91 protein-coding genes (1 of these 91 running past the window's edge) are annotated in these 115,343 nt (G+C 60.5%); 51 read left to right on the top strand and 40 right to left on the bottom strand.

All coding sequences use genetic code 11. The features are described from left to right. The 9 genes from ydcS to AC1Q6D_RS10860 form a co-directional block, all read left to right on the top strand. Positions 1-987, top strand: the 3' portion of a protein-coding gene (ydcS, locus tag AC1Q6D_RS10900) for a putative ABC transporter substrate-binding protein YdcS (protein WP_103403648.1). It extends 165 nt beyond the left edge of the window; the window shows 987 of its 1,152 coding nt (coding positions 166-1,152); the start codon falls outside the window, past its left edge; its stop codon occupies positions 985-987. Between the two features lie 232 nt (positions 988-1,219). Then, complete coding sequence (locus AC1Q6D_RS10895; RefSeq protein WP_103403649.1) at positions 1,220-2,257, top strand: ABC transporter ATP-binding protein; 1,038 nt, start codon at positions 1,220-1,222, stop codon at positions 2,255-2,257. Between the two features lies 1 nt (position 2,258). Beyond that, positions 2,259-3,206 (top strand): ABC transporter permease, encoded by a 948-nt coding sequence (locus AC1Q6D_RS10890; protein ID WP_090467393.1) that lies wholly within the window; start codon positions 2,259-2,261, stop codon positions 3,204-3,206. Then, positions 3,196-4,005 (top strand): ABC transporter permease, encoded by an 810-nt coding sequence (locus AC1Q6D_RS10885; RefSeq protein ID WP_103403650.1) that lies wholly within the window; start codon positions 3,196-3,198, stop codon positions 4,003-4,005. Before AC1Q6D_RS10890 ends, AC1Q6D_RS10885 begins: the two co-directional genes overlap by 11 nt. Before the next feature lie 174 nt (positions 4,006-4,179). Further along, the gene (locus AC1Q6D_RS10880) at positions 4,180-5,604 is read left to right on the top strand and encodes a gamma-aminobutyraldehyde dehydrogenase (protein ID WP_103403651.1); all 1,425 of its coding nucleotides are present in this window, start codon (positions 4,180-4,182) and stop codon (positions 5,602-5,604) included. A gap of 226 nt (positions 5,605-5,830) precedes the next feature. Next, complete coding sequence (locus AC1Q6D_RS10875; protein ID WP_103403652.1) at positions 5,831-7,315, top strand: APC family permease; 1,485 nt, start codon at positions 5,831-5,833, stop codon at positions 7,313-7,315. A 495-nt stretch (positions 7,316-7,810) separates the two neighbouring features. Next, entirely contained in the window at positions 7,811-8,323 is a 513-nt protein-coding gene (locus tag AC1Q6D_RS10870; RefSeq protein ID WP_103403653.1) for a BRO-N domain-containing protein, read from the top strand. Positions 8,324-8,628: 305 nt separating this feature from the next. Next, complete coding sequence (locus tag AC1Q6D_RS10865; protein ID WP_103403654.1) at positions 8,629-8,877, top strand: CopG family ribbon-helix-helix protein; 249 nt, start codon at positions 8,629-8,631, stop codon at positions 8,875-8,877. Then, positions 8,855-9,145 carry a type II toxin-antitoxin system RelE/ParE family toxin gene (locus tag AC1Q6D_RS10860; protein WP_103403655.1) on the top strand — a complete coding sequence of 97 codons (291 nt, stop codon included), beginning with the start codon at positions 8,855-8,857 and terminating at the stop codon, positions 9,143-9,145. The genes AC1Q6D_RS10865 and AC1Q6D_RS10860 overlap by 23 nt, the downstream gene beginning before the upstream one ends. Positions 9,146-9,194: 49 nt before the next feature. Here AC1Q6D_RS10860 and AC1Q6D_RS10855 read toward each other — a convergent pair whose 3' ends face one another. Beyond that, positions 9,195-9,380, bottom strand: coding sequence for a hypothetical protein (locus AC1Q6D_RS10855; RefSeq protein WP_047538299.1), 186 nt, complete (start codon positions 9,378-9,380; stop codon positions 9,195-9,197). A gap of 413 nt (positions 9,381-9,793) precedes the next feature. Here AC1Q6D_RS10855 and AC1Q6D_RS10850 point away from each other — a divergent pair, with 413 nt between their 5' ends. The 10 genes from AC1Q6D_RS10850 to AC1Q6D_RS10805 all read left to right on the top strand — a co-directional run bounded on the left by AC1Q6D_RS10850 (position 9,794) and on the right by AC1Q6D_RS10805 (position 19,628). After that, positions 9,794-11,419: a glucan biosynthesis protein D gene (locus AC1Q6D_RS10850; RefSeq protein WP_103403656.1), complete on the top strand. Its 1,626-nt coding sequence runs from the start codon at positions 9,794-9,796 to the stop codon at positions 11,417-11,419. Positions 11,420-11,693: 274 nt separating this feature from the next. After that, complete coding sequence (locus AC1Q6D_RS10845) at positions 11,694-12,608, top strand: glutamate/aspartate ABC transporter substrate-binding protein (protein ID WP_047538293.1); 915 nt, start codon at positions 11,694-11,696, stop codon at positions 12,606-12,608. A 210-nt stretch (positions 12,609-12,818) separates the two neighbouring features. Then, positions 12,819-13,565 carry an amino acid ABC transporter permease gene (locus AC1Q6D_RS10840; protein ID WP_047538290.1) on the top strand — a complete coding sequence of 249 codons (747 nt, stop codon included), beginning with the start codon at positions 12,819-12,821 and terminating at the stop codon, positions 13,563-13,565. Continuing rightward, a complete protein-coding gene (locus tag AC1Q6D_RS10835; RefSeq protein WP_103403657.1) occupies positions 13,565-14,236 on the top strand; it encodes an amino acid ABC transporter permease in 672 nt (223 codons plus the stop codon). Before AC1Q6D_RS10840 ends, AC1Q6D_RS10835 begins: the two co-directional genes overlap by 1 nt. After that, on the top strand, positions 14,233-14,967 hold the full coding sequence (locus AC1Q6D_RS10830) for an amino acid ABC transporter ATP-binding protein (protein WP_090316758.1): 735 nt from the start codon (positions 14,233-14,235) through the stop codon (positions 14,965-14,967). Before AC1Q6D_RS10835 ends, AC1Q6D_RS10830 begins: the two co-directional genes overlap by 4 nt. A 160-nt stretch (positions 14,968-15,127) precedes the next feature. Beyond that, the gene (aauS, locus tag AC1Q6D_RS10825; RefSeq protein WP_103403658.1) at positions 15,128-17,029 is read left to right on the top strand and encodes a two-component sensor histidine kinase AauS; all 1,902 of its coding nucleotides are present in this window, start codon (positions 15,128-15,130) and stop codon (positions 17,027-17,029) included. Next, complete coding sequence (gene aauR / locus AC1Q6D_RS10820; protein WP_103403659.1) at positions 17,026-18,354, top strand: two-component response regulator AauR; 1,329 nt, start codon at positions 17,026-17,028, stop codon at positions 18,352-18,354. The genes aauS and aauR overlap by 4 nt, the downstream gene beginning before the upstream one ends. Before the next feature lie 8 nt (positions 18,355-18,362). Continuing rightward, entirely contained in the window at positions 18,363-18,692 is a 330-nt protein-coding gene (locus AC1Q6D_RS10815; RefSeq protein WP_178083114.1) for a GlpM family protein, read from the top strand. 152 nt (positions 18,693-18,844) lie between these two features. Then, complete coding sequence (locus tag AC1Q6D_RS10810; RefSeq protein ID WP_103403661.1) at positions 18,845-19,219, top strand: DMT family transporter; 375 nt, start codon at positions 18,845-18,847, stop codon at positions 19,217-19,219. Positions 19,220-19,229: 10 nt separating this feature from the next. Then, positions 19,230-19,628, top strand: coding sequence for a DMT family transporter (locus AC1Q6D_RS10805; RefSeq protein ID WP_103403662.1), 399 nt, complete (start codon positions 19,230-19,232; stop codon positions 19,626-19,628). A 50-nt stretch (positions 19,629-19,678) separates the two neighbouring features. Here AC1Q6D_RS10805 and AC1Q6D_RS10800 read toward each other — a convergent pair whose 3' ends face one another. Then, the gene (locus tag AC1Q6D_RS10800) at positions 19,679-20,440 is read right to left on the bottom strand and encodes a MipA/OmpV family protein (RefSeq protein ID WP_492618464.1); all 762 of its coding nucleotides are present in this window, start codon (positions 20,438-20,440) and stop codon (positions 19,679-19,681) included. A gap of 219 nt (positions 20,441-20,659) precedes the next feature. Between AC1Q6D_RS10800 and AC1Q6D_RS10795 the strand changes: the two genes are divergently transcribed. The 5 genes from AC1Q6D_RS10795 (at position 20,660) to AC1Q6D_RS10775 (ending at position 26,900) form a co-directional block, all read left to right on the top strand. Next, positions 20,660-21,358 (top strand): HAD-IB family phosphatase, encoded by a 699-nt coding sequence (locus tag AC1Q6D_RS10795; RefSeq protein WP_047538266.1) that lies wholly within the window; start codon positions 20,660-20,662, stop codon positions 21,356-21,358. Next, entirely contained in the window at positions 21,351-22,745 is a 1,395-nt protein-coding gene (locus tag AC1Q6D_RS10790; protein ID WP_047538263.1) for an aspartate aminotransferase family protein, read from the top strand. Before AC1Q6D_RS10795 ends, AC1Q6D_RS10790 begins: the two co-directional genes overlap by 8 nt. Beyond that, the gene (locus AC1Q6D_RS10785; RefSeq protein ID WP_047538260.1) at positions 22,742-23,632 is read left to right on the top strand and encodes an alpha/beta hydrolase; all 891 of its coding nucleotides are present in this window, start codon (positions 22,742-22,744) and stop codon (positions 23,630-23,632) included. Before AC1Q6D_RS10790 ends, AC1Q6D_RS10785 begins: the two co-directional genes overlap by 4 nt. Before the next feature lie 114 nt (positions 23,633-23,746). Next, on the top strand, positions 23,747-25,519 hold the full coding sequence (locus AC1Q6D_RS10780; protein ID WP_103406340.1) for a sensor histidine kinase: 1,773 nt from the start codon (positions 23,747-23,749) through the stop codon (positions 25,517-25,519). After that, on the top strand, positions 25,509-26,900 hold the full coding sequence (locus AC1Q6D_RS10775) for a sigma-54-dependent transcriptional regulator (protein ID WP_103406315.1): 1,392 nt from the start codon (positions 25,509-25,511) through the stop codon (positions 26,898-26,900). The genes AC1Q6D_RS10780 and AC1Q6D_RS10775 overlap by 11 nt, the downstream gene beginning before the upstream one ends. Before the next feature lie 128 nt (positions 26,901-27,028). Here the strand turns inward: AC1Q6D_RS10775 and AC1Q6D_RS10770 are convergent, their stop codons facing one another. Next, complete coding sequence (locus tag AC1Q6D_RS10770; protein WP_090467367.1) at positions 27,029-27,694, bottom strand: DsbA family oxidoreductase; 666 nt, start codon at positions 27,692-27,694, stop codon at positions 27,029-27,031. 133 nt (positions 27,695-27,827) lie between these two features. Next, positions 27,828-28,859, bottom strand: a complete 1,032-nt coding sequence (locus AC1Q6D_RS10765) for an alpha/beta fold hydrolase (RefSeq protein ID WP_103406316.1) — start codon at positions 28,857-28,859, stop codon at positions 27,828-27,830. Between the two features lie 208 nt (positions 28,860-29,067). On the opposite strand from AC1Q6D_RS10765, the gene AC1Q6D_RS10760 reads away from it, so the two are divergent. Continuing rightward, entirely contained in the window at positions 29,068-34,284 is a 5,217-nt protein-coding gene (locus tag AC1Q6D_RS10760; protein WP_103406317.1) for a dermonecrotic toxin domain-containing protein, read from the top strand. A gap of 141 nt (positions 34,285-34,425) precedes the next feature. Here the strand turns inward: AC1Q6D_RS10760 and metE are convergent, their stop codons facing one another. Beyond that, on the bottom strand, positions 34,426-36,738 hold the full coding sequence (gene metE, locus AC1Q6D_RS10755; protein WP_103406318.1) for a 5-methyltetrahydropteroyltriglutamate--homocysteine S-methyltransferase: 2,313 nt from the start codon (positions 36,736-36,738) through the stop codon (positions 34,426-34,428). A gap of 109 nt (positions 36,739-36,847) precedes the next feature. Here metE and metR point away from each other — a divergent pair, with 109 nt between their 5' ends. Continuing rightward, positions 36,848-37,765: a transcriptional regulator MetR gene (gene metR, locus AC1Q6D_RS10750; protein ID WP_047538239.1), complete on the top strand. Its 918-nt coding sequence runs from the start codon at positions 36,848-36,850 to the stop codon at positions 37,763-37,765. A 77-nt stretch (positions 37,766-37,842) separates the two neighbouring features. Here the strand turns inward: metR and AC1Q6D_RS10745 are convergent, their stop codons facing one another. The 3 genes from AC1Q6D_RS10745 to AC1Q6D_RS10735 are packed head-to-tail and all read right to left on the bottom strand — an operon-like array spanning position 37,843 to position 39,489. After that, positions 37,843-38,382 (bottom strand): GNAT family N-acetyltransferase, encoded by a 540-nt coding sequence (locus tag AC1Q6D_RS10745; protein ID WP_103406319.1) that lies wholly within the window; start codon positions 38,380-38,382, stop codon positions 37,843-37,845. 2 nt (positions 38,383-38,384) lie between these two features. Next, entirely contained in the window at positions 38,385-39,023 is a 639-nt protein-coding gene (locus tag AC1Q6D_RS10740; RefSeq protein ID WP_047538236.1) for a LysE family translocator, read from the bottom strand. Positions 39,024-39,045: 22 nt separating this feature from the next. Further along, on the bottom strand, positions 39,046-39,489 hold the full coding sequence (locus AC1Q6D_RS10735; protein WP_103406320.1) for an NUDIX hydrolase: 444 nt from the start codon (positions 39,487-39,489) through the stop codon (positions 39,046-39,048). Positions 39,490-39,681: 192 nt separating this feature from the next. Here AC1Q6D_RS10735 and AC1Q6D_RS10730 point away from each other — a divergent pair, with 192 nt between their 5' ends. Next, positions 39,682-40,152 (top strand): hypothetical protein, encoded by a 471-nt coding sequence (locus AC1Q6D_RS10730; RefSeq protein ID WP_103406321.1) that lies wholly within the window; start codon positions 39,682-39,684, stop codon positions 40,150-40,152. Positions 40,153-40,354: 202 nt separating this feature from the next. Here AC1Q6D_RS10730 and AC1Q6D_RS10725 read toward each other — a convergent pair whose 3' ends face one another. Then, entirely contained in the window at positions 40,355-41,176 is an 822-nt protein-coding gene (locus AC1Q6D_RS10725; protein ID WP_103406322.1) for a carbon-nitrogen hydrolase family protein, read from the bottom strand. Positions 41,177-41,302: 126 nt separating this feature from the next. On the opposite strand from AC1Q6D_RS10725, the gene AC1Q6D_RS10720 reads away from it, so the two are divergent. Beyond that, positions 41,303-42,103: a helix-turn-helix transcriptional regulator gene (locus AC1Q6D_RS10720; RefSeq protein ID WP_103406323.1), complete on the top strand. Its 801-nt coding sequence runs from the start codon at positions 41,303-41,305 to the stop codon at positions 42,101-42,103. Between the two features lie 169 nt (positions 42,104-42,272). Next, positions 42,273-43,892 (top strand): FMN-binding glutamate synthase family protein, encoded by a 1,620-nt coding sequence (locus tag AC1Q6D_RS10715; RefSeq protein ID WP_103406324.1) that lies wholly within the window; start codon positions 42,273-42,275, stop codon positions 43,890-43,892. 24 nt (positions 43,893-43,916) lie between these two features. Here the strand turns inward: AC1Q6D_RS10715 and AC1Q6D_RS10710 are convergent, their stop codons facing one another. Next, positions 43,917-45,425 carry a glucosyltransferase domain-containing protein gene (locus tag AC1Q6D_RS10710; protein ID WP_103406325.1) on the bottom strand — a complete coding sequence of 503 codons (1,509 nt, stop codon included), beginning with the start codon at positions 45,423-45,425 and terminating at the stop codon, positions 43,917-43,919. 364 nt (positions 45,426-45,789) lie between these two features. Here AC1Q6D_RS10710 and AC1Q6D_RS10705 point away from each other — a divergent pair, with 364 nt between their 5' ends. Continuing rightward, positions 45,790-46,929: an OpgC family protein gene (locus AC1Q6D_RS10705; protein ID WP_103406326.1), complete on the top strand. Its 1,140-nt coding sequence runs from the start codon at positions 45,790-45,792 to the stop codon at positions 46,927-46,929. 95 nt (positions 46,930-47,024) lie between these two features. Here the strand turns inward: AC1Q6D_RS10705 and AC1Q6D_RS10700 are convergent, their stop codons facing one another. Next, positions 47,025-48,446, bottom strand: coding sequence for an amino acid permease (locus AC1Q6D_RS10700; RefSeq protein WP_103406327.1), 1,422 nt, complete (start codon positions 48,444-48,446; stop codon positions 47,025-47,027). A 629-nt stretch (positions 48,447-49,075) separates the two neighbouring features. Here AC1Q6D_RS10700 and AC1Q6D_RS10695 point away from each other — a divergent pair. Both AC1Q6D_RS10695 and AC1Q6D_RS10690 read left to right on the top strand, forming a co-directional pair. Beyond that, complete coding sequence (locus AC1Q6D_RS10695) at positions 49,076-52,195, top strand: transglycosylase domain-containing protein (protein WP_103406328.1); 3,120 nt, start codon at positions 49,076-49,078, stop codon at positions 52,193-52,195. A gap of 164 nt (positions 52,196-52,359) precedes the next feature. After that, positions 52,360-57,039: an NEL-type E3 ubiquitin ligase domain-containing protein gene (locus AC1Q6D_RS10690; RefSeq protein WP_103406329.1), complete on the top strand. Its 4,680-nt coding sequence runs from the start codon at positions 52,360-52,362 to the stop codon at positions 57,037-57,039. Between the two features lie 178 nt (positions 57,040-57,217). Here the strand turns inward: AC1Q6D_RS10690 and AC1Q6D_RS10685 are convergent, their stop codons facing one another. From AC1Q6D_RS10685 to AC1Q6D_RS10660, 6 genes are all read right to left on the bottom strand, one after another. Further along, positions 57,218-58,411 (bottom strand): DUF2771 domain-containing protein, encoded by a 1,194-nt coding sequence (locus AC1Q6D_RS10685; RefSeq protein WP_256590386.1) that lies wholly within the window; start codon positions 58,409-58,411, stop codon positions 57,218-57,220. A 153-nt stretch (positions 58,412-58,564) separates the two neighbouring features. Then, positions 58,565-59,053: a CS1 type fimbrial major subunit gene (locus AC1Q6D_RS10680; RefSeq protein ID WP_103406331.1), complete on the bottom strand. Its 489-nt coding sequence runs from the start codon at positions 59,051-59,053 to the stop codon at positions 58,565-58,567. Between the two features lie 63 nt (positions 59,054-59,116). Next, positions 59,117-59,860 (bottom strand): pilus assembly protein, encoded by a 744-nt coding sequence (locus AC1Q6D_RS10675; RefSeq protein ID WP_103406332.1) that lies wholly within the window; start codon positions 59,858-59,860, stop codon positions 59,117-59,119. 59 nt (positions 59,861-59,919) lie between these two features. Beyond that, positions 59,920-61,182, bottom strand: a complete 1,263-nt coding sequence (locus AC1Q6D_RS10670; protein WP_103406333.1) for a hypothetical protein — start codon at positions 61,180-61,182, stop codon at positions 59,920-59,922. A gap of 41 nt (positions 61,183-61,223) precedes the next feature. Continuing rightward, the gene (locus AC1Q6D_RS10665; protein WP_103406334.1) at positions 61,224-63,746 is read right to left on the bottom strand and encodes a CS1-pili formation C-terminal domain-containing protein; all 2,523 of its coding nucleotides are present in this window, start codon (positions 63,744-63,746) and stop codon (positions 61,224-61,226) included. A 110-nt stretch (positions 63,747-63,856) separates the two neighbouring features. Further along, a complete protein-coding gene (locus AC1Q6D_RS10660) occupies positions 63,857-64,333 on the bottom strand; it encodes a CS1 type fimbrial major subunit (RefSeq protein ID WP_103406335.1) in 477 nt (158 codons plus the stop codon). 502 nt (positions 64,334-64,835) lie between these two features. On the opposite strand from AC1Q6D_RS10660, the gene AC1Q6D_RS10655 reads away from it, so the two are divergent. Together AC1Q6D_RS10655 and AC1Q6D_RS10650 are read left to right on the top strand one after the other, a co-directional pair. Then, positions 64,836-65,411, top strand: a complete 576-nt coding sequence (locus tag AC1Q6D_RS10655; protein WP_103406336.1) for a PadR family transcriptional regulator — start codon at positions 64,836-64,838, stop codon at positions 65,409-65,411. After that, a complete protein-coding gene (locus AC1Q6D_RS10650; protein WP_103406337.1) occupies positions 65,408-66,193 on the top strand; it encodes a siderophore-interacting protein in 786 nt (261 codons plus the stop codon). Before AC1Q6D_RS10655 ends, AC1Q6D_RS10650 begins: the two co-directional genes overlap by 4 nt. A 100-nt stretch (positions 66,194-66,293) precedes the next feature. Here AC1Q6D_RS10650 and AC1Q6D_RS10645 read toward each other — a convergent pair whose 3' ends face one another. Together AC1Q6D_RS10645 and AC1Q6D_RS10640 are read right to left on the bottom strand one after the other, a co-directional pair. Continuing rightward, positions 66,294-66,926 carry a Pr6Pr family membrane protein gene (locus AC1Q6D_RS10645; protein ID WP_103406338.1) on the bottom strand — a complete coding sequence of 211 codons (633 nt, stop codon included), beginning with the start codon at positions 66,924-66,926 and terminating at the stop codon, positions 66,294-66,296. 14 nt (positions 66,927-66,940) lie between these two features. Further along, on the bottom strand, positions 66,941-67,171 hold the full coding sequence (locus AC1Q6D_RS10640) for a VF530 family protein (protein WP_007985772.1): 231 nt from the start codon (positions 67,169-67,171) through the stop codon (positions 66,941-66,943). A 351-nt stretch (positions 67,172-67,522) separates the two neighbouring features. Here AC1Q6D_RS10640 and AC1Q6D_RS10635 point away from each other — a divergent pair, with 351 nt between their 5' ends. The 7 genes from AC1Q6D_RS10635 (at position 67,523) to cmoB (ending at position 77,433) form a co-directional block, all read left to right on the top strand. Further along, positions 67,523-68,905 carry a carbohydrate porin gene (locus tag AC1Q6D_RS10635; RefSeq protein ID WP_103406339.1) on the top strand — a complete coding sequence of 461 codons (1,383 nt, stop codon included), beginning with the start codon at positions 67,523-67,525 and terminating at the stop codon, positions 68,903-68,905. Between the two features lie 223 nt (positions 68,906-69,128). Further along, positions 69,129-71,540 carry a glucose/quinate/shikimate family membrane-bound PQQ-dependent dehydrogenase gene (locus AC1Q6D_RS10630; RefSeq protein WP_103405794.1) on the top strand — a complete coding sequence of 804 codons (2,412 nt, stop codon included), beginning with the start codon at positions 69,129-69,131 and terminating at the stop codon, positions 71,538-71,540. A gap of 314 nt (positions 71,541-71,854) precedes the next feature. Beyond that, positions 71,855-74,272 carry an endopeptidase La gene (lon, locus tag AC1Q6D_RS10625; RefSeq protein WP_103405795.1) on the top strand — a complete coding sequence of 806 codons (2,418 nt, stop codon included), beginning with the start codon at positions 71,855-71,857 and terminating at the stop codon, positions 74,270-74,272. Between the two features lie 216 nt (positions 74,273-74,488). Continuing rightward, positions 74,489-74,881: a protease inhibitor I42 family protein gene (locus tag AC1Q6D_RS10620; protein ID WP_047538177.1), complete on the top strand. Its 393-nt coding sequence runs from the start codon at positions 74,489-74,491 to the stop codon at positions 74,879-74,881. A gap of 2 nt (positions 74,882-74,883) precedes the next feature. After that, positions 74,884-75,519, top strand: a complete 636-nt coding sequence (locus AC1Q6D_RS10615; protein ID WP_103405796.1) for a lysoplasmalogenase — start codon at positions 74,884-74,886, stop codon at positions 75,517-75,519. A 181-nt stretch (positions 75,520-75,700) separates the two neighbouring features. Beyond that, positions 75,701-76,480: a carboxy-S-adenosyl-L-methionine synthase CmoA gene (gene cmoA, locus AC1Q6D_RS10610; protein ID WP_177318187.1), complete on the top strand. Its 780-nt coding sequence runs from the start codon at positions 75,701-75,703 to the stop codon at positions 76,478-76,480. After that, on the top strand, positions 76,477-77,433 hold the full coding sequence (gene cmoB, locus AC1Q6D_RS10605) for a tRNA 5-methoxyuridine(34)/uridine 5-oxyacetic acid(34) synthase CmoB (RefSeq protein WP_103405797.1): 957 nt from the start codon (positions 76,477-76,479) through the stop codon (positions 77,431-77,433). Before cmoA ends, cmoB begins: the two co-directional genes overlap by 4 nt. A gap of 134 nt (positions 77,434-77,567) precedes the next feature. Here cmoB and tadA read toward each other — a convergent pair whose 3' ends face one another. Both tadA and AC1Q6D_RS10595 read right to left on the bottom strand, forming a co-directional pair. Continuing rightward, complete coding sequence (gene tadA / locus AC1Q6D_RS10600; RefSeq protein WP_103405798.1) at positions 77,568-78,065, bottom strand: tRNA adenosine(34) deaminase TadA; 498 nt, start codon at positions 78,063-78,065, stop codon at positions 77,568-77,570. Then, the gene (locus AC1Q6D_RS10595; protein WP_103405799.1) at positions 78,065-79,441 is read right to left on the bottom strand and encodes a multicopper oxidase family protein; all 1,377 of its coding nucleotides are present in this window, start codon (positions 79,439-79,441) and stop codon (positions 78,065-78,067) included. The genes tadA and AC1Q6D_RS10595 overlap by 1 nt, the downstream gene beginning before the upstream one ends. A 189-nt stretch (positions 79,442-79,630) precedes the next feature. Between AC1Q6D_RS10595 and AC1Q6D_RS10590 the strand changes: the two genes are divergently transcribed. Further along, a complete protein-coding gene (locus tag AC1Q6D_RS10590) occupies positions 79,631-84,316 on the top strand; it encodes a membrane-targeted effector domain-containing toxin (RefSeq protein WP_103405800.1) in 4,686 nt (1,561 codons plus the stop codon). A 118-nt stretch (positions 84,317-84,434) separates the two neighbouring features. Here the strand turns inward: AC1Q6D_RS10590 and guaA are convergent, their stop codons facing one another. The 8 genes from guaA to AC1Q6D_RS10550 all read right to left on the bottom strand — a co-directional run bounded on the left by guaA (position 84,435) and on the right by AC1Q6D_RS10550 (position 91,693). Next, positions 84,435-86,012, bottom strand: a complete 1,578-nt coding sequence (guaA, locus tag AC1Q6D_RS10585; protein ID WP_103405801.1) for a glutamine-hydrolyzing GMP synthase — start codon at positions 86,010-86,012, stop codon at positions 84,435-84,437. A 98-nt stretch (positions 86,013-86,110) separates the two neighbouring features. After that, on the bottom strand, positions 86,111-87,580 hold the full coding sequence (gene guaB / locus AC1Q6D_RS10580) for an IMP dehydrogenase (RefSeq protein WP_103405802.1): 1,470 nt from the start codon (positions 87,578-87,580) through the stop codon (positions 86,111-86,113). A 162-nt stretch (positions 87,581-87,742) separates the two neighbouring features. Then, positions 87,743-88,291, bottom strand: coding sequence for a hypothetical protein (locus AC1Q6D_RS10575; RefSeq protein ID WP_047538160.1), 549 nt, complete (start codon positions 88,289-88,291; stop codon positions 87,743-87,745). A gap of 185 nt (positions 88,292-88,476) precedes the next feature. Beyond that, entirely contained in the window at positions 88,477-89,658 is a 1,182-nt protein-coding gene (gene purT, locus AC1Q6D_RS10570; protein ID WP_103405827.1) for a formate-dependent phosphoribosylglycinamide formyltransferase, read from the bottom strand. A 100-nt stretch (positions 89,659-89,758) separates the two neighbouring features. Beyond that, the gene (locus AC1Q6D_RS10565) at positions 89,759-90,226 is read right to left on the bottom strand and encodes a VUT family protein (RefSeq protein WP_103405803.1); all 468 of its coding nucleotides are present in this window, start codon (positions 90,224-90,226) and stop codon (positions 89,759-89,761) included. Between the two features lie 75 nt (positions 90,227-90,301). Next, entirely contained in the window at positions 90,302-90,517 is a 216-nt protein-coding gene (locus tag AC1Q6D_RS10560; protein ID WP_103405804.1) for a DUF1289 domain-containing protein, read from the bottom strand. Beyond that, entirely contained in the window at positions 90,514-91,038 is a 525-nt protein-coding gene (locus AC1Q6D_RS10555; protein WP_047538150.1) for a gamma carbonic anhydrase family protein, read from the bottom strand. Before AC1Q6D_RS10555 ends, AC1Q6D_RS10560 begins: the two co-directional genes overlap by 4 nt. A gap of 55 nt (positions 91,039-91,093) precedes the next feature. Beyond that, positions 91,094-91,693, bottom strand: a complete 600-nt coding sequence (locus AC1Q6D_RS10550) for a CoA pyrophosphatase (RefSeq protein WP_047538148.1) — start codon at positions 91,691-91,693, stop codon at positions 91,094-91,096. A 147-nt stretch (positions 91,694-91,840) separates the two neighbouring features. Here AC1Q6D_RS10550 and AC1Q6D_RS10545 point away from each other — a divergent pair, with 147 nt between their 5' ends. Continuing rightward, a complete protein-coding gene (locus AC1Q6D_RS10545) occupies positions 91,841-92,389 on the top strand; it encodes an NUDIX hydrolase (protein ID WP_103405805.1) in 549 nt (182 codons plus the stop codon). 50 nt (positions 92,390-92,439) lie between these two features. Beyond that, positions 92,440-92,943, top strand: coding sequence for a L,D-transpeptidase family protein (locus tag AC1Q6D_RS10540; RefSeq protein WP_047538142.1), 504 nt, complete (start codon positions 92,440-92,442; stop codon positions 92,941-92,943). Between the two features lie 132 nt (positions 92,944-93,075). Here AC1Q6D_RS10540 and AC1Q6D_RS10535 read toward each other — a convergent pair whose 3' ends face one another. Together AC1Q6D_RS10535 and purL are read right to left on the bottom strand one after the other, a co-directional pair. Continuing rightward, on the bottom strand, positions 93,076-93,387 hold the full coding sequence (locus AC1Q6D_RS10535; protein ID WP_103405806.1) for a YqfO family protein: 312 nt from the start codon (positions 93,385-93,387) through the stop codon (positions 93,076-93,078). A gap of 20 nt (positions 93,388-93,407) precedes the next feature. After that, complete coding sequence (gene purL / locus AC1Q6D_RS10530) at positions 93,408-97,304, bottom strand: phosphoribosylformylglycinamidine synthase (RefSeq protein ID WP_103405807.1); 3,897 nt, start codon at positions 97,302-97,304, stop codon at positions 93,408-93,410. Positions 97,305-97,590: 286 nt separating this feature from the next. On the opposite strand from purL, the gene mltF reads away from it, so the two are divergent. Further along, a complete protein-coding gene (mltF, locus tag AC1Q6D_RS10525) occupies positions 97,591-99,051 on the top strand; it encodes a membrane-bound lytic murein transglycosylase MltF (protein WP_047538134.1) in 1,461 nt (486 codons plus the stop codon). 56 nt (positions 99,052-99,107) lie between these two features. Here mltF and pdxJ read toward each other — a convergent pair whose 3' ends face one another. The 8 genes from pdxJ to lptF form a co-directional block, all read right to left on the bottom strand. Then, the gene (gene pdxJ / locus AC1Q6D_RS10520) at positions 99,108-99,854 is read right to left on the bottom strand and encodes a pyridoxine 5'-phosphate synthase (RefSeq protein WP_103405808.1); all 747 of its coding nucleotides are present in this window, start codon (positions 99,852-99,854) and stop codon (positions 99,108-99,110) included. Between the two features lie 51 nt (positions 99,855-99,905). After that, positions 99,906-100,595 (bottom strand): DNA repair protein RecO, encoded by a 690-nt coding sequence (gene recO, locus AC1Q6D_RS10515; protein WP_047538132.1) that lies wholly within the window; start codon positions 100,593-100,595, stop codon positions 99,906-99,908. Between the two features lie 164 nt (positions 100,596-100,759). Further along, on the bottom strand, positions 100,760-101,662 hold the full coding sequence (gene era / locus AC1Q6D_RS10510) for a GTPase Era (protein WP_047538131.1): 903 nt from the start codon (positions 101,660-101,662) through the stop codon (positions 100,760-100,762). Next, positions 101,655-102,344 (bottom strand): ribonuclease III, encoded by a 690-nt coding sequence (gene rnc / locus AC1Q6D_RS10505; protein WP_103405809.1) that lies wholly within the window; start codon positions 102,342-102,344, stop codon positions 101,655-101,657. Before rnc ends, era begins: the two co-directional genes overlap by 8 nt. Before the next feature lie 184 nt (positions 102,345-102,528). Then, positions 102,529-103,383 carry a signal peptidase I gene (lepB, locus tag AC1Q6D_RS10500; protein ID WP_103405810.1) on the bottom strand — a complete coding sequence of 285 codons (855 nt, stop codon included), beginning with the start codon at positions 103,381-103,383 and terminating at the stop codon, positions 102,529-102,531. Between the two features lie 5 nt (positions 103,384-103,388). Further along, entirely contained in the window at positions 103,389-105,188 is a 1,800-nt protein-coding gene (gene lepA, locus AC1Q6D_RS10495) for a translation elongation factor 4 (RefSeq protein WP_047538127.1), read from the bottom strand. Positions 105,189-105,359: 171 nt separating this feature from the next. Then, a complete protein-coding gene (gene lptG / locus AC1Q6D_RS10490; RefSeq protein ID WP_103405811.1) occupies positions 105,360-106,421 on the bottom strand; it encodes an LPS export ABC transporter permease LptG in 1,062 nt (353 codons plus the stop codon). Further along, positions 106,414-107,532, bottom strand: a complete 1,119-nt coding sequence (gene lptF, locus AC1Q6D_RS10485) for an LPS export ABC transporter permease LptF (protein ID WP_103405812.1) — start codon at positions 107,530-107,532, stop codon at positions 106,414-106,416. Before lptF ends, lptG begins: the two co-directional genes overlap by 8 nt. A 407-nt stretch (positions 107,533-107,939) precedes the next feature. Between lptF and AC1Q6D_RS10480 the strand changes: the two genes are divergently transcribed. The 5 genes from AC1Q6D_RS10480 (at position 107,940) to AC1Q6D_RS10460 (ending at position 112,704) form a co-directional block, all read left to right on the top strand. Next, the gene (locus AC1Q6D_RS10480; RefSeq protein ID WP_103405813.1) at positions 107,940-109,430 is read left to right on the top strand and encodes a leucyl aminopeptidase; all 1,491 of its coding nucleotides are present in this window, start codon (positions 107,940-107,942) and stop codon (positions 109,428-109,430) included. A gap of 60 nt (positions 109,431-109,490) precedes the next feature. Next, complete coding sequence (locus tag AC1Q6D_RS10475) at positions 109,491-109,919, top strand: DNA polymerase III subunit chi (protein ID WP_090316547.1); 429 nt, start codon at positions 109,491-109,493, stop codon at positions 109,917-109,919. A gap of 8 nt (positions 109,920-109,927) precedes the next feature. Further along, positions 109,928-110,317, top strand: a complete 390-nt coding sequence (locus AC1Q6D_RS10470) for a DNA polymerase III subunit chi (protein WP_103405814.1) — start codon at positions 109,928-109,930, stop codon at positions 110,315-110,317. A gap of 182 nt (positions 110,318-110,499) precedes the next feature. Further along, positions 110,500-111,879 carry an exodeoxyribonuclease VII large subunit gene (xseA, locus tag AC1Q6D_RS10465; RefSeq protein WP_103405815.1) on the top strand — a complete coding sequence of 460 codons (1,380 nt, stop codon included), beginning with the start codon at positions 110,500-110,502 and terminating at the stop codon, positions 111,877-111,879. A 3-nt stretch (positions 111,880-111,882) separates the two neighbouring features. Further along, positions 111,883-112,704, top strand: a complete 822-nt coding sequence (locus tag AC1Q6D_RS10460; RefSeq protein WP_103405816.1) for a M23 family metallopeptidase — start codon at positions 111,883-111,885, stop codon at positions 112,702-112,704. A 44-nt stretch (positions 112,705-112,748) separates the two neighbouring features. On the opposite strand, the gene AC1Q6D_RS10455 is transcribed toward AC1Q6D_RS10460, so the two are convergent. Next, positions 112,749-113,105: a hypothetical protein gene (locus AC1Q6D_RS10455; RefSeq protein WP_047539337.1), complete on the bottom strand. Its 357-nt coding sequence runs from the start codon at positions 113,103-113,105 to the stop codon at positions 112,749-112,751. 388 nt (positions 113,106-113,493) lie between these two features. On the opposite strand from AC1Q6D_RS10455, the gene leuA reads away from it, so the two are divergent. Continuing rightward, positions 113,494-115,173, top strand: a complete 1,680-nt coding sequence (gene leuA / locus AC1Q6D_RS10450) for a 2-isopropylmalate synthase (RefSeq protein ID WP_047538113.1) — start codon at positions 113,494-113,496, stop codon at positions 115,171-115,173. Positions 115,174-115,343: the final 170 nt, after the last annotated feature.

The following is a 115,343-nucleotide window of genomic DNA, read 5'->3' as shown; positions in this document are numbered from 1 at the left end:
TACGACTGGGTGACGGGTTTCGAGAAGGAAACCGGCTGCAAGGTCAACGTGAAGACCGCCGCGACGTCCGACGAGATGGTCAGCCTGATGGCCAAGGGTGGTTACGACCTGGTCACCGCGTCCGGCGACGCCTCGCTGCGCCTGATCGTCGGCAAGCGTGTTCAGCCGATCAACACCTCGTTGATCCCGAACTGGAAGAACATCGACCCGCGCCTGAAAGATGCGCCGTGGTACGTGGTCAACAAGCAGACCTACGGCACCCCGTATCAATGGGGTCCGAACGTGCTGATGTACAACACCAACGTCTTCAAGACCGCCCCCGACAGCTGGGGCGTGGTGTTCAATGCAGAAAACCTGCCGGACGGCAAACCGAACAAGGGCCGCGTGCAGGCCTATGACGGCCCGATCTACATCGCCGATGCGGCGCTGTACCTCAAAAGCACCCAACCGGAACTGGGCATCCAGAACCCCTATGAACTGACCGAAGCGCAATACAAGGCGGTGCTCGATCTGTTGCGCGCCCAGCAGCCGCTGATTCACCGCTACTGGCACGACACCACCGTACAAATGAGCGACTTCAAGAACGAAGGCGTGGTCGCGTCCGGTGCCTGGCCGTATCAAGTCAACGGTCTGGTGAACGAGAAACAACCGATCGCGTCGACCATCCCTAAAGAAGGCGCCACCGGTTGGGCCGACACCACCATGATGCATACCGAGGCCAAACACCCGAACTGCGCCTACAAGTGGATGGACTGGTCGCTGCAACCAAAAGTCCAGGGTGACGTGGCGGCATGGTTCGGTTCGTTGCCAGCGGTGCCTGCGGCGTGCAAGGAGAGCGAACTGCTCGGCGCCGAAGGCTGCAAAACCAACGGTTTCGACCAGTTCGACAAGATCGCCTTCTGGAAAACCCCGCAGGCTGAAGGTGGCAAATTCGTGCCGTACAGCCGCTGGACCCAGGACTACATCGCGATCATGGGCGGCCGCTAATTCTTGAAGTGAAGTTGATCCCTGTGGGAGCGGGCTTGCCCGCGATGGCGGAGCGTCAGGCAACACCCTATTGACTGTGCTGGCGCCATCGCTGGCAAGCCAGCTCCCACAGTTGATTACCTCTGTTGCCACTGCCGAGCAAGGCAGCCGGCTGTAGTTGACCGTTACTCGTTTTTTCAGAAGTCCAGGCAGGGCCGCTGCGACGGCCCGCGCCTTTTTGGAGCACCGCACCATGACGCTTGCAGTCCAGTTCACCAACGTTTCCCGTCAGTTCGGCGAAGTGAAAGCCGTTGACCGGGTTTCCATCGACATCCAGGACGGCGAGTTCTTCTCCATGCTGGGGCCTTCCGGCTCGGGCAAAACCACCTGTCTGCGCCTGATCGCCGGTTTCGAACAACCGAGCGCGGGCTCTATCCGTATTCATGGCGAGGAAGCCGCCGGGCTCCCGCCGTACCAGCGTGACGTGAACACCGTGTTCCAGGATTACGCGCTGTTCCCGCACATGAACGTTCGCGACAACGTCGCCTACGGCTTGAAGGTCAAAGGCGTCGGCAAGGGCGAACGCCTCAAACGCGCCGAAGAAGCCCTCGACATGGTCGCCCTCGGCGGCTATGGCGAGCGCAAGCCGGTGCAGCTCTCCGGTGGCCAACGCCAGCGTGTGGCCCTGGCCCGCGCCCTGGTCAACCGTCCTCGCGTGCTGCTGCTCGACGAACCCCTCGGCGCCCTTGACCTGAAGCTGCGCGAGCAAATGCAAAGTGAGCTGAAGAAGCTGCAACGCCAGCTCGGCATCACCTTCATCTTCGTCACCCACGATCAGACCGAAGCGCTGTCCATGTCCGATCGCGTCGCTGTGTTCAACAAGGGTCGCATCGAACAAGTCGACACCCCGCGCAATCTCTACATGAAGCCGGCGACCACCTTCGTCGCCGAATTCGTCGGCACCTCCAACGTGATTCGCGGCGATCTGGCAAAACAGTTGAGCGGCAATCCCCAGCCGTTTTCGATTCGCCCGGAACACGTGCGTTTCGCCGAAGGCCCGCTGGCCGCACACGAGATCGAAGTCAGCGGTTTGCTGCACGACATCCAGTACCAGGGCAGCGCCACCCGCTATGAACTGAAGCTGGAAAACGGCCAGACGCTGAACATCAGCCAGGCCAACAATCAGTGGCTGGACGTCAGCGCCCAGCACCAGACCGGGCAACGCATCCGCGCACGCTGGGCACGCGAAGCCATGGTCCCGCTGTTCGATACCGTTGCAGGCGGGGTGTGACATGAACACCTTGGCCCTCTCTCAAAACCCGTCGGGCGGCTCGCCGTTGCGCAGGTTTTCCAACCTGCTGTATCGCCGCCCCAACCTGTACCTGTCGCTGCTGCTGGTGCCGCCGCTGCTGTGGTTCGGCGCGATCTACCTGGGCTCGTTGCTGACACTGCTGTGGCAGGGTTTCTACACCTTCGATGACTTCACCATGGCGGTCACGCCGGAGCTGACCCTGGCGAACTTCGCCGCGCTGTTCCAGCCATCGAACTTCGACATCATCCTGCGCACCCTGAGCATGGCCATCGTGGTGTCGATCGCCAGCGCCATCGTTGCGTTTCCGATCGCCTACTACATGGCGCGCTACACCACCGGCAAGACCAAGGCGTTTTTCTACATCGCGGTGATGATGCCGATGTGGGCCAGCTACATCGTCAAGGCCTATGCCTGGACGTTGCTGCTGGCCAAGGGCGGCGTGGCGCAGTGGTTCGTGCAGCACCTGGGCCTGGAACCGGTGCTGCAGTTCGTGCTGGGCATTCCCGGCGTAGGCGGCAGCACCTTGTCGACCTCGCACCTGGGGCGCTTCATGGTGTTCGTCTATATCTGGTTGCCGTTCATGATCCTGCCGATCCAGGCGTCGCTGGAACGCCTGCCGCCGTCGCTGCTGCAAGCGTCCGCCGACCTCGGCGCCAAGCCGCGCCAGACCTTCATGCAAGTGATTCTGCCGCTGTCGATTCCGGGCATCGCCGCCGGCTCCATCTTCACCTTCTCGCTGACCCTCGGTGACTTCATCGTGCCGCAACTGGTCGGCCCGCCGGGTTACTTCGTCGGCAGCATGGTGTACGCGCAACAAGGCGCGATCGGCAACATGCCGATGGCGGCGGCCTTCACCCTGGTGCCGATCGTGCTGATCGCCATTTACCTGTCCATCGTCAAACGTCTGGGGGCCTTCGATGCACTCTGAAAAGGCTTCAATAGGGCTGAAAATCGCGGCCTGGGGCGGGTTGGTGTTCTTGCACTTCCCGATCCTGATCATCTTCCTGTACGCCTTCAACACCGAAGACGCAGCGTTCAGCTTTCCGCCCAAGGGTTTCACCCTGAAGTGGATAGGCGTGGCGTTCTCGCGGCCTGACGTGCTGGAAGCGATCAAGCTGTCGCTGCGGATCGCCTCGATTGCCACGCTGATCGCCATGGTCCTCGGCACGCTGGCGTCGGCGGCGCTGTACCGCCGGGACTTTTTCGGCAAGCAAGGCATCTCGCTGATGCTGATCCTGCCGATCGCCCTGCCCGGGATCATCACCGGTATCGCGCTGCTGGCGACCTTCAAGACGCTGGGCATCGAACCGGGGATGTTCACCATCATCGTCGGTCACGCGACCTTCTGTGTGGTGATCGTCTACAACAACGTCATCGCCCGCTTGCGTCGCACCTCGCACAGCTTGATCGAGGCCTCGATGGACCTCGGTGCCGACGGCTGGCAGACCTTCCGCTACATCGTCCTGCCGAACCTGGGCTCGGCGTTGCTAGCCGGCGGCATGCTCGCCTTCGCGCTGTCGTTCGACGAAATCATCGTCACCACCTTCACCGCCGGCCATGAACGCACCCTGCCGCTGTGGCTGCTCAACCAGCTCAGCCGCCCTCGGGACGTACCGGTGACCAACGTCGTCGCGATGCTGGTGATGATAGTGACCATGCTGCCGATCCTCGGTGCCTATTACCTGACCCGTGGCGGTGAAAGCGTTGCGGGCAGTGGCGGTAAATAACCGAATCACCAGAGGAACCCGGCCCCTGTAGGAGCGAGCTTGCTCGCGATGATCTCAAACACACCGCGGGCAACCAGACTGAACGCGTCATCGTTCACGTCCATCGCGAGCAAGCTCGCTCCTACAGGGCCCGGTTCAGACAGAAAAACAAACAGTTTCGAAGAGGAGAAGAACATGCAAACCCAACTCTTGATCAACGGCCAGCTCGTCAATGGCGAAGGCCCTGCCCAACCCGTGTTCAACCCGTCGCTGGGCCGCGTACTGGTGGAAATCAACGAAGCCAGCGAAGCCCAGGTCGATGCCGCCGTGCGCGCCGCCGATGCCGCGTTTGACAGCTGGTCGCAAACCCCGCCGAAAGAGCGCTCGCTGCTGCTGCTCAAACTGGCTGACGCCATCGAAGCCCACGGCGAAGAGCTGGCCAAACTGGAATCGGACAACTGCGGCAAGCCTTATAGCGCTGCGTTGAACGACGAGATTCCGGCGATTGCCGACGTGTTCCGTTTCTTCGCCGGTGCCAGCCGCTGCATGAGCGGTTCGGCCGGGGGCGAATACCTGCCGGGCCACACCTCGATGATCCGCCGCGACCCGGTGGGCGTGATCGCCTCCATCGCGCCGTGGAACTACCCGCTGATGATGGTCGCCTGGAAAATCGCCCCGGCCCTCGCCGCCGGTAACACCGTGGTGCTCAAGCCATCGGAACAAACGCCGCTGACCGCATTGCGCCTGGCGCAACTGGCGTCGGAAATTTTCCCGGCTGGCGTACTCAACCTGGTATTCGGCCGTGGTCCTACGGTCGGTAGCCCACTGGTCACCCACCCGAAAGTGCGCATGGTGTCGCTGACCGGCTCGATCGCCACCGGCTCGAACATCATTTCCAGCACCGCCGACAGCGTCAAACGCATGCACATGGAACTGGGCGGCAAGGCCCCGGTGATCATTTTCGACGACGCCGATATCGACGCCGCGGTGGAAGGCATTCGCACCTTCGGCTTCTACAACGCCGGGCAAGACTGCACTGCGGCCTGCCGCATCTATGCGCAGGAAGGCATCTACGAAAAATTCGTCGAGAAGCTCGGCGCGGCCGTCAGCAGCATCAAGTACGGCTTGCAGGATGATCCGTCGACCGAGCTCGGTCCATTGATCACCCCGCAGCACCGCGACCGCGTGGCCGGGTTCGTCGAGCGCGCCGTGGCGCAGCCGCACATCCGCTTGATCACCGGCGGCAAAGCCGTGGACGGCAACGGTTTCTTCTTCGAACCGACGGTGCTGGTCGATGCGCGGCAGGACGACGAAATCGTCCGTCGCGAAGTGTTCGGGCCGGTGGTGTCGGTGACCAAATTCACCGATGAAGCGCAGGTATTGGGTTGGGCCAACGATTCGGACTACGGCCTGGCATCGTCGGTGTGGACCGCCGACGTCGGTCGCGCCCATCGCTTGTCGGCGCGCCTGCAGTACGGCTGCACCTGGGTCAACACCCACTTCATGCTGGTCAGCGAAATGCCCCACGGCGGTCAGAAACTGTCCGGCTACGGCAAGGACATGTCCATGTATGGCCTTGAGGATTACACCGTCGTGCGCCATGTGATGTTCAAGCACTAAAAGCATCGCCAGCAGGCTGGCTCCCACCGTTTGGAATGCGTTTCCCTGTGGGAGCCAGCCTGCTGGCGATTGTGTCACTCCGGCTTCAGGGTAGAAACCGGCACTAAGCACCACCAGGCTCCACACCAAAGAAGTCAAAACAATAACCACCGATCCGGGCTGAGCCACCACGGCCCCGCCACGGCTTCGGACATCCGAAATCTGCCGATTTTCCGGAGCAAACACTATGAGTGCATCACCCGATCTCTCTGCCGACGTTGTCGATAGCGACGCCGAGCAACTACGTAAACTGGGTTATACGTCCAACTTCAATCGCAGCATGAGCCTGTGGGAAAACTTCGCCCTGGGCTTCACTTATCTGTCCCCGGTCGTCGGGGTTTATACCCTCTTCGGCCTGTGCCTCGCCGCGGGTGGCCCACCGATGTTCTGGGCCTACCTGCTGGTCGGTTGCGGCCAGTTACTGGTGTGCCTGATCTTCGGTGAAGTGGTGTCGCAGTTCCCGATTTCCGGTGGCGTGTACCCCTGGGCCCGTCGTTTGGTGGGCAAGCGCTGGGCGTGGATGGTCGGCTGGATCTACTCCATCGCCCTGTGCGTGACCATCGCTGCCGTTGCCGTGGGTGCGGGTCCCTACCTGGCCGCCATGATGGGCTTTGAACCGAACAACAACACCAACATCGTCATTGCCCTGTTCCTGACGCTGTTCGCCACGCTGGTCAACCTCAGCGGCACCAAAACGCTGGCGCGCATTGCCATGTTCGGCTTCCTCTGCGAACTGATCGGCGCGGTGATCGTCGGTGTCTACCTGTTGGTTTTCGAACGCCATCAGTCGCTCAGCGTGTTGTTCAACACCTTCGACATCAGCATCGATGGCTCGTACCTGCCCGCCTTCCTCACCGCGTCGCTGGCGGGGATGTTCCTGTACTACGGCTTCGAGGCCTGCGGCGACGTCGCCGAAGAAACGCCGAACCCGAGCAAGAAAATCCCGGTGGCCATGCGCATGACCATCTACATCGGTGGCATCGCCGCGATGTTCGCCTGCCTGGCGCTGATCCTCGCCGTGCCAGACATGCAAGCCGTGATCAACGGCACCGACAAGGACCCGGTCACCACCATCCTCAACAACGCCTTCGGCCCCGTGGGTTCGAAAGTGGTGATGGGCGTGGTCATGATTTCCTTCATCTCCTGCGTCATCAGCCTGCAAGCGGCGGCGAGCCGTCTGCTGTATTCCTATGCCCGTGACGAGATGGTGATCGGCAGCCGATTGCTGAAGAAGATTTCTCCTACGACCCAGGTTCCGGTTGCCGCACTGTTCGTGTCCGGTGTCCTGCCGGCCCTGATCATCATCCTCGGCTTCTTCCTGCAGGACGCTGTCGCCACCATCGTCAGCTTCGCCGCCATCGGCATCTACCTGGCGTTCCAGATGATCGTGCTCGCCGCGCTTTATGCACGCCTCAAAGGCTGGAAACCGAGCGGCAAATTCACCCTCGGTGCCTGGGGCTGGCTGGTGAACATCGGCGCACTGGCCTATGGCATCGGCGCCATCGTCAACATGGCCTGGCCACGTACCCCGGATGCGGCGTGGTACATCAACTACGCCATGGTCCTGAGCACCGCCATCGTCATTGGCCTGGGCCTGCTGTACATGTGGATCGCCAAGCCGTATGACCACGGTACGGCGCCTGCCGGGGATGCCTGGAAGGTGAGCCGCTAACGGTATTTGCCTGTTGAACGAACACCCTGCCTGCTGTGATGCGGGCAGGGTCAGGCTGCTGAATCGCTTGCGGTTTGACGGACATGAAAACCGCCCCTGAAGGCGGTTTTGCTTTTTAAGACATGTCACTTTTGCAGAGACAAAAGCAGAAAAAAACTACAGATTCGACCTTCATGAAAAACCCGCGATTCCTACATCACGCGTCGCCAGAGTAGACTTGGCGCCGCGAGCGCCTGACCGATAGGCTTTGTCCCGTCGCTGCACAATCAGCGACCCGGAGTCGAAGCCGGAACCTATCAACATGGCGCATCCGCGCCCCCATACGAGCTGGGGCATTTTTTTGCCTTTCAGTTTCGCGTTATGGCGGGCCGTGTGGCGCGGGCCTCTCGGCTTCCATGTTGATCGAGAATGTTCCGACTTCGAACGCCGCACGGTCCGCCACCCCAATCTGTCGAAGGATTCGTGGCGGCTCCTTTTTCAACATGGAGTCGAACAATGCACAAACACGCGTCAAATCCGTCTGACACTTATCCCAGCTTCATTCCTACCGTCTTCACCCGCCACAACCGTTTCCTCCACGCCTTCATCCAGGACCACCAAGCCTGGTTCTGCGCTCAGGACCTTGGCCGCCTGATGGGTCAACCATTGAACGAACGCCTCGTCCAGAAGCTCGACCCCGATCAGCGTCGCAGCGTTTGCTTGCTCAAGGACGGCAAGGTCGTCGATGCGTTGATGGTCAGCGAATCAGGCATGTACGCGCTGCTGGTTCACCACTTCATCCCGGAAAACCGCCATCTGAGGCAATGGTTGAGCAACGAAGTCGTGCCCATGCTGCGCAATGCGCAGACCACGTCACCGGAAAACCTGCCCAGCCTGAGCGCCTTGAATTGGGCCGGAGTTTCGGTGCCTCTGCTGCATTACCAACATCACGCCTGGGTAAAGTGGCGGGACATGCCTGAGTTGATGCAAGTACAACGACCCTATTCGGTTGCGGGCAGTTGCCACTGAGACTTGAGGCCCTAATGAAAACGGGGCGGACTCAAAAGTCTGCCCTGCTTGCCGAATGGCTACGGCATAGCAGTTTTCGGAAAGACTTGAACGGGAGTCGATAGCAGCGCTCACCCCGATGCCAGTGGGTGCCGGAGCACTCAGCCTCTTTAGAGGCAATCACTCGCAACATTTCCCTTCGTCCACTGCGGCACCACTGACTAGAGTGTCTTTTACCCGAACACGTGGTAACGGTTGACGAACATCGCAGTACACCCTAGGGTGTTTACGTGGTTTACAGCGTATACACTTTGAGGAAAGCCGCCATGGCCTCGCCCGTTCTATCTTTTCGCGTCGAAGAGTTTCTGGCTCAACAATTGGATCAACTGGCAGCAGCTACTGATCGCGATCGTCAATATCACCTCAAGCGCGCACTGGTGCGATACGTGGAAGCTGAGTCTTGGCACCTGCAAGCTATCAGCGAGGGTATAGCCGATGCAGATGCTGGGAAACTCACCGACCTGGACGCCGTGAAGGCTAAGTGGAAAAAACGTGCCGAACGTAGTACTGACTGAAAAAGCGGAAAGCGACCTCGACAATATTCATGACCACTACCGAGACGCTATTGGTGCAGACACCGCCATAAATATCATCTCGACGATTTTGCAGTCCTTTCAACAATTAGAGCTGTTTCCTGGATCAGGCAGACCTTCCGTAATGCCAGATGTGCGAGAACTGGTGCTCGATCGTTATCCCTTCATTGCACCGTATCGATTTGCCAACGGACAAATTCAAGTGTTGCGAGTACTGCATCAGCGAATGGCGCGCTCGCAAGATTGGTAAAAATGGCAATCAGCCGCGACAACCTTGCCGCGACTGAATGCCCCTTTTTTCAAAACCTCGAAACACTGCGCATCGCATCCACCAGATACCTCATCGCAATCCGGTCGCTCTCCGACAATTCGCGATAGCGCTCCACCAGTTTCATCTCTTCGGAATTGAGCCGGCGCCTTCGTCGCCCGCTGCCCAGGCACGGAAAGATTCCCAGCAGTTCGGTGATGCCTTGTACTTTCGACATGGACGATGTCCTTCTCTACGTCAAAGAAAACTTCAGAAACCGCATCGCCCTACCCTTTTCAGCAGCCTTCTCGTGCCGACTGAATCGCACCGGCCCGAAGGGCATAAACCGGTCATGCCCACAGAATAGAAATAATCCGGACGCTGAAAAGCGGTTTTTAGAGTAATTAGTCGAAAAAAGCAGAAATGCCCTCTAAATCAGACGCCACTGTCGGAAATGTTTCCCGACATGTCTTGTTTCATTGCCGCGCTAGCGTCGTGCCATCAATCAATTTTGCTCCGCCATCGAACGGTTTAAGCTATTCGGCATCTGTTTAAAGTCCGTTGTGTTTGGCCGAAGGCATGTCCGAACCCTTATTTCTGATCCAGCACGTGCCAGGAACGGCGCGGGATTGTTCACGACAGGTTGTATTTATGCACCGCAGGAATTTGCTCAAAGCCTCCATGGCCATCGCTGCCTACACCGGTCTGTCCGCCACCGGCCTGCTTGCCGCCCGCGCCTGGGCCGCCACCGGGGCTGCCGATGGTGAAGCCCAGGCCTTCGATTTCGAGTCGCTGAAAGTGCAGGCCAAGCAACTGGCCAGCAATCGCTATCAGGACACCAAGCAAGTGCTGCCACCGACCCTGGCGACCATGACCCCGCAGAATTTCAACGCGATCCGCTACGACGGCAATCATTCGCTGTGGAATGAATTGAACGGTCAGCTGGATGTGCAGTTTTTCCACGTCGGCATGGGTTTCAAGCAGCCGGTGCGCATGTACAGCGTCGATCCGAAAACCCGCATGGCCCGTGAAGTGCATTTCCGTCCGTCGCTGTTCAACTACGAGAACACCACGGTCGATACCAAGCAATTGACCGGAGACCTGGGTTTCTCCGGCTTCAAGCTGTTCAAGGCGCCGGAGCTGGACAAGCACGACGTGGTGTCGTTCCTGGGCGCCAGTTACTTCCGCGCGGTGGACGCCACTGGCCAGTACGGCTTGTCGGCCCGCGGCCTGGCGATCGATACCTACGCCAAAAAGCGTGAAGAATTCCCCGACTTCACCAAGTTCTGGTTCGAGACGCCGGACAAGGACAGCACCCGCTTCGTGGTCTATGCCCTGCTCGACTCGCCGAGCGCCACCGGTGCCTACCGCTTTGACATCGACTGCCAGGCCGAGCGCGTGGTGATGGAGGTCGATGCCAACGTCAATGCACGAACCGCCATCGAACAACTGGGCATTGCACCGATGACCAGCATGTTCAGCTGCGGCACCCACGAACGCCGCATGTGCGACACCATTCACCCGCAGATCCACGACTCCGATCGCCTGGCGATGTGGCGCGGCAACGGCGAGTGGATCTGCCGCCCGCTGAACAACCCGGCCACGCTGCAATTCAACGCCTTCGCCGACAAGGATCCGAAGGGTTTCGGCCTGGTGCAGACCGATCACGAGTTCGCCAGTTATCAGGACACCGTCGATTGGTACAGCCGCCGACCGAGCCTGTGGGTCGAACCGACCACCGCGTGGGGTGAAGGCTCCATCGATCTGCTGGAAATCCCTACGACCGGCGAGACACTCGACAACATCGTCGCGTTCTGGACCCCGAAAAAACCGGTGGCGCCCGGTGATTCGCTGAACTACGGCTACAAGCTCTACTGGAGCGCCCTGCCGCCGGTGGGCACACCACTGGCGCGGGTCAACGCAACACGTTCGGGCATGGGTGGTTTCACCGAAGGCTGGGCACCGGGCGAGCATTACCCGCAAGTCTGGGCCCGACGCTTCGCGGTGGACTTCACCGGTGGCGGCCTGGACCGCTTGCCGGAAGGCGCGGGCATCGAGCCGGTCGTGACCTGCTCGAATGGCCAGGTCAAGGACTTCAACGTGCTGGTGCTCGATGAGATCAAGGGCTACCGCATCACGTTCGACTGGTACCCGACCAACGACAGCGTGGATCCCGTGGAACTGCGCCTGTTCATCCGCACCCATGACCGCACGTTGAGTGAAACCTGGTTATACCAGTACTTCCCGCCAGCGCCGGACAAGCGCAAATACACCTGATCACGGGTTGCGCCCGCGCATCATTCGGTTTTCCGAACGCGACCTGCCGGTCGGTTCGGTTAACCGGATTATTCAACACTGAAAAATGCGAAAAATAAATTTAATCTCCTTATAAATCAATTATTTAACTCATTCAGCCTGGTCTGGCATGAGTCATGCTCTACACTTCTTCGACGAATGCCTGCGGTGCCAACACTCCAGGAGCTCAGGCATCCGCAGCACAAAAGGGCCGATGAACTGGCTCCATAAAAAAAACAATGTCGAGGAAAATTTGATGCGCATCGTTCCCCACATCCTGGGCGCAGCCATTGCTGCCGCTCTGATCAGCACGCCAGTTTTCGCCGCCGAACTCACCGGCACCCTGAAGAAGATCAAAGAGTCCGGTGTGATCACCCTCGGGCATCGCGACGCTTCCATTCCGTTTTCCTACATTGCGGACGCTTCCGGCAAACCGGTTGGCTACTCCCACGATATTCAACTGAAAGTCGTCGAAGCCATCAAAAAAGACCTGGACCTGCCTAACCTGCAAGTCAAATACAACCTGGTCACTTCGCAAACCCGTATCCCGCTGGTGCAGAACGGCACCGTGGACCTGGAGTGCGGTTCCACCACCAACAACGTCGAGCGTCAGCAGCAAGTTGACTTCTCCGTTGGCATCTTCGAAATCGGTACTCGCCTGCTGTCCAAGAAAGGCTCGGCGTACAAGGACTTCGATGACCTCAAAGGCAAGAACGTCGTGACCACCGCCGGTACCACGTCCGAGCGCATCCTCAAGTCGATGAACGCCGACAAGCAAATGGGCATGAACGTCATCTCCGCCAAAGACCACGGCGAATCCTTCCAGATGCTGGAATCGGGCCGTGCCGTCGCGTTCATGATGGACGACGCACTGCTGGCCGGTGAGGCTGCCAAGGCCAAGAAAGCGGATGACTGGGCCGTGACCGGCACTCCACAGTCCTACGAAATCTATGGCTGCATGGTGCGCAAGGGCGACGAGCCGTTCAAGAAAGCCGTGGATGACGCCATCAAGGCCACCTACGCTTCGGGCGAGATCAACAAGATCTACGAAAAATGGTTCATGCAGCCAATCCCGCCTAAAGGCCTGAACCTGAACTTCCCGATGAGCGACGAGCTCAAGGCCCTGATCGCCCATCCGACCGACAAAGCGGCTGACGACAAGAAATCCTGATTTCTGACTAACCTTATCTCCTGAGAGGGCCTCGGCCCTTTCGGGAGGTTGTCATTCCCTGCTGGCATTTCTGGAAACACTCGAACCGGTGGCTGTCGAGCCGATCGTGTGTGCCTGATCGAACTGACCTGTGTGTCACCCGATCGGGCGGGAACGGAGCTTTCCCCAGGCGGGTACTTGTACATCGATCGAATCCGAGGGGAGACCCTAATGAATTACAACTGGGACTGGGGCGTGTTCTTCAAGTCCACCGGCGTGGGCAGCGAGACCTATCTCGACTGGTACATCGCCGGTCTGGGCTGGACCATCGCCATCGCCATCGTGGCCTGGATCATAGCCCTGACACTGGGCTCGATCCTGGGTGTCATGCGTACCGTGCCGAATCGCATCGTATCGGGCATCGCCACCTGCTACGTCGAGCTCTTCCGTAACGTGCCGCTGCTGGTTCAGCTGTTCATCTGGTACTTCCTGGTGCCCGACCTGCTGCCGCAGAACCTGCAAGACTGGTACAAGCAGGACCTGAACCCGACGACTTCGGCCTTCCTCAGCGTCGTTGTCTGCCTGGGCCTGTTCACCACCGCTCGCGTCTGCGAACAAGTGCGTACCGGCATCCAGGCCCTGCCCAAAGGCCAGGAATCCGCGGCTCGCGCCATGGGTTTCAAGCTGCCACAGATCTACTGGAACGTGCTGCTGCCGCAGGCTTACCGGATCATCATTCCGCCGCTCACCTCGGAATTCCTGAACGTCTTCAAGAACACCTCCGTGGCCTCGTTGATCGGCCTGATGGAGCTGCTGGCGCAGACCAAACAGACCGCCGAGTTCTCCGCCAACCTGTTCGAAGCCTTCACCCTGGCAACGCTCATTTACTTCACCCTGAACATGAGCCTGATGTTGCTGATGCGTCTGGTCGAGAAGAAAGTCGCCGTACCGGGCCTGATCTCCGTGGGGGGTAAATAATGGAACTCGACTTCTCGGGCATCATCCCGTCCCTGCCGGGCTTGTGGAACGGCATGATCATGACCCTGCAACTGATGGCGCTGGGCGTCGTCGGCGGGATCATCCTCGGCACCATCCTGGCGCTGTGCCGTCTGTCCCACAGCAAATTGCTGTCGAACCTGGCCGGTGCCTACGTCAACTACTTTCGCTCGATTCCGCTGCTGCTGGTGATCACCTGGTTCTACCTGGCGGTGCCGTTCGTGCTGCGCTGGATCACCGGCGAAGACACCCCGATCGGCGCGTTCGCTTCGTGCATCGTGGCCTTCATGATGTTCGAAGCGGCGTACTTCTGCGAAATCGTCCGGGCCGGCGTGCAGTCGATTCCCAAGGGCCAGATGGGCGCTGCCCAGGCGTTGGGCATGACCTATGGCCAGATGATGCGCCTGATCATCCTGCCGCAGGCGTTCCGCAAGATGACCCCGCTGTTACTGCAGCAGAGCATCATCCTGTTCCAGGACACGTCGCTGGTGTACGCGGTGGGCCTGGTGGACTTCCTCAATGCCTCGCGCGCCAGTGGCGACATCATTGGCCGTTCCAATGAGTTCCTGATCTTCGCAGGTCTCGTGTACTTCATCATCAGCTTTGCCGCCTCGCAGCTGGTCAAGCGTCTGCAAAAAAGGTTTGCCGTATGATCTCTATCAAGAATGTCAACAAGTGGTATGGCGACTTCCAGGTACTGACTGACTGCAGCACCGAGGTCAAAAAAGGCGAAGTGATCGTGGTGTGCGGGCCGTCCGGCTCGGGCAAATCGACCCTGATCAAATGCGTCAACGCCCTGGAACCGTTCCAGAAAGGTGACATCGTGGTCGATGGCACGTCCATCGCCGACCCGAAGACCAACCTGCCGAAACTGCGTTCCCGCGTGGGCATGGTGTTCCAGCACTTCGAGCTGTTCCCGCACCTGACCATCACCGAAAACCTGACCATTGCGCAGATCAAGGTATTGGGCCGCAGCAAGGAAGAAGCCACCAAGAAAGGCCTGCAACTGCTTGAGCGCGTCGGTCTTTCGGCCCACGCCCACAAGCACCCTGGCCAGTTGTCCGGTGGTCAGCAGCAGCGCGTGGCGATTGCCCGGGCGCTGGCGATGGACCCGATCGTCATGCTGTTCGACGAGCCGACCTCGGCACTGGACCCGGAAATGGTCAACGAAGTGCTCGACGTGATGGTGCAACTGGCCCACGAAGGCATGACCATGATGTGCGTGACCCACGAAATGGGCTTCGCCCGCAAGGTCGCTGACCGGGTGATCTTCATGGACGCCGGCAAAATCATCGAAGACTGCAAGAAAGAAGAGTTCTTCGGCGACATCAACCACCGTGCCGAGCGTACGCAGCACTTCCTGAACAAGATTCTGCAGCACTAAAAACCACGCTCGCCTCGCCACCTGTTGGGGCGAGCCTGCTCGCGATGAGTTCAAAGACACCGCGTACATTCAGAATGAACGCGTCATCGTTGACGACCATCGCGAGCAGGCTCGCTCATACAGTGTTCAGGCAAGCGCTGGTTGACCCAAGGCATCTGTGATGAAATGCGACCCCACCCCCTATCGCGCCCCGCCGCCATCACTCGCCGTGAAACCCCGTCTGATTCGTCATTTGTTCCTGCCGCCACTGATCATCGCGCTGATGATCGGATTGGGCTACGTCGGCTTCTGGATCAGTGAGCACTACGGCATTCGCAGCCTGGGCGAGAACGGCCAGCGTCAGCTGGAGTTGCATGCCCGCGCCGTCGAGAGCGAAATCAGCAAATACACCTACCTGCCCAGCCTGCTGGAACTTGAATCCAGTGTCTCGCAGTTGCTGGCCGACCCGACCCCGGAACACCGGCAAACGGTCAATGATTACCTTGAAGGCCTGAACCGGCGCAGCCGCAGTCGGGCCATCTATGTGATGGACACCACCGGTCGCGTCCTGGCCACCAGCAACTGGCGCGATGTCGACAGTTACCTGGGCGAAGACCTGTCCTTCCGGGCCTATTTCCAGAATGCCGTACGCGGCCAGCCGGGGCGCTTCTATGGCATCGGCAGTACCAACGGCGAGCCCGGCTACTACCTGGCCCATGGCCTGGAAGAGCACGGCAAGATCATTGGCGTCGCCGTGGTCAAGGTTCGCCTCGAAGCCATGGAAGAGCGCTGGCAACGGGCGCGCCTGGAAGCCTTCGTCAGCGACGAGAACGGCATCATCATCCTGTCCAGCGACCCGGCGCGGCGGCTCAAATCCGTGGTGCCGCTGAGCGACGAGACCAAGGAAAAACTGGCCCGCAGCCTGCAGTACTACTGGTTCCCGTTGAACGAACTGCAGCCCCTGGCCCGGGAAACCCTGTCCGAAGGCGTGGAAAAACTGACCTTCCCCGCCAACAGCGAGCTGGACTCCGATGAAGAAAACATCAGCTATCTGGCGCAAACCCGGCCGTTAAGCGATACCCCATGGAATTTCACCTTGCTCACGCCGCTGCAGGATCTGCGCCGCGAAGCGATCAATCAGGGCATTCTGGTGGCGGTGGCCTTCGCCCTCGTGGCGTTCCTGCTGATCGCCTGGAATGAACGCCGCAAGGTGATTTCCACACGCCTCGCCGCCCGCGAAGCCTTGCAGGAAGCCAACAATCAACTGGAGCGTCGGATTACCGAACGCACCGTCGACCTGCGTGCCAGCAACGAACGGCTCAAGGGGCAGATCCGCGAACGGCGTCACGCCGAAGAGACCTTGCGCCGCGCCCAGGATGAACTGGTGCAGGCCGGGAAGCTCGCCGCCATCGGCCAGATGTCCACCAGCATCGCCCACGAATTGAACCAACCGCTGGCGGCACTGCGCACCCTGTCCGGCAACACCGTACGCTTTCTGGAGCGCGGTCAGCTGGATGTGGCCAGCACCAACCTCAAGACCATCAATGAACTGATCGACCGCATGGGGCGGATCACCGCGAGCCTGCGCGCCTTCGCCCGACGCGGTGACGACAAGGGCCAGGCGTGCCTCGGCAAAGCCGTGGAGGCCGCCTTGCAGTTGCTCGGCAGTCGCGTGGAAAACGCCCATCTGCAACTGCACCGCCATTTCGACGACGTACAACTGCAGATCGACCAGACGCGCCTGGAGCAGATTCTGGTCAACCTGATCGGCAACGCCCTCGATGCCATGCAGGCGCAACCGCAACCCGAGTTGTGGCTCGAGGGTGAAGTGTTCGAAGGCAAGTATCGACTGCGCGTCAGGGACAACGGCCATGGCATCGACGCCGAAGCGCGCAAGCACTTGTTCGAACCCTTCTTCACCACCAAACCCGGTGAACAAGGGCTGGGCCTGGGCCTGACCCTTTCCGCGAGCCTGGCCGCCGCCACCGGCGGCCACCTGGGCGTCGAACACCCCGCCAGCGGTGGTACCGCTTTCGTCCTCGGTTTACCGTTGGTAAGCCCCACTCCCGCCGAGCCCATATGAACAACGACCTTAGTGTGCTGATCGTCGAAGACGACCCCCATGTGCTGCTCGGCTGCCAGCAGGCGCTGACCCTGGAAGACATTCCCTGTATCGGCGTAGGCAGCGCCGAAGAAGCCCTGGAGCGGGTCGGCGACAATTTTGCCGGCATCGTCATCAGCGACATTCGCCTGCCGGGCATCGATGGCCTGGAACTGTTGAACCGGCTCAAGGCCCGCGACCGCAGCCTGCCGGTGGTGCTGATCACCGGCCACGGCGACATCTCCATGGCCGTGGGCGCGATGCAGAAAGGCGCCTATGACTTCATGGAAAAACCCTTTTCCCCGGAGCGTCTGGTGGACGTAGCCCGCCGCGCCCTGGAACAACGCAGCCTGGCGCGGGAGGTCACGTCGTTGCGTCGGCAACTGGCCGAACGCGATTCCCTCGAAGGCCGGATCATCGGTCGCTCGCCGGCCATGCAGAATCTGCGCGAGTTGATCGCCAACGTCGCCGATACCTCGGCCAACGTGCTGATCGAAGGCGAAACCGGCACCGGCAAGGAACTGGTTGCCCGTTGCCTGCATGATTTCAGCCGCCGACACAGCAAACAGTTCGTCGCCTTGAACTGTGGCGGCCTGCCGGAAAACCTCTTCGAAAGTGAAATTTTCGGTCACGAAGCCAACGCCTTCACCGGCGCGGGCAAGCGGCGCATCGGCAAGATCGAGCACGCCGACGGCGGCACGCTGTTCCTCGACGAAGTGGAAAGCATGCCCCTGCCCTTGCAGATCAAACTGCTGCGCGTGTTGCAGGAGCGCACCCTCGAACGACTCGGTTCGAACCAGAGCGTGGCGGTCGATTGCCGGGTGATCGCCGCGACCAAGTCGGACCTCGTCGAGTCGAGCAAGGCCGGCGAATTCCGCAGCGACCTGTATTACCGCCTCAACGTGGTCACCCTGGAACTGCCACCGCTGCGCGAACGTCGCGAAGACATCCTGCAATTGTTCGAGCATTTCCTTCAGCAGTCGTCCCTGCGCTTTGACCGTGCCGCGCCGGAACTGGATAACCAGACCCTGTCGAACCTGATGAGCCACGACTGGCCGGGCAACGTGCGCGAACTGCGCAACGTTGCCGAACGCTTTGCCCTGGGTCTGCCGGCCTTCAAGAAAACCGGCGCCAGCGCCGGCAATCAGGGCCTGGCCTTTGCCGAAGCGGTGGAAGCCTTCGAACGCAACCTGCTCAGCGATGCCTTGCAACGCAGCGGCGGCAACCTGACCCAGGCCAGCCAGGAACTGGGCATGGCCAAGACCACCTTGTTCGACAAAGTGAAGAAGTACGGGTTGAGCCACTGATGGACTTGATACTCAAGGCGACCCTGGGCGCGGCGGTGGTGGTCATCCTCGCTGCGCTGGCCAAGACCAGAAACTATTACATCGCCGGTCTGGTGCCGCTGTTTCCCACTTTTGCCCTGATCGCCCATTACATCGTCGGCAAGGGCCGTTCCCTGGAAGACCTTAAGACCACCATCCTGTTTGGCATGTGGTCGATCATTCCGTATTTCGTCTACCTGGCCACGCTCTACGTGATGGTGGACCGGATGCGCCTGGAGGCTTCTCTCGCGGTGGCCGCAGTCGCCTGGTTGATGGCGGCGGCCGTGGTTGTCTCGGTCTGGGTTCGCCTGCACACCTGACTTCCCCCTTTGTGGGTTTGGCCCATCCCTTGCATTTACCCTCAAAAGCCCTCTCGGCCGGCCTTCAGGCTGGATGAACCTGCGGGGGCGACCGCCAAAGGGTAAATCCTGACTGTGAACATCGTTATTGCAAACCGAAAGGCGCCACGCCCATGACCTTCACTGTAATCGTGCTGGTGGCGTGTTCCATTGTGATGGACGTCATTGGCCAGCTCTGTTTCAAACTCGGCCTGGACCGATTGCCGGAGCTCGAAGGCGGGTTTCGCCTGAATGCGTTCTGGGGCCAGGTGTTCAACGCGCCGCTGCTGTGGTGCGGGATCGGCGCCTTTGTGGTCGAGTTTCTGGTCTGGCTCGAAGCCCTGTCCCGGGCGCCGCTGAGCCTGCTGTTTCCGGCGGCGGCGCTGGCTTACTGCGGCGTGGTGCTGGCGAGCAGAGTGATCCTCGGTGAAACCGTCAGTCGCCGTCGCTGGGCAGGTACGCTGGTGATCTCGGCGGGCGTGATGCTCGTGTGTGTCGCTCATGGATGAGGGTCAATCGATGATCGACAGCAAGACGGGCTGGCTGCACGAACGGCTCGGCACCCTCGTTCTCTGGGCCTTGCTGATCGGCTTCGAAAGCGCTGGCCAGATCGCCAGCAAAGTCGGCGGCGATCAACTCGGGCAGATGGACTTCACCCTGCAATGGCTGTTGGCCGTGGCCGACAATCCCGGGGTGTGGGTGGCGATCGCCTGCTACATCGGCGCGTTCTTCGTCTGGATGCTGATTCTGCGACGCAGCAGCCTGTCCCTGGCGTTCCCCCTCAGTTCACTGGTGTTTGTCGGAGTACTGCTGGGGTCATGGCTGGGGCTGGGAGAACAGATCAGCGTGCTGCACTGGGTGGGTGTGGCGGTGATCATGGGCGGGGTGGCGTTGCTGGCCGAGGGTGAGCAAACCTGAAGCTACCGCGACGTTTGTGGCGAGGGCGCTGACTCCCTCGCCACACCCTCTCATTTGAACTTGTAGGCAATCGCCACCTGCGCTTCACCCTGGTTGGTATCGCCAACGGCTTTGACAATGCTGCTGTCCGCCGCCGAACCCGTCAGGTGGATCCAGCTCGCGCTGGTCAGCAGCGACCAATGGGGCGCCAACGGGAACTCGAAACTCTGGGTCAGCGCCACGTTCTGCAACCCGCCGCCGGCGTTGTAGCGACGAATCCCCGAAGCCTGTGACTCGTCACTGCTGACGCCGAAGTAGGTCTGGGTTTGTCGGGCATCGGTGAAATGCGCGGTCAGGTTCGTGCTGCCGATCACCCCGCCACCCAGCGGATAACCCACCTCGCCACCGACCCTTCCCAGCACCCCACCCTGCCCGCTGCCGCCGCCCACTGCCTGGCCGACCGAGGCAAACACCCGCCAGAAGTCGGCCGGTGCGTACTGCACGAACCCGCCCACCTCGGCCATGTCCGGCACATCGCGCAAGCCGCGCAAGGTCCCGTTCGCGGTTCGGCCCGGCAGGTAGTTCGCATAAGGCCCGGCGCTGAAACCGTTGGCCTTGAAGGCACTCCAGGTCAGCCCGTCGTCAGTGCCGAGACTGACATCGCCCCAGTCCAGATCGAGGTACGGCACGGGTCGGGTTTCGTATCGACTGCCGGTCGGATCATGGGGTTCATAGCTCAGGCCCAGCCCGGCTTCGCCGGTGAGGCCATCAGCGTTGGCGTTGATGGAAAGACAGGTCAGCGCGGTAAAGAGCGCAACGGTAATCCTCGACATGAGGTCATTCCTTATACGGTACATGCGCGCATCAATCCCTGAATCGATGCCATCAGGCAAGCACTCATGTTGTTTGTAGCGACCTACAAAAATTGTAGCTTCACCAACGCGAACACAGGCCGGAACCCCAGCCCCGCTGGGCCGGACGTGATTGGCACAGTCCCTGCTCTACCCCGTTGGCAAGCGCAAACAGCGCGAAACGCTCAATAGGTACAACAGATGATTGACTGGCATATCGTGTGTGATTTCGACGGGACCATCACCCGCACCGACGTGATCGACAGCATCCTCCAACGATTCGCCGACCCCAGCTGGGAAACGATCGAAGAGGAGTGGCTGGCAGGCGACATCGGTTCCCGTGAATGCCTCAGTCGCCAGCTCGCACTGGTCAAGGCCACCCCGACCGAACTGCTCGGGTTCTTCGACGGCATCGACATCGACCCGGACTTTCCTGACTTCGTCGACCACGTCATCGGCCTCGGCGCGTCCCTTGAAGTGGTCAGCGACGGCATCGAACAAGGCATCGCGCGCATCCTGGCGCGCCACTACGTCAGCCTCCTGCCGATCCTTGCCAACCGCTTGCGTCAGGTCGATCACGACAGCTGGCGCATCGACTTCCCGTACGCCAACGATGCCTGCCGCGCCGCTGCCGGCAACTGCAAATGCAAATCCACGCCCAAGGCCAAGCGCGTGCTGGTGATCGGTGACGGCCAGTCCGACATGTGCGTGGCCGCCACCGCCGATTTCGTGTTCGCCAAGGATCGCCTGGCCGAGCACTGCGAGCGCAACGGCATTGCCTTTGCGCGCTTCGACAGCTTCGCCGAACTGCCGGCCCTGTTGGCCCTTTTACCCAACGCCAACGCCGCCAACGCCACCTCTTTCAACGCAGAAACACAGGAACTTTTCCACCATGTCTGATATTCGAATCGCCACCGCCGAAGACCAAATCCTGCTGGAAAAGGAAGCCAAGTATTGCTCCTACGGCGACACCGTTCACTACATCGAGCCGCCGCGCATTTTCAGTCGCTGCGAAGGCTCGTACGTCTGGGACACCAGTGACCAGGCTTATCTCGACCTGCAAATGTGGTACTCGGCGGTCAACTTCGGTTACGCCAACCCGCGCCTGAACAATGCGCTGAAACAACAGATCGACACCCTGCCGCAGATCGCCAGCCAATACCTGCACAAAGGCAAGATCGAGCTCTCGGAAATGATCGCCGTGGACGCCAAGAAGAAGTTCGGCCTCGACGGTCGCGTGCACTTCAACGTCGGCGGCTCGCAGTCCATCGAGGACTCGTTGAAAGTCGTGCGCAACGCCACCAACGGCAAGAGCCTGATGTTCGCCTTCGAAGGCGGTTATCACGGCCGTACCCTCGGCGCCTCGTCGATCACCTCCAGCTATCGCTATCGCCGCCGTTACGGTCACTTCGGCGAGCGCGCCAATTTCATTCCGTTCCCGTACCACTTCCGTGGCCCCAAGGGCATGACCAAGGAAGAGTACGGCAGCCACTGCGTGCAGCAATTCGCCCGCTTGTTCGAGACCGAATACAACGGCGTCTGGGACCCGAAAGTCGGCCAGAGCGAATACGCCGCGTTCTACGTCGAACCGATCCAGGGCACCGGCGGCTACGTGATCCCGCCGATGAACTTCTACAGCGAACTCAAGCACGTGCTGGACCAGCACGGCATTTTGATGGTGGTCGACGAAATCCAGATGGGCTTCTACCGTACCGGCAAGTTGTGGTCGATCGAGCACTTCGACGTCAAACCGGACGTGATCGTCTTCGGCAAGGCCTTGACCAACGGTCTCAATCCGCTGGGCGGCATCTGGGCCAGGGAAGAGTTGATCAACCCTAAAGTCTTCCCGCCGGGCTCCACCCACTCGACCTTTGCCTCCAACCCCCTGGGCACGGCGGTGGGTCTGGAAATGTTCAAGATGACCAGCGAAGTCGACTACGGCGCGATGGTCATGAACAAGGGCAAGTACTTCCTCGAAGGCCTGAAAGATTTGCAGAAACGCTACCCGATCATCGGCGACGTCGATGGCCTGGGCCTGGCCCTGCGCTGCGAAATCTGTGGCCCGGACGGCTTCACGCCGGACAAGGCGACCCTGGATTTCATGGTCGAAGAAGGCATGAAGGGCGACATCGAAATCGACGGCAAACGCCTGGGCCTGATCCTCGACGTCGGCGGTTACTACAAAAACGTGATCACCCTGGCCCCATCGCTGGAAATCAGCTACCCGGAAATCGACCTCGGCATCGCCCTGCTCGATCGCCTGCTGCACCGAGCGATGAAACGATGAACGCGACGGTTTCACCGGATGCGATTGACATGGGCGAAGGCCGCGCCGGGTTTGTCCTCGGCAGCGGCGAGGTCGCGGTGTTGTTGATCCACGGCCTCACCGGCACCCCGACGGAACTGCGTCGGGTGGCCATGGGCCTGGCGAAAGCCGGGCACACGGTCTATGTGCCGACCCTGGCCGGCCACTGCGGGGGCAACGCCGACCTGCAAGCCACCGGCTGGCGTGACTGGTACGAAAGCGCCCGCAACACCTTCGTCGGTATACGACGCAAGCATGAGCGCGTGTTCGTCGGCGGCTTGTCGATGGGCGCGGTACTGTCGATGTACCTGGCCGCCGAACACCCCGGGCAAATCGAAGGCTTGATGCTGTACTCCACCACCCTGCGCTACGACGGCTGGAGCATCAACAAACTGGCGTTCCTCACGCCGCTGCTGATGAGAATCCCGTTCGGCGTGCACCTGTGCAGCTTCGAAGAAAAACCGCCCTATGGCATCAAGAATGAACGCCTGCGAGCGATCGTCGAGCGCCAGATGAAAGAAGGCGAAAGCAGCCAGGCCGGTTTGCTGACCATGGAAGGCGTGACCGTGCGCGAACTGCACCGACTCAACGCAGTGGTGAAAAAGCGCATGCCGTCGATCACCACACCCACGTTGGTTCTGCACTCCCTGGAGGACGACATCACCAGCCGCTGGAACGCCGACTATGTCGAACGCAAGCTCGGCGGGCCGGTGGTCAAGGTCATGCTGGACGACTGCTATCACATGATCACCGTCGACCTGCAATACCACCGGGTGATTGAACTGAGCGTCGACTTCATCCAGCGGCGCTTCATCCAGCAAATCTCCGAGCCACAGCCCCTGCCACAGGACCATCGGCAACTGGCCTGACCCCCCTGGCGACCCCGGCAGCAGACGGGTCGCCACAGACGGGGCAATGTCGGCTACTGTATTGCATCAGGCTTCACGATTTATCCCGAAATGGCTTTCGACAAGCGAAACCCGATGACCAGACACCGCCCCTCCAACACCCGCCCCTTTGCCCTCTCCGGCTGGAGCCTGCAACGCAAACTGGTGCTGGCCTTCTGGCTGGTCAGCGTGATCCCGACCATGATCGCCGCCGAACTCGCGGCCACCACCCTGTCGCAGATTTTCGACAGCAACGTACGGATCTGGCTGCAGGAATCGACCAAGATCGTCGAAGACGAAATCGGCGAAATCCTGCGAGACAATGCACGGGCCGCACAGTTGTTCCTGCGTTACAGGCGCCCACCCATCGATCAACTGTCAGGCCAGAACGACAAGCTGACCGCCGACATCGCCGACGCCATCGGCATCGACGTGGTGGCGCTGGTGCGCAACAGCGATCACAAAGTGCTGTTCAGCACCGCCTCCGACGACATCGTCCGGCAAATCAGCCTCGCCCCCAAAGCCGTTCTGCAAACCCTGCAAGTCGGCGGTATCGCCACCGGCACGGTGGTCTCGACCTTCGAGACAGAGCAGGCCGGTGTCGAGTACAAACTGCTGGTGGCCACTTACCTGGACCGAAATTTCCTCACCAGCGTGGCCGAGGTGCATTCCCTGGACCTGCGGTTGTACCTGGCCAAGGCCAATGACTTCGCGGAAGTGTTCTCCTCCCAGCGCTTCGAAGATCACCCGTCGGCCGTACCGGAAAAAATCGAACAGATCCTGCGCGCCACCCGGGAACCGACCGAGCAGTTCACCAATCGCTACAGCGGCATCTACCGCCCGATCTTCAATGAAGAAGGTGAGCTGCAAGGCGTGATTTTCAGCGGCCTGCTACGCCACAGCAGCCTGTTGGGACTGGTCAATCAAAGCAACCTGTTCATCCTGATATTCCTGCTCAGCTCGGCGGCGTCCCTGACGGTCGGCTGGCTGGTCTCGCAGCGCCTGACCAAACCCTTGCGCGGGCTCTCCAACGGCGTTCAAGCCGTGATCGCCGGCGACTACCGCCAACGCTTGCCGGTGACCGGCGGCGACGAACTGGCGGAACTGAGCAGCACCTTCAACCACATGAGTGAGCGCCTCGGCGAGTTGCAGCATCTCGAATCGCAGCTGCGTCGCCGCGATCGCCTGCATGCCCTGGGCGAAGTCGCGATGGGCCTGGCCCATGAAATCCGCAATCCACTGGGCATCATCAAAACCGCCACGCAACTGCTGCATCGGCGCGCCGACCTGCCCGAAAGCGACAAGCGGCATCTGGAATACGTGGTCAGCGAAGTCAGCCGGATCAATGACCTGATCACCGACTTCCTCGATTTTGCCAAGCCCAGCGCACCGATGCGTTCGACCCAATCGGCGCGACCGCTGGTGGATGAACTGGCCGGGTTCTGCGCGCCGGAACTGGCCAGCCACCACATCGACGTGCGCATCGACGATCAGGCTCCCGGCGCCACGGTTTACGCCGACGCACGGCAATTGAAGCAGGCCGGCCTGAACCTGATCGTCAACGCCATCGACGCCATGCCAGACGGTGGACACCTGACCCTGGGCATCAGCCGCGATGGCCCCTACATCGTGATCAGCATCAGCGACACTGGCGAGGGCATCGAACCGGACATGCTCGAACGCATCTTCACACCGTTCGTCACCACCAAGGCCTCTGGCACCGGGCTGGGTCTGGCGAAGGTCTTCTCGATCATGGAAAGTCATGACGGACGCATCGAATGCGCCAGCGAAAAACAGGCCGGGGCCACCTTCAGCCTGTACATTCCGGCCAATGGTGCCGACTTCGACGAGGGCAGCGATGACACATAACGTACTGGTGGTCGATGACGAGCCCAAGCTCTGCGACCTGCTCACCTCGGCGTTGAGCCAGAACGGCATCAGCGTCTTCACTGCCGGCAACGGCCTGCACGCGCTCAAGGTGCTGGAGGTCGAAGACATCGACCTGGTCATCAGCGACTGGCGCATGCCCGGCATGGACGGCCCGCAATTGCTGGCGGAAATCAAAAGCCGTTTCCCGCAACTGCCGGTGATCGTCATGACCGCCTACAGCACGGTGAAAAACGCCGTGCAGTCGATGCGCAACGGCGCCTTCGACTACATCGCCAAACCGTTCGACATCGATGAACTGGACATCACCGTCAGCAAGGCCCTGCAGTTTCGCGACATTCTCAAAGACAACCAGCGCCTGCGCGCCGAACTCGATGAACACCAGCAGATCGACAGCCTGATCGGCGACAGCCCGAGCTTCCGCCGGGTGCTGCAGGCGATCGATTCAGTGCGCGAAAGCAACGCGACGATCCTGCTGACCGGCGAAAGCGGCACCGGCAAGGAAATGGTCGCCCGCGCGATCCACAAGCACGGCAATCGCGCCGACAAACCCTTCGTTGCGGTGAACTGCGCGGCCATCCCCGAAGGCTTGCTGGAAAGCGAAATGTTCGGCCACCGCAAAGGGGCCTTCACCGGCGCCGTGACCGACCGGATCGGACGGTTCCAGCAGGCCGACAAGGGCACGCTGTTTCTCGATGAAATCGGCGAAATGCCCCTGGCCCTGCAGGCGAAAATCCTTCGGGCCTTGCAAGAGCGGGTGATCGAACCGGTGGGCGATCCCCGCGAGCGCAAGGTCGATGTGCGGGTCATCGCCGCCACCAATAAAAACCTGCTCGAAGCGGTGGCCAACAAGGAGTTTCGCGAAGACCTCTACTATCGGCTCAACGTGTTCCCGATTCCCCTGCCGGCCCTGCGTGAACGCGTCGAAGACATCGCCCCGCTGGCCCGGCATTTCGCCCATTCGCTGGGCGCTGCCGCCGGCAAGCGCATCACCGGCTTCAGCCCGCAAGCGCTACAGGCCATGGCCCATTATTCATGGCCGGGGAACATCCGCGAACTGCAAAACTGTGTGGAGCGCGCCACCATCGTCGCCTCGGGGACGGTGATTGAAGACGATGATCTGCCGGCGTACCTGTTTGCTTCGTCGCCGGCCGGCAGCGGCGCCATTCTCAACGAGGGCACCAGCGTGCCGCCGGATCTGGACGCCGCGTTGGCGGAAGTCGAAAAGGCCTACATTCTGGCGGCGCTGGCACAGAGCAACGGCGTACAGGCCGCCGCCGCGCAGTTAATCGGAATCTCCGAGCGCAGCTTCTGGTACAGGCTGAAAAAACTCGGGATTCATGTGGACAAGATCGTGCGCTGAGCCAGGAAACACACTGCCCTCTGTGGGGGCGAGCTCACTCGCGATAGCGGTAGACCGGTCAAGCATGAAGTTGAGGCCGATGACCCCTTCGCGAGCAAGCGCCCACAGTAACCGCGCTTGCCACAGGATCAGCTGACGGTTCCGCCCTTCGCTTCACTCATGATCTGCCGGATCGCCCCGACGAAGGTTTCCACCGGTTGCCCGCCCGTGACCGCGTACTGGCCGTTGAAAACCACCGTCGGTACCGAGTTCACCCCGCGTGACAGCCATCGCTGTTCCTCTTCGCGAACCGCGTTGGCGAATTCATCCGACGCCAGAATCGCCTCGGCCCGTTGCCGGTCCAGGCCGACACTTTGCGCAATCTGCGCCAATTGAACGGGGTCGGACGGGTTACCGCCATCGCTGAAATACGCCTTGAACAAGGCCTCTTTCAGCGGCAACTGCAAGCCTTCCAGCGCCGCCCAATGCAGCAGGCGGTGCGCATCGAAGGTGTTGTAGATCCGGCTGTTGGCGTCCGTGCGAAAGGCAAACCCGAGCTCGGCACCGCGCGCGCGGATCATCTCGCGATTTTTCTGTGACTGCTCCGGTGTCGAACCGTACTTCTCGGTGATGTGCTCGGTGATGTTCTGCCCTTCGGGGCCCATCTTCGGGTTCAGTTCGAACGGCTGGAAACTGATCTCGGCCCGGACCTCGTCGCGCAGGATCTCCAGGGCGCGGGTCAGGCCGTATAGACCGACGACGCACCATGGGCAGGACACGTCGCTGACGAAATCGATTTTCAAGGGGCTGCTCATCACACACCTCGCTGGCGGGAAACACGTCGTAAAGCTCGAACGATACACCTGAATGCCGGCGAAGCGGATGACGCGGTACAGCAGGCACGCCGCCATTGCTGGCAGGCCTGCGCCTACAGAGGGATCAGGGGAGTCACAGCAGATTGTGTTCGGCCACCGGCTCGATCTGCGCCCAATGCGAGGTGTCCTCGCGATGAGCCCGCAAGTACGGCAACACCGCCGCCAGCAACGGCGCCTTGAACGCCTCCTGAAAGCGGTGGGCCAGCCCCGGTATCAAGATCAACTCACTGCCACGCAAATGCGCGGCCAGGTGCACGCCATGCATCACCGGCAACAACGGATCGGCCGTGCCATGCACCACCAGCGCTGGAACGCGTAACTGGTTGAGCAACGCCACACGGCTCGGCTCGGCCAGGATTGCCATGATCTGGCGTTTCACCCCTTCGGGATTGAACGCCCGGTCATAGGACACGGCCGCCTGATGCAACAGCGCCTGACGATCATCGGTCACCATCGGACTGCCCAGCGCCGCCAGCAGATCGGCCTGTTGCTCCAGGGCAACTTCACGATTGGGCGCGCCACGCCGCGCAAGCAACTGCACCAACGCCTCACTCGGCGCCGGCAAGCCTTCGGCCCCGGAGCTGGTCATGATCAGGGTCAGGCTCTCGACCCGCTGCGGCGCCATGGCTGCCATGTGCTGGGCGATCATGCCGCCCATGCTGGCCCCCAATACGTGGAATTGCTCGATGTGCAAGGCATCCATCAGCCCCAGGCCATCCTCGGCCATGTCGGTCAGCGAGTACGGCGACGACACCGGCAAGCCGAGCTTGTAGCGCAACACTTCGAAGGTCAGGTTGGCTTCGACCGGCGGTTGCCGCCAGGTGGACAAGCCGACATCGCGATTGTCATAACGGATCACCCGGAAGCCCTGCTGACACAGCGCGACCACCACCTCGTCCGGCCAGTGAATCAACTGCCCGCCCAGGCCCATCACCAGCAGCAAGGCCGGATCGGAGGCGCGGCCAATGCTCTGGTACGCCAGGCTCACCTGGGCCAGGTCTGCCCGTTCGGTCGGGACATTGACGTCACAACGAGACGCCGCCCATGACGGCAGGCCCAACAACGCGGCCATAAAAAAGACTGTTGATAAAAACAAAGCACGCATGAAGAAACACCGAAACGCAGAACCCCAGTAGAGCGCGAGTCTGATGAAATTTGTTCAAGCGCGCTGCCACAGTTCGATGACAGTTTGATGAAGAGTGCCGGGCGGTCATCAGGGCACGTCCAGCGCCACACGATAACTATGTACCGCCATGCCGCTTTCCCACCGACCTCTAATGGCTCCGATTTTTCACCCATCGGAGTTTTTCTTCATGTTCGAATCAACGAACGCACCGCTGGCCGACTTCGGCATCGTCCCCCCGTTGGCCCACGGCACGGACGACAACCTGCACCTGAGCGCCTCGGCACGCTGGAACGACTGCCGCGAACAGTGGCTGGCCCTCATGGCGCAGAACCCGCAAGACCCCCTGACCGCGAACTGGTGGCAGGCACGCGCACGCGGCACCGACCTTTCACGCAAGGCACAGGCCATCCGCTTGTATCGCCAGCATTTCGAAGCATCGTGCCAGTTGGCATTTGCCCAGGGCACCTTGAATGCCGAGCAGCTCAACCTGCTGCTGGACCTCGTCACCCCGGCAGTGCAAACGAGCTCCCCCGAGATCCTGGTTTACGTCGAGACCCTGTCGCTCAGGGGCGACAGCGGTCTGACTGACGAACTTCGGGGGGCCCTGGCCATTACCCGCAATACCGACCAACCGGTCACCCAGTTGCTGTATCTGCCGTCTCGGCAAGTGCCCTGGATGATCTTTGAAAATCGCAACAGTCTGGAACGCTGGTTAATCCAGCAGCAACCTGAACCCGAGACCCGCCACGTCACGGTCGATTACACCGTATTGGACACCCCGCAGCTGACGAAAAGTGCCGAGTCCCTGTTGACGCGACTGGCCACGGTGCCAGCCGAGCGGCAACACAACGACCGTGTCTTTGCCTCGCCTCCCGACCTGCCCATGCCGGAGGCAAACCAGGATATCGCCCCGTTCGGGCAACTGAGCCCCGATATTCCCTTGGACCTTCGCCACAACGCCGTAGTGCAACAGCAAACGGCACTGCAGAACCTGCTGGGGCTGGACTTTGCAGGCACCGCCGACGACCCGCGCATGCAGCGGCTGCAACAGCAATTCGACGCCCTGCGCGCCGCTCAACAGGCCAGCAGCGAGGCCGCAAATGCCCTGTTAAGCGCCGACAATGCGCCGCAACTGCTGGAACTGCGTCACTCATCGCCCTCTCTCTACAAGGCCCTATACCAAGCGCGCCTGAACGGCCTGCGTGCTGAAGCCGACCTGCAATTGAGCCTGGATCAGATCAGCGGCGATGAACATCAGTGGCTCACGGTCGTGCTCGACGCCCCCGAAAAACCCAGACCGGCCGACGTGGTGGTCGCCCGACTGGTGTTGACCGCGACTGACAGCGAAGGTGACACCCTGCGCACGCAAACCCTGGAACTCGACGGTGTGCTGCTGTTTGCCCGGCCATCGGCATTGTTGCCGTCCGCCAGCGACAGCGTGCTGCTCTACTGGCCCGGACATTTCGGCGGCCTGCAGCGGTTCGCCTCTTGCCAGGCACTGCAGCAGAAGATGTTCAGGCAGTCGGCCAACGACGACACGCAAGCGCTGCAGCTTTTGCCGCTGACGGGCAACCCGTTCGAGTACGCCCTGCAAATCCAGCTTCACAGCTGTGAACAGCATGCGACGCGGCTGATGACCGCCCACTCCGCGCCCTCCCATGCCGACCAACGCACGGCGGAACTGGAACACCTGCGAGAACAGACCCTCGCCCGCCTGACCGTCCCCGCCAGCAGCGCGCGTGAGCTGGCCTTTGCGCACATCCTTGAGCAAAACCGCAGCGCGCTGCTGGCCACTCGGCTGCCGTCGCCCCTCCGCGCGCTGACCGAGGCCGAACGCGAACGTCTCAAGGCGCTGTTCACCGCCTACATCGCGGCGATGAAGCGCTCCCAGAAACTGCTGGAACGGGAACTGCCAATGCGCGACTCATTCAGCAAAAAAGCCATCGACGCCCGCCTGCGCAAAGACTTTGCGCTCACCCAAAACGTTGAGGTGATACTGGACCTCCCTGACACCACCACCTGGCGCAAAGAGCCGATCGAGGGCGCGGCGCCAGGCACACCGCACAAAAATGTTCTGATCGGCAGCGAGCAACGCAGCCGGTTGTCCCTCGCCGAACTGGCGCAAAGCAATATCAATCAGGCGATGTGGTTGCGCGTGTCGTTGATGCGGGTCGAGATCAGCGGCGCTGACGAGGGGCAACGGCAGAAGCTGAGAACCGGCATCACCCAGGCCTACCTGCGCAAACTGGTCACCGAGCTGGATCTGGCCGGGAACTATGAAACCTTGATCCGCCAGACCTTCCTGGGCACCCCGACTGCCTCGGCCTTCAGCAATGAATATCGGCGTGAATGCCTGAGCGAGCCGTGGCGCCTGATGCTTGAGTTGCAAGGCGAGTTCGCCGTGCTCGCCAAGGACATCGATACCGCCGGCCAGAAGGTGCTGCGAATCGCCATCGACGCCAACAGCCGTGAAGCCTTCTCCATCGATGGCAAACGCATCGAGCTATTACCCGCGCACCTGACCGTTGGCGGCAAGGACACGCCCGGCGAAGGACCGAGCACCCTGGCCGGGGTGACTTTCATCGTCGAGCAGGTCAGCGGCCTGACCCTGCTGTATCGGCCTGACTGCCCCGACGGAGTGTTTTTGCGTCAGTTCGACAGCCTCGAACAGGCGCGGATGTCCCTGTTCAACCAATCCCTGCATAGCACCATGGTCACCTACCTGGCCGGTCGCGCGTTGACCGGGGAATTTGCCTCGCACGTCAGCCGGATCAACCAGGCCCGGGTGAAAAACTTCGATGCCCTGATCGGCGTCGGCACCGCCTGGCCGGCCAGCACCTCCCTGGCTGCGCATCTGCTCAATGTGCACATGGGCCGTTTGCTGGAGGCGCATCGGTCGACATCGCGCTCCAACGATGCCTTGTATCTGGAGCACGTCGCGCTGCGCTCCGGGGCCATGTTCAACTACCTGAAAATGGCGCTGGGCGTGGTGCCTTTCGTCGGTACCGCCATTGCCCTGTACGACGCCTGGAACAGCGCCAACCTGGCCGTGGCGGCTTTCCTGCGCGGTGATGTCGGCCACGGCCTGGCCGAGGTGGAAGCCGTGCTGCTGTCGTTCATCGACGCGGCCATGGATGTGCTGCCCGTTGCTGGCGCCACTTCCAGCGCCGCGCGCGCCGCCACTCGCGGACGACAATTGCGCGCCCTGACGAAACAGCCTGGCGCCTTGCAGGTCTCGACCCCGCAGCAGGTGCGACACACCCTCAAGCGTTTCGCAGGTTATGAGTACGAACAGGAGATTTCCCTTGCCGGCCTGCAACCGGGTACCGAAGGGATTTATCGCAACGTTTATCGCCACGCCGATGGCAACTTCATGATCAGCCAGGGGCGTATCTATCGCATCGAATTGACGGACAACCCACCGCAATGGCGCTTGGGCGCAACCAGCACCCGAACCTACAAACAACCCATCGCCCTGGATGAAGCCGGCAACTGGAACACCCACTATGCGGTGTACGGCACCGTAACGGCAGGCGGCGGCGCCGGCGGCGGCGCGGTGCTCGGTCATATGGCTGACGGTCTCGACCCGCTCTGGCCCGCCGCCATTCGCCGCTGGTTGCCACGCTGGTGGGCCGACCGGGCGTTGCGACGCCAATTGACCCTGACCAACACCGCCGATGCCTACTCCCGGCGACTCGGGACCCAGACCGACAGCTCCAACGCCGTGCTGGAACATTACTTCAGCGTTGATAAGGAACAGCGCCCACCGCTTCGAGCCAATGCCGACACTATTTGCGTGAACGACATCGAGCTGGCGCAGGCCCAGTACCTGAACCTTGAAGAACTGATGCTGATCAGCCACGGCCGAAGACGCATGCTGGTCGAAGATGCGCAAAGCCGCTGCGCTTGGGTAATCGTCGATCGATTGGTGCGGCGAATCGCTTTGGCCAAGGAGCGCCTGCTGGAACACCTCAACCGTATCGATCAGTTGATTGCCCGATCGGAGGCCACGTCGCTCAACGATACCGCCGCACACATTCAACTGATGGCGCAACGCAAGGAGGTACGAAAAGACTTTCTCAAAAACTTTGACCGGCTTCACGAGCAGGTGGCAGAAGCCAATCGATGGAACGGCCGGATCACCAATCGCGTGCAAAAATCAAAGATGGCCCCGGAGATGGCCACGGTTAACGAAAAATTCAGCGATGCCAACTACTACTACCTGAAAACGGCGAATGAGCTGGAGATCATCACTCACTACAATGCCGTCACCGACCAGTCCTGGGCCTACTTTCACGTACAGTTGAAACAGGCCCGCAACAAGGTCGGGCGAGCGCTGCTGACCCAACATCAATTGCCTGAAGTACAGGCCACGTTTACCCAGCGCAACAAGGTGCTCGAAGATTGCCTGGCGACCTATGCCGAGTTTCGTCGCAACCTCGGGGCCTGGTCCCTGGGTTATCCGCAGCACCTGGATCTGGAGCAGGTCACCGCGTTTCTCGACAATCTGGCAAACGTCGAAGCAGCGGCTCTCCATGCCATCAAGACACGCCCCTCCAACAGTGCAAGAGCGGGAAGCGCGGCAAAGCAACTGTTCGAGACTGAAGACAACCAGTTGCTTATCGGTGTCGCCAGCACTGATGCCGCGACCCGCCAACAGCGCTTCACCGTCGAGGGAGCCAATGGTTACAGGGAAACCTGGCTGCCGCGCTCATCCAGCGGCAAATATCACCTCAGTGAGCCAGTGGCAGCTGCGCCAACGGAGCTTGTGACCGATATCACGCCGTTGCTGGTGGAGGCCAGGAAACGACTCGGCACGGTGGACGCCTACAAAGGCAAAGTCGAAGGCTACGCCCGCCAGGACATGTTGCCGGTCGATCTGGAGCACATGATGACCAATGAAGCCGCGGAACTGAACATGCGCGCCCAGGCCATCGAACGGCTGTCGCCCACGGAGACGGTGGCACTGCAGCTGCGCAATCGCGCGAATGAATTGTCCCGTGCCGGGCGCACGCTGCGAATCGACCAGACCCTGAACAGCAAGACCCCGACCGAGGGCTATCTGGACTATCTGCTTGAACAACGCGTGGTGGACATTCGCAAGGAAGGCGGCCTGCGCGATCTGGGCAAGCGCACGGACGGGCGCAGGGATTTCCTTCAGGAGTACGAGGTTCGCGATGTGCGCGGCGAGTCACCCCAGACGTTGTGGTACGCACATTTCCACTACACCTCGGCAAAACCTGCGTTCAACGATTTCGTCAAAGGTCATTTGAAACTGCCGGAGCAACGCAACCTGGGCCTGCAATGGCAGCAGGCCCAGGCTGGCAGTGGTGCAAACGTGCAAGCGATCTGGCGCGGCGACATCGGCAAACCGCTGGGGATCAAACACTTCGCCGAACTCTAAACACCGTAAACCTCTGTAGGAGCGAGCCTGCTCGCGAAAAACGCAGGTGCACCGCTGGGTATCTGGCTTCCCGCGTTATCGTTGACGTCGATCGTCGGAACGCCGCCCGGAGCCGGCTCGCTCCTACAGGGGGGGTAGTGATCAGGCCAACTGGCTACGCAACTGTCGCGCCGCCGCCACCATGTTCACCAGCGCCGCTTCGGTTTCCGGCCAGGCACGGGTTTTCAGACCGCAATCGGGGTTGACCCACAAACGCTCGGCCGGAATGCGCTTCACCGCTTTGCTCATCAGCTTGACCATCTCGGCGGTGTCCGGCACCCGTGGCGAGTGGATGTCGTAGACGCCCGGACCGATGTCGTTCGGGTAGTCGAACGCCTTGAACGCTTCCAGCAATTCCATGTCGGAACGCGACGTTTCAACGGTGATCACGTCCGCGTCCATGGCCGCGATGGCTTCGATCACATCATTGAATTCGCTGTAGCACATGTGGGTGTGGATCTGGGTTTCGTCACGCACACCACTGGCGCTCAGGCGGAACGCTTCCACCGCCCAGTCGAGGTATTCCTGCCATTGCGCCCGACGCAGTGGCAGGCCTTCACGGAACGCGGCTTCGTCGATCTGCACGATCTTGATGCCAGCGGCTTCCAGGTCCAGCACTTCGTCACGCAGGGCCAAGGCCAATTGTTGCGCCTGGACTTTGCGCGACACGTCTTCACGGGGGAACGACCACATCAGCATGGTCACGGGCCCGGTGAGCATGCCTTTCATGACCTTGTCGGTCTGGCCCTGTGCATAAGTAATCCAGTCGACGGTCATGGCGTTCGGTCGGCTCAGGTCACCGTAGATGATCGCCGGTTTCACGCAGCGCGAACCGTAGCTCTGCACCCAGCCGAAACGGGTAAACAGGTAGCCGTCCAGCTGTTCGGCGAAGTACTCGACCATGTCGTTGCGCTCGGCTTCACCATGGACCAGCACATCCAGCCCCAGGCGCTCCTGGATCTGCACGGAGTGACGGACTTCATGACGCATGGCGTCGGTGTAGTCATTGGCCGACAGCTTGCCTTGCTTGAAGGCCTGGCGTGCCAGACGGATGGATGCCGTCTGCGGGAACGAGCCGATGGTGGTGGTCGGAAACGCCGGCAGCTTAAGGCGTGCACGCTGCTGTTCGATGCGCTTGGCAAACGGCGAATGACGCTGGCTGTCGTTCGGGCCGATCGCCGCGACACGTGCCTGCACGTCGGCCTTGTGGATGCGCGGCGACTCGGCGCGGCTGAGCTGAACGGCGCGGCTCTCGGCCAGGGCGGCTTGCACCTTGGGCGCCTGTGGATCGTTCAAGGCATCGCGCAACACAGCGATTTCGCCACACTTTTGGACGGCAAACGCCAGCCAGCTTTTGAGTTCCGGATCGAGTTTGTCTTCACGCTCCACATCCACCGGACTGTGCAGCAGCGAGCAGGAACTGCTGACCCACAGGTTGTCGCCAAAGCGTTCCTGGGCAAATTGCAGTTGTGCGAGAACAGGCTCCAGTTCGCAGCGCCAGACGTTGCGGCCATTGACCAGGCCCACCGAGAGAATCTTGTAGGTCGGCAGGCGATCGAGCACATGCAGCAATTGGTCGGGCGCGCGCACCGCATCAATGTGCAGACCTTGCACCGGCAGGCCAACGGCCAGGCCAAGGTTGTCTTGCAGACCGCTGAAGTAGGTCGCCACGAGTTTTTTCAGCGGCGAGTACTGGAGGATGTGATAGGCGCGTTCGAAGGCGTTTTTCCAGGCTTGCGGCAGGTCGAGGGTCAGGATCGGTTCGTCTATCTGCACCCATTCCACGCCTTGGGCGGCGAGGCGACCGAGGATTTCGTTGTACACCGGCAGCAGGCGTTCCAGCAGGTCGAGCTTGTCGAAGTGGTTGCCTTTGGCCTTGCCCAGCCACAGGTACGTCAGCGGGCCGATGATCACCGGTTTGACGTTGTGACCCAGGGCCCTGGCTTCAGCGACTTCGTCGAACAGCTGTTCCCAGCTCAGCTTGAACGGCTGCTCGGCGCTGAATTCCGGGACCAGGTAGTGATAGTTGGTGTCGAACCACTTGGTCAGTTCCTGGGCGTATTGCGTCTGGCCATGCTCACCGCCGCAGCAGGTCACCGTGGCGCCACGGGCCATGGCGAACAGGGTGTCGAGGGTCGGCAGGCCGTGCGCGTCCCGGGTACTGTCGAAGCGCTCGGGGATCACACCGAAGGCCAGGGAGTGGGTCAGTACCTGGTCGTACCAGGCGAAGTCGCCGACAGGCAGCAGGTCGATACCGGCGTCTTTTTGCAATTGCCAGTGGGTGGCACGCAGCTGGCGACCGACGCTTTGCAGCGCATTCTGGTCGAGATCGCCCTTCCAGTAGGATTCGAGGGCTTTTTTCAGTTCGCGGTCGGCGCCGATGCGCGGAAAACCAAGGGTGTGGGCCAAGGCCATGGTGAGTTTCCTCCCTTAAAAGATGGCGCTATTGTCGACAGCCAGGGCAACATGAGACAAACTCAACCTTTTCGTGTTGATCACAAGTTTTCCTCATGGAGCCACCCCGGTGCTTGAAATCCGTCACCTGAAGACCCTGCACGCCTTGCGCGAAGCCGACAGCCTGGTGGATGCGGCCGATCGCCTGCATTTGACCCAGTCGGCGCTGTCCCACCAGTTCAAGGAACTGGAAGAGCGCATGGGCATGCCGCTGTTCGTGCGCAAGACCAAACCGGTGCGCTTCACCAGCGCCGGCTTGCGCCTGCTGCAACTGGCCGACGCCACCCTGCCGCTGCTGCGTGGCGCCGAACGCGACATCGCGCGGCTGGCCGGTGGCACCGCCGGACGCTTGCACATGGCGATCGAATGCCACAGTTGCTTTCAGTGGCTGATGCCGACCATCGATCAATTCCGCGACGCCTGGCCGGAAGTCGAGCTGGACCTGGCTTCGGGGTTTTCCTTCGCGCCCCTTCCGGCCCTGGCCCGTGGCGATCTGGACCTGGTGGTGACCTCCGACCCGCTGGACCTGGCGGGGATCACTTACGTGCCGTTGTTCACCTACGAGGCGATGCTCGCCGTGGCCAACCAGCACCGGCTGGCGAGCAAGGCCTACATCGTCCCGGAAGACCTGGTCACGGAAACCCTGATCACCTACCCGGTGGAACGCGACCGCCTGGACATCTTCACCCGCTTCCTGGAGCCGGCCGATATCGAACCGGCGCAAGTGCGCACATCGGAACTGACGGTGATGATGATGCAGCTGGTGGCCAGCGGACGCGGCGTCTGCGGCATGCCCCATTGGGCGCTGCACGAGTACAGCTCACGGGGTTACGTGAAGGCCAAGCGGCTGGGCGAGAAAGGACTGTTCGCGACGCTGTACGCGGCCGTTCGCACCGACATGCTGGATGCACCGTACATGCGTGATTTCCTGCTGACGGCGAAGGACACGTCGTTTTCGACGCTGGATGGAGTTAGCGCGGTCCGCTAGAAAACCACAACCTCTGTGGGAGCGGGCATGCCCGCGATGGGGTTGGTAGGTCCAACATCAATGTGCCGGACATGACGCTATCGCGAGCAAGCGCGCTCCGACAGGGATTGGCGGTGTGCCTGGATCTCACACCACATGTGAATCTTGTCGAAATACGCCTCTCCCACCCGCACCGCCATCGGCTCAAGCCCGAACTGGATGAACCCGCAACGACGGTACAGGTTGAACGCAGCGTCATTGCCGGCGGTGACGGTCAGTTTGATCAGCCGCAGTTCCGGATGCTGCTGCGCCTCGGCCAACACCGCCTGCACCAATTGATAGCCGAGTCCGCGTTGACGGACATCGGCGGACACGTACATACCAAACAGCGTCGCCTTGTGCCGGGCCTTTTCCCGAGGCTCGAAGGCCAGCCCGACAATGCCCGCCAACCTGCCCTCTTCGAACGCGCCGAACACTTGATCCAGCTTGCCGGTCAGGCGCGACTCCCACCACTGCAAGGGCATGGAGGCCCGCTCGCGCACGCTGGAGGTGAACGCCTGCGGGTGACGGTCATAGGCTTCGAGCATCAACTCCCGGTAAGCCAGGGCGTGGCTGGCATCCAGACGTTCGATCCACATGCTCAGGCCATCCGGCGTTGTTCAAGCATCAGCCGCAGCGCCAGCGCCGACAGCACGAAACCCATGAAATAACGCTGCAGCGCCAGCCAGGTCGGGTTGCTGACGAACCACGAAGCGATGCCCGCAGCAAACAGGGCGATCAGCAGATTGACGCAGAAGCTGACGCTGATCTGGGTCAGGCCCAGCACGATGCTTTGGGTGAACACCGAACCGTGTTCGGGGCTGATGAACTGCGGAAACACGGAAAGGTAGAACACCGCGATTTTCGGGTTCAGGGCACTGGTCAGAAACCCCATGGTGATCAGTTTGCGCGACGAATCCGGCGGTAACTGTTGTGCCTCGAACGGCGAACGCGCACCGGGTTTGACCGCTTGCCAGGCCAGCCACAGCAAGTACAGCGCGCCGGCCCATTTCAACACCTCATAAGCCATCGGCACCGCCAGGAACACGGCGGTCAAACCGGCCGCCGCGGCGAACAGGTGCACGAAAAAACCCGCGACCACACCCAGCAACGACGTCACACCGGCCTTGCGTCCCTGGCAGATCGAACGGGAGATCAGATAGATCATGTTCGGCCCCGGCGTCAGGACCATCAGCAGCGCGGCAGCGGCGAAAATCAGCAAATCCTGAAGCGGGATCATGGCGGTTCCTTGGCATGGATGATCAGGCGATCGCGGTCAGCGAAGCCCGATAAAACGGCAGGATAAGGTCACGTGTCAATGGCGCAAGGGTGACATTGCCGTCGGTGGCCGGGTCGATCCAGATCACTTCTTCGATCTCTGCTGCCGGGGAAACGTCGGCATCAATGGTCAGCAGAAAGATTTCCGCCTGTACGACAAAACCCGGTTCGTTGGCGGCCGGAGCCGAGAACTGCCCGAGAAAAGTCGCGCAGGCTGGATCAATGATCAAACCCAACTCCTCTTCCAGCTCACGGGTCAGGGCATGGACCGGTTGCTCATGGGCCTCGATTTTGCCCCCCGGCTGCATGAACGCCTCGGTGCCACGCTTGCGCACCAGCAAGGTACGGCCATCGGGACCGATCAGCAGGGCGGCGGCGATGTGGATAAGTCCGGAATCAATGAGAGAAACATCAGTAGGAAAAGACATTGCTGACCCAGGGTCCATGTGAGGGCCGTACAGAATCCCACGCCTTTTTGCCTCGGCCAAGGGCTGAGTCTCGCCAAGGACCAGAACGGTCCGCCGACAAGTCCGGAAATTTCCCACGAACGAGTTTGGTAGCGTGTTTGCACCGATTTTCTACGGTCCCTCACCCCATTCGCTGCCTATGGAAACCCTTGCATGTCCGACATCTCAACGCTGAAAGAAAAAATCAACACCAAGACATTTCATCTCGTTCTGTTAGGGCTACTGACGGGAGGGCTCTATTTAAACATCTGGATGTATAAAACCTTTACCGCACTGGAGGACGTCACTCGAATAAAAACCATGAACCCGGCCTTTTTTGTCGGCTACCTGGCCCTCATCGGGATAATCGGATATGTCAGTGTCGTCCCCCATCTCTATGCACTCGTGCTGACCGGTATCCTGTTGTTATTACTCACTGCACTTACCCTGCTCTGGTGCTTTCGCGTGCGGCGGGTGCTGAAGGCTTACGCCTTGGCTGAACACAACTTCGAGCTGCGCATGAACCTGGTCTATACCGGGCTTTTTACCTTTTACTACATCAACTACTGCATCAACGCCCTTCCGAGTGACAAGCAGAAGCACGAGGACAAAACGCGGGCGAAACACGAAGCCATTCAAGCCTGAACGAAAAAGGCGAACACCCGTAAAGATGTTCGCCTTTATGAAAAACCAAAGTGAGTACCAACCAAATTCCATGTTTGTGGGTTCCCGCCAAACATAGGATCTCCCGCATTGGATCGGTGCGAGCCGTGTCTTTGTGATCACACCCATTCCTTAGTGGGAGCTTGCTTGCGATGGCGCCAGCACCGACGCCGAAGAATCCGGATCAGCCCGCCGGTATCAGCAGCTCCCGTAACCCGGATGCATGCTCGACCATTTCCCCCGGCAACTTCAGCCGCTGATCATCCAGATACCGATAATCCTGGCGCGCCGCCGTCAACCGGTTCAGGTCCAGCTCGACCGCAAACTGCCCCTCCTCGCGCCCGGCCTCGAACAGCAGGGTGCCCAGCGGATCGACCAACGCGCTGCCGCCGGCAAACAGCAAGCCGCCATCGCCCTCTTCCACACGATTGACCATCAGCGCAAACGCCTGGTTTTCCTGGGCGCGGGCCATGATCGCGGTGCGGTGGGTCGGGCCGTAGGGGTCCATGTTGCCGTTGGTGACCAGCAGCACCTCGGCGCCCAGTTGCGCCAGGGCGCGGGCGGTTTCGGGGAATTCGATGTCGTAGCAAATCAGCAGGCCGACGCGCACCCCGTTCCACAGGCAAGTGGCATAACGGTCGCCCGCCTCGAAGACACCGCGATCCGACGCCCACAGGTGCGTCTTGCGATATTTGAGCGCGATGCCTTCGGGGGTTATCAGCAGCGTGGTGTTGTAGAAACGGCCGTTGTCGTTCTCGGCGGTGCCGATGACCACGGTAATGTCGCGTTCACGGGCGGCGGCGACAATGGCGCTGACGGTCGGGCCGTCCAGCGGCTCGGCGATCCCGGCCACGGATTCGGCCGACGGAAAGCCCATCAGGTGGCTTTCCGGGAACATGAGCAGTTGCGTATCGGCGGCGCAGGCGTTGATCGCCGCCAAAGAGCGTTCGAGGTTATAAGCCGTGTCGTTGTCACGGCCCGTCAATTGGGCGAGTTCGACCTTCATGGGTATTCCTTGTCATGGATGCCGGGCGGCGCAAAGATTGCCCGCTCGCTGTCTGTGCGCCAGTATGCGCAGCAAGCAGGCAGGCGGGGAATTACGCCGCCGGGGTAACACGATAGGGGTAGAGGCATGACACTCTCGTTGAACGACATCGCCTGGCACCGTTCCGTCGGGCAACTGATCGACGCCCTGGACAAGCCCAATTTCTGGACGCAACTGGTGCGGCTGCTGGATCAGTACGTGCCTTGCGACAGCTGGGTGGCCCTGCTGTTCAGCGCCGATCAGTACCCGCAGGTGTTTGCCGAATGCCCCGGCGAGGACGGCGGCCCCGATCAGTTGTTTCAGGACTACCTGCGCGGGCTGTACCTGCTCGACCCGTTTTACATCGCCAGCCGCGAACAATCGGGCACCGGGTTGTATCGCCTGTCGGAGGTGGCGCCGGAGCATTTCGAACTCACCGAGTACTATCAACGCTACTTTCGTGTGAATGTCGTGGCGGACGAAATCCAGTTTAATTGTCAGCTTGAAGGCGACCGCACGCTGTGCCTTTCACTGGGCAGCAAGCAGCGCTTCAGCGTCGGGCAGATTGCCCTGCTGTCGCTGATCCAGCCGTGGGTGCTTGGCCTGTTGCGCCAGCGTCTGCCTTATGAAGTCAACGACGTGGTGGCGCTTGCGCCTGCCCCGGTACAAGGCGACTGGCGTGTGCAACTGGAAGCATCGGTGCAGAAACTCAAAGGCACGCAATTGACCGCCAGGGAGCTGGATGTCGGGCGCTTGATGCTCAGCGGCTGTTCCAGCAAGGAAATCGCCCGCAAACTGGAGATCTCCATCGAAACCGTAAAGGTCCACAAGAAACACATGTACAGCAAGCTGGGGATCAAATCCCAGTCCGAGCTGTTTTCGATTTTTCTACAGGCACAAAATGCCTGACATGGCACTGAAATGCTTTTCTGCAAGAGCGAGCCTGCTCGCGATGATCGTGAACGATAACGCGGGGAACCTGATGCCCCGCGGTGTTCTCTGGTTCATCGTGAGCAGGCTCGCTCCTGCAATGATTTGCGTTTAGCCGAACCATTGAGTCCGAACCCACGGAAACCGTATGAGTCTGTCACTCCTGAGCCGCTACGCCTTCTTTGCCGTCTGCGTGATATTCACCCTCGCCAGCCTGCCCTTTCTCGCGCACGACTGGCTGTGGCCGATCACCGCTGTCACGGGCGTACTCAGCCTGATCGGTGTTTTCGATTTGCTGCAAAGTCCCCACGCGGTACGCCGTAATTACCCGATTCTCGGCAACATTCGTTACATGTTCGAAGCCATTCGCCCGGAAATCCGCCAGTACCTGCTCGAATCCGACAGCGACGCCCTGCCCTTTTCCCGGGCCCAGCGTTCTCTGGTCTACTCCCGGGCCAAGAACGAAAGCGCCGACAAGCCGTTCGGCACCCTGATCGACGTGTATCAATCGGGCTTCGAGTTCATCGGCCATTCCATGCGTCCGGCGCCCTTGAGCGACCCCGCCAGTTTCCGCGTGATGGTCGGCGGCCCGCAATGCACCCGGCCGTATTCCGCGTCGGTGTTCAACATATCGGCCATGAGCTTCGGCTCGCTCAGTGCCAACGCCATCCGCGCCTTGAACCAGGGCGCCAAACTCGGCAACTTCGCCCATGACACCGGCGAGGGCAGCATCAGCCCGTATCACCGCGAACACGGCGGCGATCTGACCTGGGAACTGGGCAGCGGCTACTTCGGTTGCCGCACCTCGGACGGGCGTTTCGACCCCGAACGCTTCGCGGCGCAGGCACAGACGCCGCAGGTGCGGATGATCGAAATCAAGATGAGCCAGGGCGCCAAACCGGGGCACGGCGGGATTCTGCCCAAGCACAAGGTCACCCAGGAAATCGCCGATACTCGCGGCATCTTGATGGGCGAAGACTGCATTTCGCCGTCACGTCACAGCGCGTTTTCCACGCCTATCGAGTTGATGCATTTCATCCAGCAGTTGCGTGAACTGTCCGGTGGCAAACCGGTGGGCTTCAAGTTCTGCCTCGGCCATCCATGGGAGTTCATGGGGATCGCCAAGGCCATGCTGGAAACCGGCATTCTCCCGGACTTCATCGTGGTCGACGGCAAGGAGGGCGGCACCGGCGCCGCCCCGGTGGAGTTCACCGACCACATCGGCGTGCCGATGCGCGAAGGGTTGCTGTTCGTGCACAACACCCTGGTTGGCCTGAACCTGCGGGACAAGATCAAACTCGGCGCCAGCGGCAAGATCGTCAGCGCCTTCGACATCGCCAGCGTCCTGGCCATCGGCGCCGACTGGGCCAACTCGGCGCGTGGCTTCATGTTCGCCATCGGCTGCATCCAGTCGCAAAGCTGCCACACCAACAAATGCCCGACCGGTGTTGCCACCCAGGACACCTTGCGCCAGCGGGCGCTGGTGGTGCCGGACAAGGCCCAGCGCGTTTACAACTTCCACCGCAACACCCTCAAGGGCCTGGCGGAGATGCTCGCCGCCGCGGGCCTCGAACATCCGTCGCAGTTGTCGGCCAAACACCTGGTGCGGCGCATGTCGGCAACCGAGATCAAACTGTTCTCGCAGTTGCATGTGTCCCTGAAACCGGGGGAATTGCTGAACGGTGAAGTGAATGGCGAGTTTTACTCGCGGATGTGGCAGATGGCGCGCGCAGACAGTTTCGAGCCCAATGAAGTGGCCGTCGCTTGACCGCCACGGCCCCGCCACTGCGCTTCACCAGCGAAGCGTTTTGATCGGGGCCGGTTCCTTCATCACGATAAAACCGTAATCCCCGATCAGGTAGATCCGGTAGTACCGGCTCTCTACCAGCGAGGGAAAGCCTTGATACCCGACCTTCGTCGCGTTACGCCGATCCTTCTCCGCGACCACGTTGGTGATGCCCACCTTGGGCAGGTTTTCGGCCAGCATGAAATAGTCGATGTTCAACAAATAGTGCAACACCGGCATGTGCTTGAACGAGCCCGCGGCCCCGACCAACCAATGATCGGAATAGGTCACCGACAGGTAAATGCGTTTGGCCTCGCGCAGCGCCCGATGGCTGGCGATGTCGTACTCGAGGCTGTAGAGCGCGCTGCTGGCAAAGGTTTTCTGCAGCACCAGCACCCGCCCGTAGGCGAACGACAGTGACAGCATCGCCAACAGCGGCACCACCAACAGCAGCGGCAATCGCTCGTGCAGGGGGGCCAGTGCCAGATGAGCCAGGTAGCACATCAGCACCAGCAAGACTGCGAAGCCCATCAGGGTTCTGGCGCCTTCGTTGAAGTCGCGGAAGAACAGGGCAACCCCCGACACCAACAGCAGCACCATGGGCACGCTCAGCACACAGAGCAGGCCGATCAACAGTTTCTTCGGCCCACTGTCCGAACGCCGCACAACCCGCGAACCCAGGCGAACCGCCCCAACAATCGCGCATAAGAACAACCCGGCGAACACCCAGGCAAACCCGCCATGGAACAGCAACACCACGTTCTCCAGCACCCGGCCGAGGTTGATCCGGATTTGCAGCAAGGGATGCGCGCCCCAATTCAGCAACAGCGTGCGCCCCTCTCCCATGAAGGGGTAAGCGCTGACGCCGTAGATCAACCCGCCCAGCACGAGTTGAGCGAACTTCCAGCCGATCAGACCGCCCCACTGCGGCCAGGCCACTTTGTCATTGGCGGCCCGCAACACTTCCAGGCAACACAGGCCGAGAAACACATTGAGGCTCACCTGATACAACCCGAGCGCCAGTGCAATCAGCAATGACGGCACCAGCCATTGCACATTGCGCGAGGGGTGGCGAAAGGTGATGGCGTAGATCACCGCCACCAAGCTCAAGACCATGATCGGGCCGTCGTACTGATAAGAGAGATTTTGCAGGAAGAACGGGTTGTACCAGAGCGGCAACAGCACCAGACAACGGGCGACCGTCGGTTGACGGAAGTAATGAAAGGTCAGGCTGGTCAGTGCCGAGGCCATGGCCACGGTTGCGATCAACAGCGGCAACGGAAAGATGTTCGGCGCGGCGTTGCTGAAGGTCAGCGCGTTGTAGAACAGCTCGGCGAACAACCGTCCCTGTTCGGCCCAGGCCATCCCTGCCGACAGCGAGCGCCAGTTGTCATCGATGTAGGGGAAGTCCGCCAGGATCAGCGGCAGCACATACAAAAAGGTCGCGAGCAGGAAAAACAGCCAGACCTGACGGCGACCGAGTTCCCTGACGAAGAAATCACTGAATCTGCCCATGCTAAGGCCCGTGCCGGTCTTTGCCGCCGCCTCTGCGTTCGACCACAGCGAGGGGGCGGTGAATCAGCGTATTCGCAACGCCGATCACCCTGTCGCCGGCCAAGCCTTTGCGCACCCGTCTCATGCTGACAACCCTGTGTGGGAACCCAGTCCGTCCACCTACATTTGAGCGTGTCTACTGTCAGATATCACAGGCGTGAGGCCCTTTCAGACCAGCGGTTAAACGCCACGAGACATTCCGAAATATCCCGACTTTGCATTTGTCGGCGAATCACGCCACCCTGCGCGCCGCCGATGTGCCGGGGCGCAACCTTTCGCCCCTTCCGGACTCCTTTGTTTAACCCCCGTTTACGAGCCTGATGTCATGACGTTCGAGCGCGATCACCGGATCGACTTTTTTCGCGGTCTGGCACTGATCTTCATTTTCTGGGATCACGTGCCCCACAACCCACTGGGTCAAATCACCTTGCGCAACTTCGGCTTCAGCGACGCGGCTGAAGTCTTCGTGTTTCTGGCCGGTTATGCCGCGGTGCTGGCCTACGGCAAAATCCTCGCCCGCGAGGGGTTCCTGATCACCTGCGTGAAAATCCTGCGCCGGGCCTGGGTGCTCTACGTGGTGCATATTTTCCTGCTGGCGATGCTGATGGGCATTGTGTTCTTCGCCAACAGTCACGTGGAGACCCGGGATCTGGTGGAGGAAATGGGCATGCACCACTTCATCGCCAGCCCGCAACAGGCCCTGATCGATGAGCTGCTGCTGCGCTTCAAACCGAACCTGATGGACCCGCTGCCGCTGTACATCGTGCTGCTGGCCGGGTTGCCGATGGTGCTGCCGTTGCTGGTGCGCAAGCCCTGGGCCGTGGTGGCGATGTCGTTGACGGTGTACCTGCTGGCGCAATGGCTGGGCTGGAACCTGGCCGCCATCAAGGACGGCGTGTGGTACTTCAACCCTGTCGCCTGGCAGTTGCTGTTCGTGCTCGGTGGCGCGGCGGCGATTCACTCACAGCGCTCGCGCGTGCCCGAGACCCGACCTTTGATCCGCCAGCCGTTGTTCCTGACGGCAGCGGTATACGTTGTGGTCGCCGGCGTGCTGACTGTGTTGTGGCGCTGGCCGCAGATCCACGATGCGCTGATGCCGGCCAGCCTGAGCAATTTGTTGTACCCGATCAGCAAGACCAACCTGTCACCCGTGCGCCTGTTGCACTTTCTGGCGCTGGCCTACGTCACCGCGAAACTGCTGCCCGACACCGGCTGGACGAAAAACTGGCTGGCCCGGCAAAGCTGCCGCATGGGGCGTTTTTCCCTGGAAATCTTCTGCCTCGGCGTGCTGCTGGCGCCCCTGGCGGACATGATCAATGCGATGGCCGACGATGCCTTCGCCATGCAGATCTTCACCGCGCTGGTGGGGGCCGGGTTGATGGCGTTGCTGGGGGCCTGGCTGGAGTTCAACAAGCGCTTGAATCAGACCATCAAAAGATCGCAGACGGTGACAGCGCCTGCCTGAGCAGATCGCGTGCGCCTGTCGATGCCGGGTTGATCTGCAAAAATACAAAAGCCCCGGCCAATGGACCGGGGCTTTTGCGTTTCAGGCGTTACGACTTACGAAGCCGACTGCACCGCACCCTGCGACACAGGGGCCGGTTGCAGCTTGAACACGTAGAACAACACGGTCAGCAGCACCAGGAACGCCGGGCCGACATACAAGGCCACGCGAGTGTCCGGAAAGTAGGCCATCAGACCGACCACCAGCACCAGGAACGCCAGCGCCAGGTAAGAACTGACCGGGTACAGCCACATGCGGTATTTCAAACCCGCACGTTCGCTGGCGCTCAGGCCCTTACGGAATTTGAGCTGGGCCAGCAGGATCATCACCCAGGTCCAGATCGCACCGAAGGTCGCAATCGCCGTCACCCAGACGAACACCTTTTCAGGCACCAGGTAGTTGAGCAGTACGCCCAGCAACAAGGCGCCCATCGACAGCAGCAACGCGCGACGCGGCACACCATTGCTCGAGGTCTTGGCGAAGCCCGCCGGGGCCTGACCGTTCTGCGCCAGGCTGTAGAGCATGCGTCCGGTGCTGAAGATGCCGCCATTGCAGGACGACAGCGCCGCCGTGATCACCACGAAATTGATAATGCCGGCGGCGGTCTTGATGCCCAGGCGCTCGAAGGTCATCACGAACGGGCTGCCCTGGGTACCGATTTCATTCCACGGGTAGATCGACAGGATCACGAACAGTGCGCCAACGTAGAACAGCAGAATCCGCCAGAACACCGAGCCGATCGCATCGGGAATGGTCTTTTGCGGGTTCTTCGCTTCACCGGCGGTCAGGCCGATCATTTCCACGCCGAGGTAGGCAAACATGACCATTTGCAGGGACATCAACACGCCTTGAACGCCATTGGGCATGAAGCCGCCATGGGTCCAGAGATTGGAAATGCCCAGCGCGACCCCATCGTTGCCCAAGCCAAAGGCGATGATGCCGATGCCACCCACTACCATCGCAATGATGGTCACGATTTTGATCAGGGCGAACCAGAACTCGAATTCACCGAAGGCCTTGACCGCGATCAGGTTGATGGTGCCCATGCTGACCAGGGCCGACAGCGCCCAGATCCAGCGCGGTACGTCGGGGAACCAGACGCCCATGTACACCGCCACGGCGGTGATTTCCGCGACACAGGTCACCAGCCACAGGAACCAGTAGTTCCAGCCGGTCAGGAAGCCCGCCAGAGGGCCGAGGTAGTCTTGGGCATAACGGCTGAACGAACCCGCAACCGGGTTGTGCACGGCCATTTCGCCGAGGGCGCGCATGATGACCAGAATGGCCAGGCCGCCGATGATGTAGGACAGCATGATCGCCGGCCCTGCCATCTCAATGGCCTTGGCCGAACCGAGAAACAGGCCGACACCGATACAGGCTCCGAGTGCCATCAAGCGAATATGCCGTTCGCCGAGTTCACGTTTGAGCGGGCCGCCCTGAGCGGTCTCGCCGTGGGGCAGATGATTGCCAACTGGCATAGGGGTACCACCTCGTCTTGTTATTGGATATAGCCACCGAGTGTCGAAACAATGACGGATAAGTCACTGCTTCCCATAACCGGCTCGGCCTCGTGGGCAAAACCGTCTTCCAGGACACATCCTGCAAGATCAGCGGGGCGTGCAGTATAAAAAGCCGGCGACAGATATTTTCACTCTATAAACCACAAAATTCAGGCGTAACTCTCGGCAAAATGGGGATTCATGGAGATGGATTGCCTGACTTATGTAGGATTTTTCGCCATTTTCAACGGCGGCGAGTATTGCACGGTATGGGTGCGTCGTCATGCCCACAGACAGGCCGTTTTTACTCGATGGACGCGTCTAGACCAGTACTTCCAGCGTGCAGCCATCCCCGTGGCGAGGGAGCTTGCTCCGCCGGGCTGCAAAGTGGCCCCAACCCTGTCATCGGGTTGTGCCTGATTAACCGGTGACCTGGTTTTGCGACGGCTGCGCACTCGAGCGGGACGGCGCGGCGATCCAACACGCTGACTCGCCACAGGAAACAGAAGAAACCCGATAGTTGGAGGTTCACAATTTTTTCACCATCGCCAACCACCGTCTAAGCTTCAGGCAAGTCAGATCAATCTGCGTGAATGGATCAGTCGACTATGGGCGCGTTATGGCAAACCGATTCGAGTAAAACTGTGGTCCCGACTGAACGTGTGGATGAGGCGCCTATACCTGAGAAACCCCGTCGCAGTCGTGTCAAGCATGGGTGGAAGGCGTTTTGGTTGCTGATATTGATCATTGCGATTGTCGTAGGCCTGGCGGCGTCCAAGGAGATGCGCACGTCGAGGTTTCAATCGCGGGAGATCAGCAAGTTTGCCCAAACCCTCAGCTATGAACTCAAGCCCGGCCCCAGTGATGCCATTCACTACCCTGGCGCCGGCCCGTTCGATCTGCGCCTGGGCTATAGCTCGCTGGGCGAGTTCCTGCCCCGTTTGCTCAAGCGTGATTTCGTCATCGAAGCGCAAACCCGTTTTTCTCCGGCGCTGATGAATTACACCGACAGGGGCCTGTTCGTGCCCTATTCCGAGAAAATCCAGGCGGGGTTATCGATTACCGATTGCCGCGCCGCGCCGTTGTACCAGTACCACTATCCGCAACAACTCTATTCCAGCTTTGCCTCGATCCCGCCGGTGGTGGTCAACAGCCTGTTGTTTATCGAGAACCGCTTTCTGCTCGACCCCAGACAACCCCTGGCCAACCCTGCCGTGGACTGGCCGCGCTTCGGCATGGCGGCATGGTCCCAGGTTGCCAAGTTGCTGCACGTACCCGGCCAGTCCGCCGGTGGCAGTACTCTGGCCACGCAGCTGGAAAAATACCGGCACTCGCCCGATGGCTTGACGGTCAATGGCGCGGAGAAAATCCGCCAGATGATCTCCGCCACCGTGCGTGCCTATCAGGCCGGGCCACAAACCCTCGAAGCCCGGCAGAACATTGTTCGCGACTACCTCAACAGCGTGCCGTTGTCAGCCGTACCCGGCCACGGGGAAGTGCATGGCATGGCCGAAGGCTTGCGGGTGTGGTACGGCTCCGATTTCAACCAGGCCAACGAAGCACTGACCAGCACCGCGACAGACCCGCAAACCATGGCGGCGAAAGGTCTGGCCTTGCGCGAGATGCTGTCATTGATGATCGCCCAGCGCCGCCCGTCCCATTACCTGACCAAGGGGCGCGACGAACTGGTCGACCTCACCGACAGCCATATTCGCTTGTTGGCCCAAAATGGCGTGATCGACGCCCCGTTTGCCGCCGCCGCATTGGCCAGCAAGGTGACGTACCGCGACTGGGCCACCCAGCCGACCATCCAGCCGATCGAAACCAACAAGGGCATCAGCGTGGCCCGCAGCCGTCTGGCCGGGATGCTCAATCGCCCGCTGTACGACCTTGACCGCCTCGACCTCTCGGCCACCAGCACCCTGCAAGGTGAACTGCAAACCCAGGCCACCGAGTACCTGAAAAAACTCGCCGACCCGGCCTTCGCTTCGCAAATCGGCCTGATCGGCGAGCGGCTGTTGACCCCCACCAGCACCACGCAAGTGCGCTACAGCTTCACCCTGTTCGAACTGACCCCGGACGGTTCGCGGGTGCGGGTGCAAACCGACAGCACCGATCAACCGTTCGACATCAATGAAGGCAGCAAACTGGAACTGGGCTCCACAGCGAAAATGCGCGTGCTGACCACCTATCTGCAGATCATTGCCGAGTTGCACGATAAATATGCCGGCATGAGCATCCCGGAACTGAAGAAAGTCGACGTGCCGGAACAGGATCACCTGAGCCGCTGGGTGGTCGATTATCTGATTCAGAACAAGGACCGCAGCCTGCAGCCCATGCTCGGTGCGGCGCTGGACCGCAAGTATTCCGCCAGCCCCGGCGAAGCGTTTTTCACCGGTGGCGGACTGCACGTGTTCCATAACTTCCGTAAGGAAGACAACGGCCGCATGCCGACCCTGCGCGATGCCCTGCGGGAGTCGATCAACCTGCCGTTCATCCGCCTGATGCGCGACCTGGTGCGCTACACCACCTATTCCGGCCCCAACAACAGTTCCGAATTGCTCAAGGACGACCGCGACCCGCGTCGTCAGGAATACCTGGCGTCGTTCGCCGACCGCGAAGGCACTTCATTCCTGCTCAAGTTCTGGAAAAAATACAAGAACAAGGACACCCAGGCTCGGCTCGAAACCTTCCTCGACAGCATGCGCCCCACCCCGATCCGCATGGCCGCCGTGCACCGGTACCTGTTGCCGCACGCCAGCCAGGAAAGCTTCAACACCTTCGTGCGCTCGCACCTCACAGGCGCCAAACTCACCGAAAAACTCACGGATGAACGCCTGATAAGGCTCTACGACAGTTACGGCCCGGGCAGCTACGACCTGCCGGACCAAGGCTTCATCGCCAAGGTCCACCCGCTGGACCTGTGGATGATGGGCTATTTGCTGAACCACCCGGACGCCACGTTCAAGGATATCGTCAAGGCCAGCCAGTTCGAACGTCAGGAGGTCTACAGCTGGCTATTCAAGAGCAAGCACAAGGGAGCCCGTGACGGCCGCATTCGTACCATGCTGGAGATCGAGGCGTTCCTCGACATTCACCAGCGCTGGCAGAAAGTCGGCTATCCGTTCGACCACCTGGTGCCGTCGCTGGCGACCGCCATCGGCAGCTCCGGCGACCGCCCTGCCGCGTTGGCCGAGCTGATCGGCACCATCCTCAACGACGGCGTACGCATGCCGACCCTGCGCATCGACAGCCTGCATTTCGCCGCCGGCACGCCCTACGAAACCAAACTGATCAATGACCCGGTCGTCGGCAAACGAGTCATGCCGTCCGAAGTCGCCACCGCCATGCGCGAAGCCCTGTCACAAGTGGTGGATGCCGGTACCGCCAAACGGGTCGCCGGCAGTTTCAAACTGCCCGACGGCAGGCCGCTGGCCATGGGCGGCAAGACCGGCACCGGCGACAACCGTATCGAAGCCATCGGTTCCGGCGGACGGATCCTGAGCTCCAAGTCCCTCAACCGCACGGCGACCTTCGTGTTCTACATCGGCGATACCCATTTCGGCACCCTGACGGCGTTCGTGCCGGGGCGTTCGGCCGAAAACTTCACCTTCACCTCGGCACTGCCAGTGCAGGTGCTCAAGGGCATGGCGCCGATCCTCACGCCTTACCTGCAACCGGGCACCCACACCATGTGCCAGCCAACCGAGGTCACCGCCGGCCGCTGAGAGAACTCAATGGAAAGATGGCGGTACATATGTATTTTTCACTCTTGGATTTTGCGAGACCGGTGCCGGCAACGGCGCCGATTCAAACTGATTTTTGCGCTTTTTTTTGACCTCATGCCTACCTAGTCTGGTCGTCCGATTCATGATCAAAGGACGATCAGACAATGCCCATTACCCCCTCGGCGATTCAAGGATCAGATCCGCTCGAGATCCCCCCGTTCGACAAAAGCATCCACTTCCATCAGGTCAGAAAGGCCATTCCGGCCTGGCTGCTGAACACCTCCCCATCGCGTGTCGACACCCTTAAATCCGTCAGGCTGACGTTGCCGGACTGGCACAGGAACGCGTCAACACTCGCTCACCGCAAGCTGAAAAAAGCCATCCAGCTCGGCTGGACCGCGCAAAACACCGCCGATAAGGCATTGAGTGATCTGCAGGATGTTTCCGCCTTTGCCAAACCCCTGTTGGAGCAAGCGCTGAAGGACCGCTTCGGCGTCGAAGACGATGTCGAGGACACCTGGATGCGCCTGTATGCCCCGGTGAAGACGGCCTGGTGGGTGCATGATTTTTCTGGCGGCACCACCAGTCGCACCGTCTCGCTGTTGGATGCCGCGCTGCACAACTTCTCCCAGGACGAGACGTTTACCCAGGACTCGGAGTTCATCACCCGCCCCGACAAACGCGGGCATTTCAACGTCAAACCGCTCAAGCACAAACTGAGCATCGAACAGTTCAAGTCCCTGTGTCGCGAACTGGACATCGGCGCCCGCTACCAACAGCACCTTAAAGACACGTTGCTCCCCACCGAAAAAGCGACGAGCAATGTCCTGCGCCACAAAGTCATTCTCAGCCAGAAAAGCGCGCTGAATGTCGCCGCGCATATCGCCCTGATGAAGCACGACCTCGACCAGGAGGCCTTTGATGTCGTGCAAGGCATGCTCGAAGATCGTTCACGGCTGAAGTGGAACGGCAAACCCATCGCCTATTACAACCTGGCAATGATGGACACGCGTTTGAGCGGCATCATCCTGATCGCCGAGGACACTGCCATCGCCAGCGGCCCGGTCCCGGTGATTGCCTATGTTCCCCATGATCCGCTGCACCCGCTCAAGCAATACCCTTCGTCACTGGAATTCATGGCTGAACTGACACGCCAGCTGCGCGATGGCTCATCCGCCAACAACTATCAACAGTTCTTCAGTCAGTTCGTGCCCCATGCGCAACGCGGGCATTTTTTCGCCGGGTTGAACGCGCGTCTGAGCACGGTGAAGTGGCAACCGGTGGCCGCCGGTTCCAACTTGCCGAGCTGGCGCGAAACCCCTGTGGATAAACCCGCTCTGCAATTCAGTGTGTCGAGCATCAAGACCGACCGCGAGACGATCTTCAACAACGACCTGTGGGGTTACCGTTACCGACAGACCCTCAACAAGGTGTTCAACGATGGCCGGGAGATCGCCATCGCCACCGAATACGCCGACCGCATGGCCCGCTGGGCCTGGTGGGACAACCTGGAAAAAATGCTCTCGGACATCCTCAACGTTGCCTTGCTGGTGGCGACACCGTTGGTGCCTGGCCTCGGTCAGCTGATGCTGGCGTACACGGCCTGGCAACTGACCGATAGCGTGGTCGAGGGCCTGGTCGACCTGGCCGAGGGACACTTGGCCGAAGCCGGTGAGCAGGCCCTCGGCGTGCTGGAAAACGTGGTCCAGTTGGGCGCGTTCGCGGCGGCAGGCGCCGCCGGCAATGTGGTACAGGCGAAGCTTTCGCCGTTTTTCGAAGGCCTGAAACCGGTGCAACTGGCAAACGGCGAGACGCGTTTGTGGAACCCTGACCTCAGCCCCTATCAACGCACCGACGTGGATTTGCCCGAGGGCGCCCGGCCTGATGACCAGGGTATCCACCAGCATCAGGGCCGGCGCATCCTGCGCCTGGACGATCAACACTTCGAAGTGCTGCAAGACCCGATCACCGAGCAACCACGCATCCGCCATCCGCAGCGTTTCGATGCTTATGCACCGACCCTGCGCCACAATGGCCATGGGGCCTGGGTGTGCGAAACGGAGAACCCGCGCGAATGGGAAGGCACAACCCTGATGCGCCGCCTCGGCCACAGCACCGAAGGTTTCAACGATGAACAACTGGAGCAGATCCGCCAGATCAGCGGCACCGAGGAAGGCGCGTTGCGCCGGATGCATGTTGAAAACGCCCCGCCGCCACCGCTGCTGACCGACACCCTGCAACGCCTGTCTTCACCGCCCATCGCGCCCGCTGCGTTACCCGCTGAAATCGCGCCGCTGTTCAATGACTTCCCCGAGCTGCCGGCGACCGTTGCCGAACAAATCCATGCGCGTGCCAGCGCCACGGAACGTCAGCGGATGACCGAGGAAAACCGCCTCCCCCTGCGCCTGAGGACCCAGGCACGGGAGCTGCAATTCGAAACGAAAACCGTACGAGCGGCCCAGGGTCTGTACCCGAGCGCGGCCATCACGCCCGACACCGAGCGCCTGGTGCTGGGCACCTTGCGCTTCAACACCGACACCTTCGGCGACCTGCGTCTGGAGATTCGTCAGGACACCTTCGATGGCGATCTGCGTTACAGCGTCGGCCCCGAGGACGCTACGCGGGTGCGGGTGCTGATTCGCGACGAAGCCGGGCAATATCAGGTGCGTGATGGCGAAGATCAGGCGATCCATGAAGCCGATGATTTTTTCGAAGCCGTCCTGCAGGCCACGCAGGAGAATGGTCAAAACGCCCTGGGCTACAAACCGGGGGATGCTGAACAGTTCAGGGAATGGGTCATGGCCAAATCGGCTCCGCCGAGCGAACGCCGGACCGTACTCGCCGAACCGCCCATTCGCCCGGTGGCCGAGCATGAAACGATGTTGTTGGTGCGTGGAGGGTGGCTGAGCAAGGAAGGCCTGACACTGCACGAACGCATTCAGGATCTTTATCCGCATTTCAGCGAGGCCGAGGTCGACAATTTCGCCAGTGCCCTGACCGCACAGGGTGAGCCCATGCCGTTTCTGGAGGAACAAGAAAATGCTTTGAACGAGCTGAACAGCATCATCCATCGCTGGAATAACGCGCATTACGATATGGAGAGCGATACACATGCACCACTAAACGGTGTCCGGGGACACATTGCCGATCGCTTGCGCGCCTGTTTCAACCGAGAGAACACCAAGTTCGGTAGTCGCACCGATCCGCACGGCTATGCGCTGGATCTGTCACATGATGAACTTCTATTACCTATGAACCTGGGATCCGAATGGCCCGAACGACCGCTGTTTAGAACTTTTCTGGACAAGGTCACGGTCCTGAAACTCGACAACACACGCTTTTCCGGCAAAGCAAACGGCTTGCTGAAAGACTTCCCCAACCTGCGCGAACTCAGCGCCAGTGGATGCGAGCTGACGAGCCTGCCAGAAAACATCGGCTCAATGCAGCGGCTCGAACGCCTACGCCTGAGCGACAATGAAATCGTGTTGGACGCCGCCGCCGTTGAGCAACTGAAACACCTGGACCATCTGGAAATTCTGCGCCTTGATGAAAACCCCCTTGGCAGGGCTGTCGACATTTCCAACATGCCCCGGCTGAAAGTCGTCGGCCTGCGGGACACGGTCATGACCACCTGGCCCGAAGGGACGTTGAGCAAAACCAGGCCTCGGGGTTTTCTGCTGGATCTTCGGGACAATCCAATCAGTCTGATCCCCGAAGTGGTCCCCGGCTCACCGCAGGCCTGGGTCGTGGCGCGCACCCGGCTCGATGTCGGCAACCTGTCGCAAGCAAACCAGATTCGCTATCAGGCCATCCGTCGTTCGGTGGCGCTACCCCCTGAGCCCATCGTGCCCTCCAACAGCCAGGCCGAATGGGTGGTCAATTCCAACTACAGCGCGGAGCACTGGAACGATGTCCCCGGCTGGGGCATCGACCGGGCCAATCACTGGTCGCAGCTGGTCGACGAGCCCCAGGCCAAGCGCTTCCTGGAAGTATTGCTTGATACCCGCCGGAGTCGCGACTTCGAGAAGCCCGGCCCGGCCCGGGATCAACTGGTGCAGCGTGTCTGGCGCATGCTCGATGCCGTCTACGTCGACACGCCCCTGCGCGAGAAGCTGTTCACCATGGCTGTCGCGCCGGTGGATTGCGCCGACGCCGGTGCGCAGTTGTTCAATCACATGGGCATTGATGTACTCGCCTACGAGGCCCACGCGTATTCCACCGACCCGGCGCAGCTGGAGCAGAAGCTGGTGACCCTGGCCAAAGGCGCGGCGCGGCTGGAACAGGTCAACGAGGTGGCCCGCGCCGATGTCGCCAGTCGTGGCGGCAACCCGGACGAAGTCGAGGTCTACCTGGCCTATCAAACCGGATTGGCAGAGCGCCTCGACTTGCCCTGGCAGTCGAAGGGCATGCTCTACCGGCCGGTGTCCGGCGTCACGGATGCGATGATCGATCAAGCCTACGACACGGTGCTGGCCCTGGGCGAAGGCGACGGTCTGGTGGACCGAATGCTCGAACAGGATTTTTGGCAAACGCATTTGAACGAGCGCCATGCGAGCGAAATGCAAGCCAACAAGACTCGCTATCAGAAGCTGTCGGAACAACTGGACACCCTTCGCGATACCCAGCGCGAATGGGCCGAATCGACGTCGGATACTCAGCGCGCCGCACTGCGCAGCCGGCTCAGGGAGCTGATGAACGACCTGCCGGCACCGGACACGGTAGTCTTCGCCGATGGGCCATTGAGCGACGCGATTTTCGACCGCCTGCTGGTCGATCTCGGTGACGCCGAGAAAGAGCTGTCGAGGCGTTTGACCCGTCAAGCCATGAAGCGCGCCGGCCAGTAAAAAGCATAAACATGAGTGTCACGCGGCGTTAATGCTGGATGTACCTGCCTCATCGCGAGCAGACAGAACGCCGCCCGACTCGCTCCCACAGGGGATCGGTGGTTGCCACAAGATTTGTGTACGACACCCATCCAATGTGGGAGCTGGCCTGCCAGCGATGGCGGCAGCCCCCCGGCACTCAGACTTCGGAGTCCCAGATCACGGTGGCCTTGCCTCCGTAGGAAGGACCGGCACCCGGGTCGAGCATGAATGCCATTTGACTCTGGGGCACTTCGAAGTGCAGCACACCCGGCGCTCTGTCGACATAAAAACCCGGTTGGAAATACAGCGCGTTGGCCGCGCCCGTTCGCAGACGCATGTGCCTGACGGGTTGCCCGCTCATGTCGGTCAGGCCATTGGGCAGGCTGACGCTGACTTGGAGCGCCACCTGGCGCTTGGACACGCGATCATCCAGAGCGCAATCGTTGCCATCAAAAGAAACGAACTCACACTCCAGTTGCATCTTGAAACGCGAAGAGGCCGAGATATTGAAGGTCTGGTCGCGGAACAACCGTACCGGTCTGCGCCCCGCCTGCAACCAGCTTTGCCAACCACCGGCGGGCACCAACTGGACTTTCTCGCCACCGGGCGGGATATCGACCTTGAGGGTGTGCTGAACGTCGAGATTGAAGTTCATGGTCAACGCCGGACTGCTCGGCAGCATCACATCGCCGAAATCGAAGTCGCCGTTGGGGCCGACCGTATAGGTCAGCGATCCGGTGTAATGGCCTGCCAACATGCCCAATGGATTGGGCGTGACCAGTTCATAGGAGAAATCCAGATGGTCGTAGCGCAACCAGGGAACATCGAATTTCGCCTGTTTATCACACGCAGCCTGGACCGGTGTTTTCCAGAAAAAACCATAGGAGTTGGGGCTGTAGTAACCCACACCGCTGTAAAGACACGGCGACGGCGCGTACACCCAACTCGATCCCCACAACAGATTATGCGCATAGCGGGAGTCAGGGTTGGTGTCCCCTGTCAGCTTCTGAACATCCTCGGTCACATACATGGAGCCCACCCCGGTAATCCGCATTCTTACCTGTTCCACCGCTCCGGAATCATGACGGACTGAGAGCTCACGCCATTGCGCCGGCACCGAGAACGTTGCGCCCTGGCGCGGTGATGCATGGTTGGCCGGGATGGCTCGATTGGAGTCGAATCGAATCGGGACTTGCAGGCTGAACGTCTTGTTATCTTCACATTGCCCGGGAAACAACTGACAGTAGCCACTGGGCGGCGTGGTGTTCTTGAATTGGTTGATGTGCGGATAGGCCGAGTCGGGCTTGAACAAGGCAGTGATTGATACGTCTTGCGCCAACGCCTGGGGCATCAGCCACCACACCATTAACAGGCTGCATAACCAGAAAAGCCTTTTTGAAAACAAAACACCTGCAACACTCATCTGTATCCCTCTCCGAAAAGCCACCCTGCTCCCTGGGGGGCGATGTTCGCTCCCACATTTTTGATCCTTGCCAGACACGGGTCAGGGCGCAGCCGCACTGAAAATCAACTGGACGGTCCCGTAGTAAGTGCCCGGCTTATAGCCACCGGCCGGCACCTTCGGTTGAATTTCCAAAGGAAAACGCCCGCCTGCCATGGCCTGCGCCGCCGACACCACTTGGCGCGGTTTCTCATCGTGGCTCAACTCCTGGCCATTGAAGGTGACCCGCAAGTAGATGTTCTGATCCTGCCGCCCGTTGAACAGATAAGGCTCGGCGTCCAGCCGCGCCTCGATCGCACTGGTGTCGTGCTTGACGTCGAAATTCTTGCGCAACCCTTCGAGCCTCGACGTGTTGATGTTCCACGGCAGGGTCTGCTCCAGATGTATCCAGTTCGTCTCGGCCGGTAGCACGTAAAAACCCAGGGTCGGAATATCCGCCCACACGTCGAACGTGCGCTCTTCCCGTGCCGCGAAAGCCTGGGCACACATCATCACGCCCACACACAGGGCGATGGCCGATTGCTTGATCATGTCAGTTACCTGTTGCGTGATAAAAAGCGGCGAGTCCTTCAGGGCGACTCGCCTTTGGCGGTGTTACTGGCTGGCAACGTGCAACGCTTTTTTGTCGGCGCCTTCAATCAGGTTGAAGCGGTATTCCCGACCGGGTTTCTTCTCGAACTCGAACGACTTGCCCGCCAGAACGTGATGTTTGGTGGTCGGCTCGCACTCGGTTTCATTCTTCTGCGAGCAGTTGCGAAACTCATCAATCACCACCACGGTGTTGCCGTTATTGCGCAGCCGGTAAACGCCGGCGCTGTCATCGATCACGCTGTCGAAACGGCTGTTCTTGGGCCGGACAAAAAACACCGTGCCAAACCCGGTCATGACGTTGACCCCCGCCGACAGGTTCTCCTTGTAGGCGTCCCGCTCCTCACTGGACACCGCGAACTCGTCTTCCTTTTCCGGCACCACCGGCACGAAGCGCACGCGAAAATAGCGTTCGGTGTCACGTGCGCCCATGTGCAGCAAACGCGTGCCCTGCATGCCTTTGGCCGGCACGATCAGCCGTGCGGGGCTGGCCATCAAGCCATCTCGGCCGCTGCCATCCGCTTGGGTTGCGACCGGTATCTCACGGTGACTGCCATCGGCGTTGTAGATAATTTCCAGGATGTTGACCTTGACGAACGCCGTGCTGTCGCCGCTGTTGAACACGCGCTTGAGGTAGGTGCTTTTGTCGCCATCCAGGTAGTCGTACACCGTTCCGACGTTGATCTGCGGACCGGCCTGAACCGCCAGAGAAAACCCGCTCAAACCCAACAGCAACCACAGACGCTTCATACTCTTGAACCTCATGACAGTGAACACAACACAGGCGCGGCCCATCGATAGACGGCCCATCAGATTTCCGAATCCCAGATCACGGTGACCTTGCCCTGATAGAAGGGACCCACACCGGGCGACAGCATGAATTGCATCTGTCTCTCCGGTACTTCGAAGTGCAGGACACCCGGCGCCCTGTCGACGTAGAAGCCCGGCTGGAAATACAACGCATTGGCCGCGCCCGCTTGCATGCGCATGTGCCTGACGGGTCGCCCGCTCATGTCGGTCAGGCCATTGGGCAAGCTGACAAAGACCTGCAACTCCACTCCCCGCCTGGAGACGCGATCAGCAAGCTGACAGTCGTAGATAACGCTGTCCCACTCACACTCCATGTACATCTTGAAACGCGAGGAGGCCGAGATATTGAAGGTCTGGTCGCGGAACAACCGCACCGGTTTGCGCCCCGCCTGCAGCCAGCTCTGCCAGCCACCGGCGGGGACCAACTGGACCTTTTCGCCACCGGGCGGAATATCGACCTTGAGGGTGTGCTGAACGTCGAGGTTGAAGTTCAGGGTCAAGGCCGAATCGGTCGGCACCATGACATCGCCAAAGTCGAAATCGCCATTGGGACCGACGCTGTAGGTCAGCGAGCCGGTGTAGTGCCCTGAAGACATGCCTAGCGGGTCAGGTGTCTCAAGCTCATAGGCAAAATCGAGGTACTCCAGTTGCATCCACGGAATATCGAACTTCGCCTGTTTGGCGCATGCGGCTTCGGAAGGTGTTTTCCAAAAAAATCGGAAGGTGGTTTCGGTATACCAACCCACCCCGCTATAGAGGCAAGGTGACGGGGCGTTCACCCAAGCCGAATCCCATAAAATACTGTGCGCAACCAAGTAGTCCGCAGCGCCGCCCACCAGTTTCTTCACATCATCAGTTTTATACCGGGAACCCACTCCGGCAATCCGCACCCGGACCTTTTCCGGTTCACCTGTCGCTTCGTGAACAATGGTCAACTCGCGCCACTGGGCCGGGACTTTGAACATCGCGCCTTGCCGCGCGGAAGTGTGGTTAGCCTGGATCGGCAAACGTGAATTGAACTCAATCGGCACCTGCAGGCCGAACATTTCGTTATCCTCACACTCACTTGGATAAATCCCACAGTAACCACTGGACGGCGTGGTGTTCTTGAACTTGTTGAGGTGTGGGTACGCCGGATCCGGCTTGAACACAGCGGTAATCGAAACGTCCTCAGCCATGACTGGCAAAGCGGCCACCCAGGCGATCAAAACGCTTGCCGACCAACAACGACTGCGTGAAACGAAAGAACGCGAGACGTTCATGTAGGCCTAACCTCCGATAATCAGATTCAACGGCGGGCCGTTCAGCCCGCCGTTTCGGCGTTGTGGGTGGCGCCCGCCAATGTGTCCGGCGAACAGCGCAAATCACCGATCATCAGCACGTTGTTTTCACTGCGGTGTTTGTCGACATCGAGACGGAACTGACAGAGCAACTGGTCGGCATAACGCACTTCCAGGGTCGGGGAACCCGCGTTCATTTCCATTGAGAAGAAGCCATCGACTTCGCTGACCCCACGGCTGGCGTGGTTGATCACGTGGTGACCCTTGAGCGGGCGCCCCTGCGGGTCGAGCAAGCGCCCGAGTACGGTGAGGGTTTTCATCACCCGCACCTTGCGGTACTCCACGCCCCCCTTGTTCAGGTGATAGCGGGTGCGCGAAGGCTCGATGCTGGCCGCCGGAACGTGATTGCCTTCGAAGTCGAAGCTCACCGAACTGTTTTTGTAGGCCGTCAACGGAATGAAATTGCGCCCCGGCCGCAGGGCTGCGCTGCCGCCGCTGAGGTCGTCGGCACGAAGGGCGATCCCGTCGATATCGGACTCGACGTCGACAATCATCCCGGCGCCCCGACCTTGATGCTGGCTGGTCAGCGCCATGCGTTGCGCACCCACCACCAGGGTGCTGTCGAGGTTCACGCCACCGGTGAATTTGTTGTTGAACGATGAGCGCTGGATAAACCCGTCGCCATTGATGGCGTCGGTGCGAAAATTCGCCAGGCTCGACAAACCGACGCCATAGGTGTCGGTGAGTGCCGTCACCGAGACGCTCTGCAACACGTGGTCCTGCAGGTCTTTGCGGTAGCCGAACGAGGCATTGTTGTCGCGACTGCCGTCACGGGCAGTGCGGCTGCCGATGCTGCCGGAAATCTGCTGCCCCGGGCCACCGAGCGCCAGGTTGATACTCAGATCCACCCCGCGATTACGCGCATCACCGCTACTGTAACTACCCGGCCGGTCAAACAGAGACAGGCGCCAATTGGCATCGCTGCCAAACAATTGGGTACGTTGGGTCCAGCCGAGGTCGATACCAACCCCTTCGACGTTGCCCTCACTGTGGGACACACGGGCGTTGAGCGAATCCTTGCGACTGATGCGGTGATTCAGCGCCAGCGATGAATTGCTGGTCTGGCCGGTGAATACATTGCGTTGGCGCACGCGAGTGCCATCGGGCAGCGTGTCGTAAGTGTTGGTGGTGTCGAGCCAGCTACGGTTGTGGCTGATTACCAGGCTGCCGGCACCGTAGTTGTAGAGCCCTTGCAGGTCGGCACCGGTGCCGTGGTCTTCGGTCTGGTAGAGGTTGGCGTAGACACTGGTGCTGTTGCCCAGGGTCCAGTCGATGGAACTGCCGTACTGGAGCGTTTCCCGCACCTGGCGTGCCGACAGTCCGAGAATCACCCGTGGATGCAGCAGATAGTTGATCGAGGCGCCCGCCGTGGCATCGCCACTGCTTTGTTGGTCCCAGTTGCTGAACAGTTTGCTTTCCTGCCCGGCGAACAGGTTGTAGCGCCAGCGCTCATCGTGGTTGCGCCAGTTGCTCGGTTTGTAGATCAGCTCCTGAGTGGTCGAGGTGACTTGACCGTCCTCGATCAACCGCACTTCCACTTCATAAATGCCGCCGGGCAATGGCCGCGTGTCGAGGGTCTGCAAACCGGCCGGGACCGCCTGTGTGTTGATCAACAGGCCATCGCGATAGATCTCCACGGACGCCTGGCGGTTGGCCGTGACATACACCGGGTATACGCTGGGTTTCGGGCTGTCGATGGCCAGGCTGTCAGAGCTGCCATACATCACGCCCACGGCGGTGTCGGGACTGGTGCCGAACGAACGGGGCTGGCGGGTCAGGCCTTCGGAGTTGGGCGTGAAGTAGCCCAGGCGGAAAAAACTGCCCTCCAGTTCGCGCTGGGTGAACAGCTCATGCACCGCATGGTAGGTCTTGTCATCCGGCCCGCCCAGGCGCGCCAGTTGCATGTTGAAGCTCTGGCTCCAGTTGCCCAGGCTGCCGCTGGCCTCCAGACCGAAACGGCCGCCCAGGTCTTGATCCTGGCCGCCGTTGAGATTGAGTTGGTTACGCACCATCAGGCCGCTGCTGCCGCCTTCCGGTTGAGCGTAGAAACGCTTGGCTTCGCTATCGCGCTCGGCATTTTCGGTGACGATCGACAGCAATGAATTTTCCAGGTTGTAGTGAACCGCCAGCATTTGTTCCGGGCATTGCCCCTTGCACGCCCCGAGGGCCACGCCGGGCTTGAGGATGTCAGACCAGGCCTGGCGCTCCCCTGCACCGAAACGGCTTTCACTGGTATCGGTGAAATCGAGCAACGTCACCCGGTCATCGCGGGACAACACAATCATCGCCTCGCCGAGCGGTTGCTGATCGAGTTCGACCCGAACCGCCAACGGAACGTCGAAGAAATGCTCCTCGAACTCTGCCGGCAAGCCTTTGGCCTGAGCCAGCAAAGTGCGCGGCGTATGATCAATAGAAGTGGGCGCCGCAAATGCACTGCTACATAACAGCAACGCAAGCGCTGCCGCGATGGGCGTCATCGGGAACATGAACAAGTACTCTGATTACGAGAAAGTCAAAGCCCGGTCGACAGACAGAGTTGTTTGTCGACCGGTTACGTTACTTGAAGCAAGTAAGCGTTTTACCGTCGTGTTTAAACTTAGACGGAAGGTTCAACCACCAACATGACAACGCCGGTGTAGTCGCCCGCATCAGGTTTACCGCCGACCGCACTGATCTTGAACGGCGCGCGATAACGAGTATTGGATTCGGTATCGCCCACAACTTCTTGCGAAGTGGTTGTCAACGCTTTGCCGTTGAGTTCGACTTTCAAATCGATTGCCTTGTTACCGGCAATCAGCTTCGGCACGCCTTCGAGTCGGGCGTTGACCTTACCGGCGGTGTGAAGGACATCAAAGTGCCCGTCGACGGTTCGCATGGAGCCGGTAGACGGGTTGTAGCTCATATCCTGGTCTTTGTTGACCAGATCCGAATCAACCGGGACCGCGTAGAAGTCGTCGGCCGGCACGTGGGCAATCAGGCTGATGGAGTGCTTGGCTTCAGTGGCGGCAAACGCCATGGAAGAACTCAGTGCCAGAACAGCCAGAGGAGCAGCGAACGCGATTTTCTTGAACATCTTTCAGTACCTGTTTTTTAAAAAGGATTAGCGCAGAAAGTTCAAGTTGAGCAAAACCGTCACGAGCAGCTAGTTGCTCAACTGAACTTTCAACGCCGAAAGATGATCGATCAATTTATCTGGAAAGTAAGCAGGCAAATTCCTGCAAGTGCGTAGCCAAAGCACTATCAAGGCAGCAAGAAAAAACCTGAAATTATTTAAATTAGAATGTCTGACTGTAAGAGAAATACTACAAGCCGGACACTAACGACAATGACTCGCAGACACTACCCAAGTTACTTCTGTAAGACCAATACCACAAGCCCCGCATTCAATAGGCCAAAAGATAATATTAGAGAGTTAACACTAATTTAAACTTTTTCACCCGTTTTGGTCACACTATTTTCGCGCTGTTGGCTGGCTCAGCGGCTCGACGCTCGGGGGCGGCCATCGGTCGGTGGGGCTTGCTTTTTTCTTAAGATATATCTTAAGTTGTATCTAAACACGACGAGAGAAAGCACAAATGAGAGACCATCATTCCCCCCACCGCGAACACGGCGACGGCCGCGACGGCTTCGAGAAACGCCCCGGACGCGAGCGCGGTGGGCGCGGCCCCCGGGTCTTCGCCCCCGGTGACTTGAAATTGCTGTTGCTGGCGCTGATCGCCGAACAGCCTTGCCACGGCTACGACTTGATCCGCCAGATCGAAGGCATATTCGACGGTGCCTACAGCCCCAGCCCCGGCGTGATTTACCCGACCCTGACCTTTCTGGAAGAGAGCGAAATGATTCAGGGCGACGCCGAAGGCGGGAAGAAACGCTACTGCGTGACTGATGCCGGGCGTCAATCCCTGGCCGAGCAAGCTGTTGCCCTTGAAGGCGTAAGGGTGCGCATCGATGTCAGTAAGCGCTCTCTGCGCGGCCATGATCGCCCGCCTGAAATCCACGAGGCTGTGCACAACCTGCGCCACGCCCTGCAACTTCACCACGGACGCTGGAGCGCGGAAGAAATCCAGCGTGTTGCGACCCTGCTCAACAACACCGCCAAAGCCATCGTCGACGGCCCCGCCGTTCAAGCTGCCCAGGAGAAAGCCGAATGACTGAAGTCGTCACCCAAACCATTCACCGCGTCATGCATGAAATCAAACGCCGGCGCCTGGAAGTGTTGCGAGTGGTCGACCTGACCCCGCGCATGCGCCGGATTACCCTGGGCGGGCCCGAGCTGGCAGGGTTTGTCAGCCTCGGCACGGACGATCACGTCAAACTGCTGTTCCCGCAGAACGCGGCGGAACAGGCAGCGCTGGAAACCCTGGTACTCGGTGCCGGCAAAAGCGACGGACCGATGCCGGCCATGCGCGACTACACACCGCGTCGCTATGACCTGGACACGCTGGAGCTGGATATCGACTTCGTGCTGCACGGCGACGGCCCTGCCTCGACCTGGGCCGAACAGGCCAAACCGGGGCAGTTCCTGCACATCGGCGGGCCGCGCGGTTCGATGATCGTGCCGGACATGTTCGACAGCTATCTGCTGATCGGCGACGAAACCGCCCTGCCCGCCATTGCCCGGCGCCTTGAAGGCTTGCCGGCGAATCGGCGGGCGCTGGTGATTGTCGAGGTGGAAAACGGCAAGGAGCAGCAAGTGCTGCTAAGCGCTGCCCAGGTCAATGTGATCTGGGTGCTGCGCGAGGGTGGCAAAGACCATTTGCTGAGCACCGTACGGCAGATCGAGGTGCCCACAGGCAGCCTGTACGCCTGGGTCGCGACCGAGACCAAGGTGTCACGGCAGATCCGTCGAGTGTTGCTCGATGAGCATGGGTTGGATGAGCAGTTCGTCAAGGCGGTGGGTTACTGGCGGCTGGATAACACTCTGGATGACTGACCGGTTTCTGTGGGAGCGGGCTTGCCCGCGATAGCGGTTTGGCAGGCACTTCAAAGGCGCCTGTCAGGCCGTCATCGCTGGCAAGCCAGCTCCCACAGGGTTAACGCCGTCGATCCAGGCCAACCATCAGCAACGCAATCAACACAAACCCCGCCAACAATCCCCCGGCATTGATGAACACCTGTGGATAACCCAGCTTCTCCACATCAACGAACGGATAGGGATACACCGCCAGCAAATGCCCGCGCAGCAGCGAATAGCCGAAGTACAGCAGTGGATAAATCACCCACACCGCGATGTGTCCCAGCCGCAATAAGCCCTTGGGCACACAACACCACCAATACACCAGGAACAGCAGCGGCATGATGTCGTGCAGCAGCTCATCGGCCAGCCACTGCCAGCCCTGCGGGTGCCACAAATGGCGCAGTAACAGGTTGTAGGCCAGGCTGACCACGGCGATGCTCACGGCAACGCCGCTACTGACCGACGATTGCAAAAACCAGCGCCGTGCAGCGGATTCGCGGGACGTCAATTCACAAGTCAGGACCGTCGCCACCAACGTATTGCTGAGCACGGTGAAGTAGCTGAAAAAGCTCATCAACCCACCCAGCAGGCTGGCGCCCAGGGTCCACCGCGAATAGAAAATCAGGTACATCTGGATGCTCAGGCCGGCCCAGCCCAGGACCGCTGCGATGGCAACAAAATGACGTCGTGCAACAGACCCGGTCGCCATCGGGTTGACCCTGTTCAGAGCGGACGCTTGGTGCGCATCAATTTCACGTAAAGGCGCTCGACCTTCTCCCGTGCCCAAGGGGTTTTACGCAGGAAGGTCAGGCTCGACTTGATGCTCGGGTCACTTTTGAAGCAACGAATATCGATGCGCTCGGCCAGACCCGACCACTCATAGTGTTCAACCAGCGCGTTAAGGATCTGTTCCAGGGTCACGCCGTGCAGCGGGTCAGTGTTGTGTTCGGTCATGCCGGGCCTTCGAGCAGAGTGAGGATTGGAAGCCGCGCACCTTAGCCGAGGGCTTCTTCGGGTGGAAGCGATCTATTAAATGTAGGTGATCCTGTAAGAGCGAGCTTGCTCGCGAAAAACGCAATGACACCGCTGGGCATCGGGTTTGACGCGTTTTCGTTCAAGTCCATCGCGAGCAGGCTCGCTCCTACACTGTTACGGATTGCGAAAGAATTCATCTCAACAAAGCGCTTTCTCTATTTGTAACAGAACATTATCCTTGCACCGTCCTTAGCTGAAACGCTTCCGCTAATACGTATCTCGCCTGCCGTTTCCAATCATCCCCAGAAAAAGATCAAGAATTTCCCCTCTATGCCTGATTTACAATCTCCGAAAGACAGCGCTGTCTTTACGCCTGTCGCCTGCCGAAACGCCTTGAACCTGATCGGCGGATTGACCGCGATGAGCTTCGTCACCTGCGCCCAGGCTGCGGCGGCCTTTGATAGCGATTCACCGTGGATGCTCGGCGACTGGAACGGCACGCGCACCGAACTGGCGGAAAAGGGCTACGAATTCAAACTGGATTACACCGGCGAAATGGGCAGCAACCTGCACGGCGGCTACGACCATGACCGCACCGCGCGCTACAGCGACCAGTTCGGCCTCGGTACGCATCTGGATCTGCAGAAGATCCTCGGCTGGAACGACGCCGAATTTCAGCTGACCGTGACCAAACGCAGCGGCAACAACATCAGCAACGACCGGATCAACGATCCGCGTGTCGGCGGCTTCACCTCGGCCCAGGAAGTCTGGGGGCGTGGCCAGACCACGCGCCTGACGCAGATGTGGTATCAGCAGAAATTCCTCGACCAGACACTCGACATCAAGGTCGGCCGCTTTGGCGAAGGCGAAGACTTCAACAGCTTCCCTTGCGACTTCCAGAACCTGGCGTTCTGCGGCTCCCAGGTCGGCAACTGGGCCGGTGGCATCTGGTACAACTGGCCGGTCAGCCAATGGGCGATGCGGGTCAAATATCACCTGACGCCCGAGCTGTACGCACAGGTCGGTGCCTACGAGCAAAACCCGTCGAACCTTGATCGTGACAACGGCTTCAAGCTCAGCGGCAGCGGCACCCAAGGCACGGTCCTGCCGGTGGAACTGGTGTGGGCGCCGAAGCTCAATGGCCTGCCGGGCGAATACCGCGCCGGTTACTACTACAGCAGCGCCAAGGCCACGGACGTCTACAAGGACAGCAACGGCCAGCCTGCGGCCCTGAGCGGTGAGGCTTACCGCAGCGCGTCGAGCAAGCACGGCGTATGGCTCGGCCTTCAGCAGCAGGTCACCAGCGTCGCCAGCGATCACAGTCGCGGTTTGAGCCTGTTCGCCAACGGCACGATGCACGACAAGAAGACCAACGCCATCGACAACTATGTCCAGGCCGGCCTCGTCTACAAAGGCCTGTTCGATGCCCGCGCCAAGGATGACATCGGCTTCGCCATGGCCCGCGTCCACGTCAACCCGGCCTACCGCAAAAACGCCGAAGCGACCAATCAGGCCCACGCCGTCTTCGATTACGACGACCCGGCCTTCCTGCCGCCCCAGGACACCGAATACAGCGCCGAACTCTATTACGGCGTGCACGTCACCCACTGGCTGACCGTGCGCCCGAACTTGCAGTACATCCGTCACCCCGGTGGCGTGGACCAGGTCGATGACGCGCTGATTGGCGGGATCAAGGTCCAGTCGTCGTTCTGACCAATGCCACAAAACCTGTAGGAGCGAGCCTGCTCGCGATGGACCCGAAAGCTACGCGGGGTGTCAGGCACCCAACGTCATCGTTCACGTCCATCGCGAGCAGGCTCGCTCCTACAGGTGGTTGCATCAATCAAACCGTTTTTATCTGAACCATGCCCGCGCCGGATCGTCATCTACAGTGAACTGGCGCGGGACAACTTGAAACGTCACGGAGAATCACACTATGAGCACTGAGGGTGCCTTGGGTCGAAGCCGTCTATTGCCGACCTTGCTCGGCATACTGCTTCTGCTAATGGGCCTGGCCATGCTGGCCGGGGGGATCAAGCTGAGCATGCTGGGCGGCTCGCTGTACTACCTGCTGGCCGGTATCGGCATCGCGTTGACCGGCGTTCTGCTGATCACCGCCCGTCGCGCCGCACTGGGCCTGTACGCGCTGGTGCTGTTCACCAGCACCGTCTGGGCCTTGTGGGAAGTGGGCCTCGACTGGTGGCAATTGGTGCCGCGCCTGGCGCTGTGGTTCGCCCTGGGTGTGGTGATGCTGTTGCCGTGGTTCCGCCGTCCATTGCTGCGTGACGGCACTGCGCCACTGGGCACCGGCGCATTGAGCGTGGCCGTGGTGCTGGCCGGTGCAACCGCCCTTGCCAGCCAGTTCACCCACCCCGGTGAAGTCCTCGGCGAGTTGGGCCGCGACAGCGCCGACATGACCAGCACCGCGCCACAAATGCCCGAAGGCGACTGGCAGGCCTATGGCCGCAGCGAATTCGGTGATCGCTACTCGCCGCTCAAGCAAATCACCCCCGGCAACGTCGGCAAGTTGCAAGAAGCCTGGCGCATTCGCACCGGCGACCTGCCGACCGCCGATGACCCGGTGGAACTGACCAACGAGAACACCCCGCTCAAAGCCAACGGCATGCTCTACGCCTGCACCGCCCACAGCAAGGTGCTGGCGCTGGACCCGGACACCGGCAAGGAAATCTGGCGCTTCGACCCGCAAATCAAGAGCCCGGTGGGCTTCAAGGGCTTCGCCCACATGACCTGCCGTGGCGTGTCGTACTACGACGAAGCCGCTTACGCCAAGTCTGAAAACGCCGCATCGGCTGTCATCTCCGAGGCCGGTAAAGCCGTTGCCCAGGCTTGCCCGCGTCGCCTGTACCTGCCGACCGCCGATGCGCGCCTGATCGCACTGAATGCCGACACCGGCAAGATCTGCGAAGGCTTCGGCAACAACGGCGTGGTGGACCTGACCCAGGGCATCGGCCCGTTCACACCGGGTGGCTACTACTCCACCTCGCCGGCCGCGATCACCCGTGACCTGGTGATCATGGGTGGCCACGTCACCGACAACGAGTCGACCAACGAGCCGTCCGGCGTGATCCGCGCCTACGACGTGCGCGACGGTCACCTGGTGTGGAACTGGGACAGCAACAACCCGGACGCCACCGAGCCGTTGGCACCGGGCCAGATCTACAGCCGCAACTCGGCGAACATGTGGTCGCTGGCCAGCGTCGACGAAAAACTCGGCATGGTTTACCTGCCGCTGGGCAATCAGACGCCTGACCAGTGGGGCGCGGACCGCACCCCTGGCGCGGAAAAATTCAGCGCCGGCCTGGTCGCTCTGGACCTGGCCACCGGCAAGGTGCGCTGGAACTACCAGTTCACCCACCATGACCTGTGGGACATGGACGTCGGCAGCCAGCCAACCCTGCTGGACATGAAAACCGCTGACGGCATCAAGCCGGCTGTGATCCAACCGACCAAGCAAGGCAGCCTGTACGTCCTCGACCGTCGCGACGGCACGCCGATCATTCCGATCCGTGAAATCCCGGTCCCGCAAGGCGCCGTGAAGGGTGACCACACCGCACCGACCCAGGCCCGTTCGGACCTGAACCTGCTGGCCCCGGAACTGACCGAAAAAGCCATGTGGGGTGCCAGTCCGTTCGACCAGATGCTGTGCCGCATCCAGTTCAAGGAACTGCGTTACGAAGGCCAGTACACTCCGCCATCGGAACAGGGCAGCCTGATCTATCCCGGCAACGTCGGCGTGTTCAACTGGGGCGGCGTGTCGGTCGACCCGGTTCGCCAGCTGTTGTTCACCAGCCCGAACTACATGGCCTTCGTCTCGAAAATGGTACCGCGTGCCCAAGTGGCGGCCGGCAGCAAGCGCGAGAGCGAAACCGCAGGCGTGCAACCAAACACGGGCGCCCCGTACGCGGTGATCATGCACCCGTTCATGTCGCCGTTCGGCGTGCCATGCCAGGCGCCGTCCTGGGGTTACGTGGCCGGTATCGACCTGACCACCAGCAAAATCGTGTGGAAACGCAAGAACGGCACCAGCCGCGACAGCTCGCCGCTGCCGATCGGCCTGACCCTTGGCGTGCCAAGCATGGGCGGCTCGATGGTCACTGCCGGCGGCGTCGGCTTCCTCAGCGGCACCCTGGATCAGTACCTGCGCGCCTATGACGTCAACACCGGCAAGGAACTCTGGAAGTCGCGCCTGCCGGCCGGCGGCCAGGCGACACCAATGACCTACACCGGCAAGGACGGCAAACAATACGTGCTGCTCGTGGTCGGCGGTCATGGTTCGCTGGGGACCAAGATGGGTGACTATGTGATTGCGTACAAACTGCCCGAGTAAGTTTTAGCGGCAGTAAAACGAAAGGCGACGCCCTCACAGGCGTCGCCTTTTTTGTGCCCGCAGATTTCAAACCACTGCACGCCCCACCCCTGTAGGAGCGAGCCTGCTCGCGATGGTGTATCCGCTACGTTGGTGTCAACTGACACGCCTTGGCGAGCAGGCTCGCTCCTACAGGTGGACGTGTCGCCGTGAAATCCAGCTAACCTGAATCCCTGCTGAATACACCTTTGAATGACTGGTTAATGCCCAGGCATCATTGAAACCACCGCCAACCTGCCCCATCTAAGACCCATACTCCATTGCGCAGGTGCCCCATGAGCGACCAGCAAGAATTCCCTGAAGACCCGAGCGAATACGCCGACCCCGAAAACGCCACCCAACACTCCACCGGCAAAGGCCTCGCCCTGCCTGGCCAGAACCTGCCGGACAAGGTCTACATCATCCCGATCCACAACCGACCGTTCTTCCCGGCCCAGGTGCTGCCGGTCATCGTCAATGAAGAGCCCTGGGCCGAAACCCTGGACCTGGTGAGCAAATCCGATCACCACTCCCTGGCCCTGTTCTACATGGACACGCCCCAGGAAGACCCGCGTCATTTCGACACTTCGGCCCTGCCGCTCTACGGCACGCTGGTCAAGGTGCATCACGCCAGCCGCGAAAACGGCAAGCTGCAGTTCGTCGCTCAGGGCCTGACCCGCGTGCGTCTGAAGACCTGGCTCAAACACCATCGCCCACCGTACCTGGTGGAAGTCGAATACCCGCACCAGCCCACCGAGCCGACCGACGAGGTCAAGGCCTACGGCATGGCGCTGATCAATGCGATCAAGGAACTGCTGCCGCTCAACCCGCTGTACAGCGAAGAGCTGAAGAATTACCTCAATCGCTTCAGCCCCAACGATCCGTCGCCTTTGACCGATTTCGCCGCCGCCCTGACCTCGGCCACCGGTAGCGAACTGCAGGAAGTGCTTGATTGCGTACCGATGCTCAAGCGCATGGAAAAAGTCCTGCCGATGCTGCGCAAGGAAGTCGAAGTCGCGCGCCTGCAGAAAGAAATTTCCGCCGAAGTTAATCGCAAGATCGGCGAACATCAGCGCGAGTTCTTCCTCAAGGAACAACTCAAGGTCATCCAGCAGGAACTGGGGCTGACCAAGGACGACCGCAGCGCCGACCTCGAACAGTTCGAACAGCGACTGGTGGGTAAAGTCCTGCCGGTGCAAGTGCAGAAGCGCCTCGAAGAGGAAATGAACAAGCTGTCGATCCTCGAGACCGGCTCGCCGGAGTATGCCGTCACCCGCAACTACATCGACTGGGCGACCTCGGTGCCGTGGGGCGTGTACGGCGAGGACAAGCTCGACCTCAAGTACGCGCGCAAGGTGCTGGACAAGCACCATGCCGGCCTCGATGACATCAAGGACCGCATCCTCGAATTCCTCGCGGTCGGTGCCTATAAAGGCGAGATCAGCGGCTCCATCGTGTTGCTGGTCGGCCCGCCGGGCGTGGGCAAGACCAGCGTCGGCCGATCCATCGCCGAATCCCTCGGCCGACCGTTCTACCGCTTCAGCCTCGGTGGCATGCGCGACGAAGCCGAGATCAAGGGCCATCGTCGCACCTACATCGGCGCGCAGCCAGGCAAACTGGTGCAGGCGTTGAAAGACGTCGAGGTGATGAACCCGGTGATCATGCTCGACGAGATCGACAAGATGGGCCAGAGCTACCAGGGCGACCCGGCCTCGGCGCTGCTGGAAACCCTCGATCCGGAGCAGAACGTCGAATTCCTCGACCACTACCTCGACTTGCGCATGGACCTGTCGAAGGTGCTTTTCATCTGCACCGCCAACACCCTGGATTCGATCCCCGGGCCGTTGCTCGACCGGATGGAAGTGATTCGCCTGTCGGGCTATATCACCGAAGAAAAAGTCGCCATCGCCAAGCGTCACCTGTGGCCGAAACAACTTGAGAAGGCCGGCGTGTCCAAGGGCAGCCTGAGCATCAGCGACAGCGCGCTCAAGGCATTGATCGACGGTTATGCCCGCGAAGCGGGTGTGCGTCAGCTGGAAAAAAACCTCGGCAAACTGGTGCGCAAAGCGGTGATGAAGCTGCTCGACGACCCGAATGCCGTGATCAAGCTCGGCCCCAAAGACCTTGAAACCTCACTGGGCAAACCGGTGTTCCGCAACGAGCAAGTGCTGTCGGGCATCGGCGTGATCACCGGGCTGGCCTGGACCAGCATGGGCGGCGCCACCCTGCCGATCGAAGCAACGCGCATCCACACCTTGAACCGTGGTTTCAAACTCACCGGGCAACTGGGTGATGTGATGAAGGAATCCGCGGAAATCGCCTACAGCTACGTCAGTTCCAATCTGAAGTCGTTTGGCGGTGATCCGAAGTTCTTCGACGAGGCGTTCGTGCACCTGCACGTACCGGAAGGCGCCACCCCGAAAGACGGCCCGAGCGCCGGCGTGACCATGGCCAGCGCCCTGCTCTCGCTGGCGCGTAACCAGCCGCCGAAGAAAGGCGTGGCGATGACCGGCGAACTGACGTTGACCGGGCACGTGCTGCCGATTGGCGGGGTACGTGAAAAAGTCATCGCGGCGCGGCGGCAGAAGATTTTCGAGCTGATTTTGCCGGAGGCCAACCGGGGCAATTTCGAGGAACTGCCGGAGTACCTGAAGGAAGGCATTACCGTGCACTTCGCCAAGCGCTTTACGGATGTGGCGAAGGTACTTTTCTGATAGTCCTGTAGTGACTGTTTGATTGCTTTCGCGGGCAAGCCCGCTCCCACAGGATTTTGCGGTGAACACAACATGTGTGAGCACCGCTGAACACTGTGGGAGCGGGCTTGCCCGCGAAGGCGTCCTCCCTGCCACCACATCCTTCTGCGACTGTCACACCCAGTCTCATCTCAGTTATGCTCGCCGTTCGTCGTGAACGCCGGAGCCACTGACCTTATGTCCCCCACTCGCCTGTTTGTCCCCCTCGCCCTCGCGCTGCTGGCCGCCTGCGCCACGCAACCGAAGCAGAATGTGACCGTGGAAAAACAAAGCGAATGCCCGGTGAAGCTCACCAGCGGGCAAAACCTGATCCTGACCCTGCCAAGCAACCCGACCACGGGTTACCGCTGGGCCATCCAGGATTCGGCCGGTGGCGTGTTGCGTGCGCTCAGCCCCGAGGTCTATACCAACCCGGAAGATGCCGGTGTGGTCGGCGCGGCCGGGATTTCCACCTGGCGCTTTCAGGCCTTCACCACCGGGACCGGGCGTTTGCGCCTGACTTCACAACAGCCCTGGGCGCCGGAGGTGCTGCCGGTGGACGCCTTCGACTGCAACATCTCGGTTAACTGACCGTGGGCTGGCTGATTCTGGCGCTCATGGGCGCGGTGACGTTCCTCTACGGCCTGAGCGTGCACGCCGCGCTGCTCTGCCTGTTGGTCAAGCCACTGCCCGTGCTGGCCCTGCTCGGCTGGCTGCACGATGCGCCACCGAGCGACTATCGGCGCTGGATCAGCCTCGGATTGATCTTCTCCCTGCTCGGCGATGTGCTGCTGGCGTGGCCAGGGGACCTGTTCGTATTCGGGCTCGGGGCGTTTCTGGTTGCGCATCTGGCTTACCTGAAAGCGTATCTGAGCGATTGTCGGCGCCTGGCCTTGTTGCCATTGATCCTGGCCTCGGGTGTGGGCGCCGTGCTGCTGGGGATTCTGATCGCTCACGGGCTCGGGCCGTTGCTGATCCCGGTGATCGTCTATGGCCTGGCCATCAGCGCGATGCTCTGGCGTGCGCTGGCGCGACTCGGCACCGACGTGCCCAAGCGCTCGGCGCTGCTGGCAGCGGTTGGTGCAGTAGCGTTTGTGTTTTCGGATAGCGTGATTGGCATCAGCCGCTTTGTGGTGCCGTTCGAGGCTGCGGCGTACGTGATTATCCTCAGCTACTGGCTGGGGCAATGGGGCATTACCGCGTCGGCGTTCACTCAGAAACCGCGTTGACCCCATCGCGAGCAGGCTCGCTCTCACAATTGATCGGCTGTGAATACAAGATTCATATCCGACGAAATCCCCTGTGGGAGCGAGCCTGCTCGCGATAGCGATCTCACTGACGACGAAGAATCCGGACTTGCCCCGCCGGTTTATCAGACAACCCGCGCATCGCCGCGCCAACTTGGCTAAAATGCCGGCCTTTTCCACCTACGCCGCTGGAACCGCCGTGAGCAAAGAACCCGATCGCCTTTTCGCCCAGCCTTTGGCCCAGGTGCCTGACTTCGCCTTTAACGAGGACGTGGTGCGGGTGTTCCCGGATATGATCAAGCGCTCGGTGCCAGGTTATCCGACCATCGTCGAAAACCTCGGCGTGCTCGCCGCGCAGTTCGCCCAGCCCAACAGCGTACTGTACGACCTGGGCTCGTCGCTGGGTGCCGTGACCCAGGCCCTGCGCCGTCACGTGCGTACCGATGGTTGCCGCGTCATCGCTGTGGATAACTCGGCGGCGATGGTCGAACGCTGCCGCGAGTACCTCAACGGTCAGGACTCGATGTTCCAGGAGTTGCTGCCGGTCGAAGTGATCGAAGGCGACATCCTCGCCCTCGACTTCCAGCCTGCCTCGGTGGTGGCGCTGAACTTCACCCTGCAATTCATCGCCCCGGAGCAACGTACGGCGTTGCTGTCGCGCATCCGTCAGTCGCTGCTGCCCGGCGGTGCCTTGATCCTCTCGGAAAAACTGCGCTTCAACGACCCCGAAGAGCACGCGCTGCTCACTGATCTGCATGTCGCGTTCAAACGCGCCAACGGCTACAGCGAACTGGAAATCGCCCAGAAGCGCAGCGCCATCGAAAACGTCATGAAGCCCGACAGCCTCGAAGAACACCGCGAACGCCTGCTGGCCGCCGGGTTCTCGAAAGTCGTGCCGTGGTTCCAGTGTCTTAACTTTGCCTCGTTGATTGCCTTGCCATGATTGATCTGTCCCCCCTCGCCCGCCGCCTGGCCGGTACACCACTGGCCGATTGGGCCAACACCCTGCAGGCGCAACTCGACAAGAAAATGGAAAAGGGCCACGGCGACCTGGAGCGCTGGCAAAGCGCGCTCGACGCCCTGCCGAAGATCCAGCCGAGCGAAGTCGATTTGCTCAACGGCTTGAAACTCGACACCGATTGCGACGATGAAACTCGCGCGCAGATGCGTACGGCGTTGATGGGGCTGTCGCCATGGCGCAAAGGGCCGTTCGACCTGTTTGGCGTGCACGTCGACACCGAATGGCGCTCGGACTGGAAATGGTCGCGGGTGGCTCCGCACCTGGACCTCAAGGGCAAACGCATCCTCGATGTCGGCTGCGGCAATGGCTATTACATGTGGCGCATGCTCGGTGCCGGCGCGGACAGCGTGATCGGTGTCGATCCGAACTGGCTGTTTTTCTGCCAGTTCCAGGCCGTGCAGCGTTACCTGTCTGAACCAAATGCCTGGCATCTGCCGTTCCCGTTCGAAGACTTGCCGCCGAACCTGGAAGGCTTCGACACGGTGTTTTCCATGGGCGTGTTCTACCACCGCCGCTCGCCGATCGAGCATTTGCTGGCGCTGAAGGATTGCCTGGTCAAGGGCGGCGAACTGGTGCTGGAAACCCTGGTGGTCGAAGGCGACAAACATCAGGTGCTGGTGCCGGAAGACCGTTATGCGCAGATGCGCAACGTGTGGTTCCTGCCGTCGGTGCCGGCGCTGGAATTGTGGCTGCGCCGTGCCGGTTTCAGCGACGTGAAGTGCGTGGATGTGAGCGTGACCACGGTCGAGGAACAGCGCGGCACCGAGTGGATGAAGTACCAGTCGCTAAGTGACTTCCTGGATCCCGAGGACCACAGCAAGACCATTGAAGGGCTGCCGGCGCCGATGCGGGCGGTGATTGTTGCGAAGAAATAAGCCGATCTCAAAAACGCCGCAAAAACCTGTGGGAGCTGGCTTGCCAGCGATAGCGGTAGATCAGTCGACATCAATGCTTGATGTGCCGACGCCATCGCTGGCAAGCCAGCTCCCACAGGGTTTGATGTTGTCCTTTATTCAGCGGGTTTGGCGCGCCGGGCCTTGAAGAACTCGCTCAACACCGCCCCGCACTCCTCGGCCAACACCCCGCCTTCATACAACACCCGGTGATTCAAGAAGCCCTGGGTGAAGAACTGCCCCTGGCTCTGCACGATCCCCGCTTTGGGCTCCAGCGCGCCATACACCACCCGCGCAATCCGTGAGTGCACGATCAGCCCGGCGCACATGCTGCACGGCTCCAGAGTCACGTACAGCGTGCTGCCCGGCAGGCGATAGTTGCTCACGGCCTGGGCGGCGGCGCGGATCGCGACCATCTCGGCATGGGCGCTCGGGTCATTGCCGCTGATCGGGCAGTTGAAGCCGCGACCGATGATTTCGCCGTCCTGCACCAGCACCGCGCCCACTGGCACTTCGCCGAGAGCGGCGCCCTGGGCAGCCAGGGCCAGGGCTTCACGCATGAAGTCGCGATCACGGCTACGGTCGATGATGGCGGCGGGACGAATCTGACGCATCACGCCACCTCGATGGCGGCCATCAGGCCGGTTTCCATGTGGTCGATCACATGGCAGTGGAACATCCACACTCCCGAGTTATCCGCCACCAGCGCCACTTGCGCGCGCTCGTTCTTGCCCAACAGGTAAGTATCGGTGAAGTACGGAATGACCTTGTGCCGGTTCGAGGCGATGACTTTGAAGCTCATGCCGTGCAGGTGAATCGGGTGCTGGTATTGAGTCATGTTTTTCAATTCGAAGAGGTAACTCTTGCCCTTCTCGAGCCTGGCAATGGGCCGGTCGGCGCAGGTCTTGTCAGTGATGTCCCAGGCTTTGCCGTTGATCTGCCACAGGCTCGGCGGCTTGCCATTATCGACGTTGACGGACACCGAGCCCACCCACTCGAAATTGAAGTTGAGTTTCTCGGCATTGGCCAGGTCCGGTTCGGCCACCGGGTTTGGGGGCAGCGCCGGTGGCCAGTCGGTCGGCGCATCGGTATTGGCCACGGAGCGCAATGTACCTAAACGCACCGGGCCGTTGCGCAGGGACAACTCTTCACCGGCCGGCGGCGCCTTGATCGCCAGGCAAATGCGCATGCCGGGACCGAGCCAGTATTCCTTGCCGAGCGGACGCGGCTCGACCGGGTTGCCATCGAGCGCGTAGATCTGCGCTTCGACACCCGGGATGTTCAGGCGATAAGTCAGGGTGTTATCGAGGTTGAGCAAGCGCACGCGGGTGATCTGTCCGGCGGGCAATTCGATGACCGGTTGAGAGACCCCGTTGATGGTCGAAAGACGCCCCGCCGTACCGCCACGGGCCGCCTCGCGAGGCACGCTGAACGCGACGAAAGCGCCTTCGTCATCGACGTGCCAGCTCTTGAGGCTCAAGGTTTTTTCGTACTTGAAACCGGTCGGCTCGCGCTCTTCGATGATCAGCGGGCCAACCAGTCCACGACCGAGTTCCTCGCTGCTGCTCACATGGGGGTGATACCAGTAGCTGCCGGCATCAGGCACGCGGAATTTGTAGTCGAAATACTCGCCCGGCAGCACCGGCAGTTGCGAGACGTACGGCACGCCGTCCATTTCCAGCGGCAGGCGGATGCCGTGCCAGTGAATGGTGGTGGCAACCGGCAGGTGGTTGATGAAACGCACCCGCAGCCATTCACCCTGGCGCGCGCGCAACTCGGTGCCCGGTGCCGACGGGCCGAAGGCCCAGGCTTCGGTTTTGTGTCCAGGCACCAGCTCGACGTCCAGCGGCGCGGCGATCAGCTCGTAGTCATGGCCCGCCTCGGCGTCGGCCATTTTGCCCAGCCAGTAACGCGACGCGCCGCCGGCTCCCACGCCAACCACTACAAGACCGGCCAGACCACCGAGTATTTGTCGACGGGTAAAGGACATGGACTCAACTACCTCACGTATCAGCTTCGGGCCCTGGGCCCGCAAAAGGCGAATACGATACACCTGCAATTGCGAAACAGTAAGGGTGACGTGTGGCCGCACACCGGCTGTGGGCATAACTATGTAGTGCACTTGCCTCGAAAAGACCGGCCATCCTCGACATCCCGTTATCTCATGGAAAGAGAGCGCATGAACCCGAACGAAACACAGCCGCTGCCCAATGCCGCCGACAAAGCCGCGCTCAAGGCGATCGCCACCACCGTCATCCAGACGTGCCCGAGCCTGCAAGACACGGCGCACGAAGTCGCCAGCGACTTACTGAAAAAATCCGGCATTACCGACCTCGATCCCGATCAGGTGTACTTCCACCGTTTCGACACAGCCGAAAGCAGCTCCAAAGCTTTCACCGGCTGGGAGCACGTCCCCGCCACACTGACATCCACCCTGACCCTAACGCAGTTGGTGATCCAGCGCTTTCGCGTCGGCGACCAGGACAACGCTGACCTGCTGGACGTCTATTCAGGCTTTTATACCGCTGGCCCGAAAGCCGCGAGGTTCAACGAAACCAACGAAGTACGCCTGCACGGCGACGAGGTGCTGAAGGCGTTCTGGGACATCGATTTCAGCACGCTCTATACCGACAAGTTGACTGCGTTCTGGAAGCAGTCCGGCACCGACTTCCGAACCCTGGCCAAATGCAATTTTCTGATACAGGCCGTAAAAGCCAGGGACAAACGGCAGTTGAGCGACGATGACTTCCAGTTCGTCACAAACGCCGTGATGGGTCCGATCAACTGGCCCGTCGACCTGCAAATGCTGCAGGCTCAACACCCTTGCGCCGACAGTGTTCGGGCTCTGGACGTCGACGGATACGTGGCCACTAATATCCTGCGTTTTGTCGCGCCCAAGGGTCGCCAGATCGTGTACATGCCCGGTGAAACCGTCGCTTTCAAAGTGCTGGAAACCGCGACGGACATGCACTACTGGATGTTGCAGCAGATGAACGAAGAAGGCGCTCGCCAGGGCTTCATGACCCACTTTTCCCTGGCTGATCGTCATGCCATCGACAAGAACATCACCGATATCATGAACCGGCTGGTCAGTACCTGGGGCAAGTACGACCATCACCTGATCAATCAAAAAAACCAGGTCATCATCGGCGACGCATTCAGCTGGTTGAGCAACTCGACCCAAAACGCAATGTTCGCCGAAGCCGAACTCTCGCTGACGTCCAATGGCGACCTGCGCAAGAAACTGTGGATCGGTTACCTCAGTGCCGGTTTAAAAGTATTTGGCCCCATGGCGGTGGTCGGTTGGCCGATTGCCCTGCCGGTGGTCGGCGCCAGTATTGCCAGCCTGGGCTTGAACATCGATCAGGCAGTCAATGGCAAAACCGCCGGGGATCGCAAGGCCGGCGTTCTTGGCGCCGTGTTCAGCGGTATCGATTTGCTGTTCAACCTCCTGATGCTCAAAGGCCCGGGATCGCTGGAGGACATCGGCCCGGACATTGAAGCCGCCGAAGCCAGGGAAATGGCCGATATGGTTGAATCAACCACCCCTGCCGAGACCGCCGGATCGAAGGTCAAACCCATTGAAGGAGCATCAGAGGCTGTCACGGGCTCGACTGAGGGCAGGCCAGCGCCAGCGGTGCCGGACGCCTTCAGGATTGATGAAGTGCTCAGTGACAACGCCCTGGTGCGTGAGCCAGGCAAATTCGAGGGTACGTATCGGCTCGCCTCGAATCCTTCGTCCGCCATCAAACTCAACGGCAATGCCTATTACGTGCGCTATGAGAACAGCCTCAACGGGCGTGGATACTGGGCGATCATCGACCCGGCCAATCCCGATGCCTTCGGGGATTCGATTCCAGTACGGTTTGTGAATGATTCGGGAGAATGGGAAGTCGTTCCAAAACTGGGCCTCAGAGGCGGGATGCAAGCACCGGCCGTCTCCTCCCCCGCGGTCGAGGAATGGTCACAACGACCAGGCGTTCACGTACCGGGGCTTGACGACCCTGAAATGAGGGCATGGGCGCTTGGCGGACCCGACGTCCGCAGCCCGTTCAGACGGATCTGGTCAGTGGCAGACATCGACGTCCACAGCGTACTCATGTCCGATGCCGGCGAAGAGGTCGTCACGCTCAGCGAATTCGAGATGGCCCAGGAAGAACCTCGTCGCAACCTGATCAGCGACGCCAAGGCCTGGTACGAGCTTCACCCACCGACGCAGAGCCAACCGGCACTCTCTGCACAAGCGTTTGCCACGCCCGGCGAACTGTTTGAAACGGCCTACGCGAAAAAACCGGGCCTGGTCGTCGGCGAGAGCCGGGGCAGCATCGGCAGCAAACAGTTCCTCATCGAAAACATGCCAACGCTCGCTCAACAGGGTGTGAAGACTCTGTACCTGCAGGAGCTGCTGGCCAACGTCAATCAACTCGAACTGGACACTTTTGCGCGCACCGGTGAAATGCCTGCCGAGCTGGAAAACTACCTGAACAAACTCGACATCAAGGCCGGCAACGACCCCACAGGCAAATTCAATCTGCTGGCGCTGGTCAAAGCCGCCAACGCTCAAAAGATCCGGGTGCAGGCCCTCGACATGTCGACGACCTACAACATCAACAAAGAAGCGATTGACTGGGAATCCGGCTACCAGATGGCCAGGAGTTTTTTTGCCAGCGAGGTCATCCGGTTCAATGAAGCATTAAAAGAGCCGGCCAAATGGATTGCCTTGGTCAATCAGGAAAACATGGCGACATTCAGAGGCTATCGCGGCATCAGCGAACAGACCGACGCCCTGAGCATTCGTATCGGTGAGGTAGCGCCGGGGCACGCGCAACCCATCAACACCGATCCGGGGTTGGCTGTGGAGCATGCGGACTATCCGGATTCCCCGGTTTTTTACGTATCGGATGGCATGGACTTCGACAGCGTCCATGCGCTGATCAAAGGTGACGTGCTCGTGCAGGTGGAAACTCCATGGGCATACAGGTCCCCGCAACAACTGCGAGCGCTGTTGCCTGAACCGGGGATGTTCACCTTTCAGCGCTACCGCAGCAGCGTCCTTGTGGTATATCGCAATGCCAACAACGGGATGGCGGACAGCGTCATCAGATCCACGCCGGGTGGTCGGCTGAATCTGGATACCCCGCTTCGCCCAGCCTACGAGTCCATGACCGTGGACAACCTCGAAGAACTCAAGCAAGCGTTGGTTGCAAAGGGCATGAAGCCCATGGGCTGGCCCGCCGGACTGGCAACTGAACTCGATTCGTCCTTGTCAGAAACCACTCACCCCATCGAGATACCGGATCACTGGCAAGCCAATGAACTGCTTGAGGGGCGGACACCCGTGAGTGATGCCGGAAAATTCCAGGGCATCTACCCACTCGACTCCAACCCCTCCAGCGCGATCTTGCTCGATGACACGGCCTATTACGTGCGTTACGAAGCCGATCCCAACGGAGGCGGCACCTGGGCCATCATCGATCCTGAAAATCCCAACGCATTTTCAGGTTCCCTCCCAGTGCGCCTCAATGCCGAGGGTCAATGGGAGCTGACGCCCAGAGCCGGGCTCAAGGGGGGTGGCAACCGGCATCCGGGAGGGTCTCGCGCTTCGGCCTCCGCGCCTGCTCCGGCTTCGCCCCCTGTTCAAGAACCATCACAGGCCATCCCGCGCCGCCCTGCCACGCAATACGATGCAGCCAACCGATTTCGTATCAGACAAGTGGCGATGGGCGAGAGAGAAACCCATATCAAAATGGTCCGTCAGCCAGACGGAAGCTTTCGCGGAGAAACCACTTACGAGCAATACATCGCGGCCCCGCGCGCCAAGCTGTCGCAAGACGCCCGTCAATTCTTTTCCCGCAGTGAATTCACCGCGTCATTACCTCCTCGTCCTCCGCTTCCTGGCGTGACGCCAGCAACCACTGCCGAAGAATTGATTCCAAAGGTATTTAAAGCGGCACCGGGCCTGGTCATCGGTGAAAGCCAGGACCGTATTGGCAGCATGCGGTTTCTCATTGAGAACATGCCGGCCCTGGCCCAACAGGACGTCAAGACGATCTATTTCCATCGCCTGCTCAACGATTTCAACCAGGTGGAGCTCGATCAATTTTTCGAGAGCGGGTCAATGCCCGATGATCTCAGGGTGTATTTGCAAAAACTGAAAAGCGATCCCACCGGGAGATTCACCCCGCTTGAAGTGGTCAAGGCGGCTCAACAAAATAACATTCGGATTCAGGCAACCGACTGCCTGGCCAGTTACCGTTACCCCGGCTCATCACTCCCCGACATGCATGAGCAAGCCATCAAGACCTACCTTACCCACACCATCATGGAGGCCGACAAAACGATCAACGGAGCAGGAAAATGGGTAGTGCTGACGGATCAGGAAAACGTCAACACCTTCCGCGGAATGTCCGGCATCAGTGAGATGCAGGGCGGTATTGGTTTGCGCATCGAAGAGGTGCTGCCGGAAGAAAGCCTGCTGATTGAAACCGATCGAGGCATCGAGGTGGGCCGCGGTTTTGCAGACCAGCCCGAGTCCACCGGCGGAAATTACGACACCCTGCACGCTGACTTGAGCTTGCAGATGCCACTGCCGTTGCTCGAAAGGACGCCGGAGGAATTGAGCCGGATGTTATTCAGGCAAGGCATGTTTACGTTTCAGAAATCGAACGGTAGCTGGGCGCTGTTCCATCGCAGCAGAGACGGCCAAGTGGTCCGAACAGCGGTCGAGCGCACGGCTGATGGCAGCTACCTGATCCATCGCCCCGCCTGGACCGAAGTGCATCAAGTGCCTTACGCCAGCATCGACGAGCTGTCCTGGGGTCTTAGCCGTATGGGCATGAACCTCCAGGGGCGCTTGCCGGTGTAACTCATTGGCTGATTCACTGTGGGCTCAACCCCTGAAACGCAAGAAGCCCCCGATCTCACGATCGGGGGCTTCTTTTGTCGCTATCGTTTTGAGCCTGTGTTCACAGGCTCAATTACGATCATTCCCACTCAATGGTCGCTGGCGGCTTGCTCGACACGTCGTAGGTGACGCGGGAGATGCCTTCGATTTCATTGATGATGCGACCGCTGACGGTTTCCAGCAGTTCGTAAGGCAGGTGTGCCCAACGCGCAGTCATGAAGTCGATGGTTTCCACGGCACGCAGGGCCACGACCCAGGCGTAACGACGGCCATCGCCGACCACGCCAACCGATTTCACTGGCTGGAACACCACGAAGGCCTGGCTGACCTTGTGGTACCAGTCGGCCTTGCGCAGTTCTTCGATGAAGATGTGGTCGGCGCGACGCAGCAGGTCGGCGTATTCCTTCTTCACTTCACCGAGGATCCGCACGCCCAGGCCCGGGCCCGGGAACGGGTGACGGTAGACCATGTCGTACGGCAGGCCGAGTTCCAGGCCCAGTCGACGGACTTCGTCCTTGAACAGCTCGCGCAGGGGTTCAACCAGCTTGAGGTTCATTTCTTCCGGCAGGCCGCCCACGTTGTGGTGCGACTTGATCACGTGGGCCTTGCCGCTCTTGGCGCCAGCCGACTCGATCACGTCCGGGTAGATGGTGCCCTGGGCCAGGTACTTGATGTTGTCCAGCTTGCAGGATTCGGCATCGAACACGTCGATGAAGGTGCGGCCGATGATCTTGCGCTTCTTCTCCGGGTCGGACTCGCCGGCCAGGTTGTTAAGGAACTGGTCTTCAGCGTTGGCGCGGATCACCTTGACGCCCATGTTCTCGGCGAACATGGCCATCACTTGCTCGCCTTCGTGCAGGCGCAGCAGGCCGTTGTCGACGAACACGCAGGTCAGCTGGTCGCCAATGGCCTTGTGCAGCAGCGCGGCAACCACCGACGAATCCACGCCGCCGGACAGGCCAAGCAGCACGTTGTCGGTGCCGACCTGGGCACGTACCTGGGCGATGGCGTCTTCAGCGATTTTCGACGGGGTCCACAGGGCTTCACACTCGCAGATGTCGAGGATGAAGCGCGACAGAATGCGGCCGCCTTGCTTGGTGTGGGTCACTTCCGGGTGGAACTGCACGCCGTAGTAACGACGCTCGTCGCTGAACATGCCGGCAATCGGGCAGCTTGGGGTGCTGGCCAGGATGTGGAAGTCTTCCGGCATGCGGGTAACTTTGTCACCGTGGCTCATCCACACGTCGAGGCCGAACAGGCCGTCGGCGTCGATGTGGTCTTCGATGCCGTCGAGCAGGCGGCTCTTGCCGACCACGTCTACGCGGGCATAACCGAACTCACGCAGCTCGGAACCTTCTACCTTGCCGCCCAGTTGCTCGGCCATGGTCTGCATGCCGTAGCAGATACCGAAGACCGGTACGCCCAGGTCAAAGACCGCTTGCGGGCAGCGAGGGCTGTTGGCTTCGTGCACGGACTCGGGGCCGCCGGCGAGGATGACGCCTTTCGGAGCGAATTCGCGAATCGCTTCCTCGTCCATGTCGAACGGATGCAGTTCGCAGTACACACCGATTTCGCGAACGCGACGGGCGATCAGCTGGGTGTATTGGGAACCGAAGTCGAGGATCAGGATGCGGTGAGCGTGAATATCGAGGGCCATGATTCAGTCTCGTCTAAGTCATTCAGAAACAGTCGTGATTCAGAAACAACTCGGGGCTGAATAAAACAGCCCCGGTCGTTAACTTTTTGCTAGAAGGCTCAACCTACGCGGTAGTTTGGCGCTTCTTTGGTGATCTGCACGTCGTGAACGTGGGATTCGGCCATGCCAGCGCCGGTGATCCGCACGAACTCAGGCTTGGTGCGCATTTCTTCGATGTTGGCGCTACCGGTGTAGCCCATGGAAGAACGCAGGCCGCCCATCAGTTGATGGATGATGGCGCTCAGGGTGCCCTTGTACGGAACTCGACCTTCGATGCCTTCCGGAACCAGCTTCTCGGCGCCTGCCGAGGAGTCCTGGAAATAACGGTCGGAGGAACCTTGAGCCTGGGACATGGCGCCCAGCGAACCCATGCCGCGGTAAGCCTTGTACGAACGACCCTGGAACAGTTCGATCTCGCCCGGCGCTTCTTCGGTACCGGCGAACATCGAACCCATCATCACGCAGGAGGCACCGGCAACGATGGCCTTGGACAGGTCACCGGAGAAACGGATGCCGCCGTCGGCGATCAACGGAACGCCAGTGCCTTCAAGGGCAGCGGCGACGTTGGCGATGGCACTGATTTGCGGGACGCCGACACCGGCGACGATACGGGTGGTGCAGATCGAGCCAGGACCGATACCGACCTTGACCGCGTCAGCGCCGGCTTCGGCCAGGGCCTTGGCGGCAGCGCCGGTGGCGATGTTGCCGCCGATGACCTGCACTTCAGGGAAGTTCTGCTTGACCCAGCGAACGCGGTCGATCACACCTTTGGAGTGACCGTGGGCAGTGTCGACCACCACCACGTCAACACCGGCGCTGACCAGGGCCGCGACGCGATCACCAGTGTCTTTACCGGTGCCGACGGCGGCGCCAACGCGCAGACGACCTTGATCGTCCTTGCTGGCCAACGGGTAAGCCTTGGCTTTTTCGATGTCGTTGACGGTCATCATGCCTTTGAGGGCGAACTTGTCGTCGACGATCAGCACGCGCTCGATGCGGTGCTTGTGCAGCAGTTCGCGGACGTCGTTCTTGTTGGCGCCTTCCTTGACCGTGACCAGACGCTCTTTAGGCGTCATCACTTCACGGACGCGGGCGTCCAGACGGTTTTCGAAACGCACGTCACGGGAGGTGACGATGCCGACCAGGTCGCCATCGTGCAGCACTGGAACACCGGAGATGTTGTGCATGCGGGTCAATTCGAACAGTTCACGCACCGTGGCGTCAGCCTCGATGGTGATCGGGTCCTTGACCACGCCGGCCTCGTAACGCTTGACCTTGCGGACTTCGGCAGCTTGCTGCTCGATGGTCATGTTCTTGTGGATGATGCCGATACCACCTTCCTGAGCCATGGCAATTGCCAGACGGGCTTCAGTGACGGTGTCCATGGCAGCGGAAACCAGTGGGATATTCAGCTCGATGCCACGGGTAAGGCGGGTCTTGAGACTGACTTCGTTAGGAAGCACCTCGGAATAACCAGGCACTAGGAGAATGTCGTCGAATGTCAGAGCTTCTTGGCTGATACGCAGCATCGCGGGGGCTCCCGAGCGGGAAAATGGAAGCGCGCCATTATAGTCAGACACCCCCTCGGGTTCAATGTAAAACTCTGTCTATTATCGAAGCAGTGATCAACGGGACTTTTAACACCGTAAATCTATGTAGGAGCGAGCCGGCTTGCTCCTACCGTTATTTATTCAAAGTTCGACTTTGACCCAACTGACAGGCTGGTCGAGCCAATCGGCAAACTCGTCCAGAAAGCTCTGCTTGAACCCGGCCTCGGCCCAGTTGTTGAAGATGAAGCCTAGGTTGGAAAAACCGCATTCCTGCAGGAACAGAAAACCGTTGATATCGTCTTCATGCCCGCATTCGGGGCAAGTGAAGTTATCGGTACGCCCCGGCATCCAATCTTCCAGACTTTCGAACAAGGCCTCACCCACCTCCTTGCGACACTCGGCACAACCCGCCTCGCCAAGAAAACCCTTGGCCGGTGTGTAAATGCAGCGCTTGGTCACGATCTCCAGACCGTTGATCTGCTCGCCAAACGGCAGGGCTTCGGGGTGCAAGACCACGTCGCGGGCGCCCTCGGCGATGGCGTGGGCCATACGGTTGCCGGTGCGACCGCAGGTGGTCAGTTCTTCCTTGATGATGTTCTTGCGCACCAGCCAACGCACAATCGCCCGGGCCCGGGGCTCGTGTACCGGCAGGGTGGAGATTTTCGGGACGATGATGCTTTGGGAATTCATGGGGTACAGGCCTGGAGCATTGATGAATGACCTGTAGGAGCGAGCCGGCTCGCGATGGACTCAAGAACGCCGCGGGGAACCTGATTCCCCGCGTTATCGTTAACGACCATCGCGAGCAGGCTCGCTCCTACAGGTAAAGCATTGGCGCGATGCCCATAGAAGGTATAGGCCCGCCAGCGAGGTTTTTACAGTTCCACAACCACCGCCTGCGACGCACGGGTCGCCTTGGCGCGAGCGGCTTCGATCGACTCATCGCGAGCCAGTGCCACACCCATGCGGCGCTGGCCGTTGACTTCAGGCTTGCCGAACAGACGCAGCGCGGTATCCGGCTCGCTCAACGCAGCGCCCAGGTTGGCGAAAGCGGTCTGGGTCGACTGCCCTTCCACCAGGATCACCGCCGAAGCCGAAGGCCCGAACTGACGGATCAATGGAATCGGCAGACCCAGAATCGCCCGGGCGTGCAGGGCGAACTGCGACAGGTCCTGGGAAATCAGCGTGACCAGACCAGTGTCGTGCGGGCGTGGCGACACTTCGCTGAACCACACCTGATCGCCCTTGATGAACAGCTCCACACCAAACAGTCCACGGCCACCCAGGGCTTCGGTCACGGCTTTGGCCACGCGCTCCGATTCTGCCAGCGCAATCGGACTCATGGCTTGTGGCTGCCAGGATTCCTGATAGTCGCCCTTCTCCTGACGATGGCCGACCGGCGCACAGAACGTGGTGCCGCCAACATGACGCACGGTCAGCAGGGTGATTTCGTAGTCGAAATCGATAAAGCCTTCGATGATCACGCGGCCTTTACCGGCGCGGCCGCCTTCCTGGGCGTAATCCCAGGCTTTCTTCACGTCATCGACGCTGCGCAGCAGGCTCTGGCCCTTGCCCGACGAGCTCATGACCGGTTTCACAACGCACGGAAAACCGAGGTCTTCGACCGCTTTGCTGTAGTCCTCGAAGGTGTCGGCGAAGTGGTAAGGCGAGGTCGGCAGGTCCAGTTCTTCGGCTGCCAGGCGACGGATGCCTTCACGGTTCATGGTCAACTGCGCGGCGCGCGCGGTCGGAATCACGGTGAAGCCTTCGGACTCCAGCTCAACCAGGGTCGCGGTGGCGATGGCTTCGATTTCCGGCACGATGAAGTGTGGCTTCTCGGCTTCGATCACCGCACGCAGGGCGGCGCCATCGAGCATGTTGATCACGTGGCTGCGATGGGCAACCTGCATGGCCGGTGCGTTGGCATAACGATCCACGGCAATCACTTCAACGCCCAGGCGTTGCAGCTCGATCACCACTTCCTTGCCCAGTTCGCCACAACCACACATCAATACGCGGGTTGCAGTCGGCGACAATGGAGTTCCGATACGGGTCATCTGAAGGTCCTCAAAGGAGCGGATCATCAAGGATACGGCGCAATACGCGCGATCCATGGGGAGAAAGCGCGGCATTTTACATGAACCGCAGGGTTTGGCTTCAGCTGACGACGGCCTGTTTGCGCAAGCGCCAGGCCATGATCAGCCACACGGCGGTGACACCGGCGAACTTCGAGCCCAGGGCGGTGAGGATCACACCCGGGGTCAGCGCACCGATCATGCCGAAGAAAATGAAGGTATCGAGGGGAATGCTCAGGGCCGAACTTATCCACAGGCGATCATGCAGCGGACGCTTGGTGACGCTGAACACCAGCCAGTCAATGAACTCGGAAACCGCGAACGCCGTGGCGCTGGCCAGGGCAATGGACGGATCGGAGGTGATATAGGACAGCACCAGCGCCGCCAGCATGGCTGCGATGGCACCATGACCGAAGCGGGTTTGCACCATGTCGCGCAATACGAACACCAGACCACCCCAGGCCGACCAGATGATGTCCAGGTGCGGCGCGGTAGAAAAGGCGTAGTTGATCAGCACGACGCTGCTGATGTAGGCGATGAGGAAGAGCATGGTGCGTGGGACTACCTGTCAATTTTGTGCGCAGGATACTGTAGGAGCGAGCCTGCTCCTGCAAGGGAGGCCGCCTCATTTCCCGGGTTTTGTACCGATCATCCACACCAATCCGCTGGCCTTGGCCCGCTCATGACACAAGCCCAGCACCGTGCGGCGTTCGTCGTTGGTCATGCGGCTCCAGCGGGTAATCTCTTCGACCGAGCGCTGGCAGCCCGTGCAGATGTCATCGTCGTCCAGCGCACAAATATTCACGCAGGGCGATGGCACAGGGCGTTCGGTGGTCGTCATTCTTCCTGCTCAACCAGATCGCGGGCGTAACGCTGGGCGTTATGCACGTAGTGAGCGGCGCTGGCTTCAAGCATCTTCTTCTGCGGTTCGGTCAGTTCGCGCACCACTTTGCCGGGCGAGCCCATCACCAGCGAACCGTCCGGAATTTCCTTGCCTTCGCCAATCAGCGAGTTGGCGCCGATGATGCAGTTCTTGCCGATTTTCGCACCGTTGAGAATGACCGCGTTGATACCGATCAGGCTGTAATCGCCGACGGTGCAGCCGTGCAGCATGGCATTGTGGCCAATGGTCACGCCGGTGCCGATGGTCAACGGGTAGCCCATGTCGGTGTGCATCACGGTACCGTCCTGGACGTTGCTGTTCTTGCCGATCAGGATCAGCTCGTTGTCGCCCCGCAGCACAGCGTTGAACCAGACGTTGGCGCCCTCTTCCAGTTTGACCTTGCCCACCAGCACGGCATTGGGCGCGACCCAGCTCTGTGGGTGGGTCTCGACACGGGCGTCGCCCAGGCGGTATTTCATTGTGTTGTCCTCAAGGCTCAGGCAGCGACGTGTTCAGGCCATTCGAATGATGGCATCAGGTATTGATAAAGCTTTTCGGCGGTTGGTGCAGGCTGATTTTGGCGTCATAGAGCAGGTTGATCAACTCGACGATCATGATCGCCGTCAGCCCCCAGATCTTGTATTCGCCATAGCGATAACTCGGCACGTACCAGCTGCGGCCCTGATAATCGATGCGGTGGGTGTGTTCGCGCGGATCCTTGCGGAAGAACTCCAGGGGCACGCTGAACACCGCGGCAATCTCGGCATCGTTGGCCTGGTATTCGACGAAGTCGGGAATCACCCCGACATAAGGGGTGACCTTGATGCCGTGCAGGGAAATCAGCGGGCTGAGCGGGCCGATCACTTCGACCAACCCTGGCGGCAAACCAATCTCTTCTTCGGCTTCGCGCAGGGCGGTGAAAATCAGGTCGGGGTCTTCGGGGTCGCGTCGGCCGCCGGGAAAGGCCACCTCGCCGCCGTGGGTCGAGAGTCCGCTGGCACGCAAGGTCAGCAGCAGTTCCGGCTCGTCACTGCGAGTGATGGGCATCAGTACGGCGGCCTCGGGGAAACGTCGGTCGGTCTCCAACGTGCGCGGTGTGTGGTTGCTTACCCGATGCAGTAGCTCGTCCAGCATGAGTGTTCTCGATCTGTGCCTTACCCTGCATCATGCACCAATCGCCTCGGTCGCCCAAGCCCCCGCAGAGCGGCGTGTCGCGAAACGACAACTTGCCGACAGACACCGCCGCACGCCAAGATAGGCGCAGCATTCAGGAACTCAAGCATGAAATTTTGCAGTCAGTGCGGCAACCCGGTGACCCAGCGCATTCCCGAAGGTGATTCGCGCCTTCGCTTCGTTTGCGACAGCTGTCAGACCATTCATTACCAGAACCCCAATATCGTCGCCGGTTGCGTGGCGACCTGGGGCAACAAGGTATTGCTGTGCCGACGCGCCATCGAGCCACGCCTGGGCTATTGGACCCTGCCCGCCGGTTTCATGGAAAACGGCGAGACCATCGAGCAGGCGGCGATTCGCGAAACCGCCGAGGAAGCCTGCGCCCGGGTGCGCAACCTGAGCATCTATACCCTGATCGACGTGCCGCACATCAGCCAGGTGCATGTATTTTTCCGCGCCGAACTGGCGGACCTGAACTTCGCCGCCGGCCCTGAAAGCCTGGAAGTGCAATTATTCGACGAAGTCGACATTCCTTGGGATGAGCTGGCTTTCCGCACGGTGGGCCGTACCTTAGAATGCTTCTTCGCTGACCGGCGGGCCGAGGTCTACCCCGTACGGTCCGAATCGATCCCGCCGCTCGCTCAGCCTGCCAACTAAAAAAACATCTATAAATGAATAGTCGCGACACCTTTTGGGGAATCGTTTCAATGCGCTGGTTGCTTGCCCTGTTTTGCTTGTCTTTCATCACGGTATCCCAGGCGTCTGCCGTGGAAACGCTGAACGGCAAGGTCATCGAGAAAGTCCTGGTTCTCAAGTCCGCTCATCAATTGCAATTGATCAATGACGGCAAGCCGATAAAGACCTATCGCATTTCCCTGGGCAAAAACCCCAGGGGGCCGAAATTGATGGAGGGCGACAAACGCACGCCGGAGGGTTTCTACTGGATCGACTGGCGCAAGACCAGCAACAACTTCAATCTGGCGATGCACATCTCTTACCCGAACATCACTGACTCTGCCCGCGCGCGCCGCGAAGGTGTCGCGCCAGGCGGCATGATCATGATCCACGGCACCCCGGACACCGAAGACACCCCGGAAGACCTGTTCCACACCCTGGACTGGACCGACGGCTGCGTGGCCATGCGCAACAGGGACATGCGTGAAGTCTGGAACCTGGTGCCGGATGGCACGATGATCGAGATTCGTCCGTAACCCTGCTCCCTCGGCACAAAAGCCTGCCTGGGTCGATACTGCGCTGACCTGCAGGATCGCAAGTGAATACAGGCAAAAAAAAACCCGCTGAAATCGCTTTCAGCGGGTTTTTCATTTCAGCAGCCTGGAAGATCAGAAATCCTCCAGCCGCCACACCTCATAAGCCGGTGTCTCGTAGGGATGGCTGCCTTTCAAGGCAGCCACCACCGAACGGATCAACTCATCGGCCACGACCAGCTCAACCTTCCATTCCTCGACCTGTTCGACCTGCCCTGCCTCACCCTGGAACGGCTGACTGCCCTCCAGTGGACGAAACTGGCCTTGGCCCAACACCTGCCATGCGCAGTGATCGTAAGCGCCAATCCGTCCGCCACCGGCGGCGAATACGGCACTTTTGATCACTTCGACATGGCTGTCGGGAACAAAAAAGCTGAGCTTGTACACGGCCCTTAGTCCACCCGCTCTTAGTTCACCCACACGCGCGCATTACGGAACATGCGCATCCAAGGGGCGTCTTCGTTCCAGTCATCCGAGCGCCACGAGTTCTGCACGGCGCGGAACACGCGCTCCGGGTGCGGCATCATGATGGTCACGCGACCGTCGCGGCTGGTCAGACCGGTGATCCCGCGCGGCGAGCCGTTCGGGTTGGCCGGATAGTTTTCGGTTACCTTGCCGTGGTTGTCGACGAAACGCATGGCTACGCAACCGGACAGATCGGCTTCCAGCAACGCTTCTTCGCTGGCGAACTCGGCATGGCCTTCGCCGTGAGCAATGGCGATCGGCATACGCGAACCGGCCATGCCTTGCAGGAAGATCGAGTTCGACTCCTGGACCTGCACCATCGCCACACGGGCTTCGAACTGCTCGGAACGGTTACGCACGAAGTGCGGCCAGAACTCGCTGCCCGGAATCAGCTCGTGCAGGTTGGACATCATCTGGCACCCGTTGCACACGCCGAGGGTGAAGCTGTCGTTACGCTCGAAGAAGCCCTGGAAGGCATCGCGGGCACGGCTGTTGAACAGGGCCGACTTGGCCCAGCCTTCACCGGCACCCAGTACGTCGCCGTACGAGAAGCCGCCGCAAGCGACCAGGCCCTTGAACTCGTTCAGGTCGACACGGCCGGCCAGAATGTCGCTCATGTGCACGTCGATCGCGCTGAAACCGGCACGGTCGAACGCCGCCGCCATCTCCACCTGACCGTTGACGCCCTGCTCACGCAGCACGGCAACCTGTGGGCGAATGCCTTTCTTGATGTAAGGCGCGGCGACGTCCTGGTTGACGTCGAAGCTGAGCTTGACGCTCAGGCCCGGGTTGTCTTCTTCCAGGATCACGTCGAACTCTTGCTCGGCGCAGTCGGCGTTATCACGCAGGCGCTGGATCTGGTAGCTGGTCTCGGCCCACTGGCGTTGCAGCAGGCGGCGTTGACCTTCGAACACGGTGTCGCCGTTGAAGACGATGTCGATCTGACCGTTGTTGATCGGCTGCCCGATCACCGCCACGCATTCAGCCAAACCAGCCGCACTGAATTGTGCGAGTACGCTTGGCGTCGCGTCCTGACGCACCTGGATCACTGCGCCCAGTTCTTCGTTGAACAGGATGCCGTTGATCTCGGAGGCATCCTCGGCAACGCTGTCGAGCACCAGGTTCAGGCCGCAGTGACCGGCAAAGGCCATCTCGACCACGCTGGTCAGCAGACCACCGTCGGAACGGTCGTGGTAAGCCAGCAGGTGACCGTCGGCGTTGAGGCCCTGGATCACCGCGAAGAAAGCTTTGAGGTCTTCGGCGTCATCGACGTCCGGGGCCTGCTTGCCCAGCTTGCCGTGGGTCTGGGCCAGGATCGAGGCGCCCATGCGGTTCTGGCCGCGGCCCAGGTCGATCAGGATCAGGTCGGTGGTGCCCTTGTCCATGCGCAGTTGCGGGGTCAGGGTCTGACGGATGTCAGTCACTGGCGCGAAACCGGTCACGATCAGGGACATCGGCGAAGTGACAGCCTTGTCCACGCCTTCATCGTTCCAGCGCGTGGCCATGGACATCGAGTCCTTGCCCACCGGAATGGTGATGCCCAGCTCAGGGCACAGCTCCATGCCGACCGCTTTCACGGTGTCGTACAGACGCGCGTCTTCGCCCGGGTGACCGGCAGCCGACATCCAGTTCGCCGACAGCTTGATGTCGGAGATCTTGGCGATGCGCGAGGCCGCGATGTTGGTCAGGGTTTCGCCGATGGCCATGCGGCCCGACGCCGGAGCGTCCAGCAGCGCCAGCGGAGTGCGCTCGCCCATGGCCATGGCTTCACCGGTGTAGACGTCGAAGCTGGTGGCGGTGACGGCAACGTCGGCCACCGGAACCTGCCACGGGCCGACCATCTGGTCACGGGCCACGAGGCCGGTGATGGTGCGGTCGCCGATGGTGATCAGGAAGCTTTTGCTGGCCACGGCCGGGTGATGCAGTACGCGCTCGACGCACTCGCCGATATCGAGGGTCGACGGATCGAAATCGTCGCCCAACTCGTTTTCACGCACCACCGAACGGTGCATGCGCGGGGCCTTGCCCAGCAGCACTTCGAGCGGCATGTCCACCGGGCTGTTGCCGAAGTGGCTGTCGGTGACCGTCAACTGCGGTTCAGCAGTAGCTTCGCCGACCACGGCGAACGGGCAACGCTCGCGTTCGCAGATCGCCTTGAAGCGCTCGAAGTCAGCCGGGCCAACCGCCAGAACATAACGCTCCTGGGATTCGTTGGACCAGATTTCGTGCGGGGCCATGCCCGGCTCGTCGTTTGGAATGTTGCGCAGTTCGAAACGGCCACCACGGTCGCCGTCGTTGACCAGTTCCGGGAAGGCGTTGGACAGACCGCCCGCACCCACGTCGTGGATGAAGCTGATCGGGTTCTTGTCGCCCAGTTGCCAGCAACGGTCGATGACTTCCTGGCAGCGACGCTCCATCTCAGGGTTTTCACGCTGTACGGAAGCGAAGTCCAGGTCCGCTGAACTGGTGCCGGTGGCCATGGAGGAAGCCGCGCCGCCGCCCAGGCCGATCAGCATCGCCGGGCCGCCGAGCACGATCAGCTTGGAGCCAACGAGGATTTCGCCTTTCTTGACGTGTTCTTCACGGATGTTGCCCATGCCGCCGGCCAGCATGATCGGCTTGTGGTAACCGCGAACCTCATCACCGTGCGGGGTGGAGATGGATTGTTCGAAGGTACGGAAGTAACCGGTCAGTGCCGGACGGCCGAATTCGTTGTTGAACGCCGCGCCGCCCAGTGGGCCTTCGATCATGATGTCCAGCGCGGTCACGATGCGCTCAGGCTTGCCGTATGGCACTTCCCATGGCTGTTCGAAGCCCGGGATCTGCAGGTTCGATACGGTGAAGCCGGTCAGGCCAGCCTTCGGCTTGGCACCGCGACCGGTTGCACCTTCATCACGGATCTCGCCACCGGAACCGGTGGACGCGCCCGGGAACGGAGCAATCGCGGTCGGGTGGTTGTGGGTCTCGACTTTCATCAGGATGTGCACCGGCTCCTGCACCGCGCCGTACTGGCGGGTTTCAGGGTCCGGGAAGAAACGACCGGCCACGGAGCCGACGATCACCGATGCGTTGTCCTTGTAAGCCGACAGAACGCCTTCGCTGTGCATCACGTAGGTGTTCTTGATCATGCCGAACAGGCTTTTTTCCTGGCTCTCGCCGTCGATGTCCCAACTGGCGTTGAAGATCTTGTGACGGCAATGCTCGGAGTTGGCCTGGGCGAACATCATCAGTTCGATGTCGTGCGGGTTGCGCTTCAAGCCGACGAAGGCGTTGACCAGGTAGTCGATTTCGTCTTCCGCCAGGGCCAGGCCCAGCTCGGTGTTGGCTTTTTCCAGCGCGGCGCGGCCACCACCCAACACGTCGATCGCGGTCAGGGGCTTGGGTTCGGCGTGACTGAACAGGCCGGCAGCCTGTTCGAGGTTGCCCAGGACGATCTGGGTCATGCGGTCGTGCAGCACATCGGCAATCAGCTGTGCGTCTGCGTCGCTGAACTGGCCGGCAACGTAGAACGCAATGCCACGCTCCAGGCGCTGGATCTTGGTCAGCCCGCAATTGCGAGCGATGTCGCTGGCCTTGCTCGACCATGGCGAAATGGTGCCAAACCGCGGCAACACCAGAAACAGACGACCGGTCGGCTCCTGGACCGGAACGCTTGGACCGTATTTCAGAAGGCGCGCAAGCACCTGCTGTTCGTCGCCGGTCAGGACGCCGGTAACTTCGGCGAAGTGAGCGAATTCAGCATACAGGCCACTGACAGCCGGGACCTTCTGGCTCAGTTGCTCAAGGAGTTTGCTGTGGCGAAAGGCAGAAAGGGCAGGAGCGCCGCGCAGGATCAACATCTTCGGGACAGCCTCGGGAAGGGGTGTGCTTTGAGGCCGTGCATTCTAGCCTAAACAGCCCGCGACATCACCCGAAACGCTACGCGCGGTTGCACCCGGGCGTCGGAGCGGGTGTCCGAGCGGAAAACCGGCGCCGATCGGGGCGCTCGGCGCGAGTTATTTTGACGGGTGAAAAATCGGGTTGTAGCCCATTCCTGCGGGCTCCAAGTGGGTTTTTCGCCTTCTAGCAGACAAGCCCTTTGCTGTCGAGATATGGCGCTCGTGGTCCTTTGCGTATACTGCGCAAATGTTTTTCCCAACGGCTTTGCGTCCGCGGTACGCCAAATGGCTGATCGCAACCGGACTCTTCCTGATGCTCAGTGGCTGTGTTGATAAACCCAACACACTGGAGCGCGTAAAGGAGGATGGCGTGCTGCGGGTGATCACCCGAAACAGCCCCGCCACCTACTTCCAGGATCGCAACGGTGAAACCGGCTTCGAATACGAGCTGGTGAAGCGCTTCGCCGACGATCTGGGGGTCGAACTCAAGATCGAGACCGCCGACAACCTCGACGACCTGTTCAACGAGGTGGGCAAACCCAAAGGCCCGGTATTGGCCGCCGCGGGGCTGGTCAGCAGCGAAGCGCGCAAAAAGCAGGTGCGATTTTCCCACTCCTATCTGGAAGTGACCCCACAGATCATCTATCGCAACGGCCAGTCGCGCCCTACCGAAGCGAAAGATCTGGTGGGCAAGAAGATCATGGTGCTCAAGGGCAGCACCCACGCCGAACAGCTGGCGCAGCTGAAAAAGCAATTTCCCGGCATTGAATACGAAGAGTCCGACGCCGTTGAAGTCGTCGACCTGTTGCGCATGGTCGATGAGGGGCAGATCGACCTGACCCTCGTGGACTCCAACGAAGTCGCGATGAACCAGGTCTACTTCACCAATATCCGGGTCGCCTTTGACCTCGGTGACGCCAGCAACCAGAGCTGGGCGGTGGCGGCCGGGGATGACAACAGCCTGCTCAACGAGATCAACGCCTACCTCGACAAGGTCAAGAAGAACGGCACCCTGCAACGCCTCAAAGACCGTTATTACGGGCATGTCGACGTCCTTGGCTATATGGGCGCCACCACCTTCGCCCAACACTTGCAGCAACGCTTGCCCAAGTACGAACAGCACTTCAAGGCCTATGCCAAGAAAGAGAAAGTCGACTGGCGCCTGCTGGCGGCCATCGGCTATCAGGAATCGTTGTGGCAACCGGCCGTCACGTCAAAAACCGGCGTGCGTGGCCTGATGATGCTGACCCAGAACACTGCGCAGGCCATGGGCGTGTCCAACCGCCTCGACCCCAAGCAGAGCATCATGGGCGGCGCCAAGTACCTGGCTTACATGAAAGATCAACTGGACGAGTCGATCCAGGAACCGGATCGCACCTGGTTTGCCCTGGCGGCCTACAACGTCGGCAGCGGCCACCTGGATGACGCCCGCAAACTGGCAAAGCGGGAAGGCCTGAATCCGGACAAGTGGCTGGACGTGAAGAAAATGCTGCCGCGCCTGTCCGAGAAGAAGTGGTACAGCAAAACCCGATACGGCTATGCCCGTGGCGGCGAGCCGGTGCATTTCGTGGCCAACATCCGCCGCTATTACGACATCCTGACCTGGGTCACGCAGCCGCAACTTGAAGGCGATCAAGTGGCCGAGGGCAAGTTGCTCGTGCCGGGGATCGACAAGACCAAGCCAGCTCCGGAACCGGCACCGCTTTAACAGCCCTCACCAAATAATTGTGGGAGCAAGCTCCCACATTGGGTTTTGCGCCCGGCTCAAGCCTTGGCGGCCGCCGCCAGAATCAACGCCTTCATCTCCGAAACAGCCGACTTGAAGCCAACGAACAAGGCATGGGCCACCAGCGCATGGCCGATGTTCAGCTCGTTGATACCTTTGATTGCCGCAACGGCTTCGACGTTGTGGTAATGCAGGCCATGGCCGGCGTTGACGATCAGGCCCTGGGCCAGACCAAACGCCACGCCATCGGCAACCCGCTTGAGTTCTTCAGCCACCTCGGCAGGCGTCTGGGCATCGGCGTAACGCCCGGTGTGCAGCTCGATGGCCGGCGCGCCCACACGACGGGACGCCTCGATCTGACGCTCATCGGCATCGATGAACAGCGACACTTCCGAGCCGATCTTCGACAGGCGCTCCACCGCCGCCTTGATACGGGCTTCTTGCCCCGCCACGTCCAGACCACCTTCCGTCGTCAGCTCCTGTCGGGTTTCCGGCACCAGGCAAATGTGCGCCGGGCGAATCCGCTCGGCGAACGCCATCATTTCTTCTGTGACGCCCATCTCGAAGTTCATGCGGGTCTGCAGCACGTCCTTGAGCAGCAACACATCGCGCTCCTGAATGTGACGACGGTCTTCACGCAAGTGCACGGTAATGCCATCGGCGCCCGCCTCTTCCGCATCCAGTGCTGCCTTCACCGGGTCCGGGTAGCGGGTACCCCGAGCCTGACGTAAGGTGGCAACGTGGTCGATATTCACGCCAAGAAGAATGCGGGTGCTGGTGGTCACGGAAGCGCTCCAGAAGAAGAGAAAGTTCGGTGCACAGCATACATGGGGAATTTACGGTTTTCGAAACAACTCTCGGGAAACCAGCGGCCGGCCGCCCAAATGAACGGCCAGCGCCTGCCGCATCAAGCGCTTGGCCGCCGACAAGGCACCCGGCGCGCTCCAGTCAGCATCGGCCATGGCCAGCAATTCCGTGCCATTGAACAGGCCCGGTTGCAACAGATAGACCCGCTCCAGTCCCGCATCCACTTGCAAGCGATAAAGGCCGTCCGGCGCGATGGGGGCGTCGTGGATGTCCGTGATCAGAGAAAAGCCGTAACCGAGGTCATCGAGCAACCGCCATTCGAATGAGCGCAGCAGCGGTTCCAGCGGACGACCTTCAGCCAGGGCCAGCAGGGTGGCGGCGTAATGATCGAATACGGCGGGATGCGGATCTTCGGCGGGCAGCAGGCGAATCAGCAACTCATTGAGATAAAGGCCGCTGAACAGGGCTTCTCCATTGAGCCAGGTGGAAACGCCGGCGCTTTCCATGCGCCCCACGTTTTTGAGCTCGCCACGCCCCCGAAACTCCACTTCCAGTGGCACGAATGGCCGTGCAAGCGTCCCGGCCTTGCCTCGCGCACTGCGCAATACAGCCCGCAACCGACCTTGCGGCGTGAGGAAGTCCACCAGCGCACTGCTTTCGCGGTAGGCGCGGGAGTGGAGGACGTAGGCGGGTTGGCCAATTGGCTGGGTTGCGGACATGGATGTCTCACTGAAGGCATGCCGTTTTGAAATCAACACAAACCAATGTGGGAGCGGGCTTGCCCGCGATGGCGGATTCACCTTCAACATCTCTGCTGAATGTTACATCCTCATCGCGGGCAAGCCCGCTCCCACAGGGTTCTACGGTGTAGTGCAAGCCTGATTTACAGGTCGCCGTAACCCAGCGAACGCAAGGCGCGTTCGTCGTCGGACCAGCCGCCCTTCACCTTGACCCAAAGGTTGAGCATGATCTTGGAGTCGAACAGCAGCTCCATGTCCTTGCGCGCCTCGGTGCCGATACGCTTGATGCGCTCGCCCTTGTCGCCAATGATGATTTTCTTCTGGCCGTCACGCTCGACGAGGATCAACGCATGAATGTGCAGGGTTTTCCCCTGCTGCTTGAACTCTTCGATTTCGACGGTGATCTGGTATGGCAGCTCGGCACCCATCTGGCGCATGATTTTTTCGCGAACCAGTTCAGCGGCAAGGAAACGGCTGCTGCGGTCGGTGATCTGGTCTTCCGGGAAGAAGTGATCGTTTTCCGGCAGATGCCCGGCAATCACCCGTTCCAGTGCGTCAAGGTTGTGCCCGTGCTGGGCCGAGATCGGGATGATCTGCGCGTTCGGCAACTGTTCCTGCAACCAGGACAGGTGCGGCATCAGCTCCGCCTTGTCTTCGATGCGGTCAGTCTTGTTCAGCGCCACGATCAGCGGGCCGGTCACGTATTGCACGCGCTCAAGGACCATCTGGTCTTCTTCGGTCCACTTGGTGCGGTCGACCACGAAAATCACCACGTCGACGTCTTTCAACGCCGCCGATGCGGTCTTGTTCATGTAGCGGTTCAGGGCTTTCTCGCCACCCTTGTGCATGCCAGGGGTGTCGACATAAATGGCCTGTACATCGCCTTCGGTCTTGATACCGAGCATGTTGTGACGGGTGGTTTGCGGCTTGCGCGAGGTGATCGCCAGTTTCTGACCCAGGATGTGGTTCAGCAACGTGGATTTGCCCACGTTCGGACGGCCGACGATGGCAACATAGCCACAGCGCGTTGCGGTTGTATCAGTCATTGCCATTCTCCACACCCAGGGCAATCAGTGCTGCGGCGGCCGCTACCTGTTCGGCAATGCGACGGCTCACACCCTGACCTCGGCTTTTTTCATTCAGTAAGATGATTTCGCATTCGACGAAGAACGTCCGACAATGCGGCTCACCCTGGATATCCACCACTTCGTAACGCGGCAGCTCGCAACCACGGGACTGCAGAAACTCCTGCAGGCGGGTTTTTGGATCCTTGTTGGTGTCGACCAGTGTCAGGCCTTCGAACTCGCCGGCCAGCCAGGCCAGCACGCGTTCGCGCGCCACTTCCATGCCGGCATCGAGGTAGATCGCACCAATCAGCGCTTCCAGGGCATCGGCCAGAATCGACTCGCGACGGAAACCGCCGCTCTTCAATTCGCCGGAACCCAGGCGCAGGTATTCGCCCAGATCGAAACCACGGGCCAGTACGGCCAGGGTCTCACCTTTCACCAGACGGGCACGCAAACGCGACAACTGGCCTTCGCGGGCCAGCGGGAAGCGATCGAACAATGCCTCGCCAGCCACGAAGTTGAGAATGGCATCACCGAGGAACTCCAGGCGCTCGTTGTTGCGCCCGGCAAAGCTGCGGTGAGTCAGGGCCAGGATCATCAGTTCCTGATCCTTGAAGGTGTAGCCGAGCTGACGCTCGAGACGGCTTAAAGAGACGCTCACGGTTTACCCACGCTGAGTTCGTGGTTGGATTCCACCGCCATCGCCGGGGTTCGGCGCAGGCTTGGGACAATTAACGCTGTGTTCAAAAATAACGTCCTGAATATCGTTGTTTTCATGCTGCCGGCGTCGATTGTGTCGACTCCAGAAATGCATTCGGCGCTGTGTTCAACAGCGCCGTGTTTGATTACTTGATCAGGCCAACCCGCGAGAAATTCGGCAGGTGACTGAGTTTGGGTTCCGGCCAGCTCATCCAGACTGCAAAGGCCTTGCCGACGATATTCTTGTCGGGAACCATGCCCAGCAGATCCTTGGGAATGTTCGGATCATCCCAGTAACGACTGTCGTTCGAATTGTCGCGGTTGTCGCCCATCATGAAATAGTGCCCGGCAGGTACGGTCCAAGAACGGTCCGGCGTAGCCCGGTAGCGACTCATTTCCTTGCGAATCAGGTGCTCGGCGGCGCCGAGTTTTTCCTTGTAGAGCTCGGCGCTCCCCAAGGTGCCCGGCTCGGAGCCGACCAGTTGCTCGGCAATCGATTCACCGTTGACGAACAGGCGCTTGTCAGCGGTGTAACGAACCTGATCACCCGGCAGACCGACTACACGCTTGATGTAGTTGACGTTTGGATCGCTCGGATAGCGGAACACCATCACATCGCCGCGTTGTGGCTCACCGACTTCGATGACTTTCTTGTCGATCACCGGCAAGCGGATCCCGTAGGAAAACTTGCTCACCAGGATGAAATCGCCGACGTCCAGGGTCGGTTTCATCGAGCCGGAAGGGATCTGGAACGGTTCCACCAGGAACGAACGCAGCACCAGCACGATGAACAATACCGGGAAGAACGACTTGCCGTATTCGACCAGCAGCGGTTCTTTGTTCAACTTCTCGACCACCATCACATCAGGCTGGCTCACGCTGCCCTGATAGGAGGCAATGGCGGCACGCCGACGCGGCGCCAGGAAAAGCAGATCGAGCAACGCCAACAAGCCGCAGACGAATACGGCGATGACCAGCAACAGCGGGAAATTTAGTGACATAGGACCTAACTATCCAACCTGAGCACTGCAAGGAAGGCTTCTTGTGGAATTTCCACGTTACCGACCTGCTTCATGCGTTTTTTACCGGCCTTTTGCTTTTCCAGCAGTTTTTTCTTACGGCTAACGTCACCGCCGTAGCATTTGGCCAATACGTTCTTTCTGAGTGCCTTGACGGTTGTCCGCGCCACAATCTGACCGCCAATGGCGGCCTGGATTGCCACGTCGAACATCTGCCGCGGAATCAGCTCTTTCATCTTCTCGGTCAACTGGCGACCTTTGTAGTGCGCATTGTCCTTGTGCACGATCAGCGCCAGGGCGTCGACCTTGTCGCCGTTGATCAGCACATCCAGTTTCACCAGATTAGCCGATTGGTAACGGTCGAAATGGTAATCCAGCGAAGCATAGCCGCGACTGGTGGACTTCAGGCGGTCGAAGAAGTCCAGGACCACTTCGTTCATCGGCAGATCGTAGGTCACCTGGACCTGGGTACCGAGGAACAGCATGTCATGCTGAATGCCGCGTTTCTCGATGCACAGGGTAATGACGTTGCCCAGGTGCTCCTGCGGCACAAGAATATTGGCCCGCACGATCGGCTCGCGCATGTCTTCGATGGAAGACAGGTCCGGCAGCTTCGACGGGTTATCGACGTAGATCGTTTCGCCGGACTTGAGCAGCAGTTCGAAAATTACCGTCGGCGCGGTGGTGATCAGGTCCAGGTCGTATTCGCGCTCCAGGCGCTCCTGGATGATTTCCATGTGCAGCATGCCGAGGAAACCGCAACGGAAGCCGAAGCCCAGGGCGTCGGAGCTTTCCGGGGTGTATTGCAGCGACGAGTCGTTCAGCGTGAGCTTTTGCAGCGCCTCGCGGAAGTCTTCGAAATCGTCGGAGCTGACCGGGAACAGACCGGCATACACCTGAGGCTGAATGCGTTTGAAACCTGGCAGCACATCGACGTCCGGCGTCGAGCTCAAAGTCAGGGTGTCACCCACTGGCGCACCGTGAATGTCCTTGATGCCGGCGATGATGAAGCCCACTTCACCGGCTTTCAGGTCAACGGTAGCGGTGTGTTTGGGATTGAAGACACCGACGCTGTCCACCAGGTGGATCTTGCCGGTGGACTTGACCAGAATCTTGTCGCCTTTCTTCACGCGGCCATGGCGTACGCGCACCAGGGACACAACGCCCAGGTAGTTGTCGAACCAGGAGTCGATGATCAACGCTTGCAGCGGATCTTCGATGTTGCCGGTTGGCGCCGGAATGGTGGTGACCAGGCGCTCGAGCACTTCATCGACGCCCAGACCGGTCTTGGCACTGCAAGTGACCGCGTCGGTGGCATCGATGCCGATGATTTTTTCGATTTCTTCTTTAACGCGGTCCGGATCGGCCTGTGGCAGGTCGATCTTGTTCAGCACCGGCATCACTTCCAGGCCCTGCTCGATCGCCGTGTAGCAGTTGGCTACCGACTGCGCCTCGACACCCTGACCGGCATCGACCACCAGCAAAGCGCCTTCACAGGCCGCCAGCGAGCGGCTGACTTCATAGGTGAAGTCAACGTGGCCAGGGGTATCAATGAAGTTCAACTGATAGGTGATGCCATCACGGGCCTTGTAATACAGGGTAACGCTATGCGCCTTGATGGTGATGCCGCGTTCACGCTCAAGGTCCATGGAGTCGAGGACCTGGGCTTCCATTTCACGCTCGGCCAGGCCGCCGCACATCTGGATGAAGCGATCGGCCAGCGTCGACTTGCCATGGTCAATGTGGGCGATGATGGAGAAATTGCGGATATGACTCAAATCACTCACGGATCAACACTCAAAAAGGCTGCAGGCATAGCCCGCCGAAAAATAGCCGGGAATTGTACCTGATCCACGGCGCTAGCGTCACGTTCGCAGGTCAGACGGCCAGTACAAAAACGCCCCGGTCTTGCGACAGGGGCGTTTTTTATGACCAAAGTAGCCGGGAACGCCCCGCCATCAACCGGCGCGACGCAACAACCACAGCCCGGCCAAGGCGCAGATGCCGGCTGGCACCAGCACCGCAAACAGCGGCGAGAAACCGAACACCAGGCTCGAAGGGCCCAGCAAATCCTGGGCAATGCGGAAAGTGAAGCCCACCAGCACGCCGGTAAACACCCGCTGACCCAGGGTCACCGAACGCAACGGGCCGAAAATGAAGGAAATCGCCATCAGCACCAGGGCAGCAGTGACCAACGGCTGCAACACCTTGACCCAAAATGCCAGCCAGTAACGACCATTGTTCAAGCCCTGGTCCGCCAGATAGTGGATATACCCCCACAGACCGCTGATCGACAACGACTCGGGTGTCATCACCACGGTATTGAGCAATTGCGGGCTCAATGCCACGTCCCAGCGCTCCACAGGGGCAGTCACCACCTCAGAGCTTTTATCGTGGAACAGCGTGGTGGTGATATCGGTCAGTTGCCAGTGCTCCTTGTCGAAGTCTGCGCGCTTGGCGAAGCTGGCCGACAACATGTGCCGCTCGGCGTCAAAGCGATAACGGGTCACACCGTACAAAATGCCATTGGGCTGAACGGAGTTGATGTGGATGAATTCATCGCCCTGACGGTGCCACATGCCGTGCTTGGCACTTTGCGCGTCGCCACTGCCCTGGGCCAGCGAACGATTGGCTTGCGCGATATTTTCACTGGCGGGGGCGACATACTCGCCGATCAGCACGCCGGCAAGCATCAGCACCAACATGGGCTTCATGACCGCCCAGACGATTCGGCCGATCGACACGCCGGCCGCGCGCATGATGGTCAACTCGCTGTTGCTGGCCAGGCTGCCGAGGCCGATCAGGCAACCGATCAGCGCCGCCATCGGCAACATTTCGTAAAGACGGCGCGGTGCAGTCAGCAGCACATAACTCGCGACATCGGCCAGGGTGTAGGTATCGCTGATTTCGCCCATTTCATCGATGAACGCAAACAACGTTGCCAGCCCCAGGATGATTCCCAGCACAGCCAGGATCGCAATGAGCACGCTGCTACCAATGTAGCGGTCGAGCTTAACCACGGGCCACCTCCAGCGCGCTGCGGCGACTCGCCATCTTCAAGCGCAGGGGTTCCCAGTAAAGCAGGCCCAGGCCGATGAGCAGGAAGATGGCATGCACCCACCACAAGCCCAACGCCACCGGGATCTTGCCCTTGTCGAGGGCGCCGCGTGCGGCAATCAGCAGGGTCAGGTAAGCCATATAAAGAAGAATCGCCGGCAACAGTTTGAGGAAGCGCCCCTGGCGCGGATTGACTCGCGACAGCGGCACCGCCATCAGGGTCACGATGAAGACCAGCAAGGGCAAGGACAGACGCCACTCAAGCTCGGCGCGCATACGCAAGTCATCGCTATGGATCAAGACACTGGTGCTCAGCGCATCACGGTCGGTGACTTCGTCGCTGACATCCGGCTTGGGCAGCAATACACCGTACTCGTCGTACTTGATCGCACGATAGTCGGCCTGCCCCGGATTACCGTCGTAACGGTAGCCATTGTCGAGGATCAGGTAGCGATTGCCATCAGGCTTGATTTCCTGCCGGCCCTTTTCAGCCACCAGGACGGAAATCCCGCGATCTTTCCCGTCGGATGAGGCGTTCTTTTGCGAAATGAATACGCCGCCAAGGTTGATCCGATCTGCCGACAACTGCTCGGTGTAAGTCACTCGCGTACCGTCGCGCAACGCCTGGAAGCGCCCCGGCTCCAGGGTATCGAACTCGGTCAGGGCATCTTGCTTGTTCAGCAGCAGCTGGAACTGATTGGCACCTTGTGGCGCCAGGCTCAGGCTCAGCCACGCCACGATCAGCGCCACCAGCGTGGCCGGAAAAAGGGTCATGACAAACAGACGCTGCTGGCTCATGCCGGTAGCCGAAAGCACGGTCATCTCGCTTTCCAGATACAGCCGGCCATACGCCAGCAGAATCCCCAGGAACAGTCCCAAGGGCAGGATCAGCTGCAGGAATCCCGGCAGGCGGAAGCCCATGATCAGAAACAGTGAACCCGGATCCAGAAGGCCCGAAGCGGCCTGGGCGAGGTATTTGATGAAGCGTCCACTCATGATGATGACCAGCAGCACGGCGCTGACGGCGCTCAAGGTCAACAAGACTTCGCGGGATAGGTAACGGAAGACGATCAAACCAGACACTCCAGGATTGTCAGGCGAAGGCAGCCAAACAAACAAACATATCAGGCAACCCGCAGGGCAGAGCCGCCGAAAAAGATGGCGCATTATCCTGTGATTGGGTGCGCCTGTCACTGCGCAATGCATGGAAGCGCCTGTAGGACCGAGCGCACTCGCGAAGGGCGACGTCCATATCTCACGAAGCCTGAAACCCCGCCGCGGCCTCAAGTTCTTCGCGAGCAGGCTCGCTCCGACAATCGTACAACCGAGGGTTGTCAGGCGCCGCTAGCGAGGTTCAAACTGCGGCCTTCGTCGCCGGTCGGTACTGGCGCCTTTCTATTACTTTCTATTTAGATGCAGGCAGGCGACGCACATTCGGTGTCGAGCGCTTGCGAGTTGACCATCAATTCAGGGACCCGGACATGGAACTGGTTGTAAAGAGCGTTAACCCGGAAACGTTGAAAACCGCCACGTTGGTGGTCGCCGTCGGTGAAGGCCGCAAACTCGGCGTCGCCGCCAAACAACTCGACGAACTCAGCGGCGGTGCGATCAGCGCCGTGCTCAAGCGTGGCGACCTGGCCGGCAAGGTCGGGCAGAGCCTGCTGCTGCACAGCCTGCCCAACCTCAAGGCCGAGCGCGTGCTGCTGGTGGGCGTGGGTAAAGATGAAGAACTGGGCGACCGCCCGTTCCGCAAAATCATCGCCGGCGTACTCAATACCCTCAAAGGCCTGGCCGGCAGTGATGCGGTCCTGGCCCTGGACGAAATCGTGGTCAAAGGCCGCGACAGCTACGGCAAGACCCGCCTGCTGGCCGAAACCCTGGTGGACGGTGAATACCAGTTCGATCAGTTCAAGAGCCAGAAAGCCGAACCACGCGCCCTGAAGAAAGTCACCCTGCTGACCATCAAGGCCGCCCAGGCTGAAGTGCAACGCGCCGTGACCCACGCCACCGCCATTGCCAACGGCATGGCCTTCACTCGCGACCTGGGCAACTTGCCGCCAAACATCTGCCACCCGACGTTCCTCGGTGAGCAAGCGAAAAACCTCGGCAAAGAGTTCAAGGACCTGAAAGTCGAAGTCTTCGACGAGAAGAAGATCAAGGCACTGGGCATGGGCTCGTTCTATGCCGTTGGCCAGGGCAGCGCCCAACCGCCGCGCCTGATCGTCATGCAATACAACGGCGGCAAGAAATCCGAGAAGCCCTACGCCCTGGTCGGCAAAGGCATCACCTTCGACACCGGCGGTATCAGCCTCAAGCCAGGCGCCGGCATGGACGAAATGAAATATGACATGGGCGGCTCTGCCAGCGTGTTCGGCACCCTGCGTGCCGTGCTCGAGCTGAAATTGCCAATCAACCTGGTGTGCATCCTGGCATGCGCCGAGAACATGCCGAGCGGCAACGCTTCTCGCCCGGGCGACATCGTCACCACCATGAGCGGCCAGACCGTGGAAATCCTCAACACCGACGCCGAAGGCCGTCTGGTGCTGTGCGACGCACTGACCTACTCCGAGCGCTTCAAGCCGCAAGCCGTCATCGACATCGCCACCCTGACCGGTGCCTGCGTGGTTGCCCTGGGCGCCCATACCTCGGGCCTGCTGGGCAACAACGATGAACTGATCGGCCAACTGCTCAGCGCCGGCAAGGCGGCCGACGACCGCGCCTGGCAATTGCCGTTGTTCGATGAGTACCAGGAGCAACTCGACAGCCCGTTCGCCGACATCGCCAACATCGGCGGCCCGAAAGCCGGCACCATCACCGCTGCCTGCTTCCTGTCGCGCTTCACCAAGAACCTGAACTGGGCGCACCTGGACATCGCCGGCACTGCCTGGACCAGCGGCGGCAAGGACAAGGGCGCCACTGGCCGTCCGGTTCCCCTGTTGACCCAATACCTGCTGGACCGCGCCAAAGCCTGAAACCGATGAACCTGGGCAGCGTCGCTTTCGGGCGGCGCCGCTCAAGGCTCAGGAACCGCAATGACCAAAGTCGACTTCTATATCCTGCCCAGCGCCGATCCTTCGGCACGCCTGGATTTTGCCTGCAAGCTCACTGAAAAAGCCTGGCGCATGGGGCACCGCATTTACCTGCATTGCAGCGACGCCTCCCAACGCGAGGATCTCGACGCACGCTTATGGGCGTTCAAGGGCGAAAGTTTCGTGCCCCACGGCCCTGCCGAAAGCGAACCGGACAGCCTGATCGTCCTGGGTCTTGGCGATGACTGCGGCCAGCACCAGGATCTGTTGGTCAATCTCGACCTGAAAGTGCCGGCCTTTGCCCAGCGCTTTGCCCGCGTGGCAGAAGTGGTGGTGGAAGACCCGGTGATACGCCAGGCCGCGCGGGAGAGTTTCCGTTTCTACCGCGAACAGGGCTATCCTCTGCAAGATCACCGTTTACAGCGACTCTGAGCATTCCGATGGACACTCCAAAACCGCTGCAAAAGTCCGTGCACCTGCTGGACGACCTTGAGTCGATCCGCCAACTGCTCGGCGATGACAACCTGCAACCACCGCTGCTGACCGACACGGTCGATGAAGGTGAACAGGAACAGATTCCGATGCTGTTCGACACTGTCAGCGCCCCCGCGCCGACCGTCGAACCGAAAGCGCCCGCCCCAGCCGCCGAGCCGGCACCGAGCGCCAGCAAGGGCGCCGACGCCCTGCTGTACCTCGACAGCGAACTGCGCGCCGCCGCGCAATTGATCATGCAGGACGTGATCGACGACTTCGCGCCGCACATCGAAACCGAAATCAAACGCCGCTTGAATGCGCGGATGGAGCGATTGCTGAGCCAGTACAACGATTGAACAACCTGCGCCAAGCGCGCCTGTGTGGGAGCGTGCCTGCTCGCGATGGCGTCTTGATTTTCACCGACGATATCGCCTGCCGGACTGCTTTCGCGAGCCAGCTCACGCCACAAACAGCCTCCAACAACTGATTTGTGCGGGGTCATAGAGATTGGTCACCGAATGCCTTTATCATGCGCCCCATGATTAAAGATCCCTTTGCAAGACTTGGCCTGGACCGTGAAGTCCTGACCGTCAGCCAGCTCAACGGCCGTGCACGGGTGTTGCTCGAAGACGTGTTCAGCAACATCTGGGTCGAAGGCGAAATCTCCAACCTGGCCCGCCCGGCATCCGGCCACGTGTACTTCACACTCAAGGACAGCGGCGCCCAGGTGCGTTGCGCACTGTTCCGGCAGAACGCTGCGCGAGTGCGACAAGCATTGAAAGACGGCCTGGCGGTCAAGGTACGCGGCAAGGTCTCGCTGTTCGAGGGGCGCGGGGACTACCAACTGATCCTCGACACCGTGGAACCTGCGGGCGATGGCGCGTTGCGGCTGGCCTTCGATGCATTGAAGGAAAAACTCAGCGCCGAAGGCCTGTTCAGCGCCGAGCGCAAGGTACCGCTGCCGGCCCATCCACAACGGATCGGCATCATCAGTTCACCTACCGGCGCGGTGATCCGCGACATCATCAGCGTGTTCCGCCGTCGCGCACCTCAGATACAACTGACGCTGATCCCGACGGCCGTTCAGGGCCGCGAAGCCACCGCGCAAATTGTTCGCGCGCTGAAACTGGCCGATGCCCGCGGCTTCGACGCCTTGATCCTGGCCCGAGGTGGCGGCTCGCTGGAAGACCTCTGGTGCTTCAACGAAGAAGCCGTGGCCCGCGCGGTGGATGCCTGCGTAACGCCGATCGTCAGCGCCGTCGGCCATGAAACCGATGTGTCGATCAGTGACTTCGTCGCCGACGTTCGCGCCCCGACCCCATCCGCCGCCGCTGAATTGCTCGCACCGGACTCCAGCGATCTGGTCCGCCGGGTCGAAAGCCTGCACCGACGGTTGGTGATGCGCATGCGCGACCGTTTGATGCGCGACCGCCTGCGCCTCGAAGGCATCTCCCGGCGCCTGCGTCACCCCGGCGAACGCCTGCGCCAGCAAGCGCAACGCCTGGATGATCTGGACATGCGCATGCGCCGCGCCTTTGAACGCAGCCTCAACACTCGCCGTGAACGGCTGATCCGCCTGGAAACCCGCCTGGCCGGGCAACATCCCGGTCGGCAACTGGCGTTGTTGCGCCAGCGCCTCGACAGCCTTGCCGAGCGCCTGCCTCGCGCCATGCGCGAGGGCCTGAAAAACCGTCGCCTACAGCTGCAAAGCCAAATGCAGACCCTGCATGTGGTCAGCCCCCTGGCGACGCTGGGCCGCGGTTACAGCATTTTGCTCGACGAGCGCGGCAACGCGATTCGCAACGCCGCGCAAACCCATAACGGTCAACGTCTGAAAGCCAAGCTGGGCGAAGGCGAACTGCAAGTGCGGGTTGAAGACAATCACCTGACGCCTGTCACCCTTTCATTACTGGATTGATCCATGCCGCGCCTTTTAGCTTCTCTGCTATTGCTGTGCCTGACCCTGAACGCCCACGCCGACAGCTATATCACCCGCCTGTTGAACAAACCGGTGCCGGGCGGCGTCGCGGTGGTGGATCTGGGCACCTCAGCGCAAGCGCCGAAAGCCAGCTATCAGGGCAAACCGGTACTGGTGGTCAAGGAGCAGAACAATTGGCTGGCCATCGTCGGCGTACCGCTGACTGTTAAACCGGGCGCCCAGTCCATCAGCAGCGGCGGCCGTACGCTGAGCTTCACCGTGGGCCAGAAAAAATACCCGGAACAACGCATCACCTTGAAGAACACACAGCAGGTCAACCCTGACCCGGAGAATCTCAAGCGCATAGAACGCGAGCTGGCAGAGCAGATTGCCGCCTATCGCACGTTCAGCCCGAATACCCCCAGCAACCTGCTGTTGGACAAACCGGTCAACGGGCCGCTGTCGAGCAAGTTCGGGGTGCGCCGGTTCTTCAACGGTGAAGAGCGCAATCCCCACGCAGGCCTGGACTTCGCAGTGCCAGCCGGCACACCGATCAAGACCCCGGCCGCTGGCAAGGTGATTCTGATCGGCAATTACTTCTTCAACGGCAACACCGTGTTTGTCGACCATGGCCAAGGCTTCATCAGCATGTTCTGCCACATGTCGAAAATCGATGTGAAGGTCGGTCAGCCATTGGCGCGTGGTGATGTGGTCGGCAAGGTCGGCTCGACCGGTCGGGCGACCGGGCCGCATATGCACTGGAACGTCAGCCTGAACGACGCGCGGGTAGATCCGGCGATTTTCATTGGGGCGTTTCAGCCTTAAGCCTGCGGTTGGTCCGCTCGCGATGAGGGCATCACCGGCGCCGCTTACTCAGCGTCCAGGTCCTCTATCCCGTGGGCTTCCCGGTCGGCCAGGCAGTGCTTGATCCATTCCCGGGTTTCCTCCGAGAACCCGGTAAGCTCTTCAGCCGTGACCAGCTCACGGGCGCATAGCCCGAGCAAGTGAGAACGCGCTTCATGCCGCGAAAACCTGAACACCCCAAACGCCCAGTACAACTCCTTTTGACCGGCCTGGAGCAATTCCTCGCTCGCCTCAATCCGCTCATAAGGTGAGAGGTTTTTATCCAGCACTGTCTTTTCGACATCCGCCATGATCCGCACACACATCCGCTCATGGGCGACCGGACGCAGCACGCAATAGAGCTTCCAATCGGACTCGTTCATCGCCGACTCCTGCTTGTCAGTCGAGGCCATAAGCATAGCTGCACGGGCACGGCCCGATGCCAAAATCCTCGATTGCGCATCACTCAAACCCTGCGCAAGCAACTGAACAAACAGCACCATTCAGCACAATAAAATCTCGATAAATACATAGACACGAGTATTCCTCTCAATTTTTTTCGACTGCTTGCCATCTTTCTCCCCCGCGGTTAGGGTTGAAGGCATGAAAACTCCTCACACCCTCATTCAGCTTCGCCAGCACCGCAGCCTGTGCCTTGTCAGTGCACGACTGCCGGGCTGATCGCGGTGCCTCGTCTCACGCCTTACCCCAAAAATATTTGATCCACCGGCTGGCCGCCTTTTTTCGGCCCACACAATAAGGATTACTCCGATGAGCATGCTCAAAGACCCGTCTTCGAAATACCGCGCGTTCCCGACCATCGACATCCCGGACCGTACCTGGCCGTCGAAAACCATCACTGCCGCGCCGATCTGGTGCAGTTCCGACCTGCGTGACGGCAACCAGTCGCTGATCGAGCCGATGGACGCCGTCAAGAAGCTGCGCTTCTGGAAAACCCTGGTGCAGGTGGGCGTGAAAGAAATCGAAGCATCGTTCCCGGCCGCTTCGCAAACCGACTTCGACTTCGTGCGCACCCTGATCGAAGGCAACCACATCCCGGACGACACCACCATCCAGGTGCTGACCCAGGGCCGTGAAGACCTGATCGAGCGTACCTTCGAATCCCTGCGCGGGGCGAAGAAAGCCATCGTTCACCTGTACAACGCGACCTCCCCTTCCTTCCGCCGGATTGTCTTCAATCAGGACAAGGACGGCGTCAAGGCCATCGCCGTGAACGCCGCCAAGCTGTTCGTCAAATACGCGGCCATGCAGCCCGACACCGAGTGGACCTTCGAATACTCGCCGGAAACCTTCAGCGCCACCGAACTGGAGTTCGCCAAGGAAGTCTGCGACGCGGTGATCGAAGTCTGGAACCCGACGCCCGAGCACAAGATGATCCTCAATCTGCCGGCCACCGTGGAATGCGCGACCCCGAACATCTATGCCGACCAGATCGAATGGTTCGGCCGTCACATCAACCGTCGTGACAGCGTGATCATCAGCCTGCACACCCACAACGACCGTGGCACCGGCGTGGCCGCCACCGAACTGGGCCTGATGGCCGGCGCCGACCGCGTCGAAGGCTGCCTGTTCGGCAACGGCGAGCGCACCGGTAACGTTGACCTGGTGACCGTCGCCCTGAACATGTACACCCAGGGTCTCGACCCTCAACTGGACTTCTCCGACATCGACGGCGTGCGCAAAGTCGTCGAAGAATGCAACCAGATCCAGGTGCACCCACGTCACCCGTACGTCGGCGACCTGGTCCACACGGCGTTCTCCGGCTCCCACCAGGATGCCATCCGCAAGGGCTTCGCCCAGCAGAAACCGGATGCCCTGTGGGAAGTACCGTACTTGCCGATCGACCCGGCCGACATCGGCCGCAGCTACGAAGCGGTCATCCGCGTCAACAGCCAGTCGGGCAAGGGCGGTATCGCCTACCTGCTGGAACAGGAATACGGCATCAGCCTGCCGCGTCGCATGCAGATCGAGTTCAGCCAGGTCGTGCAGCGTGAGACCGATCGCCTGGGCCTCGAAATGACGGCCCAACAGATCCACGCCCTGCTGCACAGCGAGTACTTGCAAGCCAATACCCCGTACGCGCTGGTCAGTCATCGCCTGCAGGAAGAAAACGGCCACAGCGCCGTCGAAGTGGAAGTCGCCAGCCAAGGCCAGGGCGAAACCAACCTGCATTGGCGCGGCAAGGGCAATGGCGCCCTGGAAGCCCTGGTGGCCGGCTTGCCAGTCCCCGTGGAAATCATGGACTACAACGAGCACGCCATCGGCGCGGGCACCAATGCCAAGGCAGCGGCCTACATTGAACTGCGGGTGAATGGCGAGCGTGCGGTGCATGGCGTCGGCATCGACGAAAACATCACCACCGCCAGCTTCAAGGCCCTGTTCAGCGCGCTGAACCGCTCCCTGAGCCAGCCGGAAGCGAAAGCGGCGTAAGCCTACGCTGTCATGCCTGTCTCTTCTCCACATCTGACGCTGCCGACGAAGTCTTCCTAGTGTAGATCTCGGTGGTCGCCGTATCATTAAAAAAGGGGGGGGGGGGGGGGGGGGGGGGGGGGGGGGGGGGGGGGGGGGGGGGGGGGGGGGGGGGGGGGGGGGGGGGGGGG

It is taken from the genome of Pseudomonas sp. MT92 (assembly GCF_058792515.1).
The sequence above is the reverse complement of the archived record's forward strand: the minus strand, read 5'-3'. Positions and strand labels throughout refer to the sequence as shown.

What these genes read in the sequence shown, in the direction of transcription:
- AC1Q6D_RS10850 (WP_103403656.1), top strand. Translation starts at nt 9,794, where the DNA reads ATGCACCGCAGGAATTTGCTCAAAGCCTCCATGGCCATCGCTGCCTAC.
- AC1Q6D_RS10480 (WP_103405813.1), top strand. Translation starts at nt 107,940, where the DNA reads ATGGAACTGGTTGTAAAGAGCGTTAACCCGGAAACGTTGAAAACCGCC.
- AC1Q6D_RS10760 (WP_103406317.1), top strand. Translation starts at nt 29,068, where the DNA reads ATGTTCGAATCAACGAACGCACCGCTGGCCGACTTCGGCATCGTCCCC.
- AC1Q6D_RS10840 (WP_047538290.1), top strand. Translation starts at nt 12,819, where the DNA reads ATGAATTACAACTGGGACTGGGGCGTGTTCTTCAAGTCCACCGGCGTG.
- AC1Q6D_RS10670 (WP_103406333.1), bottom strand. Translation starts at nt 61,182, where the DNA reads ATGAACGTCTCGCGTTCTTTCGTTTCACGCAGTCGTTGTTGGTCGGCA.
- AC1Q6D_RS10855 (WP_047538299.1), bottom strand. Translation starts at nt 9,380, where the DNA reads ATGTCGAAAGTACAAGGCATCACCGAACTGCTGGGAATCTTTCCGTGC.
- guaA (WP_103405801.1), bottom strand. Translation starts at nt 86,012, where the DNA reads ATGGCCCTCGATATTCACGCTCACCGCATCCTGATCCTCGACTTCGGT.
- xseA (WP_103405815.1), top strand. Translation starts at nt 110,500, where the DNA reads ATGATTAAAGATCCCTTTGCAAGACTTGGCCTGGACCGTGAAGTCCTG.
- AC1Q6D_RS10650 (WP_103406337.1), top strand. Translation starts at nt 65,408, where the DNA reads ATGACTGAAGTCGTCACCCAAACCATTCACCGCGTCATGCATGAAATC.
- AC1Q6D_RS10710 (WP_103406325.1), bottom strand. Translation starts at nt 45,425, where the DNA reads ATGGGCAGATTCAGTGATTTCTTCGTCAGGGAACTCGGTCGCCGTCAG.
- lon (WP_103405795.1), top strand. Translation starts at nt 71,855, where the DNA reads ATGAGCGACCAGCAAGAATTCCCTGAAGACCCGAGCGAATACGCCGAC.
- AC1Q6D_RS10735 (WP_103406320.1), bottom strand. Translation starts at nt 39,489, where the DNA reads ATGTCTTTTCCTACTGATGTTTCTCTCATTGATTCCGGACTTATCCAC.
- AC1Q6D_RS10660 (WP_103406335.1), bottom strand. Translation starts at nt 64,333, where the DNA reads ATGTTCAAGAAAATCGCGTTCGCTGCTCCTCTGGCTGTTCTGGCACTG.
- AC1Q6D_RS10545 (WP_103405805.1), top strand. Translation starts at nt 91,841, where the DNA reads ATGAAATTTTGCAGTCAGTGCGGCAACCCGGTGACCCAGCGCATTCCC.
- AC1Q6D_RS10640 (WP_007985772.1), bottom strand. Translation starts at nt 67,171, where the DNA reads ATGACCGAACACAACACTGACCCGCTGCACGGCGTGACCCTGGAACAG.
- aauS (WP_103403658.1), top strand. Translation starts at nt 15,128, where the DNA reads ATGAAATGCGACCCCACCCCCTATCGCGCCCCGCCGCCATCACTCGCC.
- AC1Q6D_RS10655 (WP_103406336.1), top strand. Translation starts at nt 64,836, where the DNA reads ATGAGAGACCATCATTCCCCCCACCGCGAACACGGCGACGGCCGCGAC.
- AC1Q6D_RS10775 (WP_103406315.1), top strand. Translation starts at nt 25,509, where the DNA reads ATGACACATAACGTACTGGTGGTCGATGACGAGCCCAAGCTCTGCGAC.
- AC1Q6D_RS10550 (WP_047538148.1), bottom strand. Translation starts at nt 91,693, where the DNA reads ATGCTGGACGAGCTACTGCATCGGGTAAGCAACCACACACCGCGCACG.
- AC1Q6D_RS10835 (WP_103403657.1), top strand. Translation starts at nt 13,565, where the DNA reads ATGGAACTCGACTTCTCGGGCATCATCCCGTCCCTGCCGGGCTTGTGG.
- AC1Q6D_RS10475 (WP_090316547.1), top strand. Translation starts at nt 109,491, where the DNA reads ATGACCAAAGTCGACTTCTATATCCTGCCCAGCGCCGATCCTTCGGCA.
- AC1Q6D_RS10770 (WP_090467367.1), bottom strand. Translation starts at nt 27,694, where the DNA reads ATGAGCAGCCCCTTGAAAATCGATTTCGTCAGCGACGTGTCCTGCCCA.
- AC1Q6D_RS10685 (WP_256590386.1), bottom strand. Translation starts at nt 58,411, where the DNA reads ATGCCCCAGGCGTTGGCGCAAGACGTATCAATCACTGCCTTGTTCAAG.
- purT (WP_103405827.1), bottom strand. Translation starts at nt 89,658, where the DNA reads ATGACCCGTATCGGAACTCCATTGTCGCCGACTGCAACCCGCGTATTG.
- AC1Q6D_RS10690 (WP_103406329.1), top strand. Translation starts at nt 52,360, where the DNA reads ATGCCCATTACCCCCTCGGCGATTCAAGGATCAGATCCGCTCGAGATC.
- AC1Q6D_RS10745 (WP_103406319.1), bottom strand. Translation starts at nt 38,382, where the DNA reads ATGTGGATCGAACGTCTGGATGCCAGCCACGCCCTGGCTTACCGGGAG.
- metE (WP_103406318.1), bottom strand. Translation starts at nt 36,738, where the DNA reads ATGGCCTTGGCCCACACCCTTGGTTTTCCGCGCATCGGCGCCGACCGC.
- AC1Q6D_RS10575 (WP_047538160.1), bottom strand. Translation starts at nt 88,291, where the DNA reads ATGAATTCCCAAAGCATCATCGTCCCGAAAATCTCCACCCTGCCGGTA.
- AC1Q6D_RS10560 (WP_103405804.1), bottom strand. Translation starts at nt 90,517, where the DNA reads ATGACGACCACCGAACGCCCTGTGCCATCGCCCTGCGTGAATATTTGT.
- AC1Q6D_RS10875 (WP_103403652.1), top strand. Translation starts at nt 5,831, where the DNA reads ATGAGTGCATCACCCGATCTCTCTGCCGACGTTGTCGATAGCGACGCC.
- AC1Q6D_RS10790 (WP_047538263.1), top strand. Translation starts at nt 21,351, where the DNA reads ATGTCTGATATTCGAATCGCCACCGCCGAAGACCAAATCCTGCTGGAA.
- era (WP_047538131.1), bottom strand. Translation starts at nt 101,662, where the DNA reads ATGACTGATACAACCGCAACGCGCTGTGGCTATGTTGCCATCGTCGGC.
- AC1Q6D_RS10890 (WP_090467393.1), top strand. Translation starts at nt 2,259, where the DNA reads ATGAACACCTTGGCCCTCTCTCAAAACCCGTCGGGCGGCTCGCCGTTG.
- AC1Q6D_RS10595 (WP_103405799.1), bottom strand. Translation starts at nt 79,441, where the DNA reads ATGTCCTTTACCCGTCGACAAATACTCGGTGGTCTGGCCGGTCTTGTA.
- AC1Q6D_RS10730 (WP_103406321.1), top strand. Translation starts at nt 39,682, where the DNA reads ATGTCCGACATCTCAACGCTGAAAGAAAAAATCAACACCAAGACATTT.
- AC1Q6D_RS10805 (WP_103403662.1), top strand. Translation starts at nt 19,230, where the DNA reads ATGATCGACAGCAAGACGGGCTGGCTGCACGAACGGCTCGGCACCCTC.
- AC1Q6D_RS10780 (WP_103406340.1), top strand. Translation starts at nt 23,747, where the DNA reads ATGACCAGACACCGCCCCTCCAACACCCGCCCCTTTGCCCTCTCCGGC.
- tadA (WP_103405798.1), bottom strand. Translation starts at nt 78,065, where the DNA reads ATGCGTCAGATTCGTCCCGCCGCCATCATCGACCGTAGCCGTGATCGC.
- AC1Q6D_RS10715 (WP_103406324.1), top strand. Translation starts at nt 42,273, where the DNA reads ATGAGTCTGTCACTCCTGAGCCGCTACGCCTTCTTTGCCGTCTGCGTG.
- AC1Q6D_RS10700 (WP_103406327.1), bottom strand. Translation starts at nt 48,446, where the DNA reads ATGCCAGTTGGCAATCATCTGCCCCACGGCGAGACCGCTCAGGGCGGC.
- AC1Q6D_RS10665 (WP_103406334.1), bottom strand. Translation starts at nt 63,746, where the DNA reads ATGTTCCCGATGACGCCCATCGCGGCAGCGCTTGCGTTGCTGTTATGT.
- AC1Q6D_RS10675 (WP_103406332.1), bottom strand. Translation starts at nt 59,860, where the DNA reads ATGAAGCGTCTGTGGTTGCTGTTGGGTTTGAGCGGGTTTTCTCTGGCG.
- AC1Q6D_RS10460 (WP_103405816.1), top strand. Translation starts at nt 111,883, where the DNA reads ATGCCGCGCCTTTTAGCTTCTCTGCTATTGCTGTGCCTGACCCTGAAC.
- leuA (WP_047538113.1), top strand. Translation starts at nt 113,494, where the DNA reads ATGAGCATGCTCAAAGACCCGTCTTCGAAATACCGCGCGTTCCCGACC.
- AC1Q6D_RS10725 (WP_103406322.1), bottom strand. Translation starts at nt 41,176, where the DNA reads ATGAAGGTCGAACTCGCCCAATTGACGGGCCGTGACAACGACACGGCT.
- aauR (WP_103403659.1), top strand. Translation starts at nt 17,026, where the DNA reads ATGAACAACGACCTTAGTGTGCTGATCGTCGAAGACGACCCCCATGTG.
- AC1Q6D_RS10810 (WP_103403661.1), top strand. Translation starts at nt 18,845, where the DNA reads ATGACCTTCACTGTAATCGTGCTGGTGGCGTGTTCCATTGTGATGGAC.
- AC1Q6D_RS10865 (WP_103403654.1), top strand. Translation starts at nt 8,629, where the DNA reads ATGGCCTCGCCCGTTCTATCTTTTCGCGTCGAAGAGTTTCTGGCTCAA.
- AC1Q6D_RS10645 (WP_103406338.1), bottom strand. Translation starts at nt 66,926, where the DNA reads ATGGCGACCGGGTCTGTTGCACGACGTCATTTTGTTGCCATCGCAGCG.
- AC1Q6D_RS10620 (WP_047538177.1), top strand. Translation starts at nt 74,489, where the DNA reads ATGTCCCCCACTCGCCTGTTTGTCCCCCTCGCCCTCGCGCTGCTGGCC.
- AC1Q6D_RS10765 (WP_103406316.1), bottom strand. Translation starts at nt 28,859, where the DNA reads ATGCGTGCTTTGTTTTTATCAACAGTCTTTTTTATGGCCGCGTTGTTG.
- AC1Q6D_RS10800 (WP_492618464.1), bottom strand. Translation starts at nt 20,440, where the DNA reads ATGTCGAGGATTACCGTTGCGCTCTTTACCGCGCTGACCTGTCTTTCC.
- cmoB (WP_103405797.1), top strand. Translation starts at nt 76,477, where the DNA reads ATGATTGATCTGTCCCCCCTCGCCCGCCGCCTGGCCGGTACACCACTG.
- AC1Q6D_RS10885 (WP_103403650.1), top strand. Translation starts at nt 3,196, where the DNA reads ATGCACTCTGAAAAGGCTTCAATAGGGCTGAAAATCGCGGCCTGGGGC.
- AC1Q6D_RS10635 (WP_103406339.1), top strand. Translation starts at nt 67,523, where the DNA reads ATGCCTGATTTACAATCTCCGAAAGACAGCGCTGTCTTTACGCCTGTC.
- recO (WP_047538132.1), bottom strand. Translation starts at nt 100,595, where the DNA reads ATGTCCGCAACCCAGCCAATTGGCCAACCCGCCTACGTCCTCCACTCC.
- AC1Q6D_RS10870 (WP_103403653.1), top strand. Translation starts at nt 7,811, where the DNA reads ATGCACAAACACGCGTCAAATCCGTCTGACACTTATCCCAGCTTCATT.
- mltF (WP_047538134.1), top strand. Translation starts at nt 97,591, where the DNA reads ATGTTTTTCCCAACGGCTTTGCGTCCGCGGTACGCCAAATGGCTGATC.
- AC1Q6D_RS10540 (WP_047538142.1), top strand. Translation starts at nt 92,440, where the DNA reads ATGCGCTGGTTGCTTGCCCTGTTTTGCTTGTCTTTCATCACGGTATCC.
- AC1Q6D_RS10705 (WP_103406326.1), top strand. Translation starts at nt 45,790, where the DNA reads ATGACGTTCGAGCGCGATCACCGGATCGACTTTTTTCGCGGTCTGGCA.
- AC1Q6D_RS10740 (WP_047538236.1), bottom strand. Translation starts at nt 39,023, where the DNA reads ATGATCCCGCTTCAGGATTTGCTGATTTTCGCCGCTGCCGCGCTGCTG.
- AC1Q6D_RS10630 (WP_103405794.1), top strand. Translation starts at nt 69,129, where the DNA reads ATGAGCACTGAGGGTGCCTTGGGTCGAAGCCGTCTATTGCCGACCTTG.
- AC1Q6D_RS10895 (WP_103403649.1), top strand. Translation starts at nt 1,220, where the DNA reads ATGACGCTTGCAGTCCAGTTCACCAACGTTTCCCGTCAGTTCGGCGAA.
- guaB (WP_103405802.1), bottom strand. Translation starts at nt 87,580, where the DNA reads ATGCTGCGTATCAGCCAAGAAGCTCTGACATTCGACGACATTCTCCTA.
- cmoA (WP_177318187.1), top strand. Translation starts at nt 75,701, where the DNA reads ATGCCGGCCTTTTCCACCTACGCCGCTGGAACCGCCGTGAGCAAAGAA.
- AC1Q6D_RS10880 (WP_103403651.1), top strand. Translation starts at nt 4,180, where the DNA reads ATGCAAACCCAACTCTTGATCAACGGCCAGCTCGTCAATGGCGAAGGC.
- AC1Q6D_RS10785 (WP_047538260.1), top strand. Translation starts at nt 22,742, where the DNA reads ATGAACGCGACGGTTTCACCGGATGCGATTGACATGGGCGAAGGCCGC.
- AC1Q6D_RS10470 (WP_103405814.1), top strand. Translation starts at nt 109,928, where the DNA reads ATGGACACTCCAAAACCGCTGCAAAAGTCCGTGCACCTGCTGGACGAC.
- lepB (WP_103405810.1), bottom strand. Translation starts at nt 103,383, where the DNA reads ATGTCACTAAATTTCCCGCTGTTGCTGGTCATCGCCGTATTCGTCTGC.
- AC1Q6D_RS10795 (WP_047538266.1), top strand. Translation starts at nt 20,660, where the DNA reads ATGATTGACTGGCATATCGTGTGTGATTTCGACGGGACCATCACCCGC.
- AC1Q6D_RS10555 (WP_047538150.1), bottom strand. Translation starts at nt 91,038, where the DNA reads ATGAAATACCGCCTGGGCGACGCCCGTGTCGAGACCCACCCACAGAGC.
- AC1Q6D_RS10845 (WP_047538293.1), top strand. Translation starts at nt 11,694, where the DNA reads ATGCGCATCGTTCCCCACATCCTGGGCGCAGCCATTGCTGCCGCTCTG.
- AC1Q6D_RS10590 (WP_103405800.1), top strand. Translation starts at nt 79,631, where the DNA reads ATGAACCCGAACGAAACACAGCCGCTGCCCAATGCCGCCGACAAAGCC.
- AC1Q6D_RS10565 (WP_103405803.1), bottom strand. Translation starts at nt 90,226, where the DNA reads ATGCTCTTCCTCATCGCCTACATCAGCAGCGTCGTGCTGATCAACTAC.
- AC1Q6D_RS10720 (WP_103406323.1), top strand. Translation starts at nt 41,303, where the DNA reads ATGACACTCTCGTTGAACGACATCGCCTGGCACCGTTCCGTCGGGCAA.
- AC1Q6D_RS10830 (WP_090316758.1), top strand. Translation starts at nt 14,233, where the DNA reads ATGATCTCTATCAAGAATGTCAACAAGTGGTATGGCGACTTCCAGGTA.
- AC1Q6D_RS10680 (WP_103406331.1), bottom strand. Translation starts at nt 59,053, where the DNA reads ATGATCAAGCAATCGGCCATCGCCCTGTGTGTGGGCGTGATGATGTGT.
- AC1Q6D_RS10695 (WP_103406328.1), top strand. Translation starts at nt 49,076, where the DNA reads ATGGGCGCGTTATGGCAAACCGATTCGAGTAAAACTGTGGTCCCGACT.
- purL (WP_103405807.1), bottom strand. Translation starts at nt 97,304, where the DNA reads ATGTTGATCCTGCGCGGCGCTCCTGCCCTTTCTGCCTTTCGCCACAGC.
- AC1Q6D_RS10455 (WP_047539337.1), bottom strand. Translation starts at nt 113,105, where the DNA reads ATGAACGAGTCCGATTGGAAGCTCTATTGCGTGCTGCGTCCGGTCGCC.